Source organism: Chryseobacterium formosum, assembly GCF_026460885.1.
In the GTDB taxonomy this organism is placed as follows: domain Bacteria; phylum Bacteroidota; class Bacteroidia; order Flavobacteriales; family Weeksellaceae; genus Chryseobacterium; species Chryseobacterium formosus.
The window spans coordinates 115,343-225,387 of the sequence record NZ_JAOVZW010000003.1 but is presented as its reverse complement, the minus strand read 5'-3'; the positions used below and the strand labels follow the sequence as shown (position 1 = coordinate 225,387).

Sequence of the window (110,045 nt, the reverse complement as noted above, 5' to 3'; positions counted from 1 at the left end):
GGCCTTTGCCCCCCCGAAACTCGTGAAAATTAAAATAAAATCTATTTTTTAAGCTCAATCAAAAGATTTTCAATTTGGATTACATATTTTCCGTAAAAAATTCTGTACCAATATTTTGCCAATAAGAAAAGTCCGAAAAGACCAACCGCAAGCATGGAAAGGATAGTAGTAGCAATCTGAACATTACTCAACGGTGTGGGATGAGGAATAAATTCAATAACAATAATCAGTTCACATACCAAAAACGGAACAAATGAAAGCATAAATGAAAGATAATATTGTTTATTCAAATCAAACTGATGCTTTAAATCCTTCAGACCATCATAAGTTTTCATCATCGGATTACTGATATCTTTATACAATTTAAAAAATTTGCTAAAGAAAAAGGAAACCACAATCACCATTGAAAACAACAATACCGTTAAATAAAATTTAAACTTAAAAGGTGCTTCAGGAACCGGAATCCAGACTACGAAAAATCCGAAAATTAAAATTCCAAATGTTGACCAGAATTCCATTCGCATATTTTTCCTGATTTTTTCTAAAGGAAGATTGATTTTATTACTTTGTTCGATGCTGATTTCGGGTGTTTCTTCTGAAACATCGTCATTCCATGTATTTTTAAGGTCATCTATATTCATAATACTTTATTTTAGATTGAGATTGAGGATTCTATTATCAAGCATTAAAATGCAACCACATCTCTCATTATTTATTATTTAAAATTTCTTTCAGTTTATTTTTAGCGCGATTCATTTTTACTCTCACATTTCCTTCGGAAATTCCCATTTGGTCAGCAATTTCTTTGCCTGAGAAATCTTCCAGATAATAAAAGATAAATGCTTTATCGATCGGATTTAGTTGATTAATTGCTTTATACATGGCAGAAAGTTTTTCTTCCTTTTCGAGATCATATTCATCCTGTACAATTTTGTAATCAGTGAAATCTTCGTTGTTGATAAAACTTCTTTTCTTTTCTGATTTTAAGAAGACAATTGCTGTATTCAAAGCGATTCTGTACAGCCATGTCGAAAATTCGCTTTCTCCTCTGAAACCTGCATACGCTTTCCAGACCTGATACGTGATTTCCTGAAAAAGGTCATCACGATCGTCTTTATCATCCATATACATTTTAGAAATCTTAAAAATGATTCCTTTATGCTTTTCGATTTTGCTTATAAATTCCTGTTGTGAGGTCATGTTTTTGTTTCGCTCTGTAGAGTTAGTAGAGCATTGAAATAATTGTTACAGATTATCTCAAAATATTTTAAATGTAATCAAAAAATAGATACCACATATTTATTTCACATGTATGGTGGCGTAAAATTTGTGTTTACGTAATCACATCACAAAAAAATATTAATATGCCTTACATTACAAAACAAGACAGCAAAAATTTTGAACTTTATTATGAAGATTTCGGTTCGGGACAGCCGATTATTTTAATTCACGGGTGGCCTTTGAGCGGAAAATCTTGGGAGCTGCAAGTTCCGGTTCTTCTAGATTTAGGTTACAGAGTCATTACCTACGACAGAAAAGGTTTCGGAAAATCGGCACCGACTTCAGATGGATATGATTATGATGGATTAACTGCAGATTTACATGAAATTATTACTCAGTTAGATTTAAAAAATGTCATTCTCTTCGGATTCTCAATGGGAGGTGGTGAAGTTGTTCGTTATTTAACCAATTACGGTTCTGAAAATGTAGATAAAATTGCTTTGATTTCGTCTATCATTCCTTTAGTAAAACAAAAAGATGATAATCCACATGGAGTTCCGCAGGAAGATTTAGATGGAATTATGGAAAATCTTAAAACCGATAGAGTAACTTTCCTGGAAACATTTCACAAAAACTTTTACAACTACGGATTGCTTTCACAAACGGTAAGTCAGGCACAACTAAATTACGATTGGAGTATCGCCTCAAACGCCTCTCCTATCGCCACCATAAAATGTGCTGAAAGCTGGGCAAATACAGATTTCCGACCAGAACTTGGAAATGTAAATGTAAAAACGCTGATTGTACATGGTGATAATGACCAGATTGTACCGATAGAAACTGCAGGTCAACAAGCTGCAAAAGGAATTGTAGACAATGATTTTGTTACCGTTGAAGGCGCTCCACACGGACTAAACGTAACACATGCAGAAGCTTTAAATCAAATTCTCACTAAGTTTTTGACAAGTAATTAAAGTCTTTTTTCAATATATCTGATTGATTAATCAGAAACCCCGCAATAATTTATTTTTTTGCGGGGTTTATTTTTAGTTAGATTTAAATACTTAAAAAATATAATCTGTACTCAGGAAATTAGAATCGTGATCTCTTACAATTGTATTCAGCAACTCTTTGTTGGAATCGGTAATCTTCGCTGCAACCAACGATCTGATAGAAAACGAACGAAGCGCATCAAAAACAGAAAGCGTTCCTTCTGCAGAATCTTTTCTTCCTGTAAAAGGGAAAACATCCGGACCTCTTTGAGCCTGACAATTGATATTCACACGGCTTACCAGATTCACAAAAGGATCAATTAATTGTGAAACTTCTTGAGCATCTTCACTGAAAATACTCACCTGCATTCCGTGGTCTGCATTCACCTGATAATCGATCGGTTCTTCAATATCGTCAAAAGGAACTACAGGAATTACTGGCCCGAATTGCTCTTCATGATACAGTTTCATATCATTATTTACAGGATAAACAACTGCTGGGAAAACGAAAGATTCTTCTGTAAATCCGCCATTTTCATTCAAAACTTTTGCACCTTTAGATATAGCATCGTTAATACATTCTTGTAAATATGGAGGTTTATTCACTTCAGGAAGAGGGGTTATTTTCACATCTTTTTCCCATGGAAGTCCTGGTTTTAAAGCTGAAACTGCAGCCGTTAATTTCTGTGTAAATTCTTCAGCTACATCCTTTTGTACAAATATCAATTTCAAAGCAGTACATCTTTGTCCGTTAAATGAAAGCGCTCCGAGAATAATTTCACTCACGGCAATGTCGAGATTAGCATTTTTGGTTACGATAGCTGCATTTTTTGCGTCTAAACTTAAAATAGCTCTCAATCGATTAACTTTCGGATGTAATTTCTTCAATCCGTTCGCTACTTTACTCGAACCAATAAATGCTAAAACATTTACTTTTCCGCTTTCCATGATTGGGGTGATGATTTCCGAACCTTTTCCGTATAAAGTATTCACCGTTCCTTTCGGGAAAGCTTCTTTGAATGCTTTCAATAAAGGATAATGTGCAAGAACACCATGTTTTGGGAGTTTAAACAAAATCGTATTCCCCATAATTAAAGCAGGAATCAACGTTGTGAAAATTTCGTTTAAAGGATAATTAAAAGGTCCCATACTCAAAACGACACCAAGTGGAGCTCTTCTGATTTGTGCAATCGTTCCTTCCGCCTGCTGGAAACGTGAAGATTCTCTGTCTAAATCTTTCAGCGCATCAATAGTTTGGTTGATATAATCTACCGTTCTGTCAAATTCTTTTGTAGAATCTGCCAAAGTTTTTCCAATTTCCCACATCAAAAGTTTGATAATTAAATCACGCTCTTTAATCATTAAGTACACAAATTTCTGCATACATTTGATTCTTCCTTCCACAGACATTGTCGGCCACTCTCCTAAACCATTGTTGTAAGCTTTAACTGATGCTTCCAAGACATCCATTGCTTCTTTCGGACTGATATTTGGAATGCTTCCCAACAGTTTTCGCTCTAAACCGTTTTCAGTTTTAATACAAACCGGAGAATAGATTTCGGTTACATCTCCATTCCATTCTACTAATTCTCCGTTGAGGAGATATTCTCTTTGGTGGATTATTGGAACTTTATATTCTTCTGGAATTTCCTTTTCTGATTTGAACAGGTCACGGAATGACGCCTCATTAGCTAAACTCATAAATTATTCGGTTTTAATAGTTTGAAATTTGAAAGAATAAATTTAGACCTAAAAATCCGTTTTTAAAAGAGATAATTAATAGATTTGCTCTATTTAAAGGGTATTTGAATGATAATTAATATTGAATAAATCGGTCATCAGTAAAAAGAGAATTTTACTTCTTCTCTCTAAATCTTTTTTTCAATGTTACTAAAATCACCCCATTTCTTCCTTTACTTCCGTAGATTGCAGTGGCTTGTACTCCTTTAAGTATTTCTATATGTTTAATTTTCTTAGCATCAGAATGTTTAAAGCTTTTAGCATCAGTAATTTCACCATCAACAACCCACAAAGGCTCATTATTTCCTTGAATTGACGAAGGCATACCTCTTGTCGATGGTATCACTGCTCCGTTTTGAGAATTTGCTGACAGACCAGTTATTTGCCCTTGAAGATTTGCAAGAACCGAAGTTTTCACTGAATCTTTCTCCTGAGCATTTAAAGAAACAATTCCTACTGCTGTCAATATAAAACCAACGGCAAACTTAGATAAAAGTGAGTTGATAAACGAGTACTGAATATTCCGGTTAAGTTGTGATTCGTAAAAATTTCCGCAGATATTTTTTGATGATGGTTTAGATAAAACTTCTAATATCTCATCATCAGAATTATTTGTAAAATCTCTGACTGTTTTTGAACAAACCGAACAGAATCTTCCTTTTTCCTGTGGAGTCATCTCTTCCCAATTCTCATGACATGGTTTTTCTATTATAATTTTCATAGTATCTTTTTATATAAAGATGCTTATTTCGATAAAAAGGTTGTAATCATTTTATTATTTAAACAAAAAACTCAGCATTGCGCTGAGTTTGATTCTATTTTTCTGTTGATTTTACTGCCCAGAAAATAAGTAAAGGCTGCATAAATAATCGGGCAAATCTTTTTCCGTCAGTATTGAGCCCGAAACTGTTTCTGTCATTTTTATATTGGGCAATATTTCCCGGGAAAACGGCCGTAAAAAATGCTCCTGCTATCTTTCCTACAAGAGATTCATACTTTTTGGGAGTGGCAATAATGGTGGTTCCTAAAGCAATTTCTGCAATTCCCGAATACACAACTGTATCATCTTTTTCAAGAGGAACCCAATTGGGAACCTGTGCTTGAAATTCTTTCCTTGCAAAAGTAAGGTGACCGATTCCTGCAGTAATCAACATGGCTCCAAGTCCGTATTTTGCGATTGTTTTGATAGTGTCTGTTTTCATAACGTATATTTTGATGTTATGAAGTCAAGAATGATTCCATTCTCAACAAATTTGTTATTTTAAAGGTTAACTTACTGTTAGATTCTGAATATAAAGTCGGTGAGCCTCGAAACAGACACTCTGATACGCCTGTATCAGACACTGTGATATGAAGCTGAGTGAGAGACTGTTTAAAATTTAATAAATAATTCGCTAAACTTATTAGTAGAATAAAATTTAGAGTTTCATAGTTCGTTACTATCAATCAGTTTCTTACACTATTTTCTTCCCACAGTGAAAAAAAGTATTGTTAAATTATCTGTAATTTATATATTTACGCGCTCATTTATAAAACTTAAATACAAATTATGGAACAAAAATACTTTATACATGACGGGGTCGGCAAAAAAGGTCCTTACACATTAGAAGAACTGAGAAAACTGGAAATTAAAAGATACACTTTGATTTGGCACGTAGCTCTCAACAATTGGACGGAAGCCGATAAGCTATATGAACTGAAAAGTCTTTTTGAAACAACTCTACCTCCGATCAACCTCAGCAAAGAAATTCAAAAAGTTCCACCGAGTCTTCCTCAGACTACAAACATAGATTACAGAATCGGAAGAATAGAATATCTTAAAGACAACACATTACAGATTCATTATGAAAATGTAACGATACAATATCGTTATGCAAATTTCGGAGAAAGGTTATTAGCAAGGATATTAGATATTTTCATTATCATTATTCCTGCTGCCATTATTCCTATACTTCCGGGATGGCTGTATTTTGCTTTGATGCAATGCAGCGAATCTCAACAAACAATCGGGCAAAAAGCTTTAAATATAAAACTATTGAGTACAGATGGTGCAAAGATAAATTTCGGACAATCTACCGGACGCTTTTTCGCCAATATTCTTAATGTATTTACCTTTTTTATTGGTTTTTTAATGTTCTTTTTTAATAAACGAAATCAATGTTTACATGATAGTCTTGCGGGTACAATAGTTGTGTCAGAAATAAGAAGAATTAATAAATATTAACTGATATTTAATTAAAAAGTTAATTATAAATTACAAAAACCTGTTTCAAAGCAGGTTTTGCTGTTTACATTAAAATCTAATTCTTTAACAAAACAAGAGATACTTTTTTATGATTTTTTTTATATTTGAAAATATTTAATAAAGACAAAAAACCGGAGTTAAATACAAAGAAAATACAATTTAATGAAAGAAGAAAGTATAAATAAATTAAACGGACTGTTTTCAAACTTAAAAACGGAAGAACAAAAGCTCAAAGAAAGCCTGGAAAAACAGAAAAGTGAAGACGATCTTTTTATTGAAGGTTTTAAAACGCTGTGCAAGAATTTCATAGATCCTAAAATGCAGGAATTCAGAAGAATGCTTAGACAAAACGGATTTGGCGGTAAAATTACATTCAGCGAAGAAAATAAAACCGGTTTAGGAATCAATTCTCAAACTAATATCAAGCTTCAGATTTCAAGAAATGTGGATTCTAATTTTTATACGAATGATAAGTTTCCGCACATCATGTTTGTCGCTGACAAAAACTTAAAGAGAATCAGCGTTCATCAGGATACGATTTTTCAAAATGGAACCGGAACCGCAGCGATGAAAGAACAATATTATACAGTTGAAACGCTTAATGAAGATAATGTAGAAAAGGAAATTTTGGAATCTATCGAAAATATTTTAGTGAATAAATAAATTTAAAACCTGTATTTTTTGCAGGTTTTGTTTTAATCAATCATCACCACTAATACCGTTGAATTCTTTTGTGGAATAATGAAGAAAAAGTAAAATCAATAAGTCTTCTACAGAATTATCGGCTTTTATTTCCAAAATAGCCTCTTTCGTTTCTTTCTTTACAGCTTTGCAAATCTCGATTAGCAATTTCCCTTTTTCAAAAAGCTGATTAATACGGTCTAATTTGAAATTGTATATTCTTACCTCTTGTCCGGATTTAATGATCCTGTCTTTTCCCAAATCTGTAAAATAAATAATGCGTTTTGAGAGGCTGAGTTCGACATCATTTTTCAGAAAACCTACATTTTTTATTTCGTATGTACGAGAGGAATAATCTATCGAATGCTGTATTTTAAACCAACTGCTTTCATCAATAATTTTCCCGATTAACTTTTGACTTTCATTAGCCAAGAGAATATCTTTTTTTAAATAATGAGCGGTATAATTTTTCAAAATACATTTATTTACAAATTATTTGATCTTTTGATACTCCACGTTAGAAACCAAAACAGAATCATTCAAAGCAGCTAAAAACGCCAGTAAATCTTCCTTTTCTTTTGGATTAAAAATGATTGGTTTTTCCAGCTGTTTAGCTAAAGTCGGACTTTTTTCAATTCCCTTTTCGTAATGTTCCAAAACTTCGTAAAGCGTCTTAAATCTGCCATCGTGCATATATGGATAAGTATAAGAAAGATTTCGCAAACTCGGAATTTTAAACATCATTTTATCAATTGGCTCAAACGTTTTATTCCATTTTCCGTAATCTTTTAATTCTGAATTATAGGACAGTCCGTTATTGGCAAATTCATACGTTGAAAACAACGGTTCTTTATGACACGAACTACAGTTTTGTTTAAATAATTGATACCCATTTTTTTCAGATTGAGTAAACTTTGCTTTTCCCTGCTTTACTTTATCATATTTAGAATGAGCTGAGACAATTGTTAATTGAAACTGTGAAAGTGCTTTCATCAGACGTTCGGAAGTTGCCAAACTATCGCCAAAACTCTTATAAAAAAGTGCCTTATATTCTTTAGATTTATTGATTCTTCGTACAGCAACATTAATATCCTCTCCCATTTCTTTCGGATGATTGATAGGTGCCAAAGCCTGAACATCGATATTCACGACCGAACCATCCCACATAAATGTTTTTTGCCAAGCCAGATTAAAAATCGCCGGAGAATTTCTGTCACCAATTCCATCTTCAATCCCTTTGCTTAAATGATTTCCTGCATGGGAAAAAGCCTGATTAGACAAATGACAAGTTGAGCAGGAAATGGTATTATTTCTTGATAAAACAGGATCATAGAACAGTTTTCTGCCCAACTCCACCGTTGAAGGTTTTAAAGGATTTTTCTTAAAGTCATAAACCGGTTTAGGGAAATAAGAAGGGTAAATCAATGCCAAATCCTGAAGACTGTAAGAAAACAGAAACAGTAAAAGTAGTACAGCCGTAAAAGTTTTTAATCTGGATTTAATCATAAATCAATTCTACAAATGAAAATACCTCGGATCAGGATATTGAAACTCAAAATCTAATTCTTTAATTAATTTTTTAGGAGAAATTGTTCTTCCCACAGTCGTTCTCTCACCATCATAAGGCAAATCTTTCTGAGCATTAATTACCTCTTCTTTGCTTGGATGAATCGGAGCAACCACATTATAAACTTTAGATTCCGACTTATTATACAGCATCTTTTCAACAACCGAACAAATATCTACGTAATGAATATGATTCACCAACTGATCCAGATTGGAAATATTATAATTCTTCAAAAGCCTTTGACCGCCCATTAATCCAGCCAATCTCAAAATATTGGTTTGTGGGAATTTATCTAAAATAAAACGTTCACTTTCCACATCTTTTGCAGGTTGATCGTCTTCTGTAAATTCTTTTTCTGTTTCAGGATAAACGCCCGTCGAACTTGCTAAAAATAACTGACCTTTAAACTCTCCAAGAAAATTCAACAGGTTTTGCCTTTTGTCATTCATAGGAATTTGAGCACCTCTGATTCCGGAAAACGGAACACTGATAATAATGGCATCCAATTCTTTTGCGGCTTCCCATTCTTTCATTTCAGCATCCAATTCATTAGGAAAACTTATTAAAGTTGTATGATAGCCTTTAGATTGTAGATCTTCAATTTTCGATTCTGTCGTTGTGGTTGCGAAAATTTCGTATTGTTTTGATAATCGTTCTGCGATATGATTTCCAAGCCAGCCGCAGCCGATGATTCCTAATTTTTTCATATTTTTTATTTTACCCAAAGTTCCTCACACGAATATTTAAATTTATTATTATTAATTTTTATTTTTCCGGAATATTCATAATTATTTATTGAATCTGAAAAAGCTTTGGTCTTATCTATCACCACTTCAAGATTAACATTATTTTTATTGGAAAATTTTAAAATTTGTTTTTGCTGATTTCCTGCTGAATCTAAAACTTTTTTGTTATCAGTTAATTTCAGCGTATCATTATACTTTTTAGAATCCTTTTTCCATCCCTTAAACTCAGCTAATCTCATTTCAAAAAGAGAATCATCAATTCTTTTCAGCTCAAATGTATCATAACCACAAAGCATTCCCAGACTGCCTTGATTATCAGAGTTTTTAAATGAACTGTTCAGATAATCCCACTCAATCTTTTTGTCAATTGGGTTTTCCTTGCACGAAAAAAAGAATAAGATTAAAATAATGATATAATATTTCATTAGCGTAATAATTCCATTGAATAATTTAATATTCCAAAAATATCATTTTAATACTAATATTTCTAAATAAATACCGATGATATTTACGATCATGAATCCGTCGGTTCGATTAAAATTCTGAAAAGAATTCGTATCAAGAACCAGTAAGTCGAAGAACAAAACTCATTCATCATATAAAAAGTTCTCGATACGGCTTTCTTCAAAACCTACTCTAACTGACAAACTGTTTTGAAAGCTTGTCTGATAACGTCAATTCGAGTGTTTTTCGCAGTGAAACGAAGAAAAATGTATCGAGAATCAGTAAGCAGAAGAACAAAACTCGTTCATCATATAAAAAGTTCTCGATACGGTTTTCTTCAAAACCTACTCGAACTGACGGAATTTACAAAATATCTGGCTTCCAAGGCAACCTTTCCAGAATTTCAGAGTCTTATTAATAAAGAGGAATAATAAATATTTTTTAAGTAATTTTCTATTTCTCTCTGTTAAACCTTAAAACTCTGAGTCATGAAAAAATCACATTATATTTTAGGACTTTTATTAAGCTCTCAGTTATTTTTTGCACAAAAAGAAAAGCTAGCTGTCTTTGCGGGAATTGAACTGCAGCCAACCGTTTACAAATATCAACCGGCTGTAAATATCAATGTACGTTCATACCTCAACGACCGTGTTTCACTGGGTGGAGCATTAAGTTTTACCAGCAAAAAATACAGTGAAAATTTCGGTTATCCTGCAGACAGAACCCGATCCAATCACATTATCCTTAATTTTTTGGCGCAGAATGATTTTATCAACACCGAAAAGTTTTTTTTCAGTACTTACCTTTCTACAGGTGTATATTTTCTCAGCCTTGTCAATCCTGACGAAAGAACAACCCAAACTACTTATAGTGAAGTTGAGGGAATTTGGCTGGCAAATGAATATGAAGTTCCAAAAAAACTCAGCCGTGATATTTTCTATAATGTTCAGGGCGGACTGGATTTCTCCTTTAAATTAGCCACAATTACAGAAGATGAAGTTGGGATTTACCTTACGTCACGGGCAGCTTATCAGTTTGTATTCGGGAAAGGTGATTTTATTAATGGAAATCAGTTTACCAAACCTGTATTTTCTTTGGGTGTGACGTTTAAAGGTAATAAATAGGTTTCTTAGCTACACTTTTACATATCATTTTCCACACAGTTTGTCATCCCGCAGGGATTTCGGCGTAGTATTAGAGAAGTTGTATGGAGTGATTCGGGTTTAGATCCTTTCAGGATGACAAACGTTGCGCTCATCTTTTTTGTGGAACAAAACCTCTAAGCATACTCCTACTCACAGTTTGTCATCCCGTAGGGATCTAAACGTTTTATTAGAGATATCTTAGCTTAAAACTTCCACAATGATAATTAAAACTCTTATTGAAACAAATCATTCAAAAAATCCATATTGGGATTTTGAATTCTTATCAGCTCCAGTTTCTTAATCCGAGATAAATTTTTTATTTCTTTTTCCCGTTCAATTGCTTGTTGAATCCATCCAAATTTTTCATAGTAAACCAAGAATTCTACATTATATTTTGTGGTAAATGAGTTAGGATTTGATTTCGTGTTATGTTGATGTAATCTTTTATTTAGATTATTTGTTACACCTGTATATAGAACAGTTCTGTTTTTATTGGTGAGAATATAAATGTAAAATGTATATATTCCTTCAGTGAATTCAATCATTATGTGTTATTTATATTTAAGCCAATATAAATAATTTTTACCACATACTCTGTACACAATTACACACACGCACACACACGCACACTTTGTCATGCCGTACGGATCTCAATGTAATATTAGAAAACTGTATGGAATGATTCGGAGTTCAGATCCTTACAGGATGACAAACATGGCGCTTAATCTTACTCTTCATCATAACTCATATCCACCCACTTTGTCATCCCGCAGGGATCTCAACATAGTATTAGAGAATCGCTTAGAAAGATTCGTGTTCAGTTCCTTTCAGGATGACAAACGTTGCGCTTATTTTTTTAAAACTCAACATTCACAAACACATTACCACATACACTTTGTCATCCCGTAGGGATCTCAACATAGTATTGGAGATGTTGTATGGAGTGATTCGAGTTCAGATGCTTACAGGATGACAAATTAAGCGCATATTTTCTTTTTGTAAATACACTATAACACCCACTTTGTCATCCCGTAGGGATCTCAACGTAGTATTGGAGATGTTGTATGGAGTGACCCGAGTTCAGATCCTTACAGGATGACAAACGTTGCGTTAATTTTTTTTACAATACTAAACATTCACACATACTTCTGCACATAGTTTGTCATCCTGTAGGGATCTCGACATAGTATTAGAGAAGTTGCTAAAGATTCGAGTTCAGATCCTTACAGGATGACAAAAATGGCGCTTAATCTTACTCTTCATCATAACTCATATCCACCCACTTTGTCATCACTTAGGAATCTCGACATAGTATTAGAAAAGTTGTATGGAGCGATTCGGGCTTAGATCCTTTCAGGATGACAAACTGGGCGACAAATCTGCTTCATCATATTTAAATAAAAACTCAGCACTTGGCTGAGTCATTATCAATTAAGATGGTTTTTCATCTTTCGGTTTCGCTGAATTTTTCGCTGCTTTTACCAGTTCATTGGTATCATTGTAGAGAAGTTCCCAACCTGATACATCTTTCATGGCAGTCAGCAAATTCAGATAGGTTTTGAGGTTTTTCTCTAAATCCTTACGGATGGCGCTTGCGCTGGTCATCTGTCTGAGATCGGCATTGGCTTCTGCCTGTTCGCCAAACACGGTTTCAAAAGTTTCGTGTTTTGTTTTCATATCGGCGAATGCGGTGTTCACAGAGAGAAGGGCAATTTTCTGTTGGTTTTCCGGACTTTCCAATGTTTCAATGAGCTTGGTCATCTGGGCGGTTTGTGAGGAGTAGCTGAGACGGTCAAGATCCAGTCCGAAAGTTTTGAAAACACTGTACAGATCTTCCGCCGACTGAGAATTGGGTGCCGACTGAAGCTTTCGATAACCATCCAGAAAAGCTTTCAGATTGGTATAAGCGACATCTCTTTCATGGTCTGCCGTGGCAACGTCTTTTCCTTTTCCACTGTAGACTTGCTTGGTGTAGACCACATCGTATTCGTTGTAGGAAGTCTGCAAAGTTGCGGTAAGAGGATGGTTGGAAATCACAGGATATTTTCCTGACTGAATGTTGGTCATAATTCTCTGAGCCAAAGTCGCAAGGTCTTTAGTGCTCAGTCTCACTAATGAAATTTTCATCGTTTAATGTGTTTGTTTGTTAAAAATGTGTTAATTACTCAAAACAAATATAAATAATTCTGTATTTAGTTTAAAACATTTTGTGGGAAATAAAATACAGTTGCATGAAGTTCCCCGCAACTTGCTGGAGACTTCCTGCAATTGCATGAGGTTACAAACAAGGTTGTTTTAAATAAAATGCAGTTGCAGGAGGTTTGTTTTAAGGGTGTTTGTAAGTTCCTGCGGATTCGGTGGTTTTGATTTGGGATGAGATTGAAATAAAATTTTTTATTTTTTGTGGTTTTAAGGGAATCCGTAATTTTTGTTGAGAATAGTTGTATATATTTGAAAATTAACATAAAATTATTTAACCATGAGTGATTTAGATTACAATTCAATTAAAAGAAAAATTGAAAGTCAAAAATGTTCTGAACATAATAAGAATCCCCAATTTATGAAAACTTCAAAAGGGTTTGATATAAAAACTTGTTGTGAAAACTTCAGAAGTGAATTAGTTAAAATATCAGAAAGACTAATTGTTGAGGAAACTCAAAAAGCAATTGATCAGGTGATGAGAAATGCTTTCAAAAAATAACATTCCTCAAAACTTTATTTTATTTCAAGATAAATTAATAATTTAATATAAAGTAGTTCTCAAAATATTTAATAAGACTTATTATTAACCATATAAATTGAATTAACAAATGCATTTTTTTTACCTAGACGAAAGCGGCTGTAATGGTCGCGACTTGACAAATCAGGAACAACCAATTTTTGTAATAGGAGGAATTGTATTGCGAGATGAAGGTTGGAACAAAACACATTCTGAATTTCTTAAAATAATTGAAAATTATTTTAGTGGAGTAATACCTGAAAATTTTGAATTTCATACACATGATTTATTTTCGCCAAATGGTTCTGGACATTTTAGAAATCATACAAGGGAAAGAAGAAATTCTTTAATTAATAGTTTATTAGACCTCATAATTAACAGAAAACATCATTTTTTACATTTCGCAATCGATAAAAAGAAGTTAAATGAATATGATACATCACTTGTAACAAATAAGGATTACTTTGATTTGAAAGTTCCATATATTGTTGGCTATGATTATTTTATAACAATTTGTGAATACTATACAAAAAACTCATTGGGAAAGAGCGCAAGGGCATTAATTATTTTAGATGAAAAGGATATATTTATACAAGATATTGAAAGTGTCACAAATTTTAGAAGATTTGAAGCTATCCCCTCTAAACGTGTAAAATGGATTTCAGAATTTAGTTATGCAGTTGACTCAAAAAAGAATACGATGATACAATTATCCGATTTATTATTATTTCTTACAAAAAAGTATTTGGAAATAGAAAATGGATATCGGGATAATTATCCAATTGAAGTTAAAAATACTTTTAGAGAGTTTTATAGAAAAATTCATAATAGAACTGTTTGTAAAAGTTTAATTATTGAAGGCAACCGAGGTTCAGCGACATATGATAAATTTTTAAATGAAATATTTAGTAAACCTACTTTAAGATGGAATTCTAAAAACTATTAAATATATTTAGTATATTTGTAGTGGACTATTGGTGGAAATCGGTAGACACGGCATATTACCAATATGCTGCCAGCAATGGCGTGCGGGTTCGAATCCCGCATTGTTGAATATAATTATCCTATAATAAAAATAGAAAAACCTGCCTCACGGCAGGTTTTTCTATTTTTCCCGTCATTGCGAGGTACGAAGCAATCTTTCGAGTTTATTAAGCAAGTTCAACAGATTGCTTCGTCGTTCCTCCTCGCAATGACGGGTAAAATAAAATTTCAAAAATTACTCTCTATAAATAAAATTCCCAAATTCATCGACCAAGTCGTGAATCTTGTGTTCACAATGTCTTACATAATCTCCGATCTGAACTTTTTTGGAAACATATTTTTTATGCAAAACTCCGGTATCTCCATTATTAGTATCCAGTAATAAATAGTCATCATAAATATCAATGACTTTATAAATAACCCGAACAGCAACTGTTACAGTAAAAACTAAAAAATCACCAGAATTTGGTTTCTCATTATGTCCGATTGGTTTGATGTTATATTGAAAAGAATTCAATAATTCATTCCGATTTTTTAAATGTCCAACTTCTCTAATATTATAATGACAAACGGTTTCAGTTTCTCCATCAAATCTTTTTTCATTAGAAGAATTAATGATTCTGGACTGAACTTCCCAATAAAGTTTAGAAGAAACAGATTTTAAAACCATCCCTTTCTTGAATCCAAATTCAACATCAGAGAATTCCACAATGATTCCTAAATTCGGAAGATTAAAGGATGATATTACTTTATGCTTATGCTCAGAATCCATATTTAGAAAAGACTCTCATCCACAAAATTCGGCAACGTCACCTTCAAATTCGGTTCAATCTCCATTGCTCTTTTAATGGCGAAAACAGCACCTTCATTTCTTGCCCAGCTTCGGCGGGAAATTCCGTTGTTGACGTCCCAGAAAAGCATAGATTTTAATCTTCTGTCGGCATCATCGCTTCCATCGAGCAACATCCCGAAACCACCGTTGATTACTTCGCCCCAGCCAACGCCACCACCGTTGTGAATAGAAACCCAAGTTGCCCCACGGAAACTGTCGCCAATCACATTGTGAACCGCCATATCTGCCGTAAATCTCGAGCCGTCATAAATATTGGAAGTCTCTCTGTACGGCGAATCCGTCCCCGAAACATCGTGATGGTCTCTTCCCAAAACCACCGCTCCGATTTCTCCATTGGCAATGGCTTTGTTGAAGGCTTCAGCGATTTTCATTCTTCCTTCGGCATCGGCGTACAGAATTCTCGCCTGCGAACCAACGACCAGATTGTTTTCCTGAGCGCCTTTGATCCACGTGATATTGTCTTTCATCTGCTGTTGGATTTCCTCCGGCGATGTTTTAATCATTTCCTCCAAAACGGCACACGCAATATCATCTGTTTTCTGCAAATCTTCCGGTTTTCCGCTGGTACAAACCCAACGGAACGGCCCGAAACCATAATCAAAACACATCGGTCCCATAATATCCTGAACATAAGATGGATATTTGAACTCCCTTCCAATCGTAGGATTTTCCGACATTACATCGGCTCCGGCTCTGGAAGCTTCGAGTAAAAAGGCATTTCCGTAATCGAAAAAATAGGTTCCTTTTTGGGTATGTTTATTAATCGCTGCAGCGTGTCTTCTCAAGGTTTCCTGAACTTTTTCTTTGAATAATTCAGGGTTTTCTGCCATCATCGTATTCGATTCCTCAAAGGTTTGTCCGACCGGATAATAACCTCCCGCCCAAGGATTGTGAAGCGAAGTCTGGTCTGAACCAATATCAATTCTTAAATCTTCCTGATCAAATTTTTCCCAAACCTCAACGATATTTCCAAGATAAGCCAGAGAAACCGTTTCGTTATTTTCCTGAGCTTTTTTCACTCTTACCACCAGTTCATTCAGATTTTCGTGGATTTCATTCACCCATTTCTGTTCGTGACGGATTTTGGTAATCTTTGGATTCACTTCTGCAATGACCGTAACACAACCTGCGATAGTTCCGGCTTTTGGCTGAGCTCCGGACATTCCGCCTAAGCCTGACGTGACGAATAATCCGCCTTTGGGTTCTTTATTTATTTTTCTGAAAGCATTTAAAACCGTAATTGTCGTTCCGTGTACAATTCCCTGCGGACCGATGTACATGTAACTTCCCGCGGTCATTTGTCCGTACTGAGAAACACCCAGCGCATTGAATTTTTCCCAATCATCAGGTTTGGAATAGTTTGGAATCATCATTCCGTTCGTTACTACGACTCTCGGCGCATCTTTGTGCGAAGGAAATACCCCCATTGGATGACCGGAATACATTGTCAATGTTTGTTCGTCCGTCATTTCAGACAGATATTTCATCGTCAGAAGATACTGCGCCCAGTTGCTAAACACCGCACCGTTTCCACCATACGTGATCAATTCGTGCGGATGTTGCGCCACAGCATAATCCAGATTGTTCTGAATCATCAGCATAATCGCTTTCGCCTGCTCAGATTTCCCCGGATATTCTGCAATATCTCTCGCTTTCATCTCGTAATCCGGACGGAAGCGGTACATATAAATTCTGCCGTATTTTTCCAGTTCATCCCTGAATTCCGGCAATAATTCTGCGTGGAATTTTGGTTCGAAGTAGCGTAAAGCGTTTTTCAGAGCGAGTTTTTTTTCTTCGTCTGATAGAATTTCTTTACGTTTCGGTGCGTGGTTGATATTGGGTTCGTATGGTTTTGGCTGAGGTAATTCGTTGGGAATTCCTTGTTGTATTTGTTGTTGGAATGTCATTATATAGTTGATGGTTGTTGGTTGAATGTTCTTAGATTTTTTGTGGTTTTAAAGATATTCAAATTAGAAAATCCCTGCAAATAAAGAAAGAAAATATGCAGTATGATGGAAATTCCCCTCCTCTGGAGGGGTGGCGAAAATTCGAAAGAATTTTTGACGGGTGGTTTTTAAGAGTTTTTTGATAAGATTACAATATTATTGGTTGTTTATCATCATATAGAACCACCCCGTCTTAATTTTCTTTGAAAATTAATCCACCCCTCCAGAGGAGGGGAATTTAGAATCCATAATTTTTGATGATAAATTGTTCCAATTCTCTCATCACAACAGATAAATTATGCTTTACATCAAAATCTGTTATTCTGAATATCTTTAACCCTAAAGATTCTAAATAAGTTTGCCTTATTTCATCATAAATTTCTTTGTTATCATGACTCCATCCATCAATTTCAATAACCAACCCCAAGTTTTTAACATAAAAATCAACGATGTAATTTCCTATAATCTTCTGCCTGTCAAAATCTATTTTATGAAATGTTCTTGCTCGAACCTGTTTCCAGAAAATTACTTCGCTTAGAATTCCTGCTTTTCTCTTGCCGGATAAAAGTTTCTTTAATTTAGGATTATAGGGAAGATTTTCAAGATAGTTTTTGAAAATGGGGAAACCGTTTATTTCTGTGAGAAATTCTTTCATCGTGTAAGTGTTTATGAAAAGATAGGGATAATTTTAATTATGTGAAATATGGGAGGATACTTTTTTAACCACCCGTCTTAATTTTCTTCGAAAATTAATCCATCCCTCCAGAGGAGGGGAATTTTTGACATCGTTGAATTTTAAGCAAACAAAAAGCTGCCTTTTCAGACAGCTTCATATAATATTTCTAAAATTTTAATTATTATTCTTTACCAAAATCCATCCGGTAAATGTTCTTCCATCAGGAAGTGTAATCACGTACCAATAGCTTGAAGTAGGAATTGGTCTTCCGGCAATCGTTCCATCCCAAACAATTTGAGTATTTGTATTTTGTTCGAAAATTAAATATTGATAACGGTCAAATACTTTTACGTTGGTCATTTTGGTTCCGAAAACATGAAGGTTTCTGATAATCCATTTATCGTTGAAGCCATCTCCGTTTGGTGTAATCGTATTTTTAATATCTAAAATTACTCCATCCTTTTTAACGATACATTTTCCTTCAACATATTTTACGTAGAATGTGATAATTCCTGTTGGTAAATTGTAAAAAACATTGCTTTCCTGCCAAGTAAGTCCATCAATAGAATAAACAATCGGCTGTGAACCAGTTGCGGTAATAGTATACGTACTTCCGTTTGCCACCATATTCTGAATGACTGGAACATCATAATGTTTCGCTTCAAAAGTTGTTGTGTAAGAACATCCGTTATCTGAAGTTACCGTTACCGTATATGTTCCCACCATTCCTGCATTAACCAAAGTATCAGTATTGGATACTATCTGTCCTGCAGGATTCGTCCATACATAACTTATGATAGTATGACCTTCAACTTTTAAAGTATAGCTGAATGTTGCATCCGGACAGAAATATTGTGTCGGAATACTAAAAACAGGAACCTGCTTAAGCGTAATTTTAATGGTCGCCACTTCAGGACACAATCCCGGAACACTCACTTTAACATAAACTGTATCTGATCCTCCATTTTGGTTAAATGAATAGTTTGCAGCATTTGTAATAGCATTAGTTCCTGAATTCAAATCAGCTAAAGAAGGATAATACGTAAAAGTGACATTGCTTCCTGTATAAATCTGAGGTTGAAATTGGGTAAGGTTTACGATTTCTATTCCATCATTTAAAGTATCACAAACATTATTTAATAAAAATGGTCCAGAATTTTGAAGCACAATTTTATTTCCGATAATGAAATTAATTGTTGCAATATCATCACACCCCGGAATATTCATCACTTTTACCCAAATTTGCTGTGGAAAAGGGTTTACTGTAAAGTTTTGAGGATTTGCAATTGCGTTTGTACCATTTTGCGCATCATTTTGAGTCAGATAAAAAGTGAAAGTATTGATTGCATTCGGAATATCAACGTACAGATTGGTATAATTCATCAGATTTACTTCATAAACTCCATCCAAATTATCATCACAAATTGTTATGCTTGAATTGATTGCTTTAGGAGGGAAATAGGTGTTCAGCTGAATCGGGGCTACCGAAAAACAACCCGTTGTTTTAGACTGAAATCTCGCCCAAACCTGAACCGATGAAACCGTGGTTACAATACTGTTTCCTATCTGATTAGAAGGGTTTCCTGCATTTGCTTCTGCTAAAGTATTATAATAAGAAATATTTATATCAGAAAGTTGATATGTGTTTTGAGAAGCAACAAACATTTGCGAAACCGCATCACTTAAAATAAAGGTTTCATTCAAATTAAATTCTTCATCACAAGCATTTAAAACTGCATTATTTACTAAAACAACAGTCGGTAAAAACGTCATGTGAATATTAACCTGTGAAGCAGAAAAACATTCACTATTATTAAATTTAATTTTCACATAAACTGTTGCATTTCCCTGAACCGGAAATTCACCAGGATTTGTAATTTCGCCTGAAAAAACGTGTGTTGTAGAATTGTATGAAGTATAATAAGTATAAGTGACACCTGCAGAACCATTGTAAATTTGAGGTTGAGCCAATAAAAGATTATACAGCTCTACTCCATCATTATTATTATCACAAATATTGGTAAGAGAAATATTTACAACAGAATTCACAGCCGGAGTTGAAACCAAACTTACAGTAATCGGATAGATTTGCGTACAATTGTAAGAGTTGATTTTTACGAAATATTGTCTTGTTCCCACAAGATTTACCGTTGTTACTGCGTTATTTCCGCTTTGTGCTTCAGCTTGAGTAAGGTAAAAAGTATTTGTAGCATTTTGATTTCCGATAATCGCTCCTGAAAATTGTGTTAAATCAACATTTTCTGTATTATCATTATTAAAATCACAAATATTAAAATTTGAACTTACAATAACCGGATGTACCAAATACACATTAATCGCCCTTACTGTAAAACAATCTTCACTTTCTTCAAAACGAACGTAGAAAGTCTTCATCACCAAGTTTCCGTTTTCTGTAATGATTTGTGTTGGAGAAATAGGATTTTCATCTTCCATCGCATCATCGAAAATTTCATAAAACTTGGTGAAAGGAACCGTCAGTGGCAAAGTAAGCATATTCGCTGACAAAGTGTTGAGATTTACAGTAATATCTTCCGTCCCATTAAAACAGATATATTCGTTTTTATCGTTGGCTAAAATTTCAGTAAAAGTGATATTCATATTTACAGGAACAACCGTGAAACATCCTCCAGGAATTTGCACCCTGATAAAAATAGTATATATTCCTTTTTTTATTTGCTCTAAAACTGGCCCTGTTTGATTGTAGGCTGCTGCAAAAGATTCGTAAGCCGATAAACTCACTCCGCCTTGAGGAGAAATCAACGGTCCTAAATTTAAAGCAAAATCAAAAGGTTCCTTATTATCTGCATTGATATCACACATCGTGTAAGGAAAAGAAATAGGAGAATTGACATTTACGCCCGGTTTGAAAGCAAAACTTATTGGCCCCAAAATATACGTACAATTTCCATACTGAACTCGTGCCCAAACTTTCGTTGTAGGAGTGATATTAGGCGCAGTGACAGCACTGGTATTATTTTGAGCATTTGATTGCGAAAGAAAATACAAAATATTGGTACCTCCTACAGGAAACAGCTGATTATTTAAAAGAGTAAGATCATAAGCAGCTTCTACACCATCATTATTCGTATCACAAACTGAAACCGTGTCTATCAAAAGATTTTTAGTAAGGAAGTTCAAAGTAAGAACTGCCACTCTGAAACATCCCGGAACATTCGGATTCTGAATTCTCACATATAAAACCGTATTTGTATTTAAGGAATAATTTGTAGAAATACCATTCTGATTAGTCTGTGCATCGGCTAAGGAATTATGAAAAGTAAAATTAAAATTCGCAGGATTCTGTGAGGTTACATTGGGCTTAAAATTATTTAAATTAAGCTGAATCGGAGCATTTCCACAAAAATCCTGAGTATGATTTCTTGAAATCGGATATGAAGAATCAAAATCAAGGATAAAATCATCAGTCAGAGCCAAATTACTGTTTCCACAAATATTAAAATTTACATTTGCAGTATAAACTTCATTTTGAGTCGGACAAACCGTAGTTTGAATTCCCGTTCCAACAGTTTGCCCTGCAGAATTTGTCCAGTTTACTGTTGGCTGAATAATATTACCATTCGGAGTAAATTTCCAAGATTCCTGCAAAGCCTGCCAATTTCCGGTGTTTCTTGAAGCCGGAGAATATCCTACAGTTCCATCATCATTAATAATTCCGATTAATGCATTTTCAAATTTTCTGGTTGCACACGGTGTAAGTTTTTTATCTACAAAAACCTCAACAATATTCGTTGTTTCATGCAAAACAATTTGAGATGAAGAACGATCGGTACAACCTGCAATTCTTCCATCATAGAAATTGATTACAAATTTTCTATACGGAGCTGTTCCTACCGTTGAATAGTAAATTTCTGAACTATCTCCCGTAGAAAAAACCATATCATGATAGACTCCAAAAATCGAATTTTTAGGAAGACCGGGATCAGGATTTTGCCAAATAATATTGGGATAATTGATATTTCCTTGTTGGTTCAGATCAAAAGTTACCATTCCGTTTGAACCAATAACAACAGATTCGAAATATTGATTGAAAAAACAAAATTTAAAAGGCAAATCTATTTTAGAAGTAAAAACATCATCAAAGTTAGCATTCAAAGAAGTTCCCTGATTCAAAGGAATTGGCGGATCATAAGTTCCTTGTGTAAGCTGATACGTTGTTGTTTGTCTTAAAACAGGAAATTCTACATGAAGAGGAAGACATCCATTTGCATCAAGATCATTGGTACAAGTAACATGAAAATTTTCGTTACCTGCAGCATCTTTTACTTTAATATCAGTAACAACCTGAGAATAGGAGTAAACACCTACCAATAGTAGGAAAATTTGTAAATATTTTGTCATTAAATTTGGTGATAAAAAGTTAAAAATCAATTAAAATTAAATACTAATATCTTTTTTGCAAAAATAATACTTTTTTAATACAAAATAAACAGCCATAAATATTTATTTATAATTAATTAAAAATTATTTAACACAAAAATAAAACATTATCTCATTCTTTATCAATAACTAAAATACACCATCGTTTTCGTAATAAATTTACACAAAATATATAATAGCTTTGAAAATTTTCAACCTTAAAAAACAAAAAAGTGAAAACTTTTTTGTTTCCACTTTGTAATAATGATATGATAATATGTTTCAAAACTAATCTTTATCAGCAAACATTGAATTTGCCAACGAAGTAATTATGGATAAAGCAATACTGAAAATAAAAGCCCACCAAAAGCCATCAACTTTCATAGAATCTATAAAATAATCTGCAACTAAAATAATTACTGCATTGATGACCAAAGCAAAAAATCCTAAAGTAATAATCGTCAATGGAAGACCAAAAAGACTCAAAATTGGTTTTAAAATAAGATTTAAAACTCCTAAAACGATGGCAAAAATAACAGCTCCACCGAAACCATCAAAATGAACGCCCGGAAGAATTTTAGTAAGTAAAAAAGCGACAATTGCCGTTATAAAAAGCCTGATAAGTATATTCATAGTTTTATTTTTTATTTTAATCTGATTTAAATTTACTTAATTTTCATCATTGTTACCAAAGAAGTTGCAACATGACTTTCTGATGAATGATTTTCGTCAAAAGTATAAATTTCGGTGCGAATTACACTAATTTTCGCACCACCTTTCACCACATATGATTTTGAGATCAATGCATCTCCCATTGCAGGTCGTAAATAATTGACTTTCAATTCTACCGTCACAACATAACAATCTTCTTCATAATGACTTACCGCTGCATAACCTGAAGAAACATCCACCAATGAAGCAATCATCGCTCCGTTAAACATTCCTGCTTTTCTCGTCATTATTTCCATTTTTGGGATTTTGATGGATACGAAATCGGTTTCTACTTCCAGAAGTTCTGCATTGTAGAATTTTAGAGTTTCTGAACGGTTGAAACTGTCGGTCATGAGTTTTGTTTTTTCGGGAGACATTTTGGGTTTAGGTTTAGGTTTAGGTTTAGGTTTAGGTTTAGCAAATTTCTTTAAATTATTTTAGATTTTGCTCATATACCGAATCATTTATTTACCTTAAAAATTCATTATATTTAGAAAATAAAAATGATTTGCAACTAAAGATTAATAAATAATGGAAGACATTATTTTTCACAGTAAAAAAATTGAAATTAAAGGAATTCAAATTCCAGAATTTAAACTTTATAGCGGGAGTTTAATCAAAATTTACATTCCAAATTTTAATCACGAAAAACTACCTTTAGGTTTTGACCTAACTATAGAATTAATCAAAAAATTTCAGAATCAAAAAACTGACTTACCTTGGGCTAAACGCTATTTGCAAAATTCTATTTCAGAATTTTTTAATCCAATTACTGTTAATAAATATTTGATAAATAAGATTAAAATTGACAAAGAAAGTGCAAAGAGAATTATTGAAGAACTATCACTTAATCCAAATGAGAAATATAATAATTTAAGTTATAAAAAAACAAAAATTCTTGCTATAAAAGCTCTTTTCGAAAAGAATGATTCTATCATTTTAGATTATTATGGTTCTAGTGCAAAGGGAATTGAATCTTTAGAAGCGATAGTAAATACTGAAATAATTAAAGGAAAATCAGGCATCGTATTTGACAACTTACAATTCGCTCATGAAAAAGAGCCTTTTGAAAATATTAAAGTGATAAAAATAAATTCAAATCAACAGTAAAAACCTCAATTAACCTCTCTTCATTAGACTTTTAAAGTTTTCCTCCCAAAATCCCCTACCTTTGCAAAATGGAATTAGAAGCTATTTATCAAAAACTGCAGATTCAGGATATGAATCAAATGCAGAAATCTACATACAAAACTACGGAAAACAATACAGACGTGGTATTGCTTTCACCTACAGGATCTGGGAAAACACTAGCTTTTCTTTTTCCGGTTTTAAGAAATTTAAAGAAAGAATCTACAGGAATTCAGGCTTTAATTTTGGTTCCTGCGAGAGAATTAGCATTGCAGATTGAGCAGGTTTTCAAATCTATGGGAACAGATTTTAAGGTGACGGTTTGCTACGGTGGTCACGATAAAAAGATTGAAATGAATAACCTCAAGGAAGCTCCTGCTGTATTGATCGGAACTCCGGGAAGAGTTGCTTATCACATGAGAAATAAAAATCTTGACGTTAAAACAATTAAAAATCTTGTACTTGATGAATTTGATAAAGCGTTAGAATTTGGTTTTCATGATGATATGGAATACATTATCGAAAACATGTACAACCTTTACCAAAGAATTCTGACTTCGGCAACTTCAATGAACGAAATTCCAAAATTTACTGGTTTAAAAAACGAAAAACTCGTTGATTTCTTAAAATTGGAACACAAACCTGATATTCAGCTGAGAAAAGTAATAACGGTTTCTGAGGAAAAACTTGATACATTATTTCATCTGATTTGTAAAATCGGGAATAAAAGAACGCTGATTTTCTGTAATCACAGAGAAACGGTTGACCGTATTGCTGATTTGCTTTTAGATAAAGGAATTGCAAGAGAAACTTTTCACGGCGGTATGGAACAGGATGAGAGAGAACGTGCTTTGCTGAAATTCAGAAATGATACAGCGAGAGTTTTAATTACTACAGATTTGGCTGCAAGAGGTTTAGACGTTCCGGAAGTAGAATCGATTGTGCATTATCAGTTGCCGACAACAGAAGACGCTTTCATTCACAGAAACGGTCGTACTGCGAGAATGAATGCTAAAGGTTTTGCTTATATTGTGATGACAGAAGATGAAAAATTTCCTTTCATTAAAAAAGATACGCCTGAAGAATCTGTTAAAGAATTTTCAAAAGTTCCCACCAATCCACCATTTCAAACGATTTACATCAGTGCCGGAAAAAAAGATAAAGTGAATAAAGTAGATATCGTTGGATATTTAATCAAGAAAGGCGAACTGCAAAAAGAAGATTTAGGTTTGATTGAAGTAAAAGATACTACTTCTTATGTTGCCGTTTCAAGATCTAAAGTGAGAGATTTACTGAAAAAACTGAGCACTGAAAAACTGAAAGGTAAGAAAGTAAAAATGGAGGTGGCTTATTAGATAAAGGCAGAGGTTAAGGTTGAATCACGCAACCTTAGCCTTAGTCTTAACCTATTTATTTCAATCCACTTGTCTTAGTAGGAAAAGTATACACCGATTTTGAAGCAGTTATAAAAAGAATGTTATTTTTTTCACCACCAAAAGTCACATTTCCAGTCCAATCTTCAGGGATTTTGACGTGATGAATTTTTTCGCCTTTAGAATTAAAAACCGTTACTCCGTCGCCTGTTAAATATAGATTTCCTTCTTTGTCTAAAGTCATTCCATCTGAACCCATTTCGCAAAATAGTTTTTTCTCAGACAATTTTCCTTCTCCTACAATATTGTAAACATACGTTTTTCCGGCATCAATATCTGAAACATATAATTTTTTTGATTTTATACTTCCAATAATTCCATTGGGTTGAACAAAAGTTTCAAGCTTTGAAATTTTTCCGTTTTTATTTCGGTAATACAGATTTTTTTCAGGAATTTCTACTTTAAAATCTTGCCAGTAATCTCTTTTATACAAAGGATCGGTAAAATAAATTCCACCATTTTCGTCTAACCATAAATCGTTTGGTCCATTCAATCTTTTGCCTTCAAAACCTTTAGAAATAACCTCTACATTTTTATCTTTTGAGATTTTCCAAATTTCTCCTTCATTGTCTGAACACGTAATTAAATTGTCATTTTTATCAAAATAAGTTCCGTTTGCACGACCTGTTTTATCTAAAAATACAGAAATTTTATCGGTTTTCCAGTCCCAAACATAAATTTTATCATTCGGCTGATCGGTAAAATAAACATTTCCTGATTTATCGGTTGCAGGACCTTCTGTAAAAGAAAAATGATCTGAAATTAATTTTGGTTCGGTGTTTTCAAGCATAGCATTATAATTTGTTGATTTGCAACTGAGAAATGCCAAAACCAAACCAACAAGACCTATATTCAGGATATTTTTCATAGTTTTAAATTAGAGTTTGCAATTTACAATTTGCTAAATGGTTTAAAAAATATTTATCTTTGAATTTTCAGGATTTAAAATGAAGACAAATTTACCCGACAAACTGTATTATTCAATTGGCGAAGTTGCAAAAGCTTTCGACGTAAACGCTTCATTGATAAGATATTGGGAACAAGAATTCCCTATCATCAAACCAAAGAAAAATAAAAAAGGTAACCGCTATTTCACGCCGGAAGACATCAAAAACCTGAAAATCATCTATCACCTGGTTAAAGAAAAAGGTTATACGCTTGACGGAGCGAGAATTGCATTAACTACTAACTCAAAAATTTCGGAAACCGTTACTTTAATTGATCGACTTGAATTTGTAAAAGCTGAATTATTAAAACTAAAAGAATCTTTAGTAGAAAAGGATTCTGAATAAAATATATTTTAAAATGTTTAAATTTAAAAGTAAAAAGCAAAGCATGATTATGGCCGGAATTGCATTGATTTTGGTAATTTTAGGTATAACTTTTAAGATAAATGAATTCTTCTTAGTGCTGTAATCGGAATATTTTTAGGTTCAATCGTGCAAATTTTCTCTAACAGGAAAAGTACTTCCTAATTTTCATTTTTCTATTAAATTAAATTTCTGAGTCGTCATAGAATTGACGATTAAATTTCTTTATTGGGAAATTATTTAAAAACAACAACTCTATTCCCAATACCAATTTTAAACTATAGCAATCTAATAAACAGATATTTAATCAATATTTTTTCCATTTTATTAAGCTGTGAATTAAATTAATTCATACCTTTATTGTATAATGATTTTGAGAAATTAAAATTATTTCAAAAACATAAAATACAAATGATGAAAAAAAATTACTATCAAAAGATGGCAGTTTTGGGAATGCTGCTTTTAGCATTAACTTTCTTTCAGAATTACACAGAAAAAAGTGACGAAAAATTTCCCGAACTTACTTTTATTTCCGAAGATTTACCCGTCGAATCTATTTCTGAATTTGATCCAAATGAGCTCGATGAAAATCAATGGCAAAAACTCGGATTTTCTGACAAACAAACCGCTACAATTCTAAAATACAAGAAAATTGTTGGAGGAAATTTCCTTTCTAAAGAACAGTTGAAAAAATGTTATGCGATTTCTGAGGAAAAATTCACTCAACTTGAAGCATTCATTTTACTTCCTGAAACTAATTCTGAAGCCAAAGGAAATTCAAACTTTAAAAGTTTTGAAAAGAAATCTTTAAACATTACAAGGAAATTTAATCCTGATCAACTTTCACAAACTGATTGGGAAAATATAGGATTTTCTGAGAAACAAGCTGCTGCTATTTTGAAATACAAAAGTTACTTGAGCGGAAGTTTCGTGAGCAAAGAAAAGTTTAAAGAATGCTTTATTATCAACGAAGAAAATTATGCTAAGCTTGAACCCTATTTGATTTTACCCGCAAAAACTCCAGCCAATTTCAATGCTTATTCAGGAAAATCTAATTCATTTAAATCTAAAACTCCACAAACTTCTTTTGATCCGAATACGCTGGATGTAAACGGTTGGATGGCTCTAGGATTTTCTGAAAAACAGGCGAATGTGATTGTGAATTATCGTGACAGAAATCTTAAAGGCAGTTTTAAAACTTTAGATGATATTAAAAACTGTTTTGTTATTTCTGCAGAAAAGTTTGAAGAATTAAAGCCTTATATTAAGCTGAATCCGTCAACAATGACAAAAAGTTCAGATGATAAAAAGCAGGAATTTAAACAAGAAAAAACTGATTTCTCAAAAACAGATATGAATTCAATTACGTTTAAACAGCTTTTAGAATTTGGATTGGATGAAAAAAGTGCAGGCTCTATGATTGGTTTCAGAAAGAAATTGGGCGGTTTTATGACGAAAGAACAGATTTTAGAGACTTATAATATTGACAAAGAATTAGTTCAAAAGTTACTCAGCATTGCTCCGCTCGATAATTCGAAAGTTGAACGACACACTTTGGTTGACGCTCCTGAAGAATGGCTGAAAAACCATCCTTATTTTAAATATTCTGCTGATAAAATTATTTACTTCAGGATCAGCAATCCCGATGATAAAAAGATATGGAAATTCTTGAAAACTAAACCGGAATATGAAGCGAGAATGAGACTCTACGTTAAATAATTGATAATTGATAATTGATAATTGATAATTGATAACAAAATTATTGAAAATCCTACCATTAAGATTAGTTAAGAAGTTGAGAGAAATTAAGAGAAATCTAAAGATTTTTTAAGAATAACTTTTAAAACAAAGCTCAACTTAATATTCTTAAAATCTAAACTAATCTTAATGGTTTAAAAAAATTTACTTTTTGTAATCAATATAACAATCAATCACTTACTACGAAATGAGATTGATTAGAAATTCTGGAGAAAGCGTAATAATTCCTTCTACTACATTTTCTGGGTGCGTCGTGAAACCTTTTAATTTTGAAGTTTTTCCTTTTAAGACTAAATCCATTAATTGCTTATCGGAAAGCTTTTTGCCGAAAATATCAAATGAAACTTTAAAGCCGCAGTTTTTAAAATCAGAACATCCGACTGCAGTTTTACCTTTCATCAAGTTGTGAGCTTTGCATTTTGGGCATTGGGTTTCTTCCCAGGACTGTAATTCTTTTTTTACGGCTGGTTCACGTTTTTTCTTTTCTTTAACTTCAGGTTTTTCTTCTTCAAGATTTATGACCTTCCCTTTTCCGTCGACTACTCTTTTAGTCAATTCAGTCACCATCTGAATCAATTCATCTTTAAACTGATTCGCTTCATATTCGCCTTTTTCAATTCTTCGAAGCTTAGATTCCCATTCTCCAGTCAATTCAGGACTTTTCAGCAATTCGTCTTCAATGGTATCAATTAACTGAATTCCTGTGGAAGTTGCCACTAAATTTTTCTTTTTCCTTTCAATGTATTTTCTTTTGAAAAGTGTTTCGATAATATTTGCACGGGTTGAAGGTCTTCCGATTCCGTTATTCTTCATCATTTCCCGAAGTTCTTCATCGTCGATTTGCTTTCCGGCAGTTTCCATTGCACGAAGAAGTGTGGCTTCCGTATAAGGTTTTGGCGGCGAAGTTTTTCCCTGATGAATCATCGGTTCGTGCGGTCCGGTTTCTCCAACTACAAATTCGGGAATCGTTTGTTCCTCTTCTTTATCTTTTTCTTTATCCGTTGATTCTTCTTTTGGTTCTTTGGCATAAACAGCTCTCCAACCTGGTTCAAGAATTTGTTTTCCACTGGTTTTAAATGGAATCGTTCCCACTTTTGCTTCCACCAAAGTATTTGAAATTTTACATTCAGGATAAAAAACAGCGATAAAACGTTTCGCAATTAAATCATAAATTAATTTTTCTTCTCTTGTTAAATTTTGAGAAGGCGTTACTTCCGTCGGAATAATCGCATGGTGATCAGTTACTTTTGCATCATCAAAAACCGCTTTCGATTTTGGAATCGGTTCTTGCAAAAGAGGTGCAATCAAATCTTGATAAGGTGTCATTTTACGAAGAATTCCTTCGATTTTCGGATACAAACTTTCGGATAAATAGGTCGTATCAACACGTGGATAAGTAACGTGTTTTTTCTCGTAAAGACTCTGAATATAATTTAACGTATTTTCTGCCGAATAGCCGTATTTTTTGTTTGCCTCTACCTGAAGTCCGGTCAAATCGAACAGTCTAGGATTTTTTTCTTTTCCTTCCTTAATTTCAAATGAAACAATTTCAAAAGGATTGACTTTCAAATATTCCAAACCTTTTTCAGCTCGGTCTAAGCTTTTCAGACGGTCGATTGCTGCGTTGAAAATTACATCCCGATATTTAGTTTTCAATTCCCAATATTCTTCAGTCGTAAAAGCATCAATTTCTTTCTGACGTTGAACCAACATTGCCAAAGTCGGAGTCTGAACTCTTCCAATGGACAAAACTGCTTTATTCCCACCAAATTTTTTCGTGAAAAGTCTTGTGGCGTTAATTCCTAACAACCAATCTCCTATCGCTCTTGCATTTCCTGCCAAATAAAGATTTTTATAATCTTCGGCTGGTTTTAAACTTGCAAAACCTTCTTTAATGGCTTCTTCCGTCAATGAAGAAATCCATAAACGCTGAATCGGTTTGTTGCATTTAGCTTTTTGTAAAACCCATCTTTGAATGAGCTCTCCCTCTTGTCCGGCATCCCCGCAATTGATGACCTCATCACATTCTGCAACCAATCTTTCGATAACTTTAAACTGATTTTCAACACCTTTATTTGGGATTAATTTGATTCCGAAATTTTGAGGAATAATTGGCAGCAAAAACAAATTCCAGGATTTGTATTGAGGACCGTAATCATGAGGTTCTTTTAGGGTACAAAGATGTCCAAAAGTCCATGTCACACAATAGCCGTTTCCTTCCATGTAGCCCTGCTTAGGCATGGTTGCGCCCAATACTTTGGCAATATCTCTGGCAACGCTGGGTTTTTCGGCAATACAAAGTTTCATGAATATTCGGGATTATTGAGAGGGGTGCAAAAGTCGGGATTTTTTTTGGAATTTAGACGTTGTACAATTTATAAAAATTCTTACATTAAACTAAGTCTCTAAAATACATTTTTGCAACACCTTCAATATAATTTACTTTTAATGATTTTTCAATTTCTGTTTTTAATTTGGTTGATTTTTTAAATCTTTCAGTGAAATACTTTGTTCGACTTTTAAGAATCCAATAAGAATTAAACTTCGTGTAATCATAATTATCTATATCCATTAACCATTCAAAATAATCTCTTTCTTTGTGAAAAACTTTATCTATCTGTGCTTTGATTTTTTCATCAATTTTTAAATTATATTTGAATACAACACTCATTACATTATAAAAATCAAGATTTTGGTATGAATGAAAAGGAAATCTTTTCTCATCAAAATCAGATCTATTAACAACGTAAGATAGAAGTTTGTCAAAACTACTTTCTTCAAAATCAATTAAATCATACAACAATAGATTTGAATATAAGGAAGAGTCGAAATCTTTCTCTAAAATATTATTAAACTTAACCTTTAAAGAATCTTTATTATTTTGATTAAGCAGTGAAAACGCATATAGTAAGTCTTCAAAATCCACACTTTTGACATTTATATCATCTAACGTATTTATTTTTAGAACCCTGTATATTAATTTTTCGATTTCTTTTTCTGTACATAACTCAAAATATTTCTCCAATACCTCAAAATATCTATATGTACTATTATTTAAAAACAAGATATAAGCGATCTTCTTTAATGTTGCTTTCTTTATAAATGATTCTTTCTTTATTGCATAAAAATTTAATCCATCAAAAGGCATTAAATTATACTTTAATAGTATTTTAGAATTTGATAAAATCTTTAAAATAATATTTTCTTTTTGCTGTGGAGTCTTATCAACAAGAGTTATAATTGCTATAATATTGTTGATTATTCTTCCTAATCTGAGTGGACTATAAACACTGCTATATTTTTTAAATTCAATTTGTGATTTTAATAAATTATCTACTAATGCTTCCAACTTATTAAAAGTTTCCATACTTATCCTTATAGTTTTTATTTCATACTTTCTGAATAAATACGTAGTAAATTCCTCCTGAATATTAAATATCCAAAGTTCTAAAGCATACCAATCAAATTGTTCATATTTGTTTGTTTCTGGATTTTTTAAAGTATGAAGTACTAATAAACTTTCTAGTATTTTTTGGGATAACTGTTCATATTCTTGGTAATGATTAAATATGATAAAGTTATGATGTAGGTATGATTTGAATCTTAAAAAAGAAGATTGCAATTTATAATATGCAGCATCAGATTCACTTCCACCATGCCTATCTCTATAGTGAAACTTTTGAATTTTTAAAAAACTATCATCTATCTTATCAAATACATTATCATAAAATTTCAAATCTTTGATATTCTTATAAATATCTACAAAATATGGTGCATATTCTTTTACAAATCTTTCATCATTTTCAAATTTTATTTTCTCTAATTTCTTAACAATTTCATCTCTATCATTTTCATAGTAAAATGACTTAATTAATCCTCTTAACTTAATTAAATTATATTTAGATATAGTGAAATTAATTGGATTTTGATTTTTATTTGCTTCAGTATAGACTTTATAAAAAATTTCATACGACTCTTTGTAATTTCCCAATAAATAATGAGTGTAACCTCTCCTTAAATATTCATAATTTCTACTAGAATTTTCAACATTTAAAAGTTCTTTTGTTCTTACTAAATTTAACCTTTCTAAATTGCATCTTTCACAATCGCACTCAGCATAATGAAATAATTCATGTACGCAGATTTGCTTTTTTATAGTTTTCCCTGACCATCTTATATGATAAATATTATTAATTTGAAAAAATTCAATCACTTTCTTTAAATTATCATTTTCATCAATTTCATAACTATCTAAAGTTCTTAATTTATTGTTTTCCAAAATAATTTAATCCATGAAATCAAAAAATTCTTCATTATCTGTTTCAAAGTTCAAATCAGAAATATTAGTTTTTTGTTTGGTTCCTTTAAAAGGATGTAATTGACAGATCACATTTTCTGGTAGAACTTTTATTCCTTCAAATAAATTTATTGTATGAAGAATTTTATCAATCATTTTAAAATTTGAATTTCCGATATTTGTTAAGGAATAATCAGCTTCTAAATTATTAAAAGTTTCTTTTTTTCGTATTTGATTATATTTTGCGTAGCTTCTTCTTTTTAATAAAGTATCAAAAGTTTCTTGACTTAAAATATTCTCGGCAGGAATATATATTGTTATAGAATTAATGGAATTACATTTTTGTTCATTTATTCTTTCTGGCAATAGAGAATCATTTTGGATGTCATACCAATAAACTTTATCATTTTTAATATCACAAATAGTAAATATTAGAGCTTCATCTAATTCGTAATAAAAATATTCAACGTGTCTAATAGACAATGAAAATGCAATTTTACCGAAGTTTTCATCAGTTTTAGTAGTTATTATTTTTAAATTTTCAGTGCCTTTATTTTGATTATAAATATGATAAAGATGCTTTGGCTCTTTTGGAATACTATCATCAAAAACTTCAAAATAGTAATCAATACCCATATCTTCATCTGCAGTAGATGGGTTTTCTTTCAAGTTCATGTTATTATCAAAAAACAACTTTCTCAATTGACGTGTGAGTAAATCATTAGCATCTTTTCTGATGTGACCGTTACCTTTTTTCTTCATAATAGTAAAACATAAATATACAAAAACGCCCGAATTTCTCCGGACGTTAACAAAAGCAAATAGCAAAGAATTAATAATAAATTGCTAATCTATATTTCCAAAATATTGAATCGCTCCAACTTCTGATACATGCATCAGTTCTTTATTTGAATCAGCTTCGTCTTTCTGAGAATTCTCCAAAAAAGAATGACTATACAAAGCATAAGAAGGTTGCTCAGCCAAATCATTTTTCAGCATTTGATGAGCTTCTACTACGGGTTTTCCGTATAGTTTTTTGAAACTTCCGATATTGTATTGCGTAAATTTTCCGTAGTGAACGATAAATTTTAATGATAATTCGATGGTGGTGTTCAACATTTCGCTCAGTTCCAGAATTTTCATATTGAAGGCATTTCTCATATTTCGAAGCATCTTTGAAATTTTTTGGTAAGACGGTTTTTGATCGTATTTATAGAACAAAATCGCATCGCCCTCAATTTCAGAAATATCAAAATATTGATTGTTTACATCAATCAAAATAGAAAGTAGTTGTCTTACAATATATTCTCCGGTATAAAGTTTTGTATTGAACACAAATTCAGTGAATCCACTGAAATCAGGAATCAGAATAATTCCGTCTTGAATGTTTGTATTCTTCATAGTTTCCATGGTTTAAAACCTTTGCTGAAAGAGACGAAAGAGGTGAGGTTTTTACTTTACAGGATTTTGAAAAATCGTGTACATTTTTTAAAACTGTAAAATTATATGGAATCTTAGAAAAATTAAATTTCAATAATCAACTCTTTCTCATAGCCATTATACTTTTCTGTAATATAGCCATGCAGGTTGCAGATAATTTCTGTTTCATCAATTTTATATCTTGCCGGCGTATTAATGTGCCCATGAATCCAATACAACGGCTGATGTTCTTCAATAAAATCTTCAAGATTGGAAGCATACGCTGAAGTGACCGGATCATTTTTAAAATGTTCCGGAACAGATTGCATACTTGGTGCATGATGAGTAATCACAATATTTTTCATTCCTTTTGAATTTTCCAGACTTTCTTTGAGCCAATGCCTTGAGATTTGATGAATCTTAAATGTATCAATGCTACGCATTTTTGAGTAAGAAGGATCTCTTCTGATTAATTTATAGTCATTCATCTGAGTTTGACAAAGACTTCCGTACGCCATTGGGCTTCCAAATAACGAAAAATCAGTCCACAAAGTTGCTCCGTGAAATCTTACATCTTCAATATCCACAAAAGAATCTTCGAGCACAAATACATTAGAATTTTTTGAAGCTTCTTTTATTTTGTTTAAAGTTTTCGGGTAAGAACCTTTATAATATTCATGATTTCCTAAAACATAAATCACAGATTTGTTTGGAATTTTAGTTTTAATCCATTCAACTCCTTTTGTTCCTAAATTAACATCCCCTGCCAAGACAACAACATCTACATCATCAAAAGATAAATCTGTTGAACCAAACTCCTGATGTAAGTCACTGATGATTTGAATTTTCATAGACCTAAAATAATATTTTTCGGCAGAAAACAACTTCAAAAGTAAACATGATTAAAATCAGCATCACAAAACAGAAACATAACAGCATGATTTAATGCACATTAAATTAAATAATAAAATTTTAATTAAATAAAGTCTACTTTTTTAGTAGACTAATAAAAATATATGTTCTATATTTGCACTCGTAATCAGTTTGGAAATGAAAATGAAAACAAAATTAAGATACAATTCAATGAAGATGATGCCCATCAATTATATGATGATGCAATGCTGTATGCCTTTATATGTGAATTTTAGTGGATGACCTTACTTTTTATTATGACATATTTTTAAAGGCTTTACCACGTTGTAGAGCCTTTTTTATTTGAAAAAAACCAATAAACAAAAAACAACATGAGTACTTCTAATTTAAAAAACAAATGGCTGATTCCCGTAGCCTTTGCCAATATTTATATTATTTGGGGAATCACTTTTCTGGCAATATCATTCGGGTTGACCGGATTTCCGCCTTTTATTCTTTCAGGATTAAGATTTTTCGCAGCGGGAATTTTATTGATCGGCTATTTATTAGCAAAAGGTGAAAAAGCTAATTCATTGAAAAACTGGTGGAAAAATGCAGTGACCGGAATTCTTATTCTGACCGGAGGAACGGGACTTGTCGCTTGGGGCGAACAATATGTCACGGCTTCCGAAGCTGCCATCACGATTGCGACAGGACCGTTCTGGTTCATAGCGATTGATAGGAAAAACTGGAGCTATTATTTTTCAGATAAATTTATACCTATAGGATTACTATTAGGATTTGCCGGACTGATTTTATTTTTGAACGGAAGTGTCCATTCTCATACAGAAAATGTAAGCTCATCTCTTCGGATTACTGCATTTATCGTTTTGGCTTTAAGTTCGGTTGCATGGGTTTTGGGGTCTTTATATTCTAAGAAAAATCCGGCAGATCATTCAACCTTCATGAATATTTCGCAGCAATTAATTGTGGCAGGTTTAGCTTCTTTTGTGGTTGCTTTTTTCAGAAGTGAATGGACAGGATTTTCAATGGCGACAATTCCGGTTTCTGCGTGGTTAGGTTTACTGTTTCTTATATTCTTCGGATCAATAATCGCTTATATTTCTTACATCTGGCTTTTATCGGTAAAACCCGCAGCCATCGTAAGCACACATACTTATATTAACCCAATTGTTACCGTAATCGCAGGATTTATCATTGCTAATCAAACCATTAACGGAAATCAACTGTATGGGTTAGCCATCATCTTAATCGGAGTTTTACTAACCAATGTGACCAAATATTTCAGACTTTCAAAACGGTCAAAAGCGAAAATAAGAAGAGTTGCAAGACATTTCGGAAGAATCAGCAGACCTTATCAACCCATGTAATTTTAAAAAATATAATGATAGAAATCAAAAACATATCAAAGACTTTTCATCAGAAAAAGCAGTCTTTTAAAGCTTTAGATGATGTCAATCTCAGTATTGAAAAAGGCGATATCGTAGGCATCATCGGATTTTCGGGAGCCGGAAAAAGTACTTTAATCAGAACCGTCAATCTTTTGGAAAGACCTGATAACGGACAAATCATTATGAACGGAACTGATTTCACCAAATTAAAATCAAGACAACTCGCCAAAGAGCGTAAAAAAATCGGAATGATCTTCCAGCATTTTAATCTGCTTTCATCGAGAACAGTTTTTGAAAATATCGCACTTCCGCTGGAACTGGACAATTTAAGTAAAGACAAAATCCGTGAAAAAGTCAGCGAACTTTTAAAAATCGTCGGCTTGGAAGATAAAGCTCATGATTATCCTAAAAGTTTATCTGGTGGACAAAAACAAAGGGTTGCCATTGCAAGAGCACTAGCCAACGACCCGTACCTCCTGCTCTGTGATGAAGCGACAAGCGCACTCGATCCGGCAACCACGCAATCTATTTTGCAGCTTTTGAGAGATATCAATCACAGGCTCGGAATCACAATTTTGCTGATTACCCACGAGATGGAAGTCATCAAAGCGATCTGCAACCACGTCGCCGTTATCGACAAAGGACAATTAGTAACAAAAGGGACTTTGAGCGAAATTATTTCCAACAAAGAAAATCCTATCATCAAACAATTTTTAAACTCAGGTGTTATGACTATACCGCAAGAACTCAACAAAAAACTACAGAAAGAGCCACAAGCGGGACTTTTTCCTTTAGTTGAAATCGAATTAAACGAAAAAATAAGCGTTGAAGAACTGCTTTCAATCATTTACGATCAATATAAAATTCCTTACAAACTTCTGAAGGCTGATGTAGAATATCTGGGAGATTCCAATTTTGGAAAACTTCTTCTGCACTTGAAAGGTGAAAGTGAAGAAAACCAGAAAGCCATCTATTATTTTAATCAGAATAACATTCAAAATACTTTAAAAGGTTATGCTTAGTGACACCGTAATTTCGCTTCTTTCAAAAGGAGTCTGGGAAACTGTTTATATGACTTTTGTATCAGGATTTTTCGGTTTTGTGCTTGGTCTTCCCGTTGGAATTCTACTTTTTATTACCCGAAAAGGACAGCTTTTAGAGAACATAATTTACAATAGAACTCTATCGGTTTTGGTGAATATTTTCAGGTCAATTCCTTTTATAATTCTGATTGTCTGGATGATTCCTTTCACAAGGTCTATTGTTGGAACTTCTATTGGAATGAATGCAGCATTAGTTCCGTTAAGCATCGGTGCAGCACCATTTATTGCAAGATTAGTAGAAAATAGTTTATTGGAAATTCCGAATGGTTTGATTGAAACTGCAAGAGCTTTAGGAGCAAGTCCGTTACAGATTATTAAAAAAGTTTTGCTTCCTGAAGCTTTGCCTTCATTAATTAATAATGCCACAATTACTTTGATTACGCTTGTGGGATATTCCGCAATGGGTGGAGCTGTCGGAGCTGGTGGATTGGGACAAATTGGTTATCAGTACGGGTATATCGGTTATGATTCATTAATTATGAATCTCGTACTGGGATTATTGGTTGCTTTGGTATTTATCATTCAGTTTTCTGGGGATCGATTGGCAAAAAGATTTGATCATCGATGATTGAAAGATAAATTGAATATTTATTAATCGCTAAGGTGCAATTTTTCATCTAAATAATGATGTAAGGCGCAAGGATTTTATCCGCAATAAAATTAATTGAGAATAAATCATTCTTTCTCATATTGAAAATCTTCGATTTTCTTGCGCCTTAAAACAGAGTAATAATTAAGAAATCTTTGCGCCGTTGCGTACAACCCAAAAAAAATAACTAAAAAATAATTTACAATGAAAAAAATAAAAATTTTAAGTTTAGCAGCAGGTTTGCTGTTATTCGGAGCTTGTAATTCTCCAAAAAAAGATGATCCGAATTTCATCAAAGTAGGAATAACATCCGGACCGGAACAGGAAATTGCAGAAACTGCCAAAAAAGTAGCCAAAGAAAAATATAATCTTGAAGTGGAACTGGTTTCATTCAACGATTATGTAGTTCCAAACGAGGCTTTGAACAATGGCGACATCGACGCCAACGCTTTTCAGCACGTTCCTTATCTTAATGAACAGTCGAAACAGCGTGGTTATAAACTAGCCGTAATTGGAAACACATTTGTGTACCCGATAGTTGCTTATTCAAAAAAAATAAAAAATATTAGTGAGCTTCAAAACGGAAGTACCATCGTGATTCCTAATGATCCAACCAACGGAGGTCGTTCTCTACTTTTATTACAGAAAAATGGCTTATTAAAATTAAAAGAAGGAATCGGATTATTGCCTAAAGTAACCGATATTGCTGAAAATCCGAAAGAACTGAAGATACTTGAAATTGAAGCACCTCAACTTCCAAGAGTTCTGGAGGACAAAGAAGTAGTGATTGCGATTATCAATAATAATTTTGCAGCACAAGCAGGATTAGACGCCAACAAAAACGGAATCTTTAAAGAAGATAAAGATTCTCCTTACATGAATGTTGTGGTTTCACGAGAAGACAATAAGAATGATGAAAAAGTGAAGAACTTTTTAAAAGCGTATCAGTCTAAAGAAGTGGAAGACAAAGCCAAAGAAATTTTCAAAGGCGGCGCGGTGAAAGGCTGGAATTGATAGTTGTTGGTTGGCAGTTGATGGCGAAACTAAAAATTCCCCTTTTCTGAAGGGGTGGATTTTTGCAAAAGCAAAAAGACGAGGTTAGCTAAACAATATTAAACATTGAACTTGTAAAAGATTCTATTATTATATGCAAACATCGTTTCGGAAAATCTTTACCTCTGAAGCGGTGTTTTTTAATTTAAATTATCATACAATCCTTTGAACGATAATTATTTAATTTTAAAATAAACTTCTCCAGCAAATATCTATAAACCTCAGATTTCTAACATACAATCTTGACCATCATCTTCGTGGTTAAAAATAACCATTTTGCCAAAAACTTATTTTCTCAATTTGAGATAATAATTATTTTACCTATTTTTGTAAGCAATCAATAAAAAGTTTTTTATGTTAAAGAAAACTGTACTATTAAGTTTGTTTACGCTTATATCTGCCTCTACTATGGCTCAAAATACTAAGGTTCCTGTTTATTTAGATGAATCTAAACCTGTTGAACAGAGAATTCAGGATGCACTTTCCAGAATGACACTTGAAGAAAAAGTGGCAATGCTTCATGCACAATCAAAGTTCAGTTCGCCGGGAGTTCCAAGATTGGGAATTCCGGAATTCTGGACAACTGATGGACCTCACGGAGTTCGCCCTGAAGTAATGTGGGACGAATGGGATCAAGCCGGATGGACAAATGACTCTATCATTGCCTACCCTGCCTTGACAGCTCTATCTGCAACATGGAACAAGAAAATGTCTTGGAACTACGGTAAAGCTTTAGGTGAAGAAGCAAGATACAGAAAAAAAGACATCCTTTTAGGACCAGGAGTTAACATTTACAGAACACCTTTGAACGGAAGAAACTTCGAATACATGGGTGAAGATCCTTATCTGACTTCCAAAATGGTGGTTCCTTACATTCAGGGAGTTCAATCAAACGGAGTGGCAACTTCTGTGAAACATTTTGCCTTAAACAATCAGGAAATGTTCCGTCATACAAGCAATGTGATTGTAGATGACAGAGCGTTATATGAAATTTATCTTCCGCCTTTCAAAGCTGCCGTAACCGAAGGAGATTCATGGACGATTATGGGCGCTTATGATATGTACAAAAATCAGTACGCAAGCCAGAACAAATATCTTTTAAATGACATTCTTAAAGGAGAATGGAAATACAAAGGTGTGGTGGTTTCTGATTGGGGTGCAGTAAACAATACCGAACAAGCCATTCATAACGGATTGGATGTAGAGTTCGGAAGCTGGACGAACGGTCTTTCTGCCGGAACCAGAAATGCTTATGACAATTATTATTTGGCAAAACCTTATTTAGATTTAATTAAATCAGGAAAAGTAGGAACAACAGAGCTTGACGACAAAGTGACAAGGCTTTTACGTTTAGCATATAAGACTACGATGAACACCAAAAAACCTTTCGGTAACATCGCATCTGAAGAACATAAAGCAGTTGCTAAAGAAATCGGTGAAGAAGGAATTGTATTGTTGAAAAATCAAGGCAACGTACTTCCAATCGATATCAATAAAGCTAAAAAAATTGCCGTAATTGGTGAGAATGCCATCAAAGTAATGACTGTGGGTGGTGGTTCATCTTCTTTAAAGGTAAAATACGAAACCTTACCTTTAGACGGAATCAAAGCGAAGTTCGGGAAAAACTCTGATGTACAGTTTGCAAGAGGTTACGTAGGAGATGTCGGAGGTGAATACAACGGTGTAAAATCTGGTCAAGATTTAAAAGACAGCCGTTCGCCTGAAGAATTACTGAATGAAGCTGTTGAATTAGCTAAAAAATCAGACTATGTGATTTTTGTAGGTGGATTAAACAAATCTGATTTTCAGGACAGCGAAGGAAATGACAGAAAGAGTTACGGATTACCATACAATCAGGATAACGTAATTGCTGCATTAGCTAAAGCAAATAAAAATTTCACTGTAGTTTTAGTAAGCGGAAATGCAGTAGCCATGCCGTGGATTAAAGAAGTTCCGTCTATTGTTCAGGGTTGGTATTTGGGATCTGAAGCAGGAAATTCTATTGCTTCTGTTTTGTCTGGCGATGCCAATCCTTCAGGAAAGCTTCCGTTTACATTTCCTGTAAAACTGGAAGACAACTCAGCTCATACAATGGGTGAATATCCCGGAAATAAAGAAGAGTTGGCTGCCGGAAAAGGTAAAGACCAGAAAAACCCGATCAATATTAAATACAACGAAGGAATCTTTGTAGGTTACCGTTGGCATGACACGAAAAAGATTAAGCCATTATTCAGCTTCGGTCACGGTTTAAGCTACACCACTTTTGAGTTCGGAAAAGCAAAAGCTGATAAATCAACCATGACTCAGAATGATAAGATTACTTTCACCGTTACTCTAAAAAATACAGGTAAAAAAGCAGGTGCTGAAGTAGCACAGTTGTATATTACCGATGTAAAATCATCAGTCGAACGTCCTGCAAAAGAACTGAAAGGTTTTGAAAAAGTATTTTTAAATCCTGGAGAAGAAAAAGAAGTGATCTTCACGATCGATAAAACAGCGTTAAGCTTTTTTGATGCTCAAAAGCACGATTGGGTTGCAGAACCTGGAGATTTTGAAGCGCAGATTGGAAACTCTTCTGATGCCATCAAAACTAAGGTAAAATTTACGTTGAAGTAATCTCACTTATATATTTCTAAAACGAATGCCCGAATTTCTTCGGGCATTTTTATTTTCAAAAGTTATCTATTAAAATGTATTATTTACGAGTGTAAATTATTTCTGAATTCAAAAAAGTATACGTTAAAGTAGTTTTTGTGACTTTATAGTCGTTGCATTGAAACTCATCACGATCATAATCATTCGTACAAAGCTTTCCGTTTTCTATTTTCCATTTCGTTTTTGTTGTTCTTTTTGGGTATTTTGTAATAATTACACCGTTAGCAGCAAATATTTTTGTTACGTTTTCCTTCACGACTTTTCCATCTGCTTTATAAAGTTTCCAAGTGCCTTCAACACCGGCATCCTGTTTTTTTTCAGCTAATGTAACTGGAGTAATTGTGTTAAAAGATTTTTGTCCAAATAAGGCAGCCGTTCCTAAAACTAACCCGGCTCCAACGATTAGATTAAATGTTACTTTTTTCATGGTTTTTTTAAACTTAAATAGCTGTAAATATAAATCGAAAAAAATTATAATCAATGTCCGTTTTTAATCATAACACTAAAATCATCAGTCATTTTGTCATTCAGAAGGAATCTAGACTGCTTTATTTTCAGTGTGTTGAGATTCCTCCGGAATGACAAACAAAGCGTTAAAAACTAAGTTATTACTAATTACGAACATTCATAAAATTATTTACAAAGAAAAGAATAGTTGAATTAAGATCTCTACAAGATGAGAAAGTTGATTTAATTCTAAAACATTTTAAGGAACAACGAAAATCCTAGCCCCGATTGCAACGACATTCTTTTGTGCAGCAAAGCGGAACAAAAGATATAGTGGAAAGCGGGAAAAGCTCCTAATAAAACTTTAAATTTTATCAGAAGCTTTCCGTCTTTATTATATTTTGCTGAGATTATTTTACTTATTGTTCTTTTCGCATCAAGGCAAAAGAACCTAGAAAATATTACAAATTCTGATCTTCATTAATTTCTTCCACCATTTTGGTGTTAAAGGCAGGAAGATCTTCGGGAGTACGGCTTGTAACCAAACCATTATCTACCACTACTTCGCTGTCTTCCCAATGTGCTCCTGCATTCTTTAAGTCGATACTGATGGAATTTACAGAAGTTAGACTTCTACCTTCAACAGCACCTGCACTGATCAGAATTTGTGGACCGTGACAGATGGCAGCAACTGGTTTGTGTTGTTTGAAAAAATCCTGAACAAAAGACAAAGCTTTATCATTCGTTCTTAACTGATCGGGATTGATGACACCTCCCGGAAGTACCAAGGCGTCGTATTCTGAGGCGGAAACCTCATCTAAAGTTTTGTCAACGCTGTATTCTTTTCCCCAATCTTTTTCTGCCCATGCTTTGATTGTTCCAGCCTTTGGACTTACGATGTGTGCTGTCCAACCCTGTTGTTCTAAATGTTCTTTGGGAGATTTTAATTCGCTTTCTTCAAATCCGTGTGTTGCTAAGATTGCAATTTTCTTTGACATATTATTTTATTTTTTGGTGTTATGCCTGTTAATAAGAAAAAATGATGCCGTGAAGGGTTGATGTGGTATTTAAAGAGTGTTAAAATGTGGTTGCGGAAGTTAGTTAGTTAGTTAGTTAGTTAGTTAGTTAGTTAGTTAGTTAGTTAGTTAGTTAGTTAGTTGATTTATGATGAAAGATTTTAGGGAGATCATGATGAGTAGCTGTAATAGAATGATGAGAGCGGTTTTGATGAGAAAACTTCTCTTTGAGATTTTATGCCTGAAAATAAGCATTCCAAGAATAGCACCGATTGTTCCGCCAAGAAAGATCAGGGTGAAGAGGAAAGCTTCAGAGATTCTTCTTTTATGTTTTACGGCTTTCCATTTATCCCATGCAAAGGTTATAAAAGCGATGATATTGATGATTAAAAGCAGGTACAGCATGACGGCAAATCTAAAACAAAAATAAATAGCACAAAAACAGTTCACCTTCTGAGCTTAACAATATAAAAGTTTCTACATTTGTTCTTTTTAACAATAAATCAATGACAGTAGAAGATTTGGTGGGTAGTTATTCTGTTCAGGGAAGTAATCAGGAGGAAAGTGAAAGCATCAGTTATCACGGTATATTAACACTATCTCTTGATGAAAACAATCGCATCATCGCACAGTGGCTGATTGGCGACCATGAACAAAACGGAACAGGCTTTTTTAAAAATGATATTTTAGTGATTAATTTTAATTATCAGGGTGAAGATTCTCATGTTTACAAAGGGGTTGCTGTGTACCGCTGTATCAATGAGAATGTGTTGGATGGTTTCTGGTCTGAAAAGCAGGGTGATCCATTGTATCTTGGGAGTGAATATTGTACCAGAATTCAGGTTTCTGAGTTTTTGAATTGACAGGCTGAATGATTTTAAGTGGTTTATTACATTCCTGAAATAGTACATATAAAGATCCGTTTAGTCAATCGATGATAAGTCGTCACTTTGAATGATTTTTTTGAAGAAAAAATTGTATCTAGAAGTTTGTGCATTCGTGCTGTATGAGTTGTAATTCCAGGCTTCGATTCTCGATACGATTTTCTGCGGTGCAGAAAATCACTCGAATTGACGAGGTTTTTTAAAATGAGAACTTAATTTATTTACCAATCGTCACTTCGAGTGATTTTTCAAAGAAAAATTGTATCGAGAAGTGTGTAGATCACAAGATCACAAACTGAAAGTCTAAGAATTAATCTGTGAAGCAAAGCTTAGAATCTAAATCCTGAATTTCAGATTATTACAATTGCTAAAGCATTCGAATTTCAAATGAGCCATCCAGTTTTGTGAATCCTGAAAACATGTCCATATATAGTTTGGCATTGGTTACCACACCGTTTTTAGGATTGATAAGATATTCACCATCGTATTTTCGGGTAAGCTTCATTCCGGATGACAGTTTGTCTGACGACACAAAATTCATTACTGCTTTTACAATGACTACATCATCTTTCACCAATGTACAGGTATATTCTGTATCGATGTAATCGAAAAACATATCCGGTTTTGCTGTCTTCTTAGACTTCCATTTGCTTCCTGCTTTAATTGCTGTTTTAGGAAATTCTACTACAAACAACTCCATATTGACAATTTGTGTCGGGACGTTATCTAAATCAGCAGAAGCTCCGTATTTGCTGTAGATACGGGTATAGCTCTGTCCGGCAAATTCGCCATATCCCAAATCTCCCTGATCATCCGAGTCGGCAGATAGACTTACTACCTCAACATTCATATCGACAAGGTCTCCATTTTTTGTATAATCTGTTTTAAGAATCCCTTTCATATTCATTAACTTCGAATTCATATCATACTGATATGTAATCGTTCCTGAAGGGCGGTATTCTAAAGATATTTCTTTTTCAGTTTGTGCACAGCTCAGGAAAAAAGAGAAGCTTAGAATAAGATAAATAATTTTCATCGTATTGTTTTATGAGTCAGTTCGCTAAAATAAAATAATTATCTATTATAAACAGAAATATGATCATCCAAATCTAAAGATTACAGCAAAAATCCCGAAAATACTCTCAGGATTTATTGATAATTGGTTACTTCTTTTGATTGGGATTAAGCTGTTTTTACTTCTTTTTGGAGATTTTGCCTATTAACTCAATAGTGCCTTTATTGGCATTATTCTGTTAGGGTGTGATTTTCTTTTTTAAATGGATAATAATGATATCAGCGATTTCTTCTGCTGTTCGATTTTCGTTTATTGGAACAATTAAATCATAATGACTTTCCTTAGTATAATCAACTTGGTAAGAATTGATAAACTGACTTTTAAAACTGTCATTTCGTTGTTTTACAGTCTCATGATTTTCATTTACTCGATTCGCTGATTTAAGTCGTTCAACGGCATCTTCCTCTGATATTTTTAGAAATGCATGAAAAGCATCAGTTACAAATTTGAATCCCATTCGATAATCAATAATCAGGCGGTCTTTTGAATTACATAAATTCGAAAAATCCCCGTCAATCTCTAAATCTATTGCTGGATTCTCTTTACACTTCTTTTGAAAATCTAAAATATGCAGTCCTTCATTTTTAGCTTTTTCTCTTACCATTGTTCCCAATGAAATAAATTCATAATTAAGTTTTTCTGCCAGTAATTTTCCTACTGTTGTTTTTCCCGATGCTACTTCTCCGGACAAAGTAATTTTTGTTGTCATATTTTTAAATTATTTGTTTTTATTCCATTGATAAAGACCTCTGCGGTTGATGAAATTTTGATAATTATATCTCATTTCATCATAAGCATTTTTAATTCCTGTTTCAAGAATTGGAAAACTGTATTCCTGTTTACCATTTTTATTAGTATAAAATCTTCCCGCAGGATCAACCATGACATAGCTGTCTTTCATCTCTGCGTTATTTTCTGCAACCATCATTTGATTCTCAAAAAACTGATGATGATTTGAAATAAATTGATTAAACATTTCTTCGTCAATAATAAAATCATTGATATGTTCATCATTTTCACCTTTAATAGGCAATACCTGAAATACTTTCCATCGTTCTGGTTGGGCATATTGAATTAATTCCGACATAGATTCATGATAATTCAGCTGATGAACCACTGTGTTGATTTTTAACTGATAACCATATTTTTTAATCTGGTCAATAAATGTTTTATACTGATTTTTAGAGATTGTCTTTTTACCACTAATTGCCCTTCCCGACTGAAGATTGGTTTCATCCATCATACTGTCGACACTTAAAATAATCCAGTCTAAGATTCCTTTATTTTGTTCTAAAAACACCTCGTTAATATTGGTACCATTCGTCACAATCATGGTAGTCATTCCCCATTTTTTAGCTTCTGAAATAAGTTCTGAAATCCACGGACATAAGGTAGGTTCCCCTCCTGCAAAAGTAATTTTCTCAAAACCGAATCCGGCAAGCTGCTTTACAAGTTCCAAAGACTTTTCCTTGGGAAGATGTCCTTTTGGAAGTAGCTTTTTAGCGTGATAAAACGGAGCAAAGCAAAATTTGCATCTCATGTTACAAGGTTCCCATACATGATAATTAACAGAAGGAATAATTCCTTCAAAAGGTGTTTTCATAGTTTGTTTAACTGATTTTTTGTTACACCATTCACTCAGCAAAACAACATCCGAAAAGCAAAAAAAATACGCCTCCGGAAATAACATCGGAAGCGCAGGAACAAAAGCTTTTTTTCGGGGAATAAGAGCGGTTAGCCGAAACTCTTTTTTATGACAGGCTGATAATTTTCAGACACCGATAGATAATGACATTTAGTCTTACCCGAAGCATCAAAAATACTGATTTCAATACTTTCCAACTTTGGATGATAGCATTTAATATACTTCTTATTCACCCTGAAAGATTTATGAATAGTGACAAACTGCGAATTCATTAATCCCTTCTCCTCCATTTTGGTAAATGAAAAATCAATGAGATTGGCCGGACTCCTGTTAATAAAATGAATCTGTTTATTGTTCGATTCAGAACCTGTCATTTTATCGGCACAGAGATAAACAATATCGTCAATGTGAATTTTGTTTTTCTTGGTTTTATTAAAATCCAGATATACATATTGCGGTGGTGAAAAGAAAGTGACCTCCTGCAGAAACCTTTTAAAGCTCTTCATAAACTGCTCTTCACTAAAAGGTTTGGTAATATGATCCACACATATTTCGGCATCACGTTTCAGATTTTCTATATCTTCCACATACTCTGCCGTATTAACACTGGCAAAAAACACGGGAATCTTAATTTCCTGCGCCACTTCCATCCCGGTCATGCTGTCATTGCCGAGATCAAGATCTGCAATCAATATCTCAGGGTTCACCGCCTGAACCTCATTAAAAAAATGATCCGAGCCTTTACTTTTCAGTACAATTTCAACATGAGGAATCTTATTAATGTAAGATTCTAATTTTTCAAGTTGGCGGCTGTTGTCTTCGAGGAGGGCGATGCGATAGGTGTGGTGCATAATTAATACTTACAATATACTTAATATTTTACTTCCAATATGTTCATCAAGCTTTCCATAAGAATCTAAAACAGAAATCTTACCTAGTCCACAAAGATGATGATCCACATTTTTTTCTATTGAAACAAATGGAGCAAATTGAGCAATGCTTTCCTTTGCGTTACTTGAGGGATAAAGTAAAAGCGATTTTTTACTTTTCCAATAATCATTATACACATACATCTGTCTCAAATCATGGGTAGAAGGTTGTGACTGATCTATATTCTTCCACTTAGTATCAATAATTAAAACCACTTCATTATCTTTTTCCAAAACAATATCTGGGCGAATGGTAATTCCATTCCAGAAACCTTTAGAACTTTGTCCATATACTTTGACATCGTGATCCTGACAAGCGTGTCTCAACCTAATCAACACATATTCTTCCCAAAGACTGTTCATATCAAAAAGAAGCGCCAACATTTTTTCGGAACCACTTGAAATATTGGGAGCATAGTTGAGAATAATTAGTCTTGCAATCGCTAAAGCCGTTTCATAAGGAGCAATCTTTCTAGATTTAGGAATCTTGCTGAAGGTATTCTCATTAGCTTTAATGGTTTTCACTTCGGGAAAATCCAGCTGTACAGTTTTGCATTTGCTGTAGAGATAATTGCCTTTCGATAATGTAGCTATAATTTCCAGAGCCTGCCCTAAAATCTGATGAATCAAGTGATCTTTATCATACACCTGATGCGTGGTATAAAATCTTTCTTTATGAACAAGATTTTTCTGAATGTGACCCGCAAATTCAAGTTTGCCTTTCAAAGCTTTTACATTCCCTGTCTCCTTGTAATACTGTTTGATTAATCCTTGATGAATAAGCAATTGAACTTCATTCAAAAACCATTCGAAATAAATATCCAAAAAATGGATAGACTGTTTTGAAACATTAGCTTGACCTACCTGCTGGATTTTTAATTTTTTAGTGACTTTCAGCATTTCCAAAAGCACATTGCGCCATTTGGTTTTATTTTCTTCTGGTTCATAACGGTCAATTTTTGGAAGAATCTCTATTGTTAAATCATCTATCTGAATGACACCTACAAATTGTTTGAAGACAACGCCATTATGTTTCAAATCAAAATATTGATAATTATGCAATGCGTTGAGCTGTGATAACGCTATAAAATGACGCTTATCAAAACCTCGGTCACCAATACCCAGAAAGCTGTGTTCAAAAACCTGAATGGGATCTTTTTTCAGCATTTTTTATGACAATAATAATTCTACAGCAAGATCAAAGTCTACTTCTTCAAACGGAATCAGCTCATAAGACTTTACAATTTCAATCTCATTTCTTATATCAAAATCAGCAAATACATTCTGATGATTAGTTTTTGAGATTTCTTTCTCTCTCACAAAACCTTTTCCTAAAATCAAACCTATTTTACCACAATCATTATAAAAATACTCTTGCAATAGCGGAATAATCTCATTTTTAAAAGAAGCTTGAAAATTATCTTTCATAAAGTATGAATGACCTAATGTATAATTTTTGTCCAATAGCAGTTCTACCCTTTCGTTAATCTTTTGCATAATATCAGCTCTTTTATAACCGTCTTGAAATTCTTGTTTTTCTACTACTTCAAAATCTGGCAGCATTTCTACAAAACTAAAACGCCTTCTCAATGCTGTATCTAATGCTTCAACACTACGGTCAGCAGTGTTCATTGTTCCGATAATGTAAAGATTAGATGGAACACCGAATTCCTTTTTACTATAAGGTAGAGTTACCTTTAATTCTTCTTGTTTTCTTAAACGCTTGTTTTCCTCAATTAATGTGATGAGTTCACCAAATATTTGTGAGACATTCCCTCTATTGATTTCGTCAATAATTAAAACGTGTGGTAAAGCAGGTAAAACAATTTCTTGAGTAGTTGATTTTTTTTCAGAGATAATTTTATTATTTATATAATTAATCACTGACCAATAAGCAGTAGAGTTTGAACCACCAATTATAGCTCTGAATTCCTTATCTATATTTTTAATAACTGAAAGGTCTGGAAAAGCATTCTGCAATATTTTTGTTCTGGAATAAGAAACAATATATTCTTTTGCCTCTTCAGAATATATCGGTTTAAGCTTAAGATTTCCTTTTTCTGTGACATCAACAATTTTAAGTCCCAGATTGGGTGTCTGGATAGTTAGTTTTACAGGGTTATTATTTTCTAAACCTGTATTTGCGTCATTAATAATTGCATCCCATGCATCATCAAAATCAAATTGATGGTTAATTGTTTCTTCTTTTATTCTTTTTTCCTGTGCTTTTTCTGAGATCAGTTTAAAAACTCCATTTTTAATCTCATATATGATTGTTTTATTACCATCAGAATCCTCTTCAATTTGAGGCTTTATCCCTTCAATAAAATCTTCATAGCTCATACTTTGATGAAAGGTAGAAAATACAATCTGTCCATTTTTTAACAGACGGTCATATTCATTCTTGACAATATCTCTATCTTGCTGCAAATTGAATTCTGGATTGGCAATCTGAATAGCTTTGTTGATGGTGTTATATGTTTTTCCAGTTCCAGGAGGTCCAAATAATATTTGGTTTAATGGTTGGTTGTTTTTTTTCATTATATGTGCTGATGTAGATGATTCAGAAATTTCTTCTGTAGTATTAAGAACTTGGTAAAGTATATCTTGAGCAAATATTAAATGATTGGTATCTGGATAACAATCATCAGTTATGAACTTACTTTTAATGTCAATCAATTCCTGATCTTTAATAATATAATTAACAATCAGATTATTTACTAAATCCAAATAGTGTAAATATTTTTTATTTTTACTTTCTGGCTTTATTCCTAAAAGATCACAATAAGATTTATAAAAAGAGTTTTTATAAAGTGTATATTTTTCAGGATATTTAAAAGTCAGGAAAGTAGAAATTGTTCTTTCATCGTGATGATGATTCAGTTTCATCCCCATCTTTTTATAGATTTCAGATACCCTGTTTTGGAACTCAACAATTCTTTCTTCTAGCAATAGTTTCTCATCGAAAAGATTGTGAAAAACATTTCTATATTCTTCTGGAAATTCTTTTGCCATATGATTTCTTACAGCAATACCATTATGATAAATTAAATTACCAAAATTAATTGAAGTAATTTCAGAAGCAAAATTAGCTGCAGAAGTATCAGGACGATCATTAAATAATTTCAGCAACTTCCACTTATAAATTTCATTTTTATTGTCTTCTGAAACTATATTTTTATACTTCTTAATAATACTCAGATTAATGTCTTCATTAAGTCTGTTCTTAATAATAAATCCCATTTTTCTTAGGGGCTGATTCGTATTATCTCCACCGTAGAATCTCTTTTTTTGCCAATCTTTAATATTAGCTAATTTTGCTGCCCATCTGATAACTTCTTTTGGAGGGTAAGCTTTATCTTTATATTTTAAGTCATATTTAGTAGAACCTTTTAAAGCAACATTGTTATTAATAATATATTCTAAAGCTGTAATAACCTGTTCTTTTGTAACTTGGTTGGGTAGACTTGCCATAAACTAATCTATAATTAATCTTATATTTTTTGACTGATAATCATTCTATATTGTCAATGTTATTTAATATTTATAATTATCATTAACAAAGTTGAACAAATATATTTCTCATACACATATTAAACAAAAATACATTTTAATAATTTTAATAAATTATGGTATCCCGTAAAATAAATGATAATTTATCTTACTATTTTATTCAACTTTTACCTGCCCGTTCATCAGCATAGGTAAAAGCCAGTCGCAGAGAGAGCTAAGTTGCTGGTTTTGTAGTTGATTATTTAATATTTTATCAAAAAAACACTTAACATTAAGTTCAAATAATTTTGACACTTTTTTATGAGGTATTATAATTTTAGAGTCCTTTAAAAACTTAAAATGCCTAGCATATCCATAATTTGATAAATCAATTTTAAGTAAAGAATGATAAAATAAGTATTGAGGCATTGCATCATTAATACTAAGCAGAACCTGAGTTCCATCAGCTCCTCTTACAAAATCAAAGTTTATGAGCTTTAATACTCTTGTATGATCTCCAAATATAATAGCAGGAATATCTCGTGTAGTTTTTATTCTTAAGTTTTCATTATTTGTATATCCTGCAATAAAACTTGTACCTTGATCAATAACAGGAATTGTTCCTCTTAATAAATATTCTTTTGCATTAAGTCTGTTACTATTTTCGTTCTTCTTTAAAACTCTGTCAATTTGTTTAACTTCCCAACCTTCAGGAATATTTCTTTTCAAAACTTCATTCCAAATCATCTTGCCACCGCTTGATTTATAAGGCTTTCCGTTTTCGTCTGGAAAATCAAACTGCACAAACCAGTAATCGTACAGCGTTTTTGCCATACGCTCTAAATTATCATTTATTGCACTACTATGGCTATTTTTGTTTTTCATTCCTTTGCGCCTTCAAAAAAATAAGAAAATTCAGTACAATGAAGGAATTAGTGAAGCAAGAAATAATGAATGCAATGCAAACGGTTTTAAACTTTCAACAGTTGATAATGCTTGAAAAAGTTATACATCAATCTTTTCACTCTGTGGAGGTTACTCAAAAAAATAAGACTGAAGATGAATTGAAAACTGATAATACAAGTGTTTTAAACTTATTTATTTCGTCAAAAAAAGTAGAAGGTTGCTCTGAAAAATCATTAAAATATTATTTTTCTACTATAGAAACTCTATTTAACAAACTAAAAAAGAAAGTCACAGAAATATCAACCAATGATTTAAGATTCTATCTTTCAGAATATCAGGAGATAAAAAACTCCAGTAGAGTTACCATAGATAATATTCGTAGAATATTTTCAAGTTTTTTTTCTTGGCTTGAAGATGAAGATTATATTTTAAAAAGTCCTGTAAGAAGAATTCATAAAGTAAAGACCGCCAGAACTATAAAGGAGGTACTTAGTGATGAAGACATAGAAATACTTAGAGACAGCTGCAAGCAAATAAGAGATTTAACACTTATCGAAATGTTAATCTCAACTGGTATTAGAGTTGGTGAACTTGTAAAAATCAATATAAAAAACATTGATTTCCACGAGCGTTCTTGTATTGTTACAGGTAAAGGTAACAAACAGCGTGAAGTCTATTTTGATGCAAGAACCAAGATTCACCTTAAAGAATATCTTCAAACCAGAAACGACGACAATGAGGCTTTATTTGTTTCTTTGGCAAAACCTAATCAACGACTTTCAATTGGTGGAGTTGAAAGTGTATTGCGAAAACTGGGACAAAAAACCAAAATTAATAAAGTACATCCCCATAAATTCAGAAGAACTTTAGCAACTATGGCGATTGATAAAGGAATGCCTATTGAACAGGTTCAGAAGCTATTAGGTCACGTTAAAATTGATACAACATTACATTATGCAATGGTAAATCAGGCTAATGTAAAAATTGCACACCGAAAATTTATTAGTTAACAATGAAGATATACGATTTAAGGCAGTTATTAACAATCAGAAATGGCAAAGATCACAAAAGCATTTTGAATGGTAGTATTCCAATTTTTGGGAGTGGTGGCATAATGCGTTTTGGAAATCAATATCTCTATGATAAGCCAAGTATTTTACTTCCAAGAAAAGGAAGTTTGCACAATATTCAATTCTCAAAAATACCGTTTTGGACGGTGGATACATTATATTATACAGAAATTAATGAACAACTTGCCGAGCCATATTTCCTTTATAACTATCTTAGAATATTAGATTTAGAAAATCTAAATACGGGGACAGGTGTCCCAAGTATGACCTTTGATAGTTATTACAATTTAAAAATATCTCTTCCTGAAATAAGTGTACAAAATAAAATTGCCAATATCATAAATAATATTGACAATAAAATTGACTTAAACAATCAAATAAATGATAATTTATCTTACTATTTTATTCAACTTTTACCTGCCCGTTCATCAGCATAGGTAAAAGCCAGTCGCGTAATTGTGAAAGTTGTTGGTTTTGTTTAAGGTTGGATTGCTTTTTATATTCTATATTTTTCATTTGATTATAAAATTTATCAACTAATACTTTCGCTGGTTTTATTACGAAATAAGACTCCATAAATGATTCAAATAGAAAGTTTTTAATTCCACTAGTTTTCCCTTCATATCCAAAGAAAATACCAGCATCATATAGCCTCTGCCATTCTTGTAAGAAATTAAAAGTGAACTTATTCTCTTTTAAAGAGATAGCTTTACAGAAGTTCGAACAAATAATATTTGAATCAAATCTTTCAAATGTACTTTCAGTTAAAAGAGCAATTCTGCCAGTAGATTGTGTTGGGCTCCCACCTGAAATCTCCACAATAAAATCATCTGGTTTTAGAACCTTTGGTATATTATTTTTTAGAATATATCTTTGTGGTGCTTTAACTTCACCTTTGCCATTTAATCCATTAATGTCAGCACCTCTAACACAATAAACTTTTTCAGTATAATTACCTTCAATCTTATCTTTACCCCAATCTCCAGTCTTTGTTTTTTCTATCCAATCATTAAACACGGTGATTTCCCAACCTTCAGGAATCTCTCTTTTTAAAACCTCATTCCAAATCATCTTGCCACCGCTTGATTTATAAGGCTTTCCGTTTTCATCTGGAAAATCAAACTGCACAAACCAGTAATCGTACAGCGTTTTTGCCATACGCTCTAAATTATCATTTATTTTACTATTGGTTTGAATTTTTAAATAGATATCAAAAAGTAAATCTCCTATTGCCTTTTGATTTTGAAAAGAAGGTAGTACTATATCTAAATAAGAAAAAATTTGTTCATTCAAACTTGCTCTTAAAGTCATTATTGCATTATTATTCATTGAAGATCGAAATAAGTTACTTCTTAAATAAAATGCAATGTATTTATAGTAAACTAAATCTTTTTGAATTGGTCTTAATCTCTTTAAAAAACCACTATAGGTAGCTTTGGGATAATTCTTAAAGGCAACACAACTCATACCTAATTCATTTAAACTCTCACTTGTCCGAGTTAAAAATATATCTCCTTCTTTTACTGAGTATACTTCTTGTTCCTTTTCAGAAGTATACATCAAATCATCTAATTCATTAGGCAAGAAATAGTCTGAAAATACTGTCTTAAAAGAAATAAAAGGACTTCCTTTACCTGCTTGATCTGGTGTAGATGAAATTCCTGAGCTCATTCTATACAAGCTTGAAAACTTATATACTTTTAAATCACTCATACCTTAAACTTTTAAGCTGTTCCTGAATTTTTATGTCTAATACATTCCCTTCAGCAAAAAGACTTTGTAGACTTGTTTCAAAATCTTGCATTTTCTCCGCAAATTCTTCTGGAGTTATATCTACATATTCTATTTTAACCTCAAAATATTGTCCTGCAGAGAAAGAATAATTCTTTTCTACAATTTGTTCTTTCGTTACTACAACAGATAAGTCTTCAACAGCCTGTTTTTGATTAAAAGTTTCTACAATTTTAGCTTCTTCTTCGGGAGTTAAAACAGTACGTTGATTTTTACCTTCTTTCACTGTTTGTCCGAGCTTGGAAGCATCCATTAAAATAATATGTTCGCTTTCTGCTCTTTTATCAAAAAATAACACAGATACATTTGTTCCTGTACTCGCAAAAATATTACTTGGCATACTTACTACACCCCGAAGCCACCCATTACTAATTAACCTTTCACGAATTTTCTTTTCAATACCACTTTGAGCAGTAATAAAACCTGTCGGAACAACAATGGCTGCCTGTCCTTTTTCGCTTAAAGAGTGCATAATATGCTGAATAAACAAAAGATAAATCGCCATCGATTCTTTCTTACTTTTCGGAACATTTGGAATCCCAGCAAAGAATCTTTGTTTAAAAGCATCTTTCTCTAAGTCATCTCTAAAATCAGAAAAATCTAACTTAAAAGGTGGATTAGAAACGATGTAATCAAATTTTGTATCTAAGTAAAAAGGCTGCGCAATCGTATTAGTTTTAATAATATTTGGAATTGAATGTGTAAGACTATTCAAAACCAAATTCAAACGTAACATATTGCTCGATTTCTGTGAGATATCTTCTGAATAAATGGTACAGTTCTTTTCGCCAATCTGATGAGCTAAACTCATTAATAAAGTTCCCGATCCTGCACTCGGATCATAACATTTAACACCTTTTACTTCATCCGGTACAAGAATTTGTGCCATAATACGAGCAACAGCGTGTGGTGTATAATACTCGGCATATTTACCACCACTGTCAGTGTTGTAATCTTTAATCAGATATTCAAAAATAGTTGCAAAGAAATCATATTTCTGAACAAACATTTCCTCAAATGAAAATTCAAACAATTTATTGATAAGAGCCTTTGCAAAGGCGTCACGTTGAGAAGCATCAGAGATAAACTGAGTAAGCTCATCAAACAAAGTATCTTTTGCACCACTAAATGATTTTACAGAAAAAACATCAGCATTTTCAATAGATATTTGTCTTAATGTATCATCAAATATTTTTCCAAAATCACTGTCATTTTGAATTGCAAACAAATGCGAAATCAAATGTTCCGGATGTAATCTTGGAATATTCGGATCCAAGCTTGCCAGTAAAAATTGATATTCGTCTTCACTCATCTCACGAAGTGCTTTAGAGAAATTTTCAGCTTCTGCTATTTGAGGCTGTTCTTCTTTTATTGCAAAACGAAATTTATCATTAAGAAACTTGTATAAAAATATTTGCGTTATGATCTTGAATTCATTTCCATCATTTCCCAGCCCGTAATTGGCACATACACTTTTAAGATTATCTATTAAAGATTTTGTTTTGGTTATAAAGTTTATATCTTGAGTCATTATCTGTATTGATATTGTTGTAAATATTCCTGCGAAATTAATTGATTTATTTTTTCTGTTGTTGAAAAGTCAATATTAATATTTTCTTTCTTCTTAAATTCGTCAACAACAAGTTTTAGAAGATATCTTTTGAAGTACGCTTCATTTTTTACCATTTCCTCCTGATTGGTAATGGTTTCATCAACTTGTGATTTTACCTGCATCAATGCTCGGTGAAGTTGTGATTCTTTTGCATTTAAAATGCTTTTTTCTGATAAACGTTTGTGAATTCTAGCGTACTTATCGTCGCTATCATATTTAGCTTTTAGTAAGGCATTTTTTCTGTTTAATTCTTTAGCTTGATCATAGATTTTCTGAAGGAGGTGCATATTTTCCACCATATCTTCCTGAGTCACTTCACTAAGATTTTTTTTCTTGAAAATTCTTTCTAATTCAGCTCTCAGACTTACAAATTCAGGATCTAGTTGATCAAAATTAGTTTGCAAAGATTCTCTGGCTTTTCTTAAAATGTTTTTAAATTCATCAGCAAGAACCAATTCACTTTCATCGACTTTAACGAATTGAAAAATTATATCCTCTAACGCTTCATTTAATAGATTTCGGTTAGCTTCTTCGTTTCCGATGCTTTCTACAAGGTTGAGATTGTCAAGTCGATTTTGCGTTTCAATTAATAGGCGATTGAGAAGTTCAAAATCTGTTAAACCTTTTAAAGCATCATAACCATTCAAGGCAATTAAATTTTTTAATTCCTTTGCAGTGCGTAAAGCTTTAACAAGTCTTAAAAGCTCTTGTTTATCGTTTAATTCGGCTATTTGTTGAGAAAATAATTCTTTATTTTGAGTGTCATAGTGAAACAATGTATCTTTTATTTCTTCAATCTCTTGTCTAATCTCCTCTTCGGATTTAAATAGATGAGAATACATTTCCATTTCATCACCTAACTGCTCTTGCAATTCATCAAAATAAAGTTTATTGGTACGATCAAACGCTTTTGAAATATCGGCAAAATCTACAACATATCCGTATTGGTACTTTTTATAAGGACGATTAACTCTTGTAAGTGTCTGTAATAAATTATGATCCTGAATAACCCGCGCTAAATATAATTTTTTCAATCGTTTAGCATCAAAACCTGTCAATAGCATATTATAAACAAACAAAATATCGATGTGTCCTTTTTTATATGCTTTTATAAGTTCCTTTCTAATCGTTTTATCATTTTCATCATGCAGAATTAAAGAAGCTGTAAGTTTTGGCTCTTCTTTCAAACCGTATTTTTCTCTTGGTTCTGCAACCATCAATACACTTGCATCTGTTTCTTGCGCTCCATATTTTTCTTGAAACAAACGAAATAATTCCTTTGCCTGGTCTGCAGAATCACAAACTACCAATCCTCCCAAAGTAGCATCTTGCTGATCTTTGCGGAATTTTATTAAATCGTTACAAATATAATCTAGTAAAGGCTCTGCAAACTTTGTGTTTTTATAAATGTCTTTTGCAGAAATATCACCTCGTAAAACTTTAATCTCATCAATTACATTCTGCATTTGCATTTTAAAATTTCCTTCTATTTGCTCTCTTATCAATCTGAGCGTATATCCGTCAGCAATCGACATATTGTAGTAATACTTATGAATATAATTTCCAAAAAGTAATTTTGAATCATAATCTTTTGCTACTTCCTTCAGCAAAGGTGTTCCAGTGAGCGCAATTTTGATTGCATTTTTATCAGAATTAATAAGGTTTGCAAGATAATTCCCTTTCGGATTATATGAGCGGTGTGCTTCATCTAAAAAATAAATTCTTTGAACATTTATATCGTAGTTTAAATCCTTTAAAACTGTAGCGTCTTCAGAAAATTTCTGAATATTAACAACCGTAATTTCAGGCTTACCACTATTATTATGGATTGCACCAACAGTTTGTAAATCGTTTACAAAATCAGCTTTAGAGTTTACAGGATTTACTTTTAAACCACGATTGGAAAATTCTGTTGAGGCTTGAATCAAAAGATCAAGACGGTCAACAATAAAATAAAATTTAGGAATAATATGCTTCTTAGAAAAATAATGTGTCAAATGTTTTACATTATAAAAAGCCAAAGCAGTTTTACCTGAGCCTTGTGTATGCCAAATAATACCTTTATTCTGTCCTGAATCAATTTTTGCGGCGATTGCTTGTGTTGCAAAAATTTGCGGATAGCGCATAATATGTTTTTGATGGACAGGCTTACCATTATCTTCTTCCTCTACATAAGCAATCGCAAACTGTAAAATAAATTTTAATCGTTCCTTACTAAAGAGAGAAGTAAGAATTTTATTGGTAGGACTATTTTCATTCTTATTAGTGATAAAATCAGGATTGTGCTTAATAACGACCAAATTGTTATCTCTTAGAATCTCCAACTCTTTGTCTTCACTTAATTCTAATAACCTTTCTTTTACGGGATAATCTGAATCTTCTCTGAAATAATTAAATGAGATATTAGAATAAGCAGAAGTTGCATAATAAGCTCCAAAAATAGGCTCAACAATTCCGTCCTCATAATTCATATTGTTTGAGAAAATCATTAATTGAGTAATGTTTGCAAAACGTCTAAAATGTTTATTTGCAAATCTTTCATTTATACGTCTTCGCTCGGCAATAACTCCATCTTTATTATGTGGTTTTTTTACTTCCACAAATGCTAATGGAATTCCATTAACGAGAATTGTGATGTCCGGACGATATTCTTCATCGCCGGATTTGCAGGTTAGCTCAGTTGTGATACTAAAATCATTGTTTGAGAAATTTTCAAAATCAATTAATTTAATACCAGAAGTCGATGTTAAACGTTCATAGAATTTTTTCCCAAGATCCTCAAAATCCAATTCCAAATTAATTTCATCCAGAACTCTTTGTGTTTCTGCTTCAGAAATACTATTTATCTCTGAAATTTTAGACAAAAAAATAGAGGGGAAAATATTATTTTCCTCTATTCTGTTTTGTTTTTTTAAAGAAATATATTGATAGCCTAACCTCAATAAATGCAAGATGGCTGGTATTTTAACTCTAGAATCCTCGTTGAAGCTCATCAATTAGTTTTTATACTTCCAAATATAACTAAAAAAACTATTTTCACAATTATGGGAAACCTTATCTATACTAAAAATCAAAGACTTTTAGCCTATTTGGCAAGATTTTCACACGAGAAGCTATGATTATATGTGAAAATTAATACATCATACAAAAAAAATCTCCACCCTTTCGGATGGAGACTCAAATTAAATCAGGGTAATAATACCGAGATACGGACTGTTGCAGGCAGTGGTTTCTGCGGCGTTGTTGAAATAAGTCCAGACGTGAACTTCTTTTCCTGAGTAGGAAATCGGGAGGGTAATATCTGCAGTTGTCAGGTTGCGGTCGGCGACAGACTCGAAGATATTAAATGCTCCGAGCTCTTCACAGTAGCAGACTACATTGGCTTTGTCGGTAGTATTGGCATTGCCCTGCACGGAATTGTCTTCCCAGTTGAGTCTGATCATCTGTCCGCTTTGAGGCGTTGCAATCACATTCTGAAAACCTGCCAGATCACCTTTGGTAATCAGTACTTTTGCAAAGACGATTTCCGGAAGGTTGGCGGTAACCTGTATTGCCTCACCGATGGTGTAGGAAACAGCCATATTCACTCTGGATTTCGAACCGCTTCCCGAACCGAAATACCGCTTCTGAATACTGTTAAGAGGCTGAAGAAAACCAATGACCAGTTTAAACTTCTCCTGCTGTAACAACTGTTTCTCACTTGGTGGTCTGCTGCTTGGTTTGGGTGTGCTTCGGATGATGTCCTGTCCACGCCAGTTGGCGCCTACAATTGTTCCTACTTTTCCTGAGAATCCGCCTAAGATTCCTTTTGTAATACGTGCCATATTGATTGTTTTTAAAGTTTCTCCAACGAAGATATAATACATTATCCATCAAAACATTACCCTTAAAAACACTGACCGGTTTTGTCTTGTTTTGTCCACATTTGACCGATTCATTTTACATTTCTTCGATACTTCTCCCAGTCTTCTTCGGATGAGCTTCGGAAAAATGATTCTTTTTGCGAAGGAGTACCGAAGCGCTTTCGAAGAACAACTGAAAGTTTTAACACATGTCGCATGAGTTTTTTAGAAAAGACGTCTCGTTTACAACATAGCTCTATCGGTCTAGCAACGTCATTCTAGCTTTGTCAGTTCGGGTGTCCCGATGTAATCAGGATATATCGAGAACCAGTGAACCGAAGCACAAAATTTGTATGCTCATCATAAACTTCTCGATACGATTTTTTGTTCAAAAAAATCACTCGAAGTGACGTCTGGTTTTTAACATAACTCTATCAATCGAGCACCGTTATTCTAGCTTCGTCAATTCGAGTGTTTTTCGAAGCGCAGCGCAGAAAAATGTATCGAGAATCAGTGAACCGAAGCACAAAATATGTCTGTTCATCGTAAACTTCTCGATACGATTTTTTTCAAAAATTTACTCGAAGTGTTGTCTCGTTTACAAATAGCTCTATTGATCGAGAACCATCATTCTAGCTTCGTCAGTTCGGGTGTCCCGATGCAATCGGGACGTATCGAGAACCAGTGAACCAAAGCACAAAATTTGTATTTTAATCATAAACTTCTCGATACAATTTTTTTCAAAAAATCACTCGAAGTGACGATTCTAAATTTAAAGTGAAAATTGATTTACATAAAAAAACGTCTTTCATGGAAGACGCTGTAAATCATAGTGAATTAATCTGATTCAGAATGAACCAGACTCTAAAAAGCATTGATCTGAAAACAGGATTATTTTTTCTGTAAATTTTTGAGGGCATCTGCTCTGTAATATATTTTACCCCCTATTTTGATGTAAGGCAGAGAACCCTCTTTTCGCCGACGGTACAAAGACTTATCCCCAAGATTGAACATTCTTTTGAGGTCAGCATTGTCATAATATTCGATGTTCTTTACTGTTCCCTTCATTTGATTTTCAATAACTTGAGTAAGAAGAAGATAAATATCATACAGGAGTGCATCTTTTGCATCAATGATGTGAAATTCTTTTTTCATTATAAAAGTTGTTGTGTTTCAGAAATAAAATTAATAAATATTTCAATATGAATTGATGATGAAGAATTTTTTTATTGGGATTCCATTTGACGAAGTTTTTATTGAGTTTAGAGATAACGTCTCGATACAATTTTTCTTCGAAAAATCACTCGAAGTGACGTTTTCTATACATTATAAGATAGCTAAAGCTGCTCCGTCAATTCGAGTGTTTTTCGCAGCGCAGCGCAGAAAAATGTATCGAGAATCGGTGAACCGTAGAACAAAATCTGTCTTCCAATCAGAAACTTCTCGATATGATTTTTCCAAAATCTACTCGAAGTGACGTGCTGTTCATATGATTTTAAAGTCCTTTCGTCAATTCGAGTGTTTTTCCCAGCGCATCGCAGAAAAATGTATCGAGAATCAGCGAACCGAAGCACAAAATCTGTCTTCCAATCAGAAGCTTCTCGATACGATTTTTTCAAAATCTACTCGAAGTGACGTGCTGTTCATATGATTTAAAAGTATTTCCGTCAATTCGAGTGTTTTTCGCAGCGTAGCGTAGAAAAATGTATCGAGAATCGGTGAACCGAAGCACAAAATATGTCTGCCATCATAAACTTCTCGATACGATTTTTTTCAAAATCTACTCGAAGTGACGTAATTGCTTATATTTCACTGGAAATGATGAAAATTTTATAGTACAGATCTCGTTAACTATTGAGTTTATGAAGTTTTATTATATTTATAGAAAAAAATCGTTCTAAGTTCACAACTGCTCAGACCTTAAAAACATAAATAATTTCATTGAACCTGAACTCTTCCAACAAACTAGCTAAAGACCAGCATTTAACAATGCATACCACTATGAAAAAAACTTCGCATTTTACGGCACTGATTAATTTTTATCCTACCGATCATAATGGATTGGTAAGTCCTGTTTCGACCGGATTTCGGGTTTTGTTTCAATTTCCTTATGAACTGCAATCCTATCTTGGAGCACTCAATTTCGAGGAAGAAGAGCTTATATTTCCGGGGGATTCACGTTCTATCAATATCAGTTTGATAAATGCGGATTCGTTTGTAAGTAAACTTTACAATGGGATGGATTTTGAGATCGTAGATCAGTCAGGAGTTATCGGAAACGGAATTGTGACTGAAACATTAATTGAGGAAAATAATTAATACTACCGCTCATCAACAGTGAGTTAAGTCTGACAGTTATACATTGAGTCTGTATGTTTGACTTTTTTAGTATCTTTTTTGCATTACCGTAATTAAACAATATAAGTAAGTTATGCTAAAAAAAGGAGATCACGTACAGTGGAAAACCCAAAACGGAGATACGCACGGTATTATCATTAAGGTACATCAAAAAGATTTCATATTTATGAACAGGCAACGGCGTGCATCAGAATCTGAACCTCAATATGAAGTCACCAGCGAAAAGACAGGCAAAAAAGCTGTTCATAAGGCTTCTGCACTGAAGAAAATTTAACATTCGCAAAAGTAATCTGACCATCACAAATTCTCGATACACTCCGTTTTGCTGCGTTATTCAAAATGACGTTCTCTGAAAGTAAAGCAAAGCTCTACTTGGTTATGCTTTGAATGACAAATAATAGATACTACTCATCATCAGACAAAAGAAGATATCAATCAGCAGTATTCTGAATCTCATACTCCTTTTCCAGCATCTTCTTAAAGTTTTCCTTCGAGATTCCGTTTTTTGAGGAAAACTTCATATCCAACATATATTCATCAACATAATATTTACCTTCTCCATAAATTAGATCAAGAATATCCTGAAGATACAATTGTGTTGTTTCAATTTTATATATTTTATTATCTCTTACATCCAAACTGGTCGTCTGAGTTTCATTCAGATGGAAAAACACTTTTTCCTCAATACTCAAAGTATAACTGGTGGTCTTATCAACATACGGACTTGCAAATAAAATCATGACCGAAGGAATCAAAATCGCAGCGACAAAATTCCAAAGCGCATGATAAAAAAATCCGTAATAAAAATTTAACCGTACTCTGATATAGCTGATAACAAATGCTCCTGAAAGCTGACTTAAAACAATAAGGGGCGATAAAAGAAAAAATGTAATGCTGTTATTGAAATAATTTCCCGCATGAACCAAACCAAAAGCAATACTGAATGTATACACAAGGAAAGGAAAAAATCTGTTCCATTTTTCACGGCTTACTCTTCCTTTGAATATGGAGTTATACCGTAAAACTGATCTGAATATAATTTCTTCAGTAAAAGGAACTAAAACAACAACAAGAATAAAAACCATGTAGATTGTATTTTGCTGATAATCTAAGCTTTCACTTTTCAGTTTAACAAATTTATCGATGATATAATCAAGCGGAAAAACGATAGCACAGGTAAGTAACAATTCAAAAAAGAGAAATTTAAATAAAAGAATTATCTTTTCTTTTGTTGAAATTTCAATCTGTTGATCGTTTGGTTTTTTCAGGAAATTCAAGAAATCAAGAAATACAGATTTTGTGCTCAAATCGGGCATTGTTATTCGTTTTTATTATTTGTGATGAGTACATTAATGTATCGTTTTGTTACAGCATTGCTGCATAAATTTTTAAATATCAGATAAATTTTAGTATGTTAAAATAATGATTTCATAATTTTTTAAGTACCACATTATTGTTTAATGGCTTAATTATTGCCAAACTTTTCTCACCACCAAAAAAATATATTATATGATTACGATACTTAATGATGCACCGGAAAACGTAGCGGCATTCAATGCTACAGGAGAAATCAACAGAGAAGATTTTGAAAACCTTGTCATTCCACACGTTAAAAATAAAGTGGCAAAATTCGATGAACTGAATTATATGCTGTATCTGGATACCGACCTGGAAAATGCAGATGTGAAAACCTGGCTCACAAATTCTCTTTCAGATTTAAATACAATCACTGCTTACAACCGTGCTGCGATCGTAAGCAACAATGAAAACGCAAAAAAGTTCAGCGATCTAGACGGATTCAGTAATTTTAAATTCTTCTCGAAAGACAATGTATATCATGCGCTCTACTGGTGCAACAACGGCAATGAGCATGAAAAATAAAAAGAATATAAAAAGAACGCTAAAGGCGTTCTTTTTTGTTAATGATATTCTGCAGTTTGTTGAAACCTACTTCCAATAATTCCAGTTGATCCCGTCATAAAGGGCTATTGAATTGCTTTTTGTATCGTAGCACATCATTCCCGGATAAGGATTAATCACCGTAAGATGCGGATTTAAGATATGAGGAAGAACCAGTGCTTTATCAGCCGATTCTAAAACCAGCACTCCTTTTGTAGCACTTGATGACGCTCCTACAATTACTCCGTTTCCTGTTTCAATTCCGGGAATGGGAATTAAAGCGGAGTTATTGCCTTCATCAGAGAGATCTTTCCACACTCCATTTTCATAGAATCTGTTTTTCTTGGTCTGCCTGTCAAACAAAAATGTTCCATTCTGAGCAATGCTCGTTGCAGAACCCGAAGATCCAAAATTAGGGGTTTCAAGGACTGCAGGTAAAATCAGTCCTTTTGTATTAGCTGTCGTATTATCCGTTAATTGATTTGAAGTATTACCATCAAATTCCATAATGGAACCCGTTCCTGAAATTACCGTTTTGCCAATTCCTATCTGAGCATTCAAATTGATGATGACCATTCCGGCCATCAGTAATAAACTCTTCTTCATATTGTATAAATTTAATCGTTGCAGGTTCTTTTGATACAGTTCCAGACAGAACCATTGTAAAGTTTAACACACTGGGAAGCTATATCATAGACTATCATTCCCTTTTTGGGCTGAGTAACTGCTGAAGAACTTGAAACCCTTGTGATCACCATCCCCTTATCGGAAGAGTTGAGTGCTAAAAAGCCGTTCGGAATTCCACCTTCCGCAGTTGTAGGTCCTACAGGCCAGTTTTTAAATCTTTCCGATAACGTAGATATTCCCAGATTGGTATAAGAAGGAGTTGTTCCGGTTGCTCCCGGTTTATAACAATAATCTACCGATACATTGATCGATGCTATATTGCTTGATAATCCTGCATTATCTTTAATGGTATATTGTGCCACAGATGCGGTACCGAAGAAATTCTGTACAGGAGTAAACGTTAATATTCCGGCATTATCAACACTCCAAGTCCCCTGATTATTTACTGTAAATCCTTTGGTGTTGCTTCCTGAAGTCGAAATATTGGATGCTCCCGCCGGTGTAATAAGATTTATGCTTGACGGAATAAGAATTCCACCATCGAAGTCGCTATCATTGGTGATAAGATTAAACGTTTTAGAAACATTTTTAGGAGCCGAAAAGGTGTCGTTCCCCGCTACCGGTGGTCGGTTGATTCCGAAGTTGTTTCCCTGTGAAGAGCCGTTGGTGAGCGCAGCAGCAATACTGTTGCTTGTATTGCCCAAACTGTTTCCAACTACAGAAAATCCCTGTGGCACCACCAATTCAACCGTGAAAGGTCCCGGATATGTGTTGGTGTTAATATTATCAAAGAAATAAAAACCACTGGCATTTGTCGTTGCAGTTCGGAAGGCTACTCCATTATTAAGCAGTCTTACTGTAGCTCCTGAATAAAAATTCCCATTCGGAACCCCTGCATCATTGTCATTATAAACACTTCCGGATATACTTGCTGCAAAAGTAATCGACTCTTCATTATAGGCACCGATAAATGCAAGATCAGAAGAACCTGAAAATGTCTGAATTAATTTCACAGCCTGCATATAGTTACTGCTGGTGATTCCAAATTCAGACCAGTCTGCCGCCAAAACCCTTACAGCACGCACACAGCTTCCTGTTCCCGAAGTACCTGAAACTCCTGCATTATAAGTAGGCGGATTCGTATTGGCATTGTAAAATTTCCAACAGGCATTCCCGATTATCGGTACACTGTTAAAAGTAACCGAATAAGTAGTTCCTATCGTATTTCCCAGTTCATTAACGAAATAAAAAACATCAGGATTACCGGAAGGTTCACCCATCTGAGTAAAGATAAGATCCGGAATACCGTCACCAATTGAAGAAGGTACAATTCCCATGGTATTGAGACTAATACTTGATCCCGGAGGAATATTAAACATTGCCGTTCCTAATCCCAATCCCTGAATACCATCAGACAAATATTCCACAAAGTTGTTGTGCACAGGTACCGGAGAAACATTCCCATTACCACCATACATTTGACCAACTCCTACGTATGTACCGCCATTTGGAGCGGGAACATTATAAATCGGTAATGATATGAATGTTCCTGCAGTATAAGATACTCCATGAGATGTTAATACCGCATTATTTACCCCTGTACTGTATGTTTTGGGCTGATACATATTGCCTGCGCCATCAGCATCCCATGTGAAGGCCAAAAGATTATGATTGTTGTTGGGTTGAACTGTTGTGCTGCTATCCCAAAAGCCAGAAAAATCGGAATATATTCTAGAGACATGATGCTGAGCAAAGACACCACAGGAAATGCTCAGTCCGGCTAGGACTAAGAAGTACTTTATCATCAAATTTTCAGTTTTCTAAGTAGTGCTAAAGTAGGAATTCGAATCTTTTTTTGAAATTATATTATGTTAAATTTATAAATACATGATTATTATCACATATTATTAATTATATTATTTAATTCATTGAATTATGAAAAAAATATTACAATTAATAACTTTATAAAAAAGCTTCACAGTGTGATACCACATATTTTAAATAAAATTATTTTAGAGATATAAATAGTAGATATAGTGAATTATTTATTCTGTCCATTAAAACTTTAGAAAAAAAATTATCTTATTTACTATTTATTCAGATAACATATTTTTAAATCTGTTTGTGAAAAAATTCTCTGGATCTATAACTTTGATTTCTTTCGTTTTCATGTCATAATCAAAGTTTTTTTCGTAGTTTAGATATTCAAACTCAATTACAATTTGTTAAAAACAATGAAGAAAATAATTTTCCTATTTACTATTTTCGCAACTCTGCCTTTATTTTCCCAAGCCAATGAAAATACAAATCATTTTAAGATGGTAAGGGATGCAGTTGGCGATCTTAATAAAGACGGACTGCAGGATAAAGTTATTCTTTCTATGAATACCAAAGATGCTACACAACCTTTAAAACTTCAGATATTCTTTTTGGGGCAGGACAGAAAATTCAAATCTGCCTTTAGTTCTACAGAAGTTTTTGATCCGCAATATCCGAACGGAAAATATGGTGGAAATCAAGTTCCCGATATACACATCGAAAATAATAATTTGATCATCTATAAGGAAATTGGTGATGTAAAGGAGCAGCAGACTTTCCGTTTCAACAAAGGTAAATTTGAACTGATCGCTATTTCGAAAGTGAAATGGGATGGTAAAGAAACTACCATTGATACAAAAATTGATCTTCTTACCGGAACTGTCATCGAGATCACTCAAATTTTAGGCTCTAAGAAAGCAAAGAAAAACCAGAAGAAAATTACCGTTAATGCTTTACCTACCCTTGAGAACATAAGATCTTTCGACGTGAAGATTCCTTAAATTTTAAAACACAGCTCGTTAGATTTCGTCTAAATGATGATGTGTATTTTTTATATAAATTGCCTAAGCTATCCAAAACTTAGCTTAATAAAATGAAAACCTCAGCTTCACAGTTGAGGTTTTCATTTTGAGAGGATCAGTCAGGAATTTGGGCTTTCTCATAAATTATACCCTGTTCTATTAAATTTGTCCAGAACTCTCTGGGGATCTCTGTTTTCCATCCTTTTACATTGTCTGTAACCTGTGAAGAAGTACTTGCGCCGGGAATAATAGAAACAAATTCATCAGCTGCCAAAACAAATTGCAAAGCTGCATGCAGAATATCAACATTATATTTTTTAGCCGTCTCAAGAATTTTCTTTCTTTTCTCTTGCATTCCTTTTGGAATGACATCTTTATAATTATAACGTTCTCGACCTGCCAAATAACCCGAATTATATCCTGCTCCCGAAACCAGTTTTACGCCCGCTTTTTTCGCTGCAGGCAATAAACGGTCAACCGCATCTTCATGTTCAAGAATTGAGTATTGAGTCGCTGAAAGACAAATATCGGGATCTGCACTTTCAATACAATCGAGGATAGGCTCAATCTTGTTTACCCCCATTCCCCATGCTTTGATAATTCCCTCATCCCGTAGTTTTGACAGTGTTTTGAATGCTCCCTTTCTTGCCTGTTCAAGGAAAAATGGATATCGGTCACCCACTTGATCTTCAGATAAATCATGAACATAAACTATATCGATATGCCCTAAAGAAGTTCTTTTAAGACTTTCTTCAATAGACCGTTTAATTGCGTCTTCAGTATAATCATGTTTGAAATCGTAATGTAATGGCGCTTTCCACATTGTTGGGGGAACTTCATTTTCCGGAACTTCCGTAAAAAGCCTTCCTACTTTGGTAGAGAATAAAAAATCGGCTCTGTTTTTATGTTTCAGAAAATCTCCAAAACGCCTCTCACTTTTTGTAAGTCCATACCACGGAGAAGTGTCATAATATCTTATTCCATCGTTCCATGCTGTTTCTAAAACATTTTGAGCCTGTTCGTCTGTAATTTTTTCAAATGCGGTTCCAATGGCCACGCCTCCCAAACCTAATGCGTGCTCTTCTGTTATAATCTGATTTCTCATACAAAATATTTTATTGTGATGATAACAGAAAAGCAAACACCGTGCTGATTAAAGCAATCGTATTTTTTACTTTAAAAATTTAATAAATATTTAAGAGTTAAGCAAAAAACTTCTCCGGCGTAATCGGTAAATCTCTGAAACGCTTTCCTGTCGCATTAAAAACTGCATTGGCAATCGCAGGAGCAACACCTATAATTCCCACCTCTCCCAAACCTTTTGCACCACTCGGATTGATGTTTGGATCGGGTTTGTTAATAAATGCAACCTCAATAATCGGTGCATCTGCATTCACCGGAAAATGGTAACCAGCAAGGTCATTTCCAACCAAGCTTCCCAATCTTTCGTCAATTAATTGTTTTTCCATTAATGCCATACCGATTCCACCTACTGCAGCTCCCGTAATCTGATTGGTTGCGGGCTTCGGATTAATAACTTTTCCGCCATCTACAACAGCAACCATTTTTTCAACGACTATTTTTCCTGTTTTAATATTCACTTTTACTTTACAGAAATGCGCTGCTGAAGAACAAAACGAGTATTTTGACCTTTCGTCTCCCGGACCTGAACTGGCTTCTACGTCAATAAGCGTAAGATTATTTGCTTCCCAGATTTTCTGATACGGAACAAAATGCTGACCCGCTGTTTTCAGCGAAACTCCGGTATCAGAAAGAATGATATATTTTGCTGTTGAGTTTTTGTAACCTGAATCTAATTTTATAATATATTCTGCCAGTTTTAGTTTTAAAACATCAATCACCGCAACGACAGCTCCACTGATGGAAGACATTCCTGTACTTCCACCCTGACTTCCTGCAGGAGGCAAATCTGAGTTTCCTAAATCTATTTTAATTTTTGATTTTGATATTCCTGTCGCATCGTGCAGAATGTTCAGCATTCCTGTTCCCGTTCCCGTGCCAATATCGGTCATTGCAGTTTGAAGGATAATGTTTCCTTCTTTATCCATGATAATTCCTGCACTTGCTTTATTTCTTCCGGCATTCCACATTCCGACTGCCATTCCGTAGCCAATTTTCCAGTCACCTTCCGTTTGTGAATTTGGAACTGATTTTCTTTGATTCCAGCCAATCATTTCAGCTCCTTTTTGGATGGCCTCTTTTAAATAATTCGTTGACCAAGGCAAACCTGTATCCGGGTTTTTATCTAAAGCTAAATTCTTATATCTCAGTTCGACCGGATCCATTTTAAGCTGATAGCTCAATTCATCGATTGCCGATTCTACCGCAAAATCTCCTGTACAATCTCCCGGACCACGCATCCAGGTTGGCGCACTGAGATTGAGCGGAACAACAGCATTTTCAGTTTTTAGATTATCGAACTGATAAATCAATCTTGTAACACGGGTAATTCCGTCACTAAAGGGGTCATATATAGCACATCCGTTTTTTGCCTGATGATGTATTCCTTGAATTTTTCCTGTAGAATCTGCTCCTAACTTAATTTTCTGCCACGAAGCAGGTCTATAACCTACCGAATGAAACATTTGAGGTCTTGTCAACATCAATTTCACAGGCCTGTTAACCTGTTTTGCTCCTAAAACGGCAGCCAAAACATGAGGCCATACTTTTAAGCCTGAACCAAAACCACCGCCAACAAATTCACTGAAAACCTGAATATTATCTGCCGGTAAATTAAATAATCCTGAAATCGTTTTCTGAACACCATTAACTCCCTGATTCTTGTCGTACAATTTTAGTTTATTTCCATCCCATTGTGCAATCGTTGCATGCATTTCCATAGGATTGTGAACTTCTTCTGCGATATTATATTCCTCCTCGACTGAAAAAGGAAGATTTTTCCAAGCATCCATATTTCCTCTTTCTTTTCCGGCAGGTTTTAATTCTGTTTTAATTCTTGCTTTATTAAAATCAACTTCGAAAGGGGCTGTTTCATACTCTGCTTTTACCAAAGAGGCAGCATACACCGCTTCCTCAAAAGTATTGGCAATGACCAAAGCAATCGGTTGACCTTTGAAATAAATCGTATCGGTATGAAAAACCGGTAATCCGAATTTGGATTCTTTTATTTTTGTTTCATCTGCAAACCCGGGGACTGCAGGTTTTTTAAGATGTGAAATAATATCTAAAACTCCTTCTGCCTGTTTTGCCAGATCAAGCTGCAAAGATTTAATCTTGCCCGAAGGAATTTCACTTGTCACCAATACGGCATAACAAACATTTTCTACTTCATATTCTGCAGCATATTTTCCTTTTCCAGTTACTTTTGCCAAAGCTTCTACCCTTCCATCAACAGGAATTGGATACTTTTCTGTTTCGTCAAAAAATCCCATTCTTTTAATTTTTAAATTAAATACTCTTTATTGATTTCAAGCTGTTTTGTAAAGCCGTTTCAATTGCACCTTTCAGCATCGGAATTTTATATCCGTTTTTTGAAAGTGTTTTAATATTTTCTGTTGCTATGGAAGCTACTTTTGCAAAAGTTTCAGCGGAAGCTTTCTTTCCTTTCAGGTAATTTTCCGCTTCATACCAACGCCAGGGTTTGTGAGCGACTCCACCCGAAGCTAATCTCGCTTCAATAATTTTATCACCTTCCAGATGCAAAGCCGAAGCAACCGAAACCAATGCAAAAGCATACGATGTACGCTCCCGAAGTTTCACGTAAGCAAAATTCTTTGAAAATGGTTCTATCGGAATTTCAATATGCGTAATCAATGCGTTTTGAGGAAGCGTATTATCTAATGACGGTGTATTTTCCGGCAGCTTATGAAAATCTTTAAAAGGAATTTTTATTTTCTTTTTGTTTTCAGAAGTTGCAAAAACCTCAGCATCAAGAGCCGCAAGTGCAACACATAAATCGGAAGGATGTACTGCAACACACTGTTCATTATACCCCACCAAAGCACTCATGCTATTCTCACCTTTCAACGCACTGCAACCGCTTCCAGGATTTCTCTTATTACAAGGCATTGTGATGTCGTAAAAATAGACACATCTTGTACGCTGCAATAAATTTCCTGCTGTACTTGCTATATTTCTAATCTGCGGTGAAGCTCCTGCCAAAACTGCTTTTGCGATCAGTGGAACATTTTGAAGAATATTTTTATCGGTTGTTAATACTGTATTTCGAACCATTCCTCCGATGCTGATGTTCTTTTTCGATAGAACGATTTCACTGGAAACAGCTGACGTAATGTCTATCAAAGAATCCGGTTGAGCAATATTTTTTTTCAGAAGATCAACGAGATTGGTTCCGCCTGCAATAAACTGTGCTTTTTCATTTTTCGAGCGTAATGCAGCATCTGTATTTGCTGCTTTTTCAAAAGTATAAGGTTTCATCGTGCTGCAACTTTTTGGATAGATTGAACAATTCCGTTATAGGCTCCGCAACGGCATAGATTTCCGCTCATAAATTCTTTTATTTCTTCTACCGAATTGGTATGACCTTCGTTCACACAGGCAACGGCAGACATAATCTGTCCCGGAGTACAATATCCGCATTGAAAACCGTCACATTCAATAAAAGCTTCCTGCATTGGATGAAGTTTTTCTCCATTGGCAAGACCTTCAATTGTTGTAACTTCCTTTCCGGGAACCATCACCGCCAAAGTAAGACAGCTTAAAGCTCTTTCTCCGTCAATATGAACTGTACAAGCTCCACATTGACCGTGATCACAGCCTTTTTTTGTTCCTGTAAGATTTAAATCTTCTCTTAAAACATCTAAAAGTGTTGTACGGGAATCACTTTTCAGTTCATATGATTTTTTATTGACAGAGATTTTTACGGGAACTACGGTTTTTCTGGGAAGTATAAACGTTTTTACATCATTGTAAAAAGCTTTGACTGATGATGGTATTGCAGCCAATAAAGCTGCCATTGCAGAAGTTTTGAGGAAGAGCCTTCTGCTGTAATTTGATTTTTCAGGCATTGCAGTAGAATTTTAAATTCAAATTGGATGATTTATTTTTGTATTTAAATGAAAAATTGAAAAGAGTCTTTATCTTTAAATAAAAACATCATATCTTTCAAATATACTTAAATAATCAATCGTAATTAAGGTTTAAAACTAATTTAGAGATAAACAAAATAACAGAAACCGATATTGAAATCATAATCTGTTCGATGAAAAATACAGTTTGTTTTATTATTTAGATTTGGCTTAAAATTTTCATTCGGTTTCTGCAAATTATTGGCATGAGAAAAATTTATTATGTTCCGGGATTAATCAGTGCGTTGCTACTTCCTGTTGTGCTTTGGTATTACATTACACCCTATATAGACTTCACGGTAACCAATGTTATTGATATACAACTTCCTTCAAAAGATAAAAATGCAAATATCAATCAGAAAGAAAATAGTATCGGAAATTTCTTGCCTTTACAACGTGACCATTATTCGAAAATAACTGTTAGCGGTAATGAAGCAAAAAAGAATTCTGATTTATATGTTTCAGAAATCAGAAAACTCAGGAACCAAAATTCTGAAAATACAGGAATTGAATTTGTTTTGAATAAAAACAATACGTACGGCGATTTTGTATCATTATTAAATGACTTTCATATTTCAAAGCATGAATACTACGGAATAGATTTGGAAAGCGGAAACTTAGTTGCAAGTCCCAATTATAAAGCTCCACAACCAGTCGTAAATACTGATAATGTGCAAATGTGTATCGAAATTGTTGAAATCGTTGATATGCCAAGTAAAAATATCTGGAATTATCTGAATGACTTCGCAGACACAAAATTTGTAAATATTTTTTCAGAAAAAATTGTTCAACTTCCCAAAGGAAGCTTTCCCATAATTTTCGGTTTTTTATTATTCCTAAATATTTCGATGTTGAGTATTAAAGAAAGATTTCAACTCAACTAAACAAAAAAAAGACTGCCTTTCGACAGTCTTTTCATTTACTTTTTATTGAGAAGAGAAATATAATCTCCGTAACCTTTTTTCTCCATTTCAGCTTTCGGAATAAACTTTAATGAAGCTGAATTGATACAATATCGAAGGCCGCCCTTATCTTTCGGACCATCATCAAAAACGTGTCCCAAATGCGCATCTCCGGTTTTACTTCTTACCTCTGTTCTTGTCATTCCTATCGAATTATCAACTTTTTCATCAATAAGTTTCTGACTGATTGGTTTTGAGAAACTTGGCCATCCACAACCAGATTCAAATTTGTCAGTAGAAATAAATAACGGTTCTCCAGTGGTAATATCTACATAAATTCCTTCTCTCGTTTCATCCCAATATTCATTTTGGAAAGGTCTTTCCGTGTCATTTTCCTGAGTAACCTTATATTGTTCGGCAGTTAGTTTTTGTTTTAAAACTTTTTTATCCTGCTTCTGGTATTTTACATCACTTTTTTTTGGTGGATTTGCTTTTCGAGCCTCTTCAAAAAGTCCCGGTTCTATATGACAATAACCTCCGGGATTTTTATCCAGATAATCCTGATGATAATCTTCTGCCTTATAGAAGTTTTTCAAAGTAATGGTTTCAACTACAACAGGTTTAGCGTAGTTTTTAGATAACTTTTCAACTTCACTTTTTACAACTGATGCAGTAGTGTTATCGGTAAAATAAATTCCACTTCGGTAGTTGTCTCCGACATCATTTCCTTGTCTGTTTAACGTTGTAGGATCAATTGATTTAAAAAACAAATCAATCAGCAGTTTCAAATCTACCTGATCTGCGTCATATTTTACTTTTACCGCTTCCGTAAATCCAGTGGTATGACTGATTACCTGTTCGTACGTTGGATTTTTAATATTTCCGTTGGCATAGCCTACTTCGGTTCCAACTACTCCGCGAACCTGCTGAAACAAATGTTCAGTTCCCCAAAAACATCCTCCTGCAAAATAAATTTCCTTTACATTTCCTGCTTCCATAATTTTCTCATTTTCTTTTTCATTTCCTGTGAGATTTACTTTTTTTGAATCTCCACAGCTTGTTGCAAATACTGCTATTCCCAAAATCATTCCGAGAAATATAAATATGTTTTTCATTTTTGACTTTTTGTTCATTTTAATTTTTCTTATTTATTAAAATCTGCATCATTCTATTGCAAATTTCAGACTAATAATTATCTTAAATCACTGATAATTTCTATCGGCTCGATCGTGTTTTTCCGCTTAGTTTCTTACGTATTTATATACGAAAACTTAGATGGAATGGATTTGATTTTGTTAAATAAGATTGCTATTAAACCTTGAAATAATATTACTGTACAACCAAACCTTATAGGTTTTAAAAACTTATAAGGTTTCGAATTTTTGACGGGGGTGGTTCTATCTGCTTCAAAAAATAATAATTGAATTTAGATTTCTCCTTCGTCGAAATGACAAATTTTGTAAATACGCCAAAAATACTAGCCCCGATTGCAGTGAAAATCCTTTTTTGAAAAAAAAGATTGCAACGGAAAGCGGGAATCAGCTCTTAAAAAAATATCGCATTTACGGAATTCCTTTTCGCATAAGCGAAATATTTGATATAAAATCAGACAAAAACATTAAATTTGCGAATCAAAAAAGCTAAAAGCCGAAAGCAATTAGCTAAAAGCAACAAATATGACTTCACAGGAAATAAGACAACAGTTTTTAGACTTTTTTCAATCTAAACAACACCTCATTGTTCCTTCGGCTCCAATCGTGCTGAAAGACGACCCTACCTTAATGTTTTCCAACTCCGGAATGACGCAGTTCAAAGATTATTTTTTAGGATACAAAGAGCCTAAAGCCTCAAGAATTGCCGATACTCAGAAATGTTTAAGAGTTTCCGGGAAGCATAATGATTTGGATGATGTGGGTCGTGATACCTATCACCATACGATGTTTGAGATGTTGGGGAACTGGTCTTTTGGCGATTATTTCAAAAAAGAAGCCATCTCTTGGGCTTGGGAATTGTTGACGGAAGTTTACGGAATTCCAAAAGAAAATCTTTACGTAACCATTTTCGAAGGTGACGAAAAAGAAAATTTAGATAGAGATACTGAAGCGTACGATTTGTGGAAACAGTTTATTTCTGAAGACAGAATCATCAACGGAAATAAGAAGGACAATTTCTGGGAAATGGGTGCAAGCGGACCTTGCGGACCCTGTTCGGAGATTCACGTTGATTTGAGAAGTGCAGAGGAGAAAGCTAAAATTTCAGGATTGGAATTGGTTAACAACGATCATCCGCAAGTTGTGGAAATCTGGAATCTCGTATTCATGCAGTTTAACAGAAAAGCAGACGGTTCTCTGGAAAACCTTCCTGCAAAACACATCGATACCGGAATGGGATTCGAGCGTCTTTGTATGGCTTTACAAAATAAAGAATCCAATTATGACACTGATGTTTTCACTCCTTTAATTGCTAAAGTTGAGGAACTTTCTGGTAAAAAATATACCGGAATTTTAACGGATGAAAAAGACATTGCAATTCGTGTAGTTGTTGACCACATCAGAGCGGTTTCTTTTGCAATCGCAGACGGACAGTTGCCTTCAAACGGCGGAGCAGGTTATGTAATCAGAAGAATTTTGAGAAGAGGAATTTCTTATGCTTACAGATTCTTAGACAGAAAAGAACCTTTCCTTTATCAGTTGGTGGCTGTTTTACAGGAGCAAATGGGTAAATTTTTCCCAGAACTCGAAAAACAGGGAACTTTGGTTACTGAGGTGATTAAAAGTGAAGAAGAATCTTTCTTAAGAACCATTGAAACAGGATTAATCAGAGTTGATAAATTAATTCAGCAAACTATTTCTGAAGGTAAAAAAGTATTGCCAACAGAAGAAGTTTTCGAATTATATGACACTTACGGTTTCCCTGATGATTTAACAAGAATTATTGCGGAAGAAAAAGGCTTAACTATCGACGAAGCGGGATTTGAACAAGCTTTAAATGAACAGAAGAAACGCTCAAAAGCAGATTCTGCTCAAAAAGTTTACGATTGGGTAACGTTGGAAGAAAAACCTGAAAACTTTGTAGGTTATGACAAAATTGAATCTGAAACTTACATTACAAGATACAGAAAAGTAGAAAATAAAGACGGAGAATTTTATCAAATCGTATTGAGTGAATCGCCTTTCTATCCTGAAGGTGGTGGACAAATCGGTGATAAAGGCCTTCTTGAAAATGCAACCGAAAGTTTTGAAGTTTTAGAAACTAAAAAAGAAAACGGATTGATTATCTCTTTAATCAACGGGCTTCCGAAAGATGCAGGAGCTGTTTTCTACGCTAAAGTCAATGCAACCGACAGAAAAAATTCTCAGGCTAATCACTCTGTTACACACTTGTTGCATGAAGCTTTGAGAGAAGTTTTGGGAACTCATGTTGAGCAAAAAGGTTCATTCGTTGGTCCGGACTATCTGCGTTTTGACTTCTCACATTTCAATAAAATGACGGAAGAGGAATTAGCTTTAGTTGAAGAAAAAGTGAATGCTAAAATCAAGGAAAGTATTGCATTACAGGAATTCAGAAACATTCCGATTCAGGAAGCAATTGACAAAGGTGCAATGGCATTATTTGGTGAAAAATATGGTGACAGTGTGAGAATGATTCAGTTTGGAAGTTCAAAAGAACTTTGCGGTGGAACTCACGTTAAGAACACAAGCGAAATCGGTCATTTCAAAATTGTTTCTGAAAGTTCTGCAGCTGCGGGAATCAGAAGAATTGAAGCGATTTCAGGAGATAAATCTGCTGAATATTTCAAAAATTTAGAAAAACAGATAACCGAGCTTTCTCAGTTGCTGAAATCTAAAGATGTTGTACGTTCTATCGAAAAATTAATTGAAGAAAACGCTTCTTTAAAATCTGAAGTTGAAGGTTTCAAAAAAGAAAAAGCAAAAGGCGAAATCGGCGATTGGAAAAATGCTTACGAACATAAAGGTGACAAACAGCTGTTGGTAAAGAAAACTTCTTTGGATGCAGGTTCTGTAAAAGATATCGTTTTCCAATTGAAAAAAGAAATCCCGACCTCGGTAACGATTATTTTGTCAGATTACGACGGAAAACCAATGATTACGGTTGGAATTTCTGATGATTTGGCTGCAAGTTATCAAGCTGGGACAATTGTGAAAGATTTGGCAAAAGAAATCCAAGGCGGCGGCGGCGGAAATCCAGGCTTTGCAACCGCAGGAGGAAAAAATCTTGATGGCTTGGAAAATGCGTATCAGAAGGCGTTGAATATTTAATTAAAATAAAATAAATATTCATAATAACATTAGAAATCAGCAGTTATTTTGTCATTCCGTAGGAATCTAAACTGCTTTATTTTCTAATGTGTCGGGATTCCTATGGAAATCTAAGATTCGACGAAGTCAATGACAAACAAAATCAAATTAAAACGAATATTCACAATATAAAGTAAAAGCAACTGTCATCACGGCAGTTGCTTTTTATTTTTACGACATTGGGATTTCATGAACTTTAATTCAATAGGGATGGGTTTTAACCCATCCACCAAATAAAGTAACGTTATTGGCTTTAGCCGAAATGATATGTTTCGGCTAAAGCCTTTTCTGTGAACACATTTTATAGTCGGGCTAAAGCCCAACCCTATTGAATAAATACTTGCGGAGAGTTTATAATACTACTATTCATTTCAAATCATTTTACAAAAGGTCAGCAGTCACTTTTTCATTCCGTAGGAATCTAGACTTTTTGATTTTTTGAGACTCCTACTGAAATCATAGATTCGGCGAAGTTAATGACAAATACGCCGTTGATATTAAGTTACTCCCAATCGGAAATATTCTCAATATAAAGCAAAAACAACCGTCATCACGACAGCTGCTTTTTATTTCTAAAATTGGAATTTCATGAACTTTAATTCAATAGGGATGGGTTTTAACCCATCCACCAAATAAAGTAACGTTATTGGCTTTAGCCTAAATTATAGGTTTCGGCTAAAGCCTTTTCTGTGAACACATTTTATAGTTGGGCTAAAGCCCAACCCTATTGAATAAATGCTTATGGTAAATTTATAATACTACTATTCATTTTGAATCATTTTAAAAGAAATCAGCAGTCACTTTGTCATTGACTTCGTCGAATCTTAGATTTCCGTAGGAATCTAACCACATTATTTCTTAACTGTTAAGATTCCTACAGAATGACAAACAAGCTAGAAAATGTTTTTATTAATGATACACTGCGGTGAATTTATAACTTGATTGAAATGATTTATCAAATCACACCGGATTTACGGGTGGCACTTCCGGCAAACCGCTTGGGGTGTCGTGGATGATGTAGTCGTTGTATTTGGCTTCGTTGGTTTCGTAGAAAATATCCTGACCGATGCCTGCGTATTTTGTAAGCAGTTGGTAGAGTTTGTTGAGCGCTTCTACTCTACTTTCTGTAGCGACATCACGATCTGAAATACCTTGAGCCTGCGCATCGATAGCAACATCCAAAGCATCACGTTGGGTGATAAGCGTGTTGATTTTGTCTGAAGTAAGACCTTCATCGGAAAGTTCAGTGAGATATTTTTCTGCGGTAAGGCTCATGATTTTGGCGACACGTACAATTTCAGCATCGCTTTGCTGACTGATTAAGGCATTGCCGAATTCCTTATATTTGGCGCTGTGCTGTCCGAAAACATTTTCTGCGCTATTAAAAATACTGCGCATGGATTTTTCCAGGGCTTTTCTTGCAGCGTCTTTTTGTTCGGTGAGATTGATTTTGATGGCTTCGAGCTGTTCATCGCTTGGGAAACTGTCTACGGTGTTTCGGGCGGTCGTCAGTTCGGTCTTTTTTGCGGCGTTGTAGCCACGGTCTGTAAATTCGGTGATGTCTCTATCGATTAAATCGATTAATTCATCTGCTTTTTGTTTCAGTACAGCATCTGCCAATCTGAAACTACGGATAACCTGTTCTTTTTTCATAATTGATTTGTTTTTGTGTTTAAAATATAGTTTTGAAATCTAGTTTATCTTTTGCGTTCATTCATCAACTTTCACAAAAAGCCTGTAAAGCATTGGTAAATAACAAATTGTACTTGATCGCCTCTTCGAACCGGTTGATTGGCACTTCGAACTGCTTGATTGCTTCTTCGAAACAGTTGATTGCCTTAACGAAGGAGTTGAACGACCTTACGAATGGGTTGATTACCTCAACGAAGTGCTTGAATGCTGTTTCTAATTGGTTGAAGCGGTCTTCGAACTCCTTGAACGATTAAACGTAATGCTTTACCGGTTTTTGAGTTCAGTAAGTTGTTGGTTACAATTTTGAGGGTTGTGGACTCCGATGGTGCCGGAAACCTGCGCATAAACTGCTGGATTATTTTTATTAATCATCATTTTGTTTTTGTTGTTCTTCAAACAAATATAAAAATATTTTTGAATAGTATGGGATTTGAATTTTATTTTTTTGAAATGAGAAAACCTCGCGGGAGAGCGAGGTTTTTATTAAGATAAAGTTCTTGAGTTTTAGTGTTTGTTTGACTTACTAAAGTAGAAGTTTTTTCAGGTCATATCTATGGATATTTGCTTCATTAAATCAAAAAAGTCAAGCAATAAATAATTTCTAGGGTTCAGTCTAGATGTTAACATTAAAAACTTACCTGGTGTTGGAATAACCATAGGTCGAACACCTGAATTATAAGCTCTTACAAGTTTTTCATATTGTATTTCGCTCTCAACCGAATTATGCGCAATATGGTTTCTTAAACGTTTATAATCTTTGAGTTGTTGTAGATTAGTTGTGTATGGCAATTTTATCGGATAGCCATCTTCTAAATATAACTCTGATCTCGCAATAATAGATTCTGGGCTTGTCCAATCTAAAAACGGCATTGAAGATTTCAATAATTGTTCTGAATGTTCAAAATTTTTAGGCTTCAGATAAGACTTAATATTTTTCTTACTTAAAGTTTTTTTCTCTAAACAATACAAAATAAATATCTCACGAATAAACCCCTCATAGGAACGAAAGCCAGCAAAGAAAATTGATTCAACCATTAATTCTAGCTGTGCCTTAGTTATTTTATTAGAATTAAATTTCTGATGGTTTTGAAAATCAAATTTTTCTAGTCTTATTATTTCTTTTATAAAAGAATTGTAAGAAGCAGATATCTTAATTCTATTTTTTATAACTGCCATATATTATCTCAATTTATTGCTTCTGCTATTTTTTTTGCCAAATAATTCGAGCGTAGTATTCTAGCTGCAGTATCAGTTGTGCCTCTTCTAGATGCATTTATAAAATCTTTAAAATCCTTGGGAAATTGAGGCTCATCCATATTAGATGCAATTTCGTCATAGTTTGCACTAAAACTGTCCAATGCTACACGAATTTTCCCAACATTCCTCTCAGTTATATTAGATTTTATAGAAGGATTTAAACCATCTATTTTATAAAGCAAGTGCCCTATTGAAGTAAATAAAGTGTAAAATAACTGTATCCTAGAAAAATTTGTATTTTTTAATTCCTCAGGTTTATAAATACTACCAATTACAGACATAATTTTATCGAATTGAATTTCTACTTGTTCCAAGTTACCCTGATCATCTTCATACTTTTTGTAAAAATTTTCAATACCTTTATTAGTTTGGACTTTATCTAAAAGAGCTACAACTAAATCAGCTGCTAATTCAGCTTCTGCCATTCTTGTAACTTTAGCCTTTGTTAATACACCTCCCTGAATAAGATATGATACGTATTTAAAACCAACAGAATAAACAGTTTGTTTAAAATATCCTAAATACTTTGCATTAAATATTTCTTGTGGTTCAAGCTTGACGGTGTAAGAGTTAATTCTTGCAAAAATATCTAATATTTCCTCGTAAGGTATATCAAACAATAAATCAACACCTAATTCGTATTTTAAAAACTCTTTATCAAGATTGTTTGGTAATTCATCAAAAAAATATGATGATAAATCTTTGTTATGTGCTTTTGCTATTTTAAAATTACCATTATAATATTCGAGTATAGCACGTAATCTTTGTTGACCATCTACAACGACACGAATGTTTTTTGCACCTACTAATTTTTGAGTTATAATCAATTTAGGCATTGGCTTACCTCTAGTGATTGTATCAATTAAATAAGATTTAGCTTTATCTGTCCAAACAGATCTACGCTGAAAGTCTGGAGATAATTCTAACAATCCGTTATTATCCCATTCAATAAAATCAGAAACACTATAAGCGCGAGTATCAAAATTTTTCATTATATAAATTGTTTAAATGACAGTATTATTTAGATTGTCAGAAACTAAATTTAAAACATTTAATAAAAGTAACTTATTATTATCTCTAATTATTGCACATTTCTTCAAAAGTATATAATATGTCATTAGCAGCTTTTTCCGTTGGAGAACCAGACACATATGAACCTAGAGAAATTATGGAAAGTTCTAAATTAATGGAATCCTTATTAATAACTGCATATTTCCAGAGTTCGGGCACATTATATTTTTCACAGATTAGCAAAGCCTTTGCTTCAAACCTAGCGTAAAAAGCATTTAGAGTTTCAATATCAGTGAAACCAATAGGTATCGTAATTCCTCTCATGACTATTTTTCTTTATTTTAAAGATAACATTTTGAATATTTTATATAATGACTAAATCCTCTTAAAAATAAAAGAATTGTGATGGCAAATTAATGTACTACCATGATTATATTAATGTTAAAAGTAAATAAATATTCAACAAAAAACAATATTATTTCAAAATGAGATGAAAGAATTAAATTCCCATATTCTCGATACAAAATTTTTCTTTAAAAAATTTTGTATCGAACTAACGGAAGTTGTAAACATTAGAAATAGCATTTAATTATAAAAGCCTTAAAAACTCTTAAATAAATTCCATTTCTCATTCATTCGGGAATTGAAAAATATATAAATCACAGTATTCAATTGAAATAAAGTTGATTTTATTTTTAACAAAAGATTATATTTTCTCTTATGGTTTTGTAACCTTCTTATCAATAGTTTTGTCTTATTAATAAAAAACTCAATGACAAAACTTTTATCCGCTCTGTTTTTATTCACTACCCTTTTATTTTTCGGACAAAATCAACTGAAAGTTTTAAACAAAACCACTAAAAAGCCAATTGAAAATGCAGCGATTTACTGCGACGACAATCTTCTCGGGAAAACCAATTATGAAGGTGTTTTATCGTTTAAAACGAAATGTAAAAAGGTTGAAGTTCTTGCCAGTAATTTTGAAGACGCTTTAGTCGATGTCAAAAAATCGATGGAAGTTTCGATGCAGCCTTTATCCGATAAAATGAGCAATATCGACAGAGTGGTGATTCAGGATAAAAGTGATCCGAGAGCGTTGAGAATTCTGGATGAACTCAATAAAAGAGCCAAAGAAAACTCTCCGAAGTCTTTGGATTCTTACAATTTTAAATCGTATGCTAAATTCTCTATCGATGTTGATCAAGATACCATTGATACGTTTAAAAAATTCTTAGCCGTACGAAAAGACTCTCTTTCAAAAGTTGAGAAAACAGATTTTAAGCAGAAAGAAAAAGAAATAAAAGATTCTCTAATCGGCGAAGATCTACTCGACGCTTCGCAGGAAAGCCAGATGTTTCTTTGGGAAAAAGCAACGGAGTATAAATACTCTAAAAGTTTTGGAGAGAAAACCAATATCATCGACAACAGAATGTCGGGTTTTAAAAATCCGATCTATGAAGCTTTAGCGATTAATATTTCAAATCTTGACCGTACTCCGAGACAATTGAGACCTGAAAACAGAAAGCTGTTTAATTTCTATCTTTCTGATACTTTACAGATTGACGGCAGAAAAACTTTTATCATTAAATTCAAGGAAATCACCGACAAGAAAAAGCAAAACCCAAGAAAATTTAACGGAAAAATATATGTCGATTCTGAAACATACGCTCTGAAAAAGTTTGAAAGTGCCAACAAAAAAAGAAATGAAGGCGACATCGTCTCTGTCTGGAAACCAATTAACGGAAAATGGTTTCTCGATTATGAAGATATTAAACTGAAAATGGGAGACCAGACTTTTAATATTTCAAAGAAAGACAGCGTAAAAACCGATACTTTGAAGAAAGGCCAACATCTCAGCGACAGACATAAATACAAGCAAAAAACATTTGGAAATTACCTTTATGTAAAAAACCGATTCTTTGATTTTGAACTTAATAAAGAACAAAAAGCTTCAGAATTCAAAGGATATTCTCTGGAAATGAAAAACTCCGACGGAAGTCTGCTTGAAAAATACAGAACCGACAGTCTTACCGCTAGAGAAAGCGCAACATACACAAAAATCGACAGCTTTGTACAGAAACATGATTTTGAGAAAAAACTAAGTACTTTGACTCAATTGATGCGTGGAAATCTACGTTACAAAATGATTGATTTTGATATTACTAAATTGTTCAGCTACGATAAATATCAAGGTTTGCGTTTGGGAGCTGGTTTAAAACTGAATGAAAAATTCAGCAAAACATTTTCTCCGGATGGTTATTTCGGTTACGGATTTAAAGATCACACCTGGAAATATGGTTTAGGTTTAGACGTAAAATTATCTTCCAAAAGAACTTCTGTTTTCAGAGTTGATTATGTGGATGATGTTTTTGCAGCAGGAAGATTCAGCAACAATATGTGGGATATGATGATGAAAGTAAACGACATTAATCTTGACCTTCACAATGCCAATTTCTATAAAAATCAGAAATGGGGAGCTTCATATCTTTATGATATTTCGAATTCTTTAAGCATGAAAATCGCCGTGAATAAAGAAAAACAACAGGCTCTCTTTGATTATAACTATAAAAATTTAGGCAACCAATTCGATAATACAAGTGCTACTCTATCGTTTAAATTCTCTCCAAATGATAAAAATATCATGACGCCAAGCGGAAAATACACCTATGAAAAAGGATTTCCTCAAGTGTATGTGAATTTTGAAAAAGGATTTGAAACTTTAAACGGAGATCTTGATTACAACCGATTAGACGCTTTGATTATTCATCAGTTCAGGTCTAAATTAGGTTACACCAACATCAAACTTTTTGGTGGAATTTCTTCAGGAACGGCTCCAATCTGGAAAAACTTTGAAATTGCAGGTCAGAACGACAGAAATCCGGATCATTGGTATTCAAACATCAACACGCCGAATAATTTATCTTTTGCAACGATGCCTTCAGGAACTTTCTTTGCCGATAAATTCGTAGCATTTAAGGTTTCACAATATCTTCCGTTTAGATTTAAAACGATTGGATCGAGATATTCAAACATCGAATTGGAATATCAGGCTGCGATCGGAGATTTTAAAAACAGAGGCGATCATCAGTTTGATTTTCAGGTTTTGGATCATTATTATCAGGAAGTTGGTTTGATCTGGAATCGATTCTTAGGAAGAAATTTCGGGGTTGGGTTTTCTTACAGATTGGGACATTATCAGACGTCGCAGTTTAAGGATAACTTTGGGATTAAATTGAGATTTAATGTTTTGAATTAATTTTCAACATTAAGATGATTTAGTTTTTTAGATAGGTTAAGTTGAGCTGCGCTTTAAGATGATTCGTATTTTTTGTCCCACAGATTTCACGGATTTCCACAGATGATGTTGTAATCCATGATACAAAACAAAGATTTATCGGTCGGCATTTTAATACTGAGTTAAAACTTACCCGTCAGCTTTGTCATTCCGGAGGAATCTCAACACATTGAGAATAAAATTATTTAGATTTCTGCGGAATGACAAACCCAATAAAGGGGATTTAGGAATCATACTTTATTAAAATTTAGACAGAAGTCAAAATGGTTCCTGTTTTGTTATTACCTTTTCAAAAAAATATTATTTATGAAAAAACTACTTTTTGTTTTAATGACTTCAATGTTGTTAATGGCTTGTCAATCTAAGAAAGACAAGGTTCAGGATTTTGTTGATATGTACAATCGCTCGTCAAGTATGATTGCTACCAACCAAATCAAATCCACCAAAGCAACTGCTGTTTCAGAAAATCAGGTTGACATTTCTTTGGAAACAGATTATGAAAAAGGCGATATGGAAAGTGATCTTGTAACCAGCGCCCTTCCCGATTTGATCGGACAGGCAATCAGAAGCGAGAAATTGGGAAAAGAGCTTTTCGAAAGCGGTGTTCAGTTTAACATTAAGGTTTATGGTAAAAATTCTCAGGTTATTTTAGAGCAACCTATTGACGATAAAAAATTATCAAAAGATGTTGATTTTAAAGCGATAGCCAAAGGTGAAAAACCAGACAGCAAGCAACTGAACATTATTCTGGAATCATTCAACAAAAACCTTCCTATTGTAGATGCTTCTACAGGAACAAAAATCACAAGTATTAAAGCTGATGCCGAAAACAATTTGGTATACACCTGCGAAGTTCCAGATAGCTTTAAAACGGCTTTAGCAGCAGAAGGAACAGAAAAAGCGATGAAAGAAGCTATGTTGCAATCCGGAGAAATAAAGCAGGTTTTTGCGCAAACTTCGGTTTTAGGAATTAATCATATCAAATATTTATATGTCGATAAAAACGGAAAAGTGTTGAAAGAAGTTACCATTACGAAAGAAGAAGCCAATATGTAAATCATATTTTTTTGCAAAAAATATATTCCCGGGAAATCTCCGGGAATTTTTATTTCCAATTATATAAGTTCATTATAAAAACTTTCCCACCACAAGAAATATCTGTAATTTTGAAAGTGAGAATTTCTGTATGAAAAGGAGTCTGAGTTTTATATTTTTTCTGGTTTTTATTTTTGGTTTTTCACAATCAAAAATCACTGTTTATAGTGAAGCAGACCAAACTCCGATTTCAAATGCAGCCGTTTCGTGTGACAATAAAATCTTAGGCAAAACCAATTCTAACGGTTTTCTGGAATTTAAATCTAAATGCAAAAATATTCAGATCGAAGCACCGGGTTTTTATAAAGAAAGCGCTTCAACTGAAGAAAATATCAAAGTTTATCTTACGAAAACTTCATCTAAAACCTATGCGATAGAAACCGTAATTCTTGAAGATAAAAGTGATCCGAGAGCATTGGAAATTCTACGAAAAGTCGATAAATTATTTAAAAGTAATTCCCCGGAAAGTCTTGATTCTTATGCTTACAATTCTTACGAAAAAGTCTCTTTAGACATCGATCAGGACAGTATTACAGCATTTAACAATGTTTTTACCAATAATTTAGGCTTATTCAAAAAAAATAAAAAAGAAGATTCTCTGAAAGATATTTCGGCAAGAAGAATTTTCGCCAACAGCAAACTTTTTCTTTGGGAAAGGGCTCAGGAATTTATTTATTCTAAAAAATACGGCGAAAAAATAAACATTCTCGACAATCGAATTTCTGGGTTAAAACAACCAATCTACGAAATGATTGCGTTGCAAAGTAACCGAAATAAAATCCCAAATCAGATCAAACAGGAAAACCGTGGGTTGTACCGTTTTTTCCTTACAGACAGCATAGAAATCGACGGAAGGCAGAATTATGTGATTCGTTTTCGTGAAGTCAATTATAAAAAACCGATGAAAAAAAGAAAATTCAGCGGTGCCATTTATATTGATATAGAAACATACGGAATCAAAAAAATTGAAAGTATCAGTAAAGAAAAAAACGAGGGAAATATTACCAGTACATGGATTTTTTTCAACAATAAATGGTTTTTGTCTGAGGAAAGCGTAAAACTTCGCATGAGCCGAATGATGATGGGACAAGACATTGAAAATCCCGAAAAAGAGCAGGAAAAAAAGAGCAGCTTCGGAACTTATGCTTATCTGTATTCGAAATATTCTAACTATATCTCTCCTATTGAAGAAAAAGCTGATGATTTTAAAGGTTATACTTTTTCGGTAAAAAATACCGACGGAAAAACGCTTCATCTTTACAGAACCGAACCTTTGTCTTCAAGAGAAAGTCATACCTATAAAACTCTTGACAGCTTAGGAAAGCTCTATAATATTGACCGTACAGCAAGGGTTTTGACAGGCTTGATTAATGGACAGGTTCGTGTAGGAAGTTTTGATTTTGACATTGGTGAAGTTGTCAATTACAACTTGTATGAAGGTTTCAGGTTTGGTTTAAAAGGAAAACTGAATGAAAATTTTGATCCTTATTTTTCTCCCGATTATTATTTCGCTTACGGTTTGGGTGACGATAAATTCAAGTACGGAATCGGTCTTGACATGAAAACTTCGCTCGAAAAAAACTCTTATTTCAGAATTGAATATTACGATGATGTAAATTCTTCCGGTGAATTTTACCGCAGACTTTGGACGTTCAGAATGCGAATGATGAATTACGGAAATAACCTAAACAACGACAAATATTACCGTTACAAAGGTGCTTCTTTGTCTTATTTAAATGATATAACAAACGGTTTAACATTAGCTTTTGCCACAAGAAGAAATACTGAGGAAGCTTTGTTTGATTACAGTTTCCGAGGAAAACAAGGTGCATTTGAAAATTTCAACACTTTGGTTACCTTGAAATATTCTCCCAACTCAACAAATATTATGACTCCGCAAGGGAAATCGGTGATTGATCAGAAATATCCTGAGCTTTATTTTAATTATGAGCAAAGTGTAAAAGTTTTTGGCGGAGATTTTAATTATACCCGCTTTGATGCTTTGTTTGTTCATAATTTTAAAACAAGATTAGGAACCACAGGACTTCGTTTATACGGAGGTTTTCTTTTGGGTGAAGCGCCGATTTGGAAGAATTTTACAACAAATGGTTTGGCTTCTCCGAGTCGAGATATTAATTTTAACCTTACTTCTTATTTAGGATTTGCCACTTTGGAAGGTGGAAAATTTTACAATGATAAATTTATAGCATATTATCTTACCCATAAACTCCCGTTTTATTTCAAAAGTATCGGGCAAAATGTGACGAGTTTTGATTTTGTTTTGCGTGGAACCATTGGCGATATGAAGCATCCGGAATATCACGATTTCAGATTTAAAAAACTTGATCATTTGTATCAGGAAGTTGGTTTGGAATGGAATAATTTCCTATCCTCATATTTCAATCTTGGATTATTTTACAGAGTCGGATATTATACAACACCTAATTTTAAACAGAATTTTGCGATACAGTTTAAGTTAAAACTTCTTGAGTTTTAAAATTTACAATTAATATTAAAAAATAGAAATGAAAAAAATAGAAATACAAGCAGAGCAATTTTTTGAATTGTTAAGACTAAAAGACACTTCGATGTGGTCACTTTTTTCGCAAATGATTGATGGCGAAGAAAAAGAAATCATTTTTTTAGATAACGAAGAAAAAATACTTTTCAACTATATTCTTCCCTCAAATCCTGAAAAACTGGAAGAAGACCGAAAAGAATTTTCAAAACAATTCTCAGATAAACTGTCAAATTTAAATTAAATGAAGAGGATATGAACAGAAACTATTTGTTATCAGTAATCAGTGTATTAATTTTCAGTGTCGGCAATGCACAAAACTATAAGAAGCCATTGGTTTCAGCAATCACAGAAAAAGATCTTAAAACCGACATTTACCAATTGGCTGCAGATCAGTTTTTAGGACGTGAAGCAGGAACTTTAGATGAACTAAAAGTTTCCATGTGGTTAGCTGATAAAGCAAAAGAAGCAGGGATGAAACCTGCCGGAGACAACGGAACTTTCTTCCAGTTTTTCGATATGTACAGACATCGAGTTGTTCCACAGAGTACATTGAAAATTGGAGAAAACCAACTAAAATTATGGAAAGATTTCTTAGTTGCAGAACCTGTAAATGCAAATATTGACACAGAAATTATCTATGCAGGAAATACCGAACCTGATGACCTTTCTAAACTAAATATAAAAGGAAAAATACTTGCTATAAATGCATCAGACAAAAATATCGAAAGAGATATGACACTTTTCGTAAGAAGATATCCCGGATTTGTAAGAACAAAATATTATAGTAAAGCTTTTGAACTGGGAGCGAAAGGGATTATTTTCATCACAGATGAGACTTCAGATAAAAGTTGGGTTGAAGTTCTTCCTCAAATGACGAGAGGAGCCTATGGTGGAGAAGGTTTAAGAGAAAAAGTAACGAACAATATCCCGGTTTTATGGATTAAAAGAGAAAATGCAAACTGGGTAAAAAACAATCCTAAAGTTTCATTAAATCTCATCACAGAAACTTACAAATATCCATCCGTAAATATTATTGGAAAAATTGACGGAACAGATGCTAAACTAAAAAACGAATATGTTTTATTAAGCGGACATCAGGATCACGACGGAATCAGACATCCTGTAAAAAATGACACGATTTACAACGGAGCAGATGATAATGCAAGTACTTGTGTGGCGATGTTGGCAATGGCAAGAGCATACAAAAAACAACCAGGAAAACGCAGCATTTTGTTTGTTTTTCATGGCGCTGAAGAAAGAGGTTTATTGGGCTCAAGATGGCATGCAACGCATCCTGTAGTTCCTAAAGAAAGCATTATTGCTGTTCTGAACGGCGATATGATTGGAAGAAACGACAATAATGAAGCTGCTTTGTTAGGTGGAAATGCTCCGCATAAAAACTCTGAAGAATTGGTAAAAATGGCAGAAGATGCTAATAATGAAAGCACAAAATTTACTTATCTGAAAGATTGGGATTCTCCAAAACATGCTGAATATTTCTACTTCAGAAGTGACCATCTTCCCTATGCAAAAGCAGGCATTCCTGCAATATTTTTCACCAGTGTTTTGCACGACCAATATCACACACCACAAGACGAATCTGAAAACATCAATTATAAAAAACTGTATAAAATGACAGAATGGATGTACAGAACTTCATGGAAAGTTGCCAATGAAAATGAACGTCCAAAAGTAATTTCTAATTTTACTTTGGAGAGATAGTTTACTTTTATATTAAGTTAAAAAAATTCGTGCATTCGTGGCTGTAGATATTTAAATTGCCACGAATGCACGATTTTTTTTAGTAGATATTTGATATGAAATTTATTTTAACTCACTTGTTGATTCGTGGAAGAATGTAATTACAAATTTAGAAATTCATCAACAGTTTTCTTCGCTTCCGCAACATCATGCACTCTCAAAATCTTTGCGCCTTGTTTTAAAACTTTTAAATGTAATTTTTGAGTTTCTTCGTTAATGTCTAAAGCAGATTTTCCTAAAGGTTTATAAATAAAAGATTTTCTTGAAATCCCAATCAGTAAAGGATATTTTCCAAAGCCTAAAAATTGGGTTTCATCAATCATTTTCATTTGATCTTCAACCGTTTTTCCAAATCCAAAACCGGGATCAAGAATGATATCTTTAATTCCTTTTTGTAAAATTTCGTTTGCTTTTTTTGTGAAATATTGATTGACATTCAGTGTAATATCATCAAACTTAATTTTATTATGCATCGTTTCGTAGGAAGAATTAACGTGCATTAAAATGTAGGGAAGCTTTGTTTCGGCAACCGCATCAAACATATTTTCATCAAATTGTCCGCCCGAAATATCATTTACAATATCAACTCCTTCATTAAAACCAAATTTTACAGTTTCAGCATAAAAAGTATCAAGAGAAACTAAAGCTTCAGGAAACTCTTTTTTGATGTTTGAAATTATAGTTCCGATTCTTCTGATTTCTTCATCACTACTCAAAAATTCAGCATTTGGTCTTGTAGATTGTGGACCGATATCGATAATTTCCGCTCCATCTTTCAACAATTTTTCAGCCTGTTGTAAAGCTGATTTTTCATTATTAAATTGTCCACCGTCAGAAAAAGAATCCGGTGTGAGATTTAAAATTCCCATGATTTTTGGAGAACTTAAATCAACCAATTTTCCGTTGCAGTTGATTGAATAATTATTGATGAATAATGAATGATTTTCCATGGTGCAAAAATACTTACTTCTTGCTTTAAAGCTACAATTTCCAAGTAAAAAACTATTATCTTATTCCTTTTACCTAAAACCTAATTTGTATCTTTGAAAGATTAAGGAAATTTATGTCAAAAACTTCAGAACAGTTCGGTAAAATCATCAGTGAATGTCGTGATCTTTTCAGTAAAAAAATGCATGATTATGGTGCAGCTTGGAGAGTTTTACGCCCAAGTTCGATTACCGACCAAATTTACATTAAAGTCAACAGAATCCGCACTTTACAGATGACCGATGTAAAAATGATTGATGAAAGTGAGGAAGGAGAATTTGTCGCTATTGTTAATTATTCAATTATCGGATTAATTCAGCTGGAAAAAGGTCTTTCGAACGATTTTAATGAAAATCCTGAAGAAATTCTAAATCTTTACGACAAATATTCTGCTGAAGCTCAAGCTTTAATGGAAAAGAAAAATCACGATTATGGTGAAGCTTGGAGAGATATGAGAATTTCTTCCATCACCGATTTAATTTATCAAAAAGTACTGAGAACCAAACAAATTGAAGACAATCAGGGAAAAACTTTGGTTTCTGAAGGTTTGGATGCCAATTATTTTGACATGCTGAATTACGCAGTTTTCTGCCTTATTAAATTTTCTGAACAAACAACTCAACCGAAATAAAAACGATTATTATGATAAAAGGTTTATTACGTTTCATTATTGCAATTATTTTCATCGCTTCAGGTTTTGTAAAAGCTGTGGATTTGGTAGGATTTTCCTTTAAAATGGAAGAATATTTTTCGCCTTCGGTTTTCAACATGCCGTTTTTGGAGAAATTTGCCCTACTTTTTTCAATCATTGTAGTTGTTCTTGAGTTATTCTTAGGGTTTTTACTTTTATTAAAATTAAAACTGAAATTCACGCTTTCTGCACTGATTGCACTTTGCATTTTCTTTGGATTTCTAACGTTCTATTCAGCTTATTTTAATGTTGTTACAGATTGTGGTTGTTTCGGAGATGCAATTAAATTTACACCCTGGGAAAGCTTTGTGAAAGATGTGGTTCTTTTGGTTGGTCTAGTTATTCTTTTCATTCTATATAGAAAAGAATTCACTAAAAAAGATGCCTACAGTGATAATAATAAACCTGAAAACAATAAATTTAAATCAGTCGCTTTAGGCGTTTTCTGTGGAATAATGATCGTTATTATGTCAATGGGAATTATCAACGAACCTATTATTGACTTCCGTGATTATAAAATCGGAACAGATTTGAAAGCTGAAAAAGCAAAAATCAATAAAAACCCTTCTGAATACAAAACGGTTTATTCAATGAAAAATTCTAAAACTGGAGAAGTTTTAAAAGTAAATCAGGACGATTATGTTAATCAGACAAAATATTGGGAAGAAGGTTCGCCGTGGAAAATTGAAGAAGGTAAAAATGAATCTAAATTAATCAAAGAAGGTTATAAATCTGAAATCGTAAAATTCAAAATTGAAGATCCTACCGGAATTGATTTGACTGACGAAATCATTAATGCTCCGAAAGCTATAATTGTTTTCTCATATCATCCGAAAGAAGTTTCACCTGAATTAATTAAAAACGTTGAAGCTAAAGTAAACGCTCAGAAAGGAGCTCTAATCTATGGAGTTTCTACCGATCAAACTACTTTTAAAACCATCAAAAACGCAATGATGGACGGAACTGCAATTAAAACCATTGCAAGAAGTAACCCATTCGTTTTAACATTAGAAAAAGGAAAAATTGTAGCCAAACAGCCTGCTAAAAAATATATTGACTAGATTTTTTTAGTCAGTTATGAATGGTGAATTGTCAATTTTAAACTTTGTGAAATATTAAACTTAGAACATTAAACTTTAAATTAAAAAAATGCAAAAATCAAATAAATCTATCGCTGGTTATCATTTATTAATGATTCTTTCGTCTGTTGACGGAGAATTTGCTCCTGAAGAAGGAATGTTGGTGCAACAATATCTTGCTGACGAATTTCCTTTTAAAATGAATTTAGATAATGAACTGGAAACTATCGCTTTACTTCAACCAGAAGAGTGGAAAGATCATTTTGAATTTCACGGACGTTGTTTTTTGGATGATTCTACAGAAAAGGAGCGTTTACACTTTATTCAATTTGCTAAAACATTGATTAAGGCTGATGATAAAGTGACAGACGAAGAACACACATTCTACGTTCTTCTGAAGAATCTTTGGAATTTAAACTAAATTAAAACACAAATATTGATATGAAAAAAACTTGCCTATCCCTTTTAATAATGAGTACAACAATGTTTCAATCTCAGATTTTCCCTGATATGAAAGCTCCGATTGCCGATAAAAAACAGCACTTGAGAAATATTCATGGTGATAAAGTGAATGATCCTTATTACTGGATGATTGATTATTTCAAAAAAGGAAAAGATTCTACACAAGTGGTTAATTATCTCACCGCTGAAAATTCTTATTGGGAAGGAATGATGAAAGATACAGAACCTTTCAGAGAGAAACTTTTTCAGGAAATGAAGGCAAGAATTAAAGAAAAAGACGAATCTGTTCCGGTTTTCAAGAAAGGTTATTATTACTACACCCGAACTGAAACCGGAAAACAGTATTTTAAATATTGCAGAAAAAAAGATAATCTTAGTTCTCCCGAAGAAATTCTTTTGGATGTAGATCAGCTTGCGGAAGGTCATGCTTACTATTCTGCAGCAGGTTTCAGCATCAGTCCGGATAATTCTAAAATGATTTACGGAGTTGATGATGTTTCGAGAAGACAGTATAAATTATTTTTAAAAGACCTAAATACAGGAAAAACAACCGATTTAGGAATTAAAAACACAACAGGTTCTGCAACCTGGGCGAATGATAACAAAACAATTTTCTATACAGGAAAAAATCCTGAAACACTTTTAACAGAGAAAATTTACAGACATTCTTTAGGAACTGATCCCTCAAAAGATGTTTTGGTTTATGAAGAAAAAGACAAGGCCAACTATATCGGTGTCGGAAAATCTAAGAATGAAAAAATCATTATGATTGTTTCTTCGGCAACAACTTCTTCAGAAACAAGATATATTAATGCAGATGAACCGAATGCAGGCTTCAAAGTTTTTCAGCCAAGGATGAAGGATGTTTTGTATGATGTAACGCCTTTGGAAGACAAATTTTTAATCACCACCAATAAAGATGCACTGAATTTCAAAGTGATGGAAACTCCTTTGGACAAAACAGGAGTTGAAAGCTGGAAAGATTTCATGCCTCATCGAAAAGATGTTTTGATGGAGGGAATCAGTGAGTTTAAAAATTATCTCGTTTTCAGTGAAAGACAAAACGGACTTTCACAGTTGGTAATCATTGACAGAAGAACCAATAAAAAAGAGTTCTTAAAATTCGACGAAGCAGCTTACACCGTTTATCCATCAGGAAACCCTGAGTATAATACTGATTATTTCAGATTCGGATATACTTCGATGATTACTCCTAGTTCACAATATGAGCAGAATTTACAAACAGGAAAAAGAACTTTACTCAAACAACAGGAAGTTTTGGGAGGTTACAATAAAGCCAATTATGTAACGGAAAGACTTTTCGCTTTTGCAAAAGACGGTACAAAAATCCCAATTTCTATTGTTTATAAAAAAGGATATAAAAAAGACGGTAAAAATCCACTCTTACTCTACGCTTACGGTTCTTATGGAAGTTCGATGGATGCAACTTTCAGCAGTACAAGACTGAGTCTTTTAGATAGAGGTTTTGCTTTTGCGATTGCCCATATTCGTGGAGGTCAGGAAATGGGAAGACAATGGTATGAAGATGGTAAAATGATGAAAAAGAAAAATACATTTACCGATTTCATCGATGCCGGAGAATTTTTAGTGAAAGAAAAATACACGTCACCAAAACATTTATACGCTCAAGGCGGAAGTGCAGGTGGACTTTTGATGGGAGCTGTTGTGAATATGAAACCTGAATTGTGGAATGGAGCCATTGCACAGGTTCCGTTTGTGGATGTTATCAATACTATGTTGGATGAAAGTATTCCTTTGACAACAAATGAATATGATGAATGGGGAAATCCGAACAATAAAGAAGCATACGATTATATGAAATCTTATTCTCCGTATGAAAATATTGAGCGAAAAAACTATCCGAATTTATTGGTAACAACAGGTTTGCATGATTCTCAGGTACAATATTTTGAGCCTGCAAAATGGGTAGCCAAATTGAGAGATTTAAAAACAGATAAAAATGTTTTATTCTTAAAAACCGACATGGAATATGGTCATGGTGGTGCTTCCGGAAGATTTGATTATCTGAAAGATATTGCGCTTGAATATGCTTTCATGTTTAAATTGGAGGGAATTAATAAATAGTAAAAAACGAGTTAAAATTATAATTAAGACTTATTTTTAACGCAACGTTCGCAGGGTAAATATTAAATAGTAATCATTATTTCGTTCGCAAAGGCACTTCGTTCAGCAAAGGCTAATTGCGAACATAGCTGAGTGAAACGCCTTTGCGAACGAAAAATATTTTCAAGTATTATAAAAAACTTTGCGAACATTGCGTTTAAATAATAATTATATTTAAATAAAAAACAAAAGAAACAAAAAGATAATATAGAAACTATGAGAAGAAAAATAGTTGCAGGAAACTGGAAAATGAACAAAAACGTCATTGATGCTCAACAATTAATGATTCAATTATTAGGTTATAAAAACGATAATAAAACCAACTGTGAAGTTTGGATTGCGCCTCCTTCTTTGTATTTAATGATGGCAAAAGACATCTTTGAAAAAGACGAGATCGGAGTTTTTTCTCAGGATATGAGCGAATATGAAAGCGGAGCTTACACAGGTGAACTTTCTGCAGATATGTTGGAATCTATCGATGCTACAGGTTCATTAATCGGTCATTCTGAAAGAAGACAATATCACGGTGAGAATGACGAAAGCTGCAACAAAAAAGTAAAATTGGCTTTAGATAAAGGTTTAATTCCTGTTTACTGTAATGGGGAAACTTTAGAGCAAAGAAAAGCAGGACAACATTTAGACGTTGTAAAAACTCAGACCGAAACTGCTCTTTTCACACTTTCTGCCGAAGAAATTAAGAAAGTTGTTATCGCTTACGAACCAGTTTGGGCAATCGGAACAGGTGAAACTGCAACCCCGGAACAGGCGCAGGAAATCCACGCTCACATCAGAGGAATTATTGCTGAAAAATACGGACAGGAAGTTGCTGACGAAATTTCCATTCTTTACGGTGGTTCTGTAAAACCTGATAACGCAAAAGAAATTTTCTCTCAACCTGATATTGACGGTGGTTTAATTGGTGGAGCTGCTTTGAAGCTTGAAGATTTTTCAAAAATTATTGAAGGTTTTAATTAAGAAACAATTCACATAAAAAAGTAAAGACATATCATTTGATATGTCTTTTTTAGTTAAATCAATAAAATAAGTACTAAAAAAACAACTATTATTCAACATAATTTTAAAATCATTAAATTGTTATTAAAATATCATTCAATTTTTAAATAATATCTTTGCAAAAGTTTAAGGTTGAACCCATGCGTTCATTAATAGGGAATCAAGTGAAGTAACATAATTCTTGAGCTGTACCCGCAACTGTAAGCTATTCAACTTATTATAAGTAAAACCACTGTTTTGTTTCAAACGAAATGGGAAGGTAATAATAAGATGCAAGCCAGGAGACCTGCCTTAGATTAATTTCAACTTTCGGGAATAAAAGTTTATGGGATCAAATCTTCGGATATTTTTTCATGACTGTTTTATCCTGCAGTGAAGTTTCGGGAACAAAACTTTAAATTTAATTATATCATGAAGAAAATCTATTTTCTTATTCTTGCGTTTGTAATTTCTTTTGCAAATGCTCAAACTGAAGGAGTCTTGGTACTCAACGAAGGCGGTGCCGGAAGCAATACTGCTGAAATATCGCTTATCAACAACCAATCGGTTGTCACCAACAATTATTATAAAATTAAAAATAACAATGCCGTATTGGGCGACACAGCTCAAGACATTAAAATTTTTGGTGATAAAATTTTTGTGGTTCTAAATATTTCAAACCAAATCAAAGTCATCAACAAATCTGATTTTACTTTGATTACAACAATTTCGACCAATCTTAACAATCCAAGATACATTGCTTTTAATGGCAACAAAGCTTACGTTACCAATTGGGGAAGCGGCAGTAGTACTACTGATGATTATGTGGCTGTGTTTAATCTTAACAATTATACTCACGAAACCAATATTTCTGTAGGGAATGGTCCTGAAAAAATCTTCAGCAAAAACAACAAATTATATGTTTTGCTAAAAGGAGGTTACGGACTGAATCAGTTTATGGATATAATCAATACGACAAACAATACCGTTGAATCTCAGGTAAACGTTGGGAATTCTCCAAACAGTATTTTTGAAAAAGATAATTTGCTGTACATTATGAGTTCGGGAGATCCTTACTCTGCAACATCATTTGGAAGGCTTACTGTTTACAACACGACTACTCAAAGTGTAGCTTCAAGCACAACATTTCCTGTCGGTGTAAAACCATCTTATATGGATACTGACGGAACGAATATCTATTATATGAACGAAGCTTCGATTTATAAAACACCGATTGCCTCTCCTTCAATCACGACGTCACCAATTGCAGTTACTCCGATTACTGTAAACAGTTATGGAACCGCTTATGGATTTAATGTTGTTAATAATAAAATTTATGCAGCCGATCCTTCAGGATATGTCGCAGCAGGAAAAATTTACACCTACGATTTACAAGGTTCTTTATTGAATACTTTTACAGTGACTTCTTTGCCTAATCAGATTATCGCTTACAACAGCGCCTCTCTTTCAACAGTTGAAAATTCAAAAGCTTCTAAATTATCAATATATCCAAATCCTTCAAGCAATAAGTTTTTTGTACAAGGCTTAAATTCAGGAAATGTTCAGGTTTATGATTTAAATGGAAGAATGGTGATTAACACTCAATATTCAGAAAACGGAATTGATGTAAGTACACTTTCTAAAGGAGTTTATGTTGTAAACATAACAGATAAGAGTAACAGTTTTAGCGAAAAATTAATCATTAAATAAGATTAAAAATGCAAAAAATATTAAGTTTTACATTTACTTTTATCGTTGGATTTTGTCTTGCGCAATTTACAGCGAATGATGTAAAGTTTTTTGTAGGAACAGGCTCACAAACAGCCTATTTTGTTGCCGATTTTAAAGATGGAACAGATGACAGATCTTATGTTTGGGGAGTGAGATTCAATTACGGACAAAATATTACAGGTCCACAGATGATGCAAATGATTAAAAGTGTAGAACCTGCATTTGATTATAATTTAACTTTTAACAACGGTTTTCTCGATAAAGTTTCCTTTAATAACCATATTGCGCAGTCGGTTCCTGATTATTGGAGTTTATGGAGCGGAAGCGATACAAATAATTGGTCTATGGGAGGATGGATGAATTCCGGAACAATTGCAAATGGAGAATGGTATGGTGCAAGTTATGGGTTTAGCAATCCAACTGCTGAAGCTCCTGCAACACCGATTCCTGCATATAGTTCACTTTGGTATAATGCATCTCAAATTACTAATTGGATCGGAACAGGTTCTAACAAAAGCTTAGTTGTTGTAGACTTCGGAACTAATAATTCAAACGGAAATGCCAATTCTTTTGTTTTTGGAATTCAATACAATGGAACAATCACAGCAGAACAGGCTTTACAGCTAATTGATGCTCAAACAAGTACATTTAGTTATACTTCAGCTGCGAATCAGGTTTCAACATTGTCGTTAAATTCTTTTTCTGGAACAGCAAGCGGAACAAACACTTGGAAGTTGTACAAAGGAACCAATTTATCAAACTGGAAAACCAACGCTAATCTTTCAGCCATTACTTTAAATAATAATGACTGGTTCGGTTTAAGTTTTGGAACGAGAAGGCCATTTACTCCAACAGAAGCGAATGCAACTTTGAGTGTTTCAAATTCTGTGAAAGAAAGTTTTAAGATTTATCCAAATCCGGCGAGTGATTTTGTTGTTATTGAAACTAAAGATGATATTAAAAGTATTAACATTTACTCTATTTCAGGACAAAAAGTTTTAAATACTCAGGATAAAAAAATTAATATTCAAAGCTTACAATCGGGAGTTTATTTTGTTGAAATTAAAACAGACAAATCAACTACGACTCATAAGATTATCAAAAAATAAACGATTCTAAAAACAATAAAAATCCCCGTTCAATGATAAAAGTGAACGGGGATATTTATTTTGATTAAAGAAAAATTACTTCTTCTCTTTAGATCTTTGTAAAACTTCGTCTACCATTCCAAACTCTTTGGCTTCAGTAGAAGTCATCCAGTAATCTCTGTCTGAAGCTTTCTCCACCCACTCGTAAGTTTGACCAGAATGATCTGAAATAATGTCATACAACTCTTTTTTAAGCTTCAACATCTCTCTCAAATTGATTTCCATGTCCGAAGCAACACCTTGAGCTCCACCAGAGGGTTGGTGAATCATCACTCTTGAATGTTTCAAAGCAGAACGTTTCCCTTTTTCACCTGCAACTAATAAAACAGCTCCCATTGAAGCAGCAATACCAGTACAGATTGTAGCAACATCAGGCTTAATAATCTGCATCGTATCATAAATTCCTAGACCTGCATAAACGCTTCCTCCAGGAGAGTTGATGTAAATTTGAATGTCTTTTGAAGGATCTGCACTTTCTAAGAATAGCAACTGAGCCGTTACAATGTTTGCAACCTGATCGTCAATTCCTGTTCCTAAGAAAATAATTCTGTCCATCATCAAACGAGAAAAAACGTCCATTTGAGCAACGTTTAATCTTCTTTCTTCCATGATGTAAGGCGTAAGATTCGTTGGACCATACATTCCCATATACTGATCGGTTACCAAACCGCTGTTTCCTAAATGTTTCGTAGAGAAATCTCTGAATTCTTTTTTAATGTCCATATTTCTATCGGTATTTTTAAAATTTATTTAAACTGTAAATTACAACTTTTATTCCTAAAAATTAATAGGACTTTTTGTCAGAAAAAATATAAATTACTTATTATAAAAATCTATTTCCTATTCGAAAAACTTCGTTTTTATTAAACTCAATAGCTTTCTTGAAGCTTTCATTCCAAATAAATATATCTATATTTCTAAAATTTTCTGCAATTTTTTTTGAAATATCTTTTTTACTAATTTGTACTGAATCATTTCTGGTTGTAACAAAATAGAGGCTTTCCTCATGGAAATTTTCATTAATTATTTTCTGTAGTTTTTTCTCATCAGTCTCTTTATCAATACCTAAAAAAATCCATTCGCTATCGTTTCTGAAAATATTCCAAATTATTTTATCTATATAGATTTTATTAGATTCATAAATTAATCTTGATTCCATCATATTTCAATATAATTTCTTTAAGATAATGTGAAAACTATCTCTTCCTATCAACATAAATTCCTTTGATAGGCGAATATTCAATAATATCACTCAATCTCATTGAAGCCTTTTTTAATAAAGTAATTTTTTTAATGAGTTCAAAATATTTTACCTCATCTGTGCTGCTGTATTTTTCGAGTTCAGCTATTGTTTCTTTCATTAAATAATCGATATATCGGTATTTATGAAGTAAAACATCCCCTTTAATTTGTTCGGCAACTTTATCGCCATAATTTGGCGGATGTATATTTCTTGAACTCCAATTTTCAAGCTCATCCAAAGGAATCAATGCATCAACAACTTTTGTTGTAATCTGCTCATCCATAAAACTGACAAAAAAACTTCCACTTCGAAGCTCGTCATTCTGAATTCCTTCTTTTACCTGATTGATAATAATTTCGTTACCCTTTACAAGAAATTTATACTGTTCTTCTTCAAAATGATGCAAAATTTCTTCAATAACTGTAATTTGATATTCTGTATTATTATCGTCAGTTCGTTTTAATACAATGTCGCCGAACATCAACATGTGATCAACCAATTTGTTTTCCATGAATAAAACATCATACAAATAAGGATCGCTTTTTTCCTCATCAAAAGGAACGATCTCCATTTTTACAGGAGCAGCAGTTTCCTTTTGTTGTTGAGCGTGTTGATTGTGATTTTGAGCAACCTGTCTTTGAACATCCAGCTCATTAAACAAGCTCTGCTCAGAAAGGCCAAATTTATTTGAAACTTCTTTCAAATAAACCTCTCGCTTTAAAGCATTTTGAACAAAGCCAACCGATTTTACAATATCACGGATTGCTTCAGCTTTTTTTATCGGATCATTTCCGACCTCTTTTAAAAGAATTTCAGCTTTAAAATCGATGAAATCCATCGCCTGATTTTCGATGAATTTTTCCACATATTCCTGTGGATGTTTTCTAGCAAAAGAATCGGGGTCATCACCATCCGGAAAAAGAAGAACTCGGATGTTCATCCCTTCCGTCAAAAGCATATCAATACTTCTGAAACTCGCTTTAATTCCCGCATTATCACCATCAAAAAGAATCGTCACATTTTCCGTGAGTCTTTTGATGAGTTTAATTTGCTCCGTCGTTAAAGAAGTTCCTGAACTCGCCACAACATTCTCAATTCCGGACATATGAAGTGAAATCACATCCATATAACCTTCCACCAAAAGACAAATATTTTTTCTGGAAATCGCCTGTTTGCTTTGGTTTAATCCATAAAGAACATTCGATTTATGATAAATTTCTGTTTCGGGAGAATTGAGATATTTGGCAGTTTTAATATTATTTTTAAGAATTCTGGCTCCAAAACCTAAAACTCTGCCTGAAAAACTGTGAATCGGAAACATTACTCTTTCACGGAAACGGTCGATTCCGTTTGGAGCATTTTCGGGGAAAATTGCCAAACCGGATTTCTCTAAAATCTCTTTTGAATATCCTTTTTCAATTGCATATTCTGTAAATGAATTTTTCTTTTCAGGTGAAAAGCCAAGCTGAAATTTTTTGATGATATCATCCTTCAGTTCACGCTCTCTGAAATACGAAAGTCCGATTGCTCTTCCTTCATCATTTTCCCAAAGAATATTTTGAAAATAATCATTGGCAACCTCATGTATTTTATAAAGAATATCTCTTTCAGACTGTGCATTTTTCGCTTCCTCAGAAAACTCACGCTGATCTTCTTCAATTTCAATTGCATATTTTTTGGCAGCATGACGAAGTGCTTCAGGATAGGTGAAATTTTCGATTTCCATTAAAAAAGAAATCGCAGTTCCTCCTTTTCCTGTTGAGAAATCTTTCCAAATCTGTTTGCTTGGAGAAACCACAAAACTGGGCGACTTTTCTTCGTGAAACGGACTCAAACCTTTAAAATTTGATCCCGCTCTTTTCAACTGCACATATTCACCAACAATCTCTTCTACGCGGATTGTTGAAAATATTTTATCTATCGACTGCTTGGAAATCATATTGGCAAAAATACGAATTTCAGTATTGGTTTGGGCTAATTTTGTAGTACTCTAAAATTTTCTTTTTTGAAAAGTCACTAAGCTTTACAGCTAAACCTTTGTCTCTATATTTCCAAAATTCTAAACTGCTCTGAGCAAATAAAGTATCTTTCTCATTTATAAAAGCAAAAGAATAATTACCATCATCTAAATCAAAAACTTGATTTTTAGCAACAATTTTATTCTTAATATTGGAAAGTTCGTTTTTTAAAGTGTTATCTTTAATCTTAACGATTGCCATTTCCTCATTAGGGTCAAAAAAATCTTGTAGAGAAGAAGACAACGTACTGTTATTATTTGAGTTTAAACCATTGTAATAATATAATCTAAACTCGTTACTTCGGCAAGAAAAGAAAATGGCACATAACATTAATAATGATAGAAATTTCATTGATTCCCATTTTTTTAGATTGATATTTCTTTTTTCCATTTAATAATTAAAATATGTATAAATTTCCTTACAAATTTGAAGGATCTCAACTTCTAAAAAATATTTAGATTCTTTCAGAATGACAAATTAGAATCCCAATTTACCTTAAATTTGAAAACAATTAAATAAAAATTTCAGCAATGAAAAAAATTCTTTCGCTCAGCTTATTACTTTCATTATTTGCTACGTTTCACAGTCAGGAAATAGTTCCACTTTGGGGCGAACAGATTCCAAATCAAAAACCCACTCAGGAAAAAGAAAATTCAACTGAAAAAACTATTTTGTGGATTGAAAATGTTCAAAAACCTACGTTAGAAGTCTATTTACCTTCCAAAAAAATCGCAACTGGCAAAGCAGTAGTTATTTGTCCGGGAGGTGGTTATCGAGGTTTAGCTTACGATGGTGAAGGTACTGATATTGCTAAATGGTTTAATTCTAAAGGTATTGCAGCATTTGTATTAAAATATAGACTTCCGGTATCAAAATCATTAATTATTCCGAACGAAGCTCCATTGCAAGATGCTAAACAAGCCATAAGAATTGTAAGAAATAACGCTAAAAAATGGAATATCGCTGAAAACCAAATCGGAATTATGGGTTTTTCAGCGGGAGGTCATCTTGCTTCCACATTGGGAACTCATTTTGACAGTGAAGACAAATTGCCAAAATCAGAAATTGAATCAATCAGCGCAAGACCAGATTTTATGATTTTAGTATATCCTGTGATTACTATGAATTCAGCATTTGGACATCAAGGCTCGAGGGAAAATTTATTAGGACTACATCCAAGTCAAGATCTTGTAAATTATTATTCCAACGAACTGCATGTTAACAGTAAAACTCCGCCCACATTTTTAGTTCATTCTTCAGATGACCAAACAGTGCCTGTGAGAAACAGTATTGTCTTTTATGAAGCTCTGCAGAAAGAGAAAGTAGGGGTCGAAATTCATATTTTCCCAAAGGGAGGTCACGGTTTTGGTTTAGGAATCGGAAAAGGACATCTTGAAAACTGGACAGATAATCTCTACCAGTGGATTTTGAGTCTAAAGTAAATAAAACTTTTAATTTTAGTTGATAATTTTCAAAAATTTTTGAAAGTTTAGTATGTTCAACATTTCAAAATCTCCAATCAAAGTTCATGTTTTGGGAATTAAAAATTTACTACAATTAATTATCTTTGCTCATGCAATTTAATATAGAAAAGATAGAAGACTGGCAAAAAGTCGTAGACTCAATTTTACCGGAACTTAAACATAATATTCTTTTGTTAAAAGGAAATTTGGGTGCAGGTAAAACTACTTTCACTCAGTTTCTGCTTAAAAACTTAGGCAGTGAAGATGAAGTAAACTCTCCTACTTATTCGATTGTAAATGAATACAATTCGCAAAAAGGAAAGATTTTTCACTTCGATTTATACCGTTTAAAAAATATTGATGAAGTCTATGACATTGGTATTGAAGAATATCTCGACAACTCATTTTTGTGTATTATAGAATGGCCTGAAGTGTATGAAGATGAGCTTTACGGACTAGACTATCACTCGATGAATATCAACAATACTGGACAAAGCAGAGAGATTACATTCGATTAAATAGCATATCTTTGCTTAAAGAAATCGATTGTACAAAATAATTTTCTGTAAGTTATAATTGAATAAATAATGAGTACTACAAATATTTTTACTCCTTTTTCCGAGGAAGAATTAATGCCCAAGGAGGAAAAGTTGGAAGTTATTAAAAAAGGGAAACAATTCAGCATAGGAATCCCTAAAGAAACTTGTCTCAACGAAAGAAGAACGTGCATAACTCCTGATGCAGTACAGGTTTTGGTAGAGCACGGTCATGAAATCATCATTGAAGCCGGTGCAGGACAAGGCTCATTTTTCACAGATTTACAATATTCGGAATCGGGAGCTAGGATTACTCAAGATGCTAAAGAGGCATTTTCTCAGGATTTAGTTTTAAAAATAAATCCGCCTACAGAAGAAGAAATCGATTATTTTAAACCGAATACTTATTTAGTTTCTGCACTTCAAATCAATTTAAGAGACAAAGATTATTTCTTAAAATTAGCCGAGAAAAAAGTCAACGCTATTGCGTTTGAATTTATCGCTGATGAATACAAACAATTGGCTTTAGTAAGATTAATCGGAGAAATTGCAGGAACAGTTTCAATTTTATACGCTTCAGAATTATTAGCTTTATCAAACGGATTAATGCTTGGCGGAATTACAGGAGTAAGACCTGCAGAAGTTGTTGTTTTAGGAGCAGGAATTGTAGGTGAATTTGCTACAAAAGCCGCAATAGGTTTGGGAGCAAGTGTAAAAGTTTTTGATAATTCACTTTCAAAACTGAGAAGACTTCATACTTTGGTTGACAGCCGGGTTCCAACATCAATTATCGATCCTAAAGAATTAAGCAAAAGTTTAAGAAGAGCCGATGTTGTTATCGGAGCTTTACCAAGACTCAATTCGCAGCCGATTGTAACCGAAGATATGGTGATGAAAATGAAAAAAGGCAGCGTTATCATTGACATTGTGATCGACAACGGAAAGGCAATCGAAACTTCCGAATTGACAACAATGGAAGATCCTTACATCATCAAACACGGCGTTATTCACTGTGGATTACCGAATCTCACCTCGAAAATGCCAAGAACTACGACGAAAGCAATTTCTAATTTCTTCCTTTCTTACATTTTAAATTACGATGAAGAAGGCGGTTTTGAAAACATGCTTCTCCGCAAAAACGAAATGAAACAAAGTCTGTATATGTACAAAGGCAGACACACCAAAAAAGTTATTTGCGACCGTTTCGGACTTACTTATCACGATATCAATCTTTTAATTTTCTAAAGTGAAAAAACTTAAATTCTTTTTAATAGGACTTCTTCCCGGATTTCTGATTGTATTTTTTGTTCTTAATAAAAAAGGTGTAAGCTGCAGCGGATATTTACCAAACAGCCGTGTTATCGCCGAAACATTATCAAAAGATTTTCAATATTCTGATCAGTTTAAAAATGAAATGACTGCTTTAAAAGTTGATGAAAAATTTTTAAAAGACAGCATCATTACTTTAGGAAAAATAGATTTTGATCGCAGTCATGCTCAGAAAAAACCTTGTCCGGATTATGTGATTACTTATCCTGAGAAGAATCCGATGTATGAAATTACATATGAAAAGTGTGAAGAAAAGGTAGTTTTAAATTCATTGAAAAAATTGAAATAAAATAGCCACTGGTTATAAATTATTTATTGCCACGAATACTAGTAAATACTTCAAGTTCATAGTTTTAATTATATTTGAACCAATAAATTTCATCTAAATATTCCCCTAAAAAAATGGAAGGCAATCTCTATCTGATTCAAGATTATCTGATTTTCATTGGAGTTTTTGCTATTTTCTTTTTTTTAACGGTTGCCATTTATCTTTTCAGCCAAAATCAACGTCTGAAAAACAAAAATTTCAGACTTTCTGAAGCTAATAAACTGATTGAGCAAAAATTGAATGAAGTTCAATTAGAACACATCGGAACCAAGCTCAATCCACATTTATTTAAAAATATTCTTAATTCTGTACAGTCACATGCATATCAAACATATATGTCGCTTGACAAACTGGCAAATGTTCTGGACTATATTCTGTACGAAAGCAACAACAAGTTTGTAAGTCCGAAAGAAGAATTAAATTTCGCTTTAAGTCTTATTGAGATTAATAAAATCAAGATAAATCCGCTTTTTGATTTCAGAATTAAATCTAAAATTGATAAGTCTGATTCTGTTTTTGAAGAGAAAATTTTTGCGCCGTTAATTTCTGTTGATTTAATTGAAAATGCCTTTAAACACACAGATTTTTTAGCACAGGATTCATTTATTTCCATTAACATGGAACTTGATGGCGGAATATTTACAATGAGAGTAAGCAATAAAGCTTCCTTGAAAAATGTTTTGCACAAAGAAAACAGTGGTTTTGGAAGTCAGTCTTTAGATCAACGCTTAAAAATGATTTATAATGATTTTTATACACTTCATAAAAACTCAAAAAACGGTATCTTCACCGCAGAATTAACAATCAATTTAGGCGAATTCTATGATAAAATGCGTTATTCTTGATGATGAATTATTGGCAATCAGCTATTTAAAACTTCTGTGTGAACAAATTGAAAACGTGGAAGTTGTAAAAGCGTTTAACGATCCTAAAATTTTTCTCAGCGAAATCGAAAACTTAGACTGTAATCTCTGCGTTTTAGACATTGAAATGCCTGGAATGACCGGATTACAGGTTGCCGAACTGATTTCGGACTCAAAAAAAATTATCTTCACAACCGCTTACAAAGAATATGCAGCCGAAGCTTTTGATCTGAATGTTGTAGATTACGTACGAAAACCAATTAAAAAAGAAAGATTGATTCAAGCGTTTGAAAAAGCGGCAGATCTTTTAAACAACAGTCAGAAAAAAGAATTCATCGAATGGAATACCAACATCGGTAAGTCTACGATTTTTACAGAACAAATTGCCTATATTAAAACTTCTGAAATCGACAGTCGAGACAAAGATATTATTCTGAAAGACGGAACAACACTCGTACTGAAAAATCTTAATTTCAAATCTCTTTTGGAAATGCTTCCATCAAAAGATTTTGCACAGGTCAATAAGAAAGAAATCATCGCCTTGTCTTCTGTAAAAGTTCTGTCTACCAACGAAATTATTACGACAATTTCTACAGAATCAGATCAGTTTTTAAAACTTCACATTGGCGACACATACAAAAATTCATTAATGGAAATGTTCGGAAAATAGTCTTTTTTCAAACATTTCAACTTTCATTGCAGAATTCCTTCGTTTTATTACATCAGCTCTAAGAAAAACATTTAGTCAGCTTATTTTTGCGCCTTGATTAAATGGTTTATCATGAAAAAGATTCTTTATGGATGCGGGATTCTTATTTCCGGTCTTTATTTTTCTCAGGAAAATGACTCTAAAGTAAGAGTTTCATTTTTTGACGGAATTGCCGTTACAGGTTATGTTGATCACGGAGCATTTTTAAATTTCACAGGTCCAAATGTGAACTTTACTCATAAAAGCACCAAAATGATGATTGGAATGCTACCTTCTTTGAGAATAAAAGAAGATCAGTCTTCCGGAACAAAAAACAGCTCTATTATGCCAACTTTGGGAGTTGGTTTTGCTGTAGTTTATAAAAAGGTAGCGTTACAGATTCCTTTCTATTACAACACTAAAACTTCTATGGAAAATGGAAGCTGGAAAATGGGTATCGGATTGGGATATCGCTTTAAGTAAATTTTCATTACATTATTCTGTGTATTGATTACATTTAAGTTAAATCAACTTTTAGCATCCGTTTATTCTTTAGAAATTTACACTTTAATAAAATGGTTAATGATTATGAAGAAATATAGAAATATTATTTTTTATGTAGCAACGATTATCTTTTTCTCGTGCGTAATGTACTGGTTTTTCATTGAAGGAAAAACTTTGGAAATCGGGGAAAACATTCCACCGAGCAAAACAACGGGAACTACAATGTGGGAAAATTTCACAGACTCTTTTCTATCAAATCTTCATCATCCTTTAGCTCTTTTACTGGCACAGATTGTTACGATTATAATGGTTGCAAAACTGTTTGGATGGATTTGTGTTAAATTAAAACAGCCTTCCGTAATTGGAGAAATGATTGCAGGTATTGTTTTGGGACCTTCTCTTTTC

100 protein-coding genes, 1 tRNA gene and 1 riboswitch (1 of these 102 cut by a window edge) are annotated in these 110,045 nt (G+C 33.3%); of the genes, 46 read left to right on the top strand and 55 right to left on the bottom strand.

Going from position 1 to position 110,045, the window contains the following annotated elements; translation table 11 throughout:
* Positions 1 to 41 precede the first annotated feature (41 nt).
* Together OF897_RS04450 and OF897_RS04445 are read right to left on the bottom strand one after the other, a co-directional pair.
* Positions 42 to 641: a hypothetical protein gene (locus tag OF897_RS04450; RefSeq protein ID WP_267264491.1), complete on the bottom strand. Its 600-nt coding sequence runs from the start codon at positions 639 to 641 to the stop codon at positions 42 to 44.
* 67 nt (positions 642 to 708) lie between these two features.
* Positions 709 to 1,200, bottom strand: coding sequence for an RNA polymerase sigma factor (locus OF897_RS04445; RefSeq protein ID WP_267264490.1), 492 nt, complete (start codon positions 1,198 to 1,200; stop codon positions 709 to 711).
* Positions 1,201 to 1,364: 164 nt separating this feature from the next.
* On the opposite strand from OF897_RS04445, the gene OF897_RS04440 reads away from it, so the two are divergent.
* On the top strand, positions 1,365 to 2,195 hold the full coding sequence (locus OF897_RS04440) for an alpha/beta fold hydrolase (RefSeq protein WP_267264489.1): 831 nt from the start codon (positions 1,365 to 1,367) through the stop codon (positions 2,193 to 2,195).
* 90 nt (positions 2,196 to 2,285) lie between these two features.
* Here OF897_RS04440 and OF897_RS04435 read toward each other — a convergent pair whose 3' ends face one another.
* The 3 genes from OF897_RS04435 to OF897_RS04425 form a co-directional block, all read right to left on the bottom strand.
* Entirely contained in the window at positions 2,286 to 3,914 is a 1,629-nt protein-coding gene (locus tag OF897_RS04435) for an NADP-dependent glyceraldehyde-3-phosphate dehydrogenase (RefSeq protein ID WP_267264488.1), read from the bottom strand.
* 154 nt (positions 3,915 to 4,068) lie between these two features.
* Complete coding sequence (locus OF897_RS04430) at positions 4,069 to 4,674, bottom strand: TonB-dependent receptor plug domain-containing protein (RefSeq protein ID WP_267264487.1); 606 nt, start codon at positions 4,672 to 4,674, stop codon at positions 4,069 to 4,071.
* A 94-nt stretch (positions 4,675 to 4,768) separates the two neighbouring features.
* Positions 4,769 to 5,155: a DoxX family protein gene (locus tag OF897_RS04425; RefSeq protein WP_267264486.1), complete on the bottom strand. Its 387-nt coding sequence runs from the start codon at positions 5,153 to 5,155 to the stop codon at positions 4,769 to 4,771.
* A gap of 347 nt (positions 5,156 to 5,502) precedes the next feature.
* Between OF897_RS04425 and OF897_RS04420 the strand changes: the two genes are divergently transcribed.
* Together OF897_RS04420 and OF897_RS04415 are read left to right on the top strand one after the other, a co-directional pair.
* Positions 5,503 to 6,177, top strand: a complete 675-nt coding sequence (locus tag OF897_RS04420) for an RDD family protein (RefSeq protein ID WP_267264485.1) — start codon at positions 5,503 to 5,505, stop codon at positions 6,175 to 6,177.
* A 183-nt stretch (positions 6,178 to 6,360) separates the two neighbouring features.
* Positions 6,361 to 6,861, top strand: coding sequence for a hypothetical protein (locus OF897_RS04415; protein WP_267264484.1), 501 nt, complete (start codon positions 6,361 to 6,363; stop codon positions 6,859 to 6,861).
* 36 nt (positions 6,862 to 6,897) lie between these two features.
* Here the strand turns inward: OF897_RS04415 and OF897_RS04410 are convergent, their stop codons facing one another.
* From OF897_RS04410 to OF897_RS04395, 4 genes are read right to left on the bottom strand one after another with little or no spacing between them, the layout of a single operon-like run.
* Positions 6,898 to 7,353 (bottom strand): hypothetical protein, encoded by a 456-nt coding sequence (locus OF897_RS04410; RefSeq protein WP_267264483.1) that lies wholly within the window; start codon positions 7,351 to 7,353, stop codon positions 6,898 to 6,900.
* A gap of 18 nt (positions 7,354 to 7,371) precedes the next feature.
* Positions 7,372 to 8,385 (bottom strand): cytochrome-c peroxidase, encoded by a 1,014-nt coding sequence (locus OF897_RS04405; protein WP_267264482.1) that lies wholly within the window; start codon positions 8,383 to 8,385, stop codon positions 7,372 to 7,374.
* Between the two features lie 9 nt (positions 8,386 to 8,394).
* Entirely contained in the window at positions 8,395 to 9,153 is a 759-nt protein-coding gene (locus tag OF897_RS04400; RefSeq protein WP_267264481.1) for an NAD(P)-binding domain-containing protein, read from the bottom strand.
* Between the two features lie 5 nt (positions 9,154 to 9,158).
* On the bottom strand, positions 9,159 to 9,617 hold the full coding sequence (locus OF897_RS04395; RefSeq protein WP_267264480.1) for a hypothetical protein: 459 nt from the start codon (positions 9,615 to 9,617) through the stop codon (positions 9,159 to 9,161).
* A gap of 285 nt (positions 9,618 to 9,902) precedes the next feature.
* On the opposite strand from OF897_RS04395, the gene OF897_RS04390 reads away from it, so the two are divergent.
* Positions 9,903 to 10,067, top strand: a complete 165-nt coding sequence (locus OF897_RS04390) for a hypothetical protein (RefSeq protein WP_267264479.1) — start codon at positions 9,903 to 9,905, stop codon at positions 10,065 to 10,067.
* Positions 10,068 to 10,124: 57 nt separating this feature from the next.
* Entirely contained in the window at positions 10,125 to 10,760 is a 636-nt protein-coding gene (locus tag OF897_RS04385; protein WP_267264478.1) for a hypothetical protein, read from the top strand.
* A 254-nt stretch (positions 10,761 to 11,014) separates the two neighbouring features.
* Here the strand turns inward: OF897_RS04385 and OF897_RS04380 are convergent, their stop codons facing one another.
* Complete coding sequence (locus OF897_RS04380; RefSeq protein WP_267264477.1) at positions 11,015 to 11,326, bottom strand: GIY-YIG nuclease family protein; 312 nt, start codon at positions 11,324 to 11,326, stop codon at positions 11,015 to 11,017.
* A gap of 886 nt (positions 11,327 to 12,212) precedes the next feature.
* Positions 12,213 to 12,908 (bottom strand): DUF6261 family protein, encoded by a 696-nt coding sequence (locus OF897_RS04375; RefSeq protein ID WP_267264476.1) that lies wholly within the window; start codon positions 12,906 to 12,908, stop codon positions 12,213 to 12,215.
* 352 nt (positions 12,909 to 13,260) lie between these two features.
* Between OF897_RS04375 and OF897_RS04370 the strand changes: the two genes are divergently transcribed.
* The 3 genes from OF897_RS04370 (at position 13,261) to OF897_RS04360 (ending at position 14,553) form a co-directional block, all read left to right on the top strand.
* The gene (locus OF897_RS04370) at positions 13,261 to 13,482 is read left to right on the top strand and encodes a hypothetical protein (RefSeq protein ID WP_267264475.1); all 222 of its coding nucleotides are present in this window, start codon (positions 13,261 to 13,263) and stop codon (positions 13,480 to 13,482) included.
* 109 nt (positions 13,483 to 13,591) lie between these two features.
* Positions 13,592 to 14,446 (top strand): DUF3800 domain-containing protein, encoded by an 855-nt coding sequence (locus OF897_RS04365; protein ID WP_267264474.1) that lies wholly within the window; start codon positions 13,592 to 13,594, stop codon positions 14,444 to 14,446.
* Positions 14,447 to 14,468: 22 nt separating this feature from the next.
* Positions 14,469 to 14,553, top strand: a tRNA-Gly gene (locus OF897_RS04360).
* A 166-nt stretch (positions 14,554 to 14,719) separates the two neighbouring features.
* On the opposite strand, the gene OF897_RS04355 is transcribed toward OF897_RS04360, so the two are convergent.
* The 6 genes from OF897_RS04355 to OF897_RS04330 all read right to left on the bottom strand — a co-directional run bounded on the left by OF897_RS04355 (position 14,720) and on the right by OF897_RS04330 (position 23,421).
* Complete coding sequence (locus OF897_RS04355; protein WP_267264473.1) at positions 14,720 to 15,256, bottom strand: S1 domain-containing protein; 537 nt, start codon at positions 15,254 to 15,256, stop codon at positions 14,720 to 14,722.
* Positions 15,257 to 15,258: 2 nt separating this feature from the next.
* Complete coding sequence (locus OF897_RS04350; protein ID WP_267264472.1) at positions 15,259 to 17,244, bottom strand: urocanate hydratase; 1,986 nt, start codon at positions 17,242 to 17,244, stop codon at positions 15,259 to 15,261.
* Between the two features lie 277 nt (positions 17,245 to 17,521).
* Positions 17,522 to 17,938: an endonuclease domain-containing protein gene (locus OF897_RS04345; protein ID WP_267264471.1), complete on the bottom strand. Its 417-nt coding sequence runs from the start codon at positions 17,936 to 17,938 to the stop codon at positions 17,522 to 17,524.
* A gap of 195 nt (positions 17,939 to 18,133) precedes the next feature.
* Positions 18,134 to 22,339, bottom strand: coding sequence for a T9SS type B sorting domain-containing protein (locus OF897_RS04340; RefSeq protein ID WP_267264470.1), 4,206 nt, complete (start codon positions 22,337 to 22,339; stop codon positions 18,134 to 18,136).
* Between the two features lie 306 nt (positions 22,340 to 22,645).
* Positions 22,646 to 22,990 (bottom strand): phage holin family protein, encoded by a 345-nt coding sequence (locus OF897_RS04335; protein ID WP_267264469.1) that lies wholly within the window; start codon positions 22,988 to 22,990, stop codon positions 22,646 to 22,648.
* Between the two features lie 32 nt (positions 22,991 to 23,022).
* Positions 23,023 to 23,421, bottom strand: coding sequence for a PaaI family thioesterase (locus OF897_RS04330; RefSeq protein WP_267264468.1), 399 nt, complete (start codon positions 23,419 to 23,421; stop codon positions 23,023 to 23,025).
* 178 nt (positions 23,422 to 23,599) lie between these two features.
* Between OF897_RS04330 and OF897_RS04325 the strand changes: the two genes are divergently transcribed.
* Positions 23,600 to 24,178 (top strand): hypothetical protein, encoded by a 579-nt coding sequence (locus tag OF897_RS04325; RefSeq protein WP_267264467.1) that lies wholly within the window; start codon positions 23,600 to 23,602, stop codon positions 24,176 to 24,178.
* A 68-nt stretch (positions 24,179 to 24,246) separates the two neighbouring features.
* Positions 24,247 to 25,551: a DEAD/DEAH box helicase gene (locus tag OF897_RS04320; protein WP_267264466.1), complete on the top strand. Its 1,305-nt coding sequence runs from the start codon at positions 24,247 to 24,249 to the stop codon at positions 25,549 to 25,551.
* A gap of 55 nt (positions 25,552 to 25,606) precedes the next feature.
* On the opposite strand, the gene OF897_RS04315 is transcribed toward OF897_RS04320, so the two are convergent.
* A complete protein-coding gene (locus OF897_RS04315) occupies positions 25,607 to 26,497 on the bottom strand; it encodes an SMP-30/gluconolactonase/LRE family protein (protein ID WP_267264465.1) in 891 nt (296 codons plus the stop codon).
* Between the two features lie 79 nt (positions 26,498 to 26,576).
* On the opposite strand from OF897_RS04315, the gene OF897_RS04310 reads away from it, so the two are divergent.
* Together OF897_RS04310 and OF897_RS04305 are read left to right on the top strand one after the other, a co-directional pair.
* On the top strand, positions 26,577 to 26,921 hold the full coding sequence (locus tag OF897_RS04310; protein ID WP_047445952.1) for a MerR family transcriptional regulator: 345 nt from the start codon (positions 26,577 to 26,579) through the stop codon (positions 26,919 to 26,921).
* Between the two features lie 432 nt (positions 26,922 to 27,353).
* Entirely contained in the window at positions 27,354 to 28,658 is a 1,305-nt protein-coding gene (locus OF897_RS04305; protein WP_267264464.1) for a helix-hairpin-helix domain-containing protein, read from the top strand.
* Positions 28,659 to 28,877: 219 nt separating this feature from the next.
* Here OF897_RS04305 and OF897_RS04300 read toward each other — a convergent pair whose 3' ends face one another.
* From OF897_RS04300 to OF897_RS04280, 5 genes are all read right to left on the bottom strand, one after another.
* Positions 28,878 to 31,004, bottom strand: coding sequence for a type IA DNA topoisomerase (locus OF897_RS04300; RefSeq protein WP_267264463.1), 2,127 nt, complete (start codon positions 31,002 to 31,004; stop codon positions 28,878 to 28,880).
* A gap of 85 nt (positions 31,005 to 31,089) precedes the next feature.
* Positions 31,090 to 32,976 carry a hypothetical protein gene (locus OF897_RS04295; RefSeq protein WP_267264462.1) on the bottom strand — a complete coding sequence of 629 codons (1,887 nt, stop codon included), beginning with the start codon at positions 32,974 to 32,976 and terminating at the stop codon, positions 31,090 to 31,092.
* Positions 32,977 to 32,982: 6 nt separating this feature from the next.
* Positions 32,983 to 33,756 (bottom strand): DUF4365 domain-containing protein, encoded by a 774-nt coding sequence (locus OF897_RS04290; protein ID WP_267264461.1) that lies wholly within the window; start codon positions 33,754 to 33,756, stop codon positions 32,983 to 32,985.
* 84 nt (positions 33,757 to 33,840) lie between these two features.
* The gene (locus tag OF897_RS04285; RefSeq protein WP_267264460.1) at positions 33,841 to 34,395 is read right to left on the bottom strand and encodes a DUF2652 domain-containing protein; all 555 of its coding nucleotides are present in this window, start codon (positions 34,393 to 34,395) and stop codon (positions 33,841 to 33,843) included.
* A 122-nt stretch (positions 34,396 to 34,517) separates the two neighbouring features.
* On the bottom strand, positions 34,518 to 35,264 hold the full coding sequence (locus OF897_RS04280; protein WP_267264459.1) for a metallophosphoesterase: 747 nt from the start codon (positions 35,262 to 35,264) through the stop codon (positions 34,518 to 34,520).
* 393 nt (positions 35,265 to 35,657) lie between these two features.
* On the opposite strand from OF897_RS04280, the gene OF897_RS04275 reads away from it, so the two are divergent.
* The 5 genes from OF897_RS04275 to OF897_RS04255 all read left to right on the top strand — a co-directional run bounded on the left by OF897_RS04275 (position 35,658) and on the right by OF897_RS04255 (position 42,038).
* A complete protein-coding gene (locus OF897_RS04275) occupies positions 35,658 to 36,656 on the top strand; it encodes an EamA family transporter (protein ID WP_267264458.1) in 999 nt (332 codons plus the stop codon).
* A gap of 14 nt (positions 36,657 to 36,670) precedes the next feature.
* The gene (locus OF897_RS04270) at positions 36,671 to 37,699 is read left to right on the top strand and encodes a methionine ABC transporter ATP-binding protein (protein ID WP_267264457.1); all 1,029 of its coding nucleotides are present in this window, start codon (positions 36,671 to 36,673) and stop codon (positions 37,697 to 37,699) included.
* Entirely contained in the window at positions 37,692 to 38,348 is a 657-nt protein-coding gene (gene metI / locus OF897_RS04265) for a methionine ABC transporter permease MetI (protein WP_267264456.1), read from the top strand. Before OF897_RS04270 ends, metI begins: the two co-directional genes overlap by 8 nt.
* A 225-nt stretch (positions 38,349 to 38,573) precedes the next feature.
* Positions 38,574 to 39,383 (top strand): methionine ABC transporter substrate-binding lipoprotein MetQ, encoded by an 810-nt coding sequence (gene metQ / locus OF897_RS04260; RefSeq protein ID WP_267264455.1) that lies wholly within the window; start codon positions 38,574 to 38,576, stop codon positions 39,381 to 39,383.
* Positions 39,384 to 39,776: 393 nt separating this feature from the next.
* The gene (locus OF897_RS04255) at positions 39,777 to 42,038 is read left to right on the top strand and encodes a glycoside hydrolase family 3 C-terminal domain-containing protein (RefSeq protein WP_267264454.1); all 2,262 of its coding nucleotides are present in this window, start codon (positions 39,777 to 39,779) and stop codon (positions 42,036 to 42,038) included.
* 79 nt (positions 42,039 to 42,117) lie between these two features.
* Here the strand turns inward: OF897_RS04255 and OF897_RS04250 are convergent, their stop codons facing one another.
* The 3 genes from OF897_RS04250 to OF897_RS04240 form a co-directional block, all read right to left on the bottom strand.
* The gene (locus OF897_RS04250; RefSeq protein ID WP_242802396.1) at positions 42,118 to 42,504 is read right to left on the bottom strand and encodes a hypothetical protein; all 387 of its coding nucleotides are present in this window, start codon (positions 42,502 to 42,504) and stop codon (positions 42,118 to 42,120) included.
* Between the two features lie 481 nt (positions 42,505 to 42,985).
* Positions 42,986 to 43,522 (bottom strand): type 1 glutamine amidotransferase domain-containing protein, encoded by a 537-nt coding sequence (locus OF897_RS04245; protein ID WP_267264453.1) that lies wholly within the window; start codon positions 43,520 to 43,522, stop codon positions 42,986 to 42,988.
* A 147-nt stretch (positions 43,523 to 43,669) separates the two neighbouring features.
* On the bottom strand, positions 43,670 to 43,945 hold the full coding sequence (locus OF897_RS04240; protein ID WP_267264452.1) for a DUF1294 domain-containing protein: 276 nt from the start codon (positions 43,943 to 43,945) through the stop codon (positions 43,670 to 43,672).
* Positions 43,946 to 44,046: 101 nt separating this feature from the next.
* On the opposite strand from OF897_RS04240, the gene OF897_RS04235 reads away from it, so the two are divergent.
* Complete coding sequence (locus OF897_RS04235; protein WP_267264451.1) at positions 44,047 to 44,403, top strand: hypothetical protein; 357 nt, start codon at positions 44,047 to 44,049, stop codon at positions 44,401 to 44,403.
* A 388-nt stretch (positions 44,404 to 44,791) separates the two neighbouring features.
* On the opposite strand, the gene OF897_RS04230 is transcribed toward OF897_RS04235, so the two are convergent.
* The 7 genes from OF897_RS04230 to OF897_RS04200 all read right to left on the bottom strand — a co-directional run bounded on the left by OF897_RS04230 (position 44,792) and on the right by OF897_RS04200 (position 52,450).
* Positions 44,792 to 45,460 (bottom strand): hypothetical protein, encoded by a 669-nt coding sequence (locus OF897_RS04230; protein WP_267264450.1) that lies wholly within the window; start codon positions 45,458 to 45,460, stop codon positions 44,792 to 44,794.
* A gap of 217 nt (positions 45,461 to 45,677) precedes the next feature.
* Positions 45,678 to 46,208 carry a cytidylate kinase family protein gene (locus OF897_RS04225; RefSeq protein ID WP_267264449.1) on the bottom strand — a complete coding sequence of 177 codons (531 nt, stop codon included), beginning with the start codon at positions 46,206 to 46,208 and terminating at the stop codon, positions 45,678 to 45,680.
* Positions 46,209 to 46,217: 9 nt separating this feature from the next.
* Complete coding sequence (locus tag OF897_RS04220; protein WP_267264448.1) at positions 46,218 to 47,102, bottom strand: viperin family antiviral radical SAM protein; 885 nt, start codon at positions 47,100 to 47,102, stop codon at positions 46,218 to 46,220.
* Between the two features lie 131 nt (positions 47,103 to 47,233).
* A complete protein-coding gene (locus tag OF897_RS04215) occupies positions 47,234 to 47,995 on the bottom strand; it encodes a LytR/AlgR family response regulator transcription factor (RefSeq protein WP_267264447.1) in 762 nt (253 codons plus the stop codon).
* A 9-nt stretch (positions 47,996 to 48,004) separates the two neighbouring features.
* On the bottom strand, positions 48,005 to 49,240 hold the full coding sequence (locus OF897_RS04210) for an McrC family protein (protein WP_267264446.1): 1,236 nt from the start codon (positions 49,238 to 49,240) through the stop codon (positions 48,005 to 48,007).
* Between the two features lie 3 nt (positions 49,241 to 49,243).
* Complete coding sequence (locus OF897_RS04205; protein ID WP_267264445.1) at positions 49,244 to 51,316, bottom strand: AAA family ATPase; 2,073 nt, start codon at positions 51,314 to 51,316, stop codon at positions 49,244 to 49,246.
* A gap of 426 nt (positions 51,317 to 51,742) precedes the next feature.
* The gene (locus OF897_RS04200) at positions 51,743 to 52,450 is read right to left on the bottom strand and encodes a restriction endonuclease subunit S domain-containing protein (RefSeq protein WP_267264444.1); all 708 of its coding nucleotides are present in this window, start codon (positions 52,448 to 52,450) and stop codon (positions 51,743 to 51,745) included.
* A 38-nt stretch (positions 52,451 to 52,488) separates the two neighbouring features.
* Here OF897_RS04200 and xerA point away from each other — a divergent pair, with 38 nt between their 5' ends.
* The gene (gene xerA, locus OF897_RS04195) at positions 52,489 to 53,481 is read left to right on the top strand and encodes a site-specific tyrosine recombinase/integron integrase (protein ID WP_267264443.1); all 993 of its coding nucleotides are present in this window, start codon (positions 52,489 to 52,491) and stop codon (positions 53,479 to 53,481) included.
* A gap of 2 nt (positions 53,482 to 53,483) precedes the next feature.
* Positions 53,484 to 53,978: a restriction endonuclease subunit S gene (locus OF897_RS04190; protein ID WP_267264442.1), complete on the top strand. Its 495-nt coding sequence runs from the start codon at positions 53,484 to 53,486 to the stop codon at positions 53,976 to 53,978.
* On the opposite strand, the gene OF897_RS04185 is transcribed toward OF897_RS04190, so the two are convergent.
* The 5 genes from OF897_RS04185 to OF897_RS04165 all read right to left on the bottom strand — a co-directional run bounded on the left by OF897_RS04185 (position 53,944) and on the right by OF897_RS04165 (position 61,941).
* A complete protein-coding gene (locus OF897_RS04185; RefSeq protein ID WP_267264441.1) occupies positions 53,944 to 55,254 on the bottom strand; it encodes a restriction endonuclease subunit S in 1,311 nt (436 codons plus the stop codon). The two genes, OF897_RS04190 and OF897_RS04185, sit on opposite strands and share 35 nt — an antisense overlap.
* Positions 55,247 to 56,863, bottom strand: coding sequence for an HsdM family class I SAM-dependent methyltransferase (locus OF897_RS04180; protein ID WP_267264440.1), 1,617 nt, complete (start codon positions 56,861 to 56,863; stop codon positions 55,247 to 55,249). Before OF897_RS04180 ends, OF897_RS04185 begins: the two co-directional genes overlap by 8 nt.
* Positions 56,863 to 59,937 (bottom strand): type I restriction endonuclease, encoded by a 3,075-nt coding sequence (locus tag OF897_RS04175; protein WP_267264439.1) that lies wholly within the window; start codon positions 59,935 to 59,937, stop codon positions 56,863 to 56,865. Before OF897_RS04175 ends, OF897_RS04180 begins: the two co-directional genes overlap by 1 nt.
* A gap of 189 nt (positions 59,938 to 60,126) precedes the next feature.
* On the bottom strand, positions 60,127 to 60,810 hold the full coding sequence (locus tag OF897_RS04170) for a DUF6266 family protein (RefSeq protein ID WP_267264438.1): 684 nt from the start codon (positions 60,808 to 60,810) through the stop codon (positions 60,127 to 60,129).
* Positions 60,811 to 61,677: 867 nt separating this feature from the next.
* Positions 61,678 to 61,941 carry a helix-turn-helix domain-containing protein gene (locus OF897_RS04165; protein ID WP_267264437.1) on the bottom strand — a complete coding sequence of 88 codons (264 nt, stop codon included), beginning with the start codon at positions 61,939 to 61,941 and terminating at the stop codon, positions 61,678 to 61,680.
* A gap of 846 nt (positions 61,942 to 62,787) precedes the next feature.
* On the opposite strand from OF897_RS04165, the gene OF897_RS04160 reads away from it, so the two are divergent.
* Both OF897_RS04160 and OF897_RS04155 read left to right on the top strand, forming a co-directional pair.
* Positions 62,788 to 63,105 (top strand): hypothetical protein, encoded by a 318-nt coding sequence (locus tag OF897_RS04160; RefSeq protein ID WP_267264436.1) that lies wholly within the window; start codon positions 62,788 to 62,790, stop codon positions 63,103 to 63,105.
* A gap of 112 nt (positions 63,106 to 63,217) precedes the next feature.
* Complete coding sequence (locus tag OF897_RS04155) at positions 63,218 to 63,418, top strand: hypervirulence associated TUDOR domain-containing protein (protein ID WP_267264435.1); 201 nt, start codon at positions 63,218 to 63,220, stop codon at positions 63,416 to 63,418.
* Between the two features lie 157 nt (positions 63,419 to 63,575).
* On the opposite strand, the gene OF897_RS04150 is transcribed toward OF897_RS04155, so the two are convergent.
* A complete protein-coding gene (locus tag OF897_RS04150; protein ID WP_267264434.1) occupies positions 63,576 to 64,460 on the bottom strand; it encodes a CPBP family intramembrane glutamic endopeptidase in 885 nt (294 codons plus the stop codon).
* 193 nt (positions 64,461 to 64,653) lie between these two features.
* Here OF897_RS04150 and OF897_RS04145 point away from each other — a divergent pair, with 193 nt between their 5' ends.
* A complete protein-coding gene (locus OF897_RS04145; protein WP_267264433.1) occupies positions 64,654 to 65,025 on the top strand; it encodes a SpoIIAA family protein in 372 nt (123 codons plus the stop codon).
* Between the two features lie 66 nt (positions 65,026 to 65,091).
* On the opposite strand, the gene OF897_RS04140 is transcribed toward OF897_RS04145, so the two are convergent.
* Both OF897_RS04140 and OF897_RS04135 read right to left on the bottom strand, forming a co-directional pair.
* On the bottom strand, positions 65,092 to 65,649 hold the full coding sequence (locus OF897_RS04140; RefSeq protein WP_267264432.1) for a hypothetical protein: 558 nt from the start codon (positions 65,647 to 65,649) through the stop codon (positions 65,092 to 65,094).
* Positions 65,650 to 65,660: 11 nt separating this feature from the next.
* Positions 65,661 to 67,475: an Ig-like domain-containing protein gene (locus OF897_RS04135; RefSeq protein ID WP_267264431.1), complete on the bottom strand. Its 1,815-nt coding sequence runs from the start codon at positions 67,473 to 67,475 to the stop codon at positions 65,661 to 65,663.
* Positions 67,476 to 67,904: 429 nt separating this feature from the next.
* Between OF897_RS04135 and OF897_RS04130 the strand changes: the two genes are divergently transcribed.
* The gene (locus tag OF897_RS04130; protein WP_267264430.1) at positions 67,905 to 68,489 is read left to right on the top strand and encodes a hypothetical protein; all 585 of its coding nucleotides are present in this window, start codon (positions 67,905 to 67,907) and stop codon (positions 68,487 to 68,489) included.
* Positions 68,490 to 68,625: 136 nt separating this feature from the next.
* Here OF897_RS04130 and OF897_RS04125 read toward each other — a convergent pair whose 3' ends face one another.
* From OF897_RS04125 to OF897_RS04110, 4 genes are all read right to left on the bottom strand, one after another.
* Positions 68,626 to 69,615, bottom strand: a complete 990-nt coding sequence (locus OF897_RS04125) for an aldo/keto reductase (RefSeq protein WP_267264429.1) — start codon at positions 69,613 to 69,615, stop codon at positions 68,626 to 68,628.
* Between the two features lie 97 nt (positions 69,616 to 69,712).
* A complete protein-coding gene (locus OF897_RS04120) occupies positions 69,713 to 71,923 on the bottom strand; it encodes a xanthine dehydrogenase family protein molybdopterin-binding subunit (RefSeq protein ID WP_267264428.1) in 2,211 nt (736 codons plus the stop codon).
* A gap of 16 nt (positions 71,924 to 71,939) precedes the next feature.
* Positions 71,940 to 72,929 carry an FAD binding domain-containing protein gene (locus OF897_RS04115; RefSeq protein WP_267264427.1) on the bottom strand — a complete coding sequence of 330 codons (990 nt, stop codon included), beginning with the start codon at positions 72,927 to 72,929 and terminating at the stop codon, positions 71,940 to 71,942.
* Positions 72,926 to 73,519, bottom strand: a complete 594-nt coding sequence (locus tag OF897_RS04110) for a (2Fe-2S)-binding protein (RefSeq protein WP_267264426.1) — start codon at positions 73,517 to 73,519, stop codon at positions 72,926 to 72,928. Before OF897_RS04110 ends, OF897_RS04115 begins: the two co-directional genes overlap by 4 nt.
* Before the next feature lie 266 nt (positions 73,520 to 73,785).
* Here OF897_RS04110 and OF897_RS04105 point away from each other — a divergent pair, with 266 nt between their 5' ends.
* Positions 73,786 to 74,463, top strand: coding sequence for a hypothetical protein (locus OF897_RS04105; RefSeq protein WP_267264425.1), 678 nt, complete (start codon positions 73,786 to 73,788; stop codon positions 74,461 to 74,463).
* Positions 74,464 to 74,498: 35 nt separating this feature from the next.
* Here OF897_RS04105 and msrB read toward each other — a convergent pair whose 3' ends face one another.
* A complete protein-coding gene (msrB, locus tag OF897_RS04100; RefSeq protein ID WP_267264424.1) occupies positions 74,499 to 75,596 on the bottom strand; it encodes a peptide-methionine (R)-S-oxide reductase MsrB in 1,098 nt (365 codons plus the stop codon).
* A 561-nt stretch (positions 75,597 to 76,157) separates the two neighbouring features.
* Between msrB and alaS the strand changes: the two genes are divergently transcribed.
* A complete protein-coding gene (alaS, locus tag OF897_RS04095) occupies positions 76,158 to 78,761 on the top strand; it encodes an alanine--tRNA ligase (protein ID WP_267264423.1) in 2,604 nt (867 codons plus the stop codon).
* A gap of 999 nt (positions 78,762 to 79,760) precedes the next feature.
* Here alaS and OF897_RS04090 read toward each other — a convergent pair.
* From OF897_RS04090 to OF897_RS04075, 4 genes are all read right to left on the bottom strand, one after another.
* Positions 79,761 to 80,453: a hypothetical protein gene (locus OF897_RS04090; protein ID WP_267264422.1), complete on the bottom strand. Its 693-nt coding sequence runs from the start codon at positions 80,451 to 80,453 to the stop codon at positions 79,761 to 79,763.
* Positions 80,454 to 81,032: 579 nt separating this feature from the next.
* Positions 81,033 to 81,668 (bottom strand): hypothetical protein, encoded by a 636-nt coding sequence (locus tag OF897_RS04085; protein ID WP_267264421.1) that lies wholly within the window; start codon positions 81,666 to 81,668, stop codon positions 81,033 to 81,035.
* 8 nt (positions 81,669 to 81,676) lie between these two features.
* Positions 81,677 to 82,741 carry a DUF262 domain-containing protein gene (locus OF897_RS04080; protein ID WP_267264420.1) on the bottom strand — a complete coding sequence of 355 codons (1,065 nt, stop codon included), beginning with the start codon at positions 82,739 to 82,741 and terminating at the stop codon, positions 81,677 to 81,679.
* 85 nt (positions 82,742 to 82,826) lie between these two features.
* Positions 82,827 to 83,084 (bottom strand): hypothetical protein, encoded by a 258-nt coding sequence (locus OF897_RS04075; protein WP_267264419.1) that lies wholly within the window; start codon positions 83,082 to 83,084, stop codon positions 82,827 to 82,829.
* 448 nt (positions 83,085 to 83,532) lie between these two features.
* Between OF897_RS04075 and OF897_RS04070 the strand changes: the two genes are divergently transcribed.
* From OF897_RS04070 to OF897_RS04050, 5 genes are all read left to right on the top strand, one after another.
* Entirely contained in the window at positions 83,533 to 86,016 is a 2,484-nt protein-coding gene (locus OF897_RS04070; RefSeq protein ID WP_267264418.1) for a DUF5686 family protein, read from the top strand.
* A gap of 345 nt (positions 86,017 to 86,361) precedes the next feature.
* Positions 86,362 to 87,111, top strand: a complete 750-nt coding sequence (locus tag OF897_RS04065) for a hypothetical protein (protein WP_267264417.1) — start codon at positions 86,362 to 86,364, stop codon at positions 87,109 to 87,111.
* Positions 87,112 to 87,241: 130 nt separating this feature from the next.
* Entirely contained in the window at positions 87,242 to 89,647 is a 2,406-nt protein-coding gene (locus OF897_RS04060) for a hypothetical protein (RefSeq protein ID WP_267264416.1), read from the top strand.
* 28 nt (positions 89,648 to 89,675) lie between these two features.
* Entirely contained in the window at positions 89,676 to 89,912 is a 237-nt protein-coding gene (locus tag OF897_RS04055; RefSeq protein WP_267264415.1) for a hypothetical protein, read from the top strand.
* A gap of 11 nt (positions 89,913 to 89,923) precedes the next feature.
* A complete protein-coding gene (locus OF897_RS04050) occupies positions 89,924 to 91,393 on the top strand; it encodes a M28 family peptidase (RefSeq protein ID WP_267264414.1) in 1,470 nt (489 codons plus the stop codon).
* Positions 91,394 to 91,533: 140 nt separating this feature from the next.
* Here OF897_RS04050 and folP read toward each other — a convergent pair whose 3' ends face one another.
* Positions 91,534 to 92,382, bottom strand: coding sequence for a dihydropteroate synthase (gene folP / locus OF897_RS04045; RefSeq protein WP_267264413.1), 849 nt, complete (start codon positions 92,380 to 92,382; stop codon positions 91,534 to 91,536).
* A gap of 113 nt (positions 92,383 to 92,495) precedes the next feature.
* On the opposite strand from folP, the gene OF897_RS04040 reads away from it, so the two are divergent.
* From OF897_RS04040 to OF897_RS04010, 7 genes are all read left to right on the top strand, one after another.
* Positions 92,496 to 93,050, top strand: coding sequence for a DUF1599 domain-containing protein (locus tag OF897_RS04040; protein WP_267264412.1), 555 nt, complete (start codon positions 92,496 to 92,498; stop codon positions 93,048 to 93,050).
* An 11-nt stretch (positions 93,051 to 93,061) separates the two neighbouring features.
* Positions 93,062 to 94,171 (top strand): BT_3928 family protein, encoded by a 1,110-nt coding sequence (locus tag OF897_RS04035; RefSeq protein ID WP_267264411.1) that lies wholly within the window; start codon positions 93,062 to 93,064, stop codon positions 94,169 to 94,171.
* 88 nt (positions 94,172 to 94,259) lie between these two features.
* Positions 94,260 to 94,610 (top strand): tellurite resistance TerB family protein, encoded by a 351-nt coding sequence (locus tag OF897_RS04030; RefSeq protein WP_267264410.1) that lies wholly within the window; start codon positions 94,260 to 94,262, stop codon positions 94,608 to 94,610.
* 20 nt (positions 94,611 to 94,630) lie between these two features.
* Positions 94,631 to 96,757, top strand: a complete 2,127-nt coding sequence (locus OF897_RS04025; RefSeq protein ID WP_267264409.1) for a S9 family peptidase — start codon at positions 94,631 to 94,633, stop codon at positions 96,755 to 96,757.
* A gap of 255 nt (positions 96,758 to 97,012) precedes the next feature.
* Positions 97,013 to 97,771 (top strand): triose-phosphate isomerase, encoded by a 759-nt coding sequence (gene tpiA / locus OF897_RS04020; protein WP_267264408.1) that lies wholly within the window; start codon positions 97,013 to 97,015, stop codon positions 97,769 to 97,771.
* A 151-nt stretch (positions 97,772 to 97,922) separates the two neighbouring features.
* Positions 97,923 to 98,118: riboswitch (cobalamin riboswitch) on the top strand.
* Positions 98,119 to 98,221: 103 nt separating this feature from the next.
* On the top strand, positions 98,222 to 99,499 hold the full coding sequence (locus OF897_RS04015; RefSeq protein WP_267264407.1) for a YncE family protein: 1,278 nt from the start codon (positions 98,222 to 98,224) through the stop codon (positions 99,497 to 99,499).
* An 8-nt stretch (positions 99,500 to 99,507) separates the two neighbouring features.
* Positions 99,508 to 100,629, top strand: coding sequence for a T9SS type A sorting domain-containing protein (locus tag OF897_RS04010; RefSeq protein ID WP_267264406.1), 1,122 nt, complete (start codon positions 99,508 to 99,510; stop codon positions 100,627 to 100,629).
* Positions 100,630 to 100,704: 75 nt separating this feature from the next.
* Here the strand turns inward: OF897_RS04010 and clpP are convergent, their stop codons facing one another.
* The 4 genes from clpP to OF897_RS03990 all read right to left on the bottom strand — a co-directional run bounded on the left by clpP (position 100,705) and on the right by OF897_RS03990 (position 104,319).
* Complete coding sequence (gene clpP / locus OF897_RS04005; RefSeq protein WP_267264405.1) at positions 100,705 to 101,391, bottom strand: ATP-dependent Clp endopeptidase proteolytic subunit ClpP; 687 nt, start codon at positions 101,389 to 101,391, stop codon at positions 100,705 to 100,707.
* 100 nt (positions 101,392 to 101,491) lie between these two features.
* Entirely contained in the window at positions 101,492 to 101,827 is a 336-nt protein-coding gene (locus OF897_RS04000) for a hypothetical protein (protein ID WP_267264404.1), read from the bottom strand.
* Between the two features lie 37 nt (positions 101,828 to 101,864).
* Entirely contained in the window at positions 101,865 to 103,850 is a 1,986-nt protein-coding gene (dnaG, locus tag OF897_RS03995; RefSeq protein ID WP_267264403.1) for a DNA primase, read from the bottom strand.
* Positions 103,851 to 103,869: 19 nt separating this feature from the next.
* Complete coding sequence (locus tag OF897_RS03990; protein ID WP_267264402.1) at positions 103,870 to 104,319, bottom strand: hypothetical protein; 450 nt, start codon at positions 104,317 to 104,319, stop codon at positions 103,870 to 103,872.
* 140 nt (positions 104,320 to 104,459) lie between these two features.
* On the opposite strand from OF897_RS03990, the gene OF897_RS03985 reads away from it, so the two are divergent.
* The 8 genes from OF897_RS03985 to OF897_RS03950 all read left to right on the top strand — a co-directional run.
* Positions 104,460 to 105,371 (top strand): alpha/beta hydrolase, encoded by a 912-nt coding sequence (locus OF897_RS03985; protein WP_267264401.1) that lies wholly within the window; start codon positions 104,460 to 104,462, stop codon positions 105,369 to 105,371.
* Positions 105,372 to 105,502: 131 nt separating this feature from the next.
* A complete protein-coding gene (tsaE, locus tag OF897_RS03980; RefSeq protein ID WP_267264400.1) occupies positions 105,503 to 105,910 on the top strand; it encodes a tRNA (adenosine(37)-N6)-threonylcarbamoyltransferase complex ATPase subunit type 1 TsaE in 408 nt (135 codons plus the stop codon).
* Positions 105,911 to 105,979: 69 nt separating this feature from the next.
* Positions 105,980 to 107,173: an alanine dehydrogenase gene (locus OF897_RS03975; RefSeq protein WP_267264399.1), complete on the top strand. Its 1,194-nt coding sequence runs from the start codon at positions 105,980 to 105,982 to the stop codon at positions 107,171 to 107,173.
* A gap of 1 nt (position 107,174) precedes the next feature.
* Positions 107,175 to 107,546 carry a hypothetical protein gene (locus OF897_RS03970; protein ID WP_267264398.1) on the top strand — a complete coding sequence of 124 codons (372 nt, stop codon included), beginning with the start codon at positions 107,175 to 107,177 and terminating at the stop codon, positions 107,544 to 107,546.
* A 113-nt stretch (positions 107,547 to 107,659) separates the two neighbouring features.
* Positions 107,660 to 108,430 (top strand): histidine kinase, encoded by a 771-nt coding sequence (locus OF897_RS03965; RefSeq protein ID WP_267264397.1) that lies wholly within the window; start codon positions 107,660 to 107,662, stop codon positions 108,428 to 108,430.
* Positions 108,408 to 109,118, top strand: coding sequence for a LytR/AlgR family response regulator transcription factor (locus OF897_RS03960; RefSeq protein ID WP_267264396.1), 711 nt, complete (start codon positions 108,408 to 108,410; stop codon positions 109,116 to 109,118). The genes OF897_RS03965 and OF897_RS03960 overlap by 23 nt, the downstream gene beginning before the upstream one ends.
* A gap of 111 nt (positions 109,119 to 109,229) precedes the next feature.
* Positions 109,230 to 109,619, top strand: coding sequence for a hypothetical protein (locus tag OF897_RS03955; protein WP_267264395.1), 390 nt, complete (start codon positions 109,230 to 109,232; stop codon positions 109,617 to 109,619).
* A gap of 105 nt (positions 109,620 to 109,724) precedes the next feature.
* Positions 109,725 to 110,045: the 5' end (the start) of a cation:proton antiporter gene (locus OF897_RS03950; protein ID WP_267264394.1), read on the top strand. The gene runs 1,962 nt beyond the window's last position; the window shows 321 of its 2,283 coding nt (coding positions 1-321); its start codon is at positions 109,725 to 109,727; the stop codon falls past the right edge of the window.

What these genes read in the sequence shown, in the direction of transcription:
- OF897_RS04450 (WP_267264491.1), bottom strand. Translation starts at nt 641, where the DNA reads ATGAATATAGATGACCTTAAAAATACATGGAATGACGATGTTTCAGAA.
- OF897_RS04445 (WP_267264490.1), bottom strand. Translation starts at nt 1,200, where the DNA reads ATGACCTCACAACAGGAATTTATAAGCAAAATCGAAAAGCATAAAGGA.
- OF897_RS04440 (WP_267264489.1), top strand. Translation starts at nt 1,365, where the DNA reads ATGCCTTACATTACAAAACAAGACAGCAAAAATTTTGAACTTTATTAT.
- OF897_RS04435 (WP_267264488.1), bottom strand. Translation starts at nt 3,914, where the DNA reads ATGAGTTTAGCTAATGAGGCGTCATTCCGTGACCTGTTCAAATCAGAA.
- OF897_RS04430 (WP_267264487.1), bottom strand. Translation starts at nt 4,674, where the DNA reads ATGAAAATTATAATAGAAAAACCATGTCATGAGAATTGGGAAGAGATG.
- OF897_RS04425 (WP_267264486.1), bottom strand. Translation starts at nt 5,155, where the DNA reads ATGAAAACAGACACTATCAAAACAATCGCAAAATACGGACTTGGAGCC.
- OF897_RS04420 (WP_267264485.1), top strand. Translation starts at nt 5,503, where the DNA reads ATGGAACAAAAATACTTTATACATGACGGGGTCGGCAAAAAAGGTCCT.
- OF897_RS04415 (WP_267264484.1), top strand. Translation starts at nt 6,361, where the DNA reads ATGAAAGAAGAAAGTATAAATAAATTAAACGGACTGTTTTCAAACTTA.
- OF897_RS04405 (WP_267264482.1), bottom strand. Translation starts at nt 8,385, where the DNA reads ATGATTAAATCCAGATTAAAAACTTTTACGGCTGTACTACTTTTACTG.
- OF897_RS04400 (WP_267264481.1), bottom strand. Translation starts at nt 9,153, where the DNA reads ATGAAAAAATTAGGAATCATCGGCTGCGGCTGGCTTGGAAATCATATC.
- OF897_RS04395 (WP_267264480.1), bottom strand. Translation starts at nt 9,617, where the DNA reads ATGAAATATTATATCATTATTTTAATCTTATTCTTTTTTTCGTGCAAG.
- OF897_RS04390 (WP_267264479.1), top strand. Translation starts at nt 9,903, where the DNA reads ATGTATCGAGAATCAGTAAGCAGAAGAACAAAACTCGTTCATCATATA.
- OF897_RS04385 (WP_267264478.1), top strand. Translation starts at nt 10,125, where the DNA reads ATGAAAAAATCACATTATATTTTAGGACTTTTATTAAGCTCTCAGTTA.
- OF897_RS04380 (WP_267264477.1), bottom strand. Translation starts at nt 11,326, where the DNA reads ATGATTGAATTCACTGAAGGAATATATACATTTTACATTTATATTCTC.
- OF897_RS04375 (WP_267264476.1), bottom strand. Translation starts at nt 12,908, where the DNA reads ATGAAAATTTCATTAGTGAGACTGAGCACTAAAGACCTTGCGACTTTG.
- OF897_RS04370 (WP_267264475.1), top strand. Translation starts at nt 13,261, where the DNA reads ATGAGTGATTTAGATTACAATTCAATTAAAAGAAAAATTGAAAGTCAA.
- OF897_RS04365 (WP_267264474.1), top strand. Translation starts at nt 13,592, where the DNA reads ATGCATTTTTTTTACCTAGACGAAAGCGGCTGTAATGGTCGCGACTTG.
- OF897_RS04355 (WP_267264473.1), bottom strand. Translation starts at nt 15,256, where the DNA reads ATGGATTCTGAGCATAAGCATAAAGTAATATCATCCTTTAATCTTCCG.
- OF897_RS04350 (WP_267264472.1), bottom strand. Translation starts at nt 17,244, where the DNA reads ATGACATTCCAACAACAAATACAACAAGGAATTCCCAACGAATTACCT.
- OF897_RS04345 (WP_267264471.1), bottom strand. Translation starts at nt 17,938, where the DNA reads ATGAAAGAATTTCTCACAGAAATAAACGGTTTCCCCATTTTCAAAAAC.
- OF897_RS04340 (WP_267264470.1), bottom strand. Translation starts at nt 22,339, where the DNA reads ATGACAAAATATTTACAAATTTTCCTACTATTGGTAGGTGTTTACTCC.
- OF897_RS04335 (WP_267264469.1), bottom strand. Translation starts at nt 22,990, where the DNA reads ATGAATATACTTATCAGGCTTTTTATAACGGCAATTGTCGCTTTTTTA.
- OF897_RS04330 (WP_267264468.1), bottom strand. Translation starts at nt 23,421, where the DNA reads ATGACCGACAGTTTCAACCGTTCAGAAACTCTAAAATTCTACAATGCA.
- OF897_RS04325 (WP_267264467.1), top strand. Translation starts at nt 23,600, where the DNA reads ATGGAAGACATTATTTTTCACAGTAAAAAAATTGAAATTAAAGGAATT.
- OF897_RS04320 (WP_267264466.1), top strand. Translation starts at nt 24,247, where the DNA reads ATGGAATTAGAAGCTATTTATCAAAAACTGCAGATTCAGGATATGAAT.
- OF897_RS04315 (WP_267264465.1), bottom strand. Translation starts at nt 26,497, where the DNA reads ATGAAAAATATCCTGAATATAGGTCTTGTTGGTTTGGTTTTGGCATTT.
- OF897_RS04310 (WP_047445952.1), top strand. Translation starts at nt 26,577, where the DNA reads ATGAAGACAAATTTACCCGACAAACTGTATTATTCAATTGGCGAAGTT.
- OF897_RS04305 (WP_267264464.1), top strand. Translation starts at nt 27,354, where the DNA reads ATGAAAAAAAATTACTATCAAAAGATGGCAGTTTTGGGAATGCTGCTT.
- OF897_RS04300 (WP_267264463.1), bottom strand. Translation starts at nt 31,004, where the DNA reads ATGAAACTTTGTATTGCCGAAAAACCCAGCGTTGCCAGAGATATTGCC.
- OF897_RS04290 (WP_267264461.1), bottom strand. Translation starts at nt 33,756, where the DNA reads ATGAAGAAAAAAGGTAACGGTCACATCAGAAAAGATGCTAATGATTTA.
- OF897_RS04285 (WP_267264460.1), bottom strand. Translation starts at nt 34,395, where the DNA reads ATGAAGAATACAAACATTCAAGACGGAATTATTCTGATTCCTGATTTC.
- OF897_RS04280 (WP_267264459.1), bottom strand. Translation starts at nt 35,264, where the DNA reads ATGAAAATTCAAATCATCAGTGACTTACATCAGGAGTTTGGTTCAACA.
- OF897_RS04275 (WP_267264458.1), top strand. Translation starts at nt 35,658, where the DNA reads ATGAGTACTTCTAATTTAAAAAACAAATGGCTGATTCCCGTAGCCTTT.
- OF897_RS04270 (WP_267264457.1), top strand. Translation starts at nt 36,671, where the DNA reads ATGATAGAAATCAAAAACATATCAAAGACTTTTCATCAGAAAAAGCAG.
- metI (WP_267264456.1), top strand. Translation starts at nt 37,692, where the DNA reads ATGCTTAGTGACACCGTAATTTCGCTTCTTTCAAAAGGAGTCTGGGAA.
- metQ (WP_267264455.1), top strand. Translation starts at nt 38,574, where the DNA reads ATGAAAAAAATAAAAATTTTAAGTTTAGCAGCAGGTTTGCTGTTATTC.
- OF897_RS04255 (WP_267264454.1), top strand. Translation starts at nt 39,777, where the DNA reads ATGTTAAAGAAAACTGTACTATTAAGTTTGTTTACGCTTATATCTGCC.
- OF897_RS04250 (WP_242802396.1), bottom strand. Translation starts at nt 42,504, where the DNA reads ATGAAAAAAGTAACATTTAATCTAATCGTTGGAGCCGGGTTAGTTTTA.
- OF897_RS04245 (WP_267264453.1), bottom strand. Translation starts at nt 43,522, where the DNA reads ATGTCAAAGAAAATTGCAATCTTAGCAACACACGGATTTGAAGAAAGC.
- OF897_RS04240 (WP_267264452.1), bottom strand. Translation starts at nt 43,945, where the DNA reads ATGCTGTACCTGCTTTTAATCATCAATATCATCGCTTTTATAACCTTT.
- OF897_RS04235 (WP_267264451.1), top strand. Translation starts at nt 44,047, where the DNA reads ATGACAGTAGAAGATTTGGTGGGTAGTTATTCTGTTCAGGGAAGTAAT.
- OF897_RS04230 (WP_267264450.1), bottom strand. Translation starts at nt 45,460, where the DNA reads ATGAAAATTATTTATCTTATTCTAAGCTTCTCTTTTTTCCTGAGCTGT.
- OF897_RS04225 (WP_267264449.1), bottom strand. Translation starts at nt 46,208, where the DNA reads ATGACAACAAAAATTACTTTGTCCGGAGAAGTAGCATCGGGAAAAACA.
- OF897_RS04220 (WP_267264448.1), bottom strand. Translation starts at nt 47,102, where the DNA reads ATGAAAACACCTTTTGAAGGAATTATTCCTTCTGTTAATTATCATGTA.
- OF897_RS04215 (WP_267264447.1), bottom strand. Translation starts at nt 47,995, where the DNA reads ATGCACCACACCTATCGCATCGCCCTCCTCGAAGACAACAGCCGCCAA.
- OF897_RS04210 (WP_267264446.1), bottom strand. Translation starts at nt 49,240, where the DNA reads ATGCTGAAAAAAGATCCCATTCAGGTTTTTGAACACAGCTTTCTGGGT.
- OF897_RS04205 (WP_267264445.1), bottom strand. Translation starts at nt 51,316, where the DNA reads ATGGGATTTATTATTAAGAACAGACTTAATGAAGACATTAATCTGAGT.
- OF897_RS04200 (WP_267264444.1), bottom strand. Translation starts at nt 52,450, where the DNA reads ATGAAAAACAAAAATAGCCATAGTAGTGCAATAAATGATAATTTAGAG.
- xerA (WP_267264443.1), top strand. Translation starts at nt 52,489, where the DNA reads ATGAAGGAATTAGTGAAGCAAGAAATAATGAATGCAATGCAAACGGTT.
- OF897_RS04190 (WP_267264442.1), top strand. Translation starts at nt 53,484, where the DNA reads ATGAAGATATACGATTTAAGGCAGTTATTAACAATCAGAAATGGCAAA.
- OF897_RS04185 (WP_267264441.1), bottom strand. Translation starts at nt 55,254, where the DNA reads ATGAGTGATTTAAAAGTATATAAGTTTTCAAGCTTGTATAGAATGAGC.
- OF897_RS04180 (WP_267264440.1), bottom strand. Translation starts at nt 56,863, where the DNA reads ATGACTCAAGATATAAACTTTATAACCAAAACAAAATCTTTAATAGAT.
- OF897_RS04175 (WP_267264439.1), bottom strand. Translation starts at nt 59,937, where the DNA reads ATGAGCTTCAACGAGGATTCTAGAGTTAAAATACCAGCCATCTTGCAT.
- OF897_RS04170 (WP_267264438.1), bottom strand. Translation starts at nt 60,810, where the DNA reads ATGTATTATATCTTCGTTGGAGAAACTTTAAAAACAATCAATATGGCA.
- OF897_RS04165 (WP_267264437.1), bottom strand. Translation starts at nt 61,941, where the DNA reads ATGAAAAAAGAATTTCACATCATTGATGCAAAAGATGCACTCCTGTAT.
- OF897_RS04160 (WP_267264436.1), top strand. Translation starts at nt 62,788, where the DNA reads ATGAAAAAAACTTCGCATTTTACGGCACTGATTAATTTTTATCCTACC.
- OF897_RS04155 (WP_267264435.1), top strand. Translation starts at nt 63,218, where the DNA reads ATGCTAAAAAAAGGAGATCACGTACAGTGGAAAACCCAAAACGGAGAT.
- OF897_RS04150 (WP_267264434.1), bottom strand. Translation starts at nt 64,460, where the DNA reads ATGCCCGATTTGAGCACAAAATCTGTATTTCTTGATTTCTTGAATTTC.
- OF897_RS04145 (WP_267264433.1), top strand. Translation starts at nt 64,654, where the DNA reads ATGATTACGATACTTAATGATGCACCGGAAAACGTAGCGGCATTCAAT.
- OF897_RS04140 (WP_267264432.1), bottom strand. Translation starts at nt 65,649, where the DNA reads ATGAAGAAGAGTTTATTACTGATGGCCGGAATGGTCATCATCAATTTG.
- OF897_RS04135 (WP_267264431.1), bottom strand. Translation starts at nt 67,475, where the DNA reads ATGATAAAGTACTTCTTAGTCCTAGCCGGACTGAGCATTTCCTGTGGT.
- OF897_RS04130 (WP_267264430.1), top strand. Translation starts at nt 67,905, where the DNA reads ATGAAGAAAATAATTTTCCTATTTACTATTTTCGCAACTCTGCCTTTA.
- OF897_RS04125 (WP_267264429.1), bottom strand. Translation starts at nt 69,615, where the DNA reads ATGAGAAATCAGATTATAACAGAAGAGCACGCATTAGGTTTGGGAGGC.
- OF897_RS04120 (WP_267264428.1), bottom strand. Translation starts at nt 71,923, where the DNA reads ATGGGATTTTTTGACGAAACAGAAAAGTATCCAATTCCTGTTGATGGA.
- OF897_RS04115 (WP_267264427.1), bottom strand. Translation starts at nt 72,929, where the DNA reads ATGAAACCTTATACTTTTGAAAAAGCAGCAAATACAGATGCTGCATTA.
- OF897_RS04110 (WP_267264426.1), bottom strand. Translation starts at nt 73,519, where the DNA reads ATGCCTGAAAAATCAAATTACAGCAGAAGGCTCTTCCTCAAAACTTCT.
- OF897_RS04105 (WP_267264425.1), top strand. Translation starts at nt 73,786, where the DNA reads ATGAGAAAAATTTATTATGTTCCGGGATTAATCAGTGCGTTGCTACTT.
- msrB (WP_267264424.1), bottom strand. Translation starts at nt 75,596, where the DNA reads ATGAAAAACATATTTATATTTCTCGGAATGATTTTGGGAATAGCAGTA.
- alaS (WP_267264423.1), top strand. Translation starts at nt 76,158, where the DNA reads ATGACTTCACAGGAAATAAGACAACAGTTTTTAGACTTTTTTCAATCT.
- OF897_RS04090 (WP_267264422.1), bottom strand. Translation starts at nt 80,453, where the DNA reads ATGAAAAAAGAACAGGTTATCCGTAGTTTCAGATTGGCAGATGCTGTA.
- OF897_RS04085 (WP_267264421.1), bottom strand. Translation starts at nt 81,668, where the DNA reads ATGGCAGTTATAAAAAATAGAATTAAGATATCTGCTTCTTACAATTCT.
- OF897_RS04080 (WP_267264420.1), bottom strand. Translation starts at nt 82,741, where the DNA reads ATGAAAAATTTTGATACTCGCGCTTATAGTGTTTCTGATTTTATTGAA.
- OF897_RS04075 (WP_267264419.1), bottom strand. Translation starts at nt 83,084, where the DNA reads ATGAGAGGAATTACGATACCTATTGGTTTCACTGATATTGAAACTCTA.
- OF897_RS04070 (WP_267264418.1), top strand. Translation starts at nt 83,533, where the DNA reads ATGACAAAACTTTTATCCGCTCTGTTTTTATTCACTACCCTTTTATTT.
- OF897_RS04065 (WP_267264417.1), top strand. Translation starts at nt 86,362, where the DNA reads ATGAAAAAACTACTTTTTGTTTTAATGACTTCAATGTTGTTAATGGCT.
- OF897_RS04060 (WP_267264416.1), top strand. Translation starts at nt 87,242, where the DNA reads ATGAAAAGGAGTCTGAGTTTTATATTTTTTCTGGTTTTTATTTTTGGT.
- OF897_RS04055 (WP_267264415.1), top strand. Translation starts at nt 89,676, where the DNA reads ATGAAAAAAATAGAAATACAAGCAGAGCAATTTTTTGAATTGTTAAGA.
- OF897_RS04050 (WP_267264414.1), top strand. Translation starts at nt 89,924, where the DNA reads ATGAACAGAAACTATTTGTTATCAGTAATCAGTGTATTAATTTTCAGT.
- folP (WP_267264413.1), bottom strand. Translation starts at nt 92,382, where the DNA reads ATGGAAAATCATTCATTATTCATCAATAATTATTCAATCAACTGCAAC.
- OF897_RS04040 (WP_267264412.1), top strand. Translation starts at nt 92,496, where the DNA reads ATGTCAAAAACTTCAGAACAGTTCGGTAAAATCATCAGTGAATGTCGT.
- OF897_RS04035 (WP_267264411.1), top strand. Translation starts at nt 93,062, where the DNA reads ATGATAAAAGGTTTATTACGTTTCATTATTGCAATTATTTTCATCGCT.
- OF897_RS04030 (WP_267264410.1), top strand. Translation starts at nt 94,260, where the DNA reads ATGCAAAAATCAAATAAATCTATCGCTGGTTATCATTTATTAATGATT.
- OF897_RS04025 (WP_267264409.1), top strand. Translation starts at nt 94,631, where the DNA reads ATGAAAAAAACTTGCCTATCCCTTTTAATAATGAGTACAACAATGTTT.
- tpiA (WP_267264408.1), top strand. Translation starts at nt 97,013, where the DNA reads ATGAGAAGAAAAATAGTTGCAGGAAACTGGAAAATGAACAAAAACGTC.
- OF897_RS04015 (WP_267264407.1), top strand. Translation starts at nt 98,222, where the DNA reads ATGAAGAAAATCTATTTTCTTATTCTTGCGTTTGTAATTTCTTTTGCA.
- OF897_RS04010 (WP_267264406.1), top strand. Translation starts at nt 99,508, where the DNA reads ATGCAAAAAATATTAAGTTTTACATTTACTTTTATCGTTGGATTTTGT.
- clpP (WP_267264405.1), bottom strand. Translation starts at nt 101,391, where the DNA reads ATGGACATTAAAAAAGAATTCAGAGATTTCTCTACGAAACATTTAGGA.
- OF897_RS04000 (WP_267264404.1), bottom strand. Translation starts at nt 101,827, where the DNA reads ATGGAATCAAGATTAATTTATGAATCTAATAAAATCTATATAGATAAA.
- dnaG (WP_267264403.1), bottom strand. Translation starts at nt 103,850, where the DNA reads ATGATTTCCAAGCAGTCGATAGATAAAATATTTTCAACAATCCGCGTA.
- OF897_RS03990 (WP_267264402.1), bottom strand. Translation starts at nt 104,319, where the DNA reads ATGGAAAAAAGAAATATCAATCTAAAAAAATGGGAATCAATGAAATTT.
- OF897_RS03985 (WP_267264401.1), top strand. Translation starts at nt 104,460, where the DNA reads ATGAAAAAAATTCTTTCGCTCAGCTTATTACTTTCATTATTTGCTACG.
- tsaE (WP_267264400.1), top strand. Translation starts at nt 105,503, where the DNA reads ATGCAATTTAATATAGAAAAGATAGAAGACTGGCAAAAAGTCGTAGAC.
- OF897_RS03975 (WP_267264399.1), top strand. Translation starts at nt 105,980, where the DNA reads ATGAGTACTACAAATATTTTTACTCCTTTTTCCGAGGAAGAATTAATG.
- OF897_RS03965 (WP_267264397.1), top strand. Translation starts at nt 107,660, where the DNA reads ATGGAAGGCAATCTCTATCTGATTCAAGATTATCTGATTTTCATTGGA.
- OF897_RS03960 (WP_267264396.1), top strand. Translation starts at nt 108,408, where the DNA reads ATGATAAAATGCGTTATTCTTGATGATGAATTATTGGCAATCAGCTAT.
- OF897_RS03955 (WP_267264395.1), top strand. Translation starts at nt 109,230, where the DNA reads ATGAAAAAGATTCTTTATGGATGCGGGATTCTTATTTCCGGTCTTTAT.